Genomic DNA, 111,242 nt, shown 5'->3' on the forward strand with positions numbered 1-111,242 from the left:
GGGACGACTGTGGTTTTGGGTGTCAGGTAAGGATTACCCAAACACCACGGTCTTCTTGCCGTTCAGCATGACCCGGTTTTCCAGATGCAGTTTGACGGCGCGGGCGAGGACGCGGCTTTCGATGTCGCGGCCGGCGGCGACGAGATCGTCGGGGCTCATGGCGTGGGTGACGCGGGCGGTTTCCTGCTCGATGATCGGGCCTTCGTCGAGGTCGGGCGTCACGTAATGGGCGGTGGCGCCGATGATTTTGACGCCGCGCTCATGGGCCTGGTGATAGGGCTTGGCGCCCTTGAAGCTGGGCAGGAACGAATGATGGATATTGATCACCTGACCGAACAGGCGGGTGGATAGATTGTCCGACAGCACCTGCATATAGCGCGCGAGGACGACGAGATCGGCGCCCGATTGCTTGATCACGCCAAGCACTTGCTCTTCCTGGCTCGCCTTGGTGGCGGCGGTGACGGGCAGCAGGTGGAAGGGGATATTTTCCGCCTCGGCCAGCTTTTGGGTCGTGTCGTGATTGGAGACAATGGCGGCGACTTCGGCGTCGAGCCAGCCGACCTGAATCTGGTAGAGCAGGTGGCGCAGGGTGTGATCGAATTTGCTGACCATGATGACGATGCGCTTCTTGCGGGCTTCGTCGACCAGGGCGGTCTTCATCGAGAAGCGCTCGATGGGGGATTTGAGCGCGCGTTCGATGGTCTGGCTGGTGACGCCTTGGGGGGCGGTGAAAGCCAGGCGCATGAAGAAGCGGTCGGTTTCGCGATCCCAGAACTGATTGGATTCGGCGATATTGGCATTAAGCGCGGCCAGCTCGGTGGTGACGGCGGCGACGATGCCGGGGCGATCGGCGCAGGACAGGGTCAGGACGAAATTGGCCGTGGTCATGGAAGCCTCGAAATTATCTTGCCAGCGGTATCAATGGCTTGGGCCGCTCCGTCAAGTCGGCAATAAAAAGGGCCGCCCGAAACGGACGGCCCTTCCTGAGTATATAGGCCCCAAGTGCCTTGAAGGATTGTGCTAGCCGAGGCTTACCTCCGTAGCTTGCACCGAAAATCCAAGACCTGCTTCGAGAACCTTAATCTCAATCGACACTGGATCACCTCCTTCACGTTGGTTGAACATGATGCCAGCATGACAGATTTTTTCGATCTGTCCAGTCGATCACAATTTGTCGCAGCGAAGCGGTTTTGGCCGTTACGCCCGCGCCTTTTTGGGGCGGGCGCGCAATTGCAACAGGGTGGCGGCGAAGACGCCCAGGGCGACGATGCCAATGATGATGGTGGCCAAAGCATTCACGTCCGGCGAGACGCCCAGCTTCACCTTACTGAAGATCACCATGGGCAGGGTGGAGGAGCCGGGGCCGGAAACGAAGCTGGCAATGACCAGATCGTCGAGCGAGAGGGTGAAGGCCAGCAGCCAGCCCGAAACCAGAGCCGGGGCAATGATGGGCAGGGTAATGTCGAAGAACACCCGGAGCGGGGTGGCGCCCAGATCCATAGCGGCTTCTTCAAGGCTGAGATCGAAATCGGCCAGACGGGACTGCACCACGACGCAGACATAGGCCATGCAGAAGGTGGAATGGGCGATGATGATGGTGACGATGCCGCGTCCGGCGGGCCAGCCCAAAGTGCCTTCCATGGCCACAAAGAGCAGCAGGAGCGCGAGGCCCGTGATCACGTCGGGCATGACCAGGGGCGCCGAGACGGTGCCGGCCAGCACGGTGCGGCCACGGAATTTGCGGAAGCGCACGAGGGCGACGGCGGCCAGCGTGCCCAATACCAGGGCGATGGAGGCGCTGAAAAAGGCGATCTGCAGGCTCAGCCATGCGGCGCCGAGCATTTGCGGATCGGCAAACAGCTCGCCATACCATTTAGTGGAGAAGCCGCCCCAGACGGTGACGAGCTTGCTTTCGTTGAACGAGAAGACGACCAGCGACATGATGGGCGCATAGAGGAAGGCAAAGCCGAGCGTTGCCGTGATGGGCAGGAACCAGCCGCGACGCATTACTTGTTCCTCTCATTGTCTTGCACCGCATCCTGCGCCTTTTGCAGCAGCATGATGGGGATGACGACCACAACCAGCATGGCGATGGCGACGGCTGCCGCGCGGGGCCAATTGGTATTGGCAAAGAACTCGTCCCACAGCACCCGGCCGATCATCAACGTGCTGGGTCCGCCCAATAGCGAAGGGATGACGAATTCGCCGATGGCGGGGATGAAGACCAGCATGGAGCCGGCAATAATGCCGGGCATGGAGAGAGGCAGGGTGATGGACAAGAAGGTGCGGACGGGGCGCGCGCCCAGATCCGCCGAAGCCTCGAGCAGGGCGCCGTCGAGCTTCACCAAATTGGTATAGAGCGGCAGGATCATGAAGGGCAAATAGGTGTAGACGATGCCGACATAGACGGCGAAATCGGTCTGCATCATCACCACAGGCGGGATGCCGAACAGGCCGAGGAAATTGTTGATCACGCCATTGCCGCGCATGAAGCCGGTCAGCGCGTAGACGCGCAGCAGGAACGAGGTCCAGAACGGCAGGATGACCAGCATGAGCAGGATATTGCGCCAGCGATCGGGCGCGCGGGCAATGGCATAGGCCATGGGGTAGCCGATCAAGAGGGTAATGACCGTCGAGATGAAGGCGATCTTGATCGAGCTGAGATAGGCCGCGACATAGAGATTGTCGGTGAAGAGGCGCAGGTAATTGGAGAGGTGCAGCGTGAGTTGCACCGTGCCTTCGTCGGTGGTGAGCAGGGGCGTATAGGGCGGGCGGCCGAATTGCTTGACCGAGAGCGAAATACCGAACACGACCAGCAGCGGCACGAGGAAGAACACGGTGAGCCAGATGGCGGGCGCGGCAATGACCAGCGCGCGACCGGAGAGGCCAATGGCTTTGAGGCCGCGCTCGAACAGGGTCCAGGGCCGGCGGCGCGGTGGCGGCGGGGAATCGGTGTCGAAGCTAGACATGGGTGTGCTCCTCTTCACCTCTCCCCCAGGGGGAGAGGTCGACCGCCTTTGGTCGGGTGAGGGGGCCTTTTCCTGACCCGGCGCGAGGGGAAGGCCCCCTCACCCGGCGCTGCACGCCGACCTCTCCCCCGAAGGGAGAGGTGAAGGAAGCCGTCTTTGCTGCGCTGCTCATACCGTCAGCACCGAGCCGGAGCTGTCGCCCCAGGTGAGGTAGACAGTCTCGTCCCAGGTGATGGAATCGGGATTGCCGCGGACGGTGTTGGTCTGGGTGACACGCAGGCGTTTGCCGCTTTCAAGCAGGATCTGGTAGACGCTCATATCGCCTAGATAGCCGATTTCCTCGACCATGCCCTTGGTGACATTGGCATCGAAGGGCGCGTCGGGTTTTTCGCGACTGAGATGGACCTTTTCGGGGCGGATGGCCCACCATAGAATCTGGTCGGGGGCGCAATCGACGCCGTGGCCCACATAGATATCGCAGCCCAATTCGGCCGAGCGGATGCGCACATGGCCGGGTTCGTCTTCGGTGACGACGCCTTCCACCATATTGACCGAGCCGATGAAGCCGGCGACGAATTTGGAATTGGGGAATTCATAAATGTCGGTGGGCTCGCCGATCATGGCGATTTCGCCCTGGTTCATCACCCCGATGCGGGTGGCGAGGCTCATCGCCTCTTCCTGATCGTGAGTGACCACGATGAAGGTAACGCCGAGGGTTTCCTGGATCTTGACCAGCTCGAACTGGGTTTCCTCGCGCAGCTTCTTGTCGAGCGCGCCGAGCGGTTCGTCGAGCAGCAAAAGTTTTGGTCGCTTGGCAAGGGCGCGGGCGAGGGCGACGCGCTGGCGCTGGCCGCCCGAAAGCTGGTGCGGCTTGCGCTTGCCATAGTCCTGCAGCTTGACCAAGGTCAGCAGCTCGGCGACGCGGTCGGCGATTTCGGCAGGAGGCAGATGATCGCGCTTGAGGCCATAGGCGATGTTTTGCTCGACATTCATATGCGGGAACAGCGCATAGGACTGGAACATCATATTGATGGGGCGATTGTAGGGGGCGACCCCGGTCATATCCTGGCCGTCGATTTCGATGGTGCCCGAAGTGGGCTCCTCAAAGCCGGCCAGCATGCGCAGCAGAGTGGACTTGCCCGAGCCCGAACCGCCGAGCAGGCAGAAGAGTTCGGATTTGTAGATATCGAGCGAGACGTCGGAAACGGCGGCAACGTCGCCGAATTTCTTGGTGACGTTCTTGATGCGCACGAAGGGTTTTGCGCTGGGGTCGCGCCACGGACGCGTGTCGATAGCCAATTGGGGCTTTTTAGCCATGTCGGTCCCTAGCAATCCTATCAGTAGACCTCATCCTGAGCCCGTCGAAGGACGAGGTCGTGACTGGATGGTGCCACGCCCTCGTGGTTCGACAGGCTCACCATGAGGGCTATTGGTGGGTCAAAGTTGGAAGGGGCGGCTGGTGCCGCCCCTTGGTGTTACTGGCCGGTTTTGATGCGGGTCCAGGTGCGGGTCAAGGTTTCTTCGAATTCAGGCGTATGCGCCTTCATGACGAAGGCTTTGGCGATGGTTTCGGCCGGCGGGTAGATGCCGGGATTGTTCTTGACGTCGTCGTTGACGAACTCGGTCGCCTTGAGGTTCGGATTGGCATAGAAAACGTAATTGGTGATCGCTGCCACGACCTGGGGTTCAAGAATGTAATTGATGAACTTGTGGGCGTTATCCGGGTGCGGCGCGTCAGCCGGGATGGCGAGGAAGTCGAACAGGGTCGCGGCGCCTTCCTTGGGGATGACGTAGCGGACTTCGACGGGCGTTGCGGCATTGGCGCCGGCATCGATCGACTGGAAGATATCGCCCGAATAGCCCAGGGCCACGCAGGTTTCGCCATTGCCCAGATCGTCAATATACTGGGACGAGTGGAAGTAGCGGATATAGGGCTTGATGCTGGTCAGCAGCGCTTCGGCCTTGGCCAGGTCGTCTGCGCTTTCCGAATTGGGGTCGAGGCCCAGATAATTGAGCGCGATGCCGGTGACTTCGGACGGGCTATCGAGCAGGCTGATGCCACAGGCGGCCAGCTTTTCGGCATATTCGGGCTTGAAGATCAGGTCCCAGCTGTCGGTCGGGGCGTCGGCGCCCAGAATTTCGGTGACCTTGGCGACATTGTAGCCATAGCCGATCGTGTTGATCATATAGGGCACGGCATGGGCATTGTCGGGGTCCTGCTCGGCGGCAGTCGTCATCACCGCAGGATCGAGATTGCTGAGGTTAGGCAGCTTGGATTTGTCGAGCTCAAGGATCAGGCCGGCCTGGATCTGGCGCTCGAGGAAATTGCCCGAGGGCACCACGATGTCGTAGCCCGAATTGCCGGCCAGCAGCTTGGCGTCGACGATCTCGTTATTGTCGTAGACGTCGTAATTCACCTTGATGCCGGTTTCGGCCTCGAAATTGGCGATGGTGTCTTCGGCAATATAGTCGGACCAATTGTAGACGTTGAGAACGGCTTCTTCCTGGGCCAGGGCCGGGGAGGCCACCATGAGTGCCCCCAAGGCAAGTGCGAGCGTCTTGTTCATCTGCGGTGAGCTCCTGTATTTTTGGTTTTTGGTCTGTTCTGGTTTTGCCATGCCCAAGGCGCGGCAAGCTTTTTGTCACGCCTGGGGCGTGTGGCTGCGCGGGGTCATCTGGGAGACCCCGATGCGCAAGCGGAAAACGGAACGGCATATATGCGGAAAGAGCGCTGAAAAGCGCTGGCGGACTTGGCTGTGCTGGGCCCGGAGCGGGGCGCGTATCGATCGGCGCCAGAGGCGCAATCAACAATGATCGTCTGCAGCGAAGTGCCCTTTCCCGCTGGATTTATGAGGGCAACCTAGAGCCAAATTACAGGAGCGACAAGCGGTTTTGCCCCGTCTTTCCGCGTTGTTTTGCCGGGGGTTGACGCCCCGGCGTCTGGCGGCGCACAACCCCGGGCAACAGGCGCCCGCAGGCGGCGCAGATCGACGCAGTACGGAGGCCGCTCATGAGCGCCAAGGCTTATCTTTCCATCAGTGCAGACGTGAAGGCCGCGCTCAAGGCCGGCAAGGCCGTGGTGGCGCTGGAATCCACCATCATCACCCATGGCATGCCCTATCCGCAGAACCTGGAAATGGCCAAGAATGTGGAAGCGGTGGTGCGGGCGCATGGCGCGGTGCCGGCCACCATTGCCATCATGGACGGGCGGTTCTGCGTGGGTGTTTCGGGGGAAGACCTGGAGCGGCTGGCGCTGGAAGGCGGCAAGGCCGCCAAGGCGAGCCGGCGCGATGTATCTTCGCTCCTCGTCAAGGGCGCGATTGCCGGCACGACGGTGGCCACCACGATGCAGATTGCGGCGCTGGCGGGCATTCATGTGTTTGCCACCGGCGGCATTGGCGGGGTGCATCGCGGCGCCGAGGACACGTTCGATATTTCGGCTGATCTTGAGGAATTGAGCCGCACGCCGGTGGCGGTCATCTGCGCGGGGGCCAAGTCGATCCTCGATATCGCCAAGACGCTCGAAGTGCTCGAGACCAATGGCGTGCCGGTGATCGGCTATGGCACGGATGAATTCCCCGCCTTCTGGGCGCGCAAGAGCGGGCACAAGGTGGATCACCGTTTCGACAATGTCGGGGACATTGCCAAGGTGGTCGGCATGCAGACCGATCTGGGCATGGGCGGCGTGTTGATCGCCAATCCGATCCCCGAGGCCGATGAGCTCGATGCGGCCTCGATCGAGGCGCGGATTGCCGAGGCCATTCGCGGCGCCGAGGCCGAGGGCGTGAGCCGCAAGGAGCTGACGCCATTCCTGCTCAAGCGCATTTTCGAATTGACCGAGGGCAAGTCGCTGGTGGCCAATATTGCGCTGGTCGAGAACAATGCCAAGGTCGCGGCGCAGATCGCGGTGGCGCTGGCAGCGCGTGAAGTTCCCCAGCCGGGCCTGCGCCGCGCATGAGTGCAAAAGTCCTCGTCGTCGGGGATGTGATGACCGATATCATCGTGGTGCCCGAGGGGCCCCTTGTCAAAGGCAGCGACAGGCGCGCCACGGTGCGCCATCGCCCCGGCGGGTCGGGGGCCAATCAGGCGGTGTGGCTGGGCGCCATGGGCGCCGATGTGGTGTTTGCCGCGCGGGTGGGTGCCGATGATCTTGCCCGGCTTGAGGATTATTTCCGGGGACGGGGCGTTACGCCGGTGCTGGCGGGGGATGCCGATCTGCCCTCGGGCGTATTGGTGACCATGGTCGATCCGGATGGGGAGCGCAGTTTCCTCACCGACCGGGGGGCCAATCTCAATCTGTCCTCTGATGACCTGCCGGCCACGCTGCTGGACGGGATCGGCATGGTCATGGTGTCGGGCTACAGCTTTTTTGCCGAGCGGCCGCGGCTGGCGGTGCAGGGCCTGTTGGCAGAGGCCAAGGCGCGGGGGATTGCGGTGGCGATCGATCCGGCCTCGGAGGGGTTTCTGGCGGAGGTGGGCGTCGAGCGGTTTATCGAGTGGACCCGTGGCGCTGATTGGCTGTTTGCCAATGAGGATGAGGCCGCGGCGCTGTGCGGGGCGAGGGGGTTCGAAGCCTGCGTGGTGGCGCTGGGTGCGCATTACCAGCGGGTGGTGCTCAAACGCGGGCGGCATGGCGCGGCGCTGGGCGGGCGCAATGGGGTGGAACTGACGCTGCCGGCGCGGGTCGTGGAAATGGTGGATTCGACGGGGGCGGGGGACGCCTTTGCGGCCGGGTTCGTGGCGGCGCTGCTGGCGGGAGATGACACCGGGCGCGCGATGGGCAAGGCTATCGCGGCAGGGGCTAAAGCGGTGCAGTCCATCGGCGGTCAGCCCAGCTGAGAACCCGCCTTGTTTGGGTCGCAATCGGCATGGCAAAACTGTGCATGGGCGCGCCGGGAATTGGCGGCCTGAGGGATTTGAGGAGCTTGAGTTTGATGAAGCGGTTTCTGATCGGGGCGAGCCTTGCGGGGATGCTGGCGGCGACGCCGGCGCTGGCCGATGGCAAGATCTATGTGCAATTGCCCGATCTATCGGGCATTACCGGCACGGAGGCAGAGGAATTTCTGCATCAGGTCGTGCTGGCCAATATCGTCTCGTCCAATTGCGTGGGCTATGAGGTGAGCGAAGAGGATTGGTCGCTGCTGACCGATTCCGCCGACATTCTGAGCCATCAGATGGGGCTGACCACCGACGAATATGTCGAGACCTACGAGACCCCGGCCTTCAATGCGCTGGACGAAGCGGGCACTTGCGAAATCGAGGGCCCGAATGTGGAGCCGATCCTGCAGCGGCTGGTGGAACTGGGCGGCTCGCGCGATCCCCTGCCGGACCAGGAGGCTGCCTATATAGAGTGGCGTGCCTTGCAGGATTATTGGGATGCGGGCGGGACCGGCATGCCGCCTTCTGCCGGCTCGACGGGCAAAAGCAAAACCAAATGAGTTTTATCGCTCCCATACTCGTTGCGCTGGTGGCGCTGATCCATATCTACATTCTCGTGCTCGAAATGTTCTTGTGGACCAAGCCGCAGGGTCGCAAGGCCTTTGGCAGCACGGCGGAATTTGCGGAGCAGACCAAGGTGCTCGCGGCCAATCAGGGGCTGTATAACGGCTTCCTGGCCGCGGGACTGATCTGGGGGCTGTTGCAGCCCGAGCCGGGTTTCGGCTGGCAGATCCAGCTGTTCTTTTTGGCCTGCGTGGCGGTGGCCGGGCTTTATGGCGCGGTGAGCGTGGGGCCGAAAATTCTACTGGTGCAGACCGTGCCGGCGGTGCTGGCGATATTGGCTTTGATCTTTTTGTGAGGCCGGGGCTGGAATGCCCGACGTTGATTTAAACCATAGCTTAGACTGGATTTTTGATGGCTTCCGAATTGACTGACTTGCTGCTGGCTGCCCGCCGTTCTGGTGTGGCGGTCGATCCGCTGGACCCGGCCTTGGTGCCGGCCAGTGTCGAGGCGGCCTATGCGGTGCAGAATGAGATCGTTGCGGCGCTCGGCCCGGTCGGGGCCTGGAAGGTGACGCCCAAGCCGGCTGATGGGCCGTGCTTTGCCGCGCCGATCCTCAAGTCGGGGGTCTATCAATCGGGGGCGACGCTCAAGGCGGCCGATCTGCCGGGGATCGGCATCGAGGTCGAGGTGGCGGTGACCATCGGCCAGGACCTGCCGGGCAAGCCGGGCGGCTATGGGCCAGAGGATATCAAGGCGGCGCTGGGCAGCATTCACGTTGCCATCGAAGTGCTGGCGACCCGTTACAAGGATCGCAAGGCGGTGCCGCAATTGGCAGGCATTGCCGATCTGCAGAGCAGCGGCGCGGTGATCGTCGGCCCGCCGGTGCCGGCTTCGAGCCTGCCCGAATTCGGCCAGCAGGCCATGGCGCTGGCCTATGACGGGATCGAGACCAAGACCACGGCGGGCAATGCCGATACGGACAATGTGCTGGCGGCGCTCGCCTGGCTGGCCGATCACGCGGCAGCGCGCGGACTGCCGCTGACGGCGGGAACAGTGGTGATTACCGGCGCGCGGATCGGGCCAGCCGATGTGTCCGCCAAGCTGATCAGCGCCGAAGCGCCAGGGCTAGGCCGGGTGGCGTTCAACCTGGTCTAGGGCCAATCGACATTCAGCTGATGCTGGCCTGCAAATGGCGGTTTTCTGCGCTTCCGGTGCTCACGTACGCAAAGTACGCTGCGCTCCGGTTCTCAAAAACCGTCATTTTCGTCTCAGCCTGAGTGAATGTCGATTGGCCCTAGGTCCTAGCGCGTCTGCAGTCGCTCGGCGGCGCGGGTAAAGCCTTCGGTGATCACCGCCTTCATGGCGTCGCGAGCCTCTTGCGGCGCGCCGGCGGCGATGGCCTGGGCAATGCGGCGATGCGAGCGGACGGCGGCTTCGAGTGCGCCGGGCACCATGATAGGCGAGCTGATGGTGAAGGAGGCGGTCAGCGCCAGTTCCACCAAAGCCGAGATGGAGGCCATGAAGGGATTGGCCGAGACCAAGGCCACGGCGCGGTGGAATTGCAGATCGTAGCGGGCAAATTCCTCGGGCGTTTCGGCGGTGCCCATCTGGTCAGCCAGCTCGAGCAGGTCCTGTGCCTGTTCCGGGTTGCGCCGTTCGGCCGCCAGAGCCGCCGCCTCGATTTCGATGCCAATGCGCACTTCGGAGAGACTGCGCAGGAAGGTGACATCGGGGCCCAGTTCGAAATGCCAGGCCAGCACATCGCTATCGAACAGGTTCCAGCGGCCGCGCGGCAGCACGCGGGTGCCGATGCGGGCGCGGGCCTCGATCATGCCCTTGGCGGCAAGGCTCTTGAGCGCTTCGCGCAGCACAGTGCGGGAGACGCCAAATTCGGCGAGCAATTCGCTGTCGGCAGGCAGGATGGAGCCTTCGGCATAGCGGCCCGAGACGATGGCGAGGCCCAGCCGCCACATCACATCGGAATGCAGATTGCGCGAGGGCCGGCGGCCGGACAGGGCGGCGATCAATTCGCCCGAATGCCGCGCCACGCTCGCATTGCTGTCTTTCACCGCAAAGGTCTCCCAGACCCGTTCTGGGCCAGGAGGCCAAACTAGTCGGGGCGCATTAGTAGTACAATAGCAGCAGCGGCGATGAGGGTGGACAGAAGCGGGGCGGCTGCGCCATGGTCGCGCCCGAATCTTTTCGATCGGAATATTGCCATGACCAGCCAAGCCAGCCTCGACGCCGTTCTCGCCCAGGTGGATGCCGGGCTCGATGAGAGCCTGGAACGGCTCAAGGCGCTGCTGCGCATCAAGTCGATTTCCACCGATCCGGCCTTTGCGGCCGAGTGCCAGCGGGCGGCCGATTGGATCGTGGGGGAATTGAGCGGGCTGGGCTTTGACGCGGCCGCGCGGCCGACGCCGGGGCATCCCGTAGTGGTGGCACATGGGCCGGCGACCGAAGGCCCCCATGTGCTGTTTTACGCCCATTATGACGTGCAGCCGGTCGATCCGCTGAACCTCTGGCATACCGATCCGTTCGAGCCGGTGTTGAAAGACGACGGCCAGGGCCGCAAGATCATCGTGGCGCGCGGCGCTTCGGACGACAAGGGCCAGATGATGACCTTTATCGAAGCCTGCCGCGCCTGGAAGGCGGTGACCGGCAGCCTGCCGGTGCAGGTCTCGCTCATGCTCGAAGGCGAGGAAGAAAGCGGCGGCAAGAACCTGCCGCCCTTTATGGAGGCCAACAAGGCCGAGCTGGGCGCTGCCGACATCGCGCTGGTTTGCGACACCGATATGTGGGACCGCCAGACGCCCTCGATTACCACCATGCTGCGGGGGCTGGTGGCCGACGAGGTAGAAATCACCTGCGCCAACAAGGACCTGCATTCGGGCATGTTCGGCAATGCGGCGCGCAATCCCAATCAGGTACTGGCCGAAATTATCGCGAGCCTCCGCGCCCCCGACGGCAGCGTGACCCTGCCGGGCTTTTATGACGACGTAGCCGAGATTTCCCCGGAATTGCGGGCGCAGTGGGACGGGCTGGGTTTTGACGAAAAGGCGTTTCTGGGCGAGGCGGGCCTATCGCTCAAGGCAGGCGAACAGAACCGCAGCGTGCTCGAAATGCTGTGGTCGCGGCCGACCTGCGAAATCAACGGCATGATCGGGGGCTATACCGGGGACGGCTTCAAGACCGTGATCCCTGCCAAGGCCAGCGCCAAGATTTCGTTCCGCCTGGTTTCGAACATGGACCCGGCCAAAATCCGCGCCGCCTTCCGCAAGCATGTGGAGGAGCGTGTGCCCGCCGATTGCTCGGTCAAATTCACCCCGCATGGCGGCTCGCCGGCCATCACCGTGCCGGCCGACGGCAAATATCTGCAGCAGGCGCTGACGGCGCTCTCGGGCGAATGGGACAAGCCGGCGGTGATCACCGGCGCAGGCGGTTCAATTCCGGTAGCAGGCGATTTCAAGAAGATTCTCGGCCTCGATACCCTGCTGATCGGCTTCGCCCATGTGGACGACGCGATCCACTCGCCGAACGAGAAATATGATCTCGAAAGCTTCCACCGCGGCATTCGCGCCTGGGTGCGGGTGCTGGCGGGATTTGCGGCGGGGAAGTAGGGCTGCCCCGCCAAGGCTCCGGGTTTAAATCAGGTTGTGGCCGCCATCGACGCGCAGGGTTTCGCCCGTCGTGACGTTGCTTTGCATGAGGTAGATATAGGCGGCGGCGACGTCTGCGGCAGTGGGGATTTTTCGCGCCGGCAGGCGGGCGGCCATATCGGCGAAATATCCGGCTTTGGCGTCGCCCAGGATGTCCCACATCGGGGTATCGACCCAGCCGGGCGACACGACATTGACCCGGGTGGGCGCCAGCTCGAGCGCCAGGGCGCGGGCGAAATAGCTGAAGGAGCCGGCAATGGCGGAGACTACCGAGCCGCCGGGAACAGGTGGCTTATCCTTGTTGATCCCCGAGGTGAAGGTGATGGAGCCGCCGGGGCGCAGGCCCTGCACCGCGTATTTGGCAAGTATGATGGCGCCGATCAGCTTGTTGTCGACAAAGGCGCGCATGCCCGCCATGTCGGTTTGGCCGATGGGATCGCCGGGTGGCAAGGTTCCGGCGGTCGATACGAGGTGATCGAAAGCACCGACCTCCTCGAACAGACGGGCAATGTCGGCTTCCGCCGTCATGTCGGCGGCAATGGCCTTGACGCGGTCGCCGCCATTGAGGCTGCGTTGGGCGGCCTGCAGTTTGTCGGCCGAGCGGGCGGTGATCACGATATTGGCGCCGCTGTCGAGCGCGGCCCGGGCAATGCCCAGGCCAATGCCCGAGCTGCCGCCGACGATGATGATGGTCTGGTTCACGAGCGTTTCCATGGAAGGCTCCTTGTCAAAATTGGGGATTTCGGGGATCAGGCCTGACCGGCATAGGCGGCTTCGAGATCGGCGATGATGATCTTGTGCATGCCGTACATGGCCTGGCGAACCCGGTCGGCTTTAGCGCGATCGGGATCGGAACTGAGCCGCGGCAGAGCTTCGGGAATGACCTGCCAATAGACGCCGAACTTGTCGGTGAGCCAGCCGCAGGGTTGCTCGCGCCCACCGCCGGCGGTGAGTGCCTGGTAGTAATAGTCGGTCTCGGCCTGGTCCTGGGTCTCGATGTGAAGCGAGAGCCTGGTGTTGAAGGGCGGCTGCGGCCCGGCATTGAGCGCGGTCAGATGCAGGCCTTCCAGCTCGAAATCGAAAGTGGCGTGAGGCACCGTCTGGTTGGTTCCCGCTACCCAATCGGTGAGTTCGGTGGTGTGCAGCGCCTTGCTGTTCTTGAACACCGAAAGATAGAAATCACGCGCCTGCTGTGCGTCGGTGTTGAACCAGAGGAAGGGATGGATCGTCGCCATATTCGTTCTCCATTTGGTGTGTGGCACGGCCCTGCGGCGATCCGAGGGCGCCGTGGACTGGGGGCTCAGCGATAGTCGGAGGGGCGATAGGCCGAGCCGTCCCAATCGCGTTCGAAGCCCATGTCGGCGAGTTCGTGATTGGAAAAGCGGGCAAATACCCGCTCGGTCTGGCGCCGGCTGCGCGCAGCCCGGATACGGCCGCTCATGCCGGCCAGGACGTGGGTGACGGACGCAAATGCATGTTTGGTGCTCATGATCGTCTCTCCTTTGATCTCAAAAATGGCCTTGTGGCCGATGTAAGCAAGAGCAACAGTCACATCAGTTTGCTGGTGCAAGGTGGTGAATGACTGGCTACGACCCAGAGAATGGCGCTTTCTGGCCTGGACGACAAACGAGTTATCGGCGACAATCTGTGAGTAGAACTCACAGGTTGAGGAGATGTACATGGCGCGGAAATTGCCGCTGCTCACGGCCCTGCCGAGCTTTGAGGCGGCGGCGCGGCTGCTGAGTTTTTCCAAGGCCGCGGATGAGCTGCATGTCACCCATGGCGCGATCAGCCGGGCGATCAAGAATCTGGAGGACCAGCTGGGCGTGCAGCTTTTCGAGCGCGGGACGCGATCAGTGAGCCTGACGGCAGTGGGTGAGCCCTATGCGCGGGCCGTGCGCGAGACGCTGGAGCAATTGGCGGCCGCCACCGCTGCGGCGACGGCGCGCTATTCGAGCCCGACCTTGAATGTGAGCACCTCGGACGGCTTTGCCGGGCGGTGGCTGGTGCCGCGCCTCTACCGTTTTCACCGCGCGCATGGCGATATCGATGTGCGGGTTTCAACCAGCGGCAAGCTGACCAATTTTCTGGGAGACGGGATCGATGTGGCCATCCGTTATGGTGGCGGCAATTATCCGGGCCTGACGGCGGAATTTCTCACCGGCGAGGAGGTGTTCCCCGTATGCAGCCCAAAGCTGCTCGAGGGCCCGCACCCGCTCCGCACGCCGGATGATCTCAAGCACCACACGCTGATCCATGACAGCTTCCCGATCGATTGGGCGCGTTGGCTCAGCAGTGCAGGGGTAGAGGGCGTCGACCCGCATGGCGGGATCGCCTTTGACTCCGCCACCTTTGCCATGGAATCTGCCGCACAGGGGGAGGGGGTAGTGTTGGGGCGAACCATGCTGGTCGCCGCCGACCTCGCCGCCGGCCGGCTGGTACGCCCCTTCGCGCACGCCCTCAAGTCGCCCTCCAGCTTCTATCTGGTCCACCCACCCGCCGCGATCCGCCAGCCCAAAGTCCGCGCATTCCGCGACTGGCTGCTGGCAGAGGTCAAACAGGGATAAGGGGAGGGCTGGGCTGAGTGCGCACCAGTGGCGCTGCAAGGGCCGGAATGGTGGAGCTGAGCGGGATCGAACCGCTGACCTCGTCATTGCGAACGACGCGCTCTCCCAACTGAGCTACAGCCCCGTTCCGACCCCGTGTTGATAGGACAATATTCGGGGTTTGGGCAAGGGGTGGTTTGGCTAAACCAGCCCGTGCTCCACCAGGCTTTTGCCGGTGGCGATGGCGGCTTGCTGTACGCCGATCAGCGGGCGGCCGAGGCGGGTGGGGGCGCGGTGGGCGTTGAAGCGCTTGGGACTGCCCAGTTCGGAGACATTGTCGCCGATGTCGCGGTTGAAGAGGCCGACAATTCGCACCAGCCAATCGGGCAGGGTGCGGGTTGGAATGCGGCGGTTGGGGAAGGCGGGTTTGAGCAATTGGCCGAGTTGAGCCATGGAGACGGTTTCCACGGCTGCGACGCAGCGCTGGCCGCCGGCAGCCGGGTCGGTCATGGCGGCGACGTGGAGGGCGGCGACGTCGCGGACATCGACAATGGCGATGGAAATGGCCGGCACGGCGGGCAATTTACCGTCGAGCAGGAGCTGCACCATCACGGCGGAGGTGCCGGGATCTTCGTCGAGCAGGGGGCCAAGGATGGCGGCGGGATTGATGACGGCCAGGTCATCGTGCCGCCCGGTGGCGTCGACCAACGACCAGGCCTCGCGCTCGGCCAGGGTCTTGGAGCGCGGATAGGCGGGGGTTTGCGGGCTATCGAGATTGGTCCAATCGGCCTCGGTCAGCAGGCGATCGTAATTGGCGTGACCATATTGCATGGCGGCGATGGAGGAGGTGAGCACAATGCGCTCGACATTGGCAGCGAGCGCGGCGGTGATCGCGCGGCGCGTGCCTTCGACGGCGGGGCGGATCAGATCATCGGGGTCTTTGGGGGTGCGCAGCACGAAGGGGGAGGCGGTATGTTGCAGATAGCGGCAATCGGCCATGGCCGCGTCCCAGCCATCGTCCTTCAGCAGGTCGAGGGCGACGAATTCGAGCCTGGTGATATCAGCACCGGCCTTCAGCAGCGTCTGGCGCACCTTGTCGGCCTTGTCTAGACTGCGCACGCTGCCGCGCACCGTATAGCCGGCGGCGAGCAATTGCATGGCGATATGGCCGCCCAGAAATCCGGATATGCCAGTCAGAAGGACGCGGTCGGACATTGATTTTCTCCAATAGAATTGAACGAAAGATATGGTAATCGTTCAATTCGTTCAAGTGTGGACCGCAAAATGAATCTGCCCATGCCCGATCGCGTGGCCGAAAAGCGCCAGCGCATGCTGGTCGCGGCGCGGGATTTGTTTCTGCGCAATGGCTTGCGCGGCACGACAATGGAGGCCATTGCGCGGGCAGCGCATGTAGCCAAGCCGACGCTCTATGCCCAGTTTGCCGACAAGGACGCGGTGTTCAACGCTCTGGTCGAGACCATGGCGGGGGAAATCCATCAGGCGATCGATGGGGGATTGGCGAGCGAGGGCCCGGCAGCGGTGCGGATCGGGCGGGCGCTGGCGGATAAATATGGCTTGATGCTGCATTTGCTCGATGGCTCGCCCCATGCCGCGGAGATTTACACCGAACAGGCGCGCCAGCCGGCACAATACCAGGCGCTCGACCAGGCGGTGGAGGACAAGTTCACCGCCGTGCTGGACGAGGCGGGGATCGCGCAGCCGCGGGACCTGGCCCGGCTGGTGATCGCGGCGGCGTCGGGAATCGGGCGGAGTTATCGCGACGAGGCGAGCTTGCGGGCGGCGATCATGGTGCTGTGCGAGCGGGTGATCTTGGCGTAGCGGGTACCCGCTCAATGCGCCTCGTGGGCGTCGGCCACCCCGAGCAACCAATAGCCGGCGGCCTTGACCCATTCGGGATCGAAGCCGCGTTGCTCGGTGAGGTGGATGCGCACGGCTTTGCTCATCGAACTTTCGCCGGCGATATAGGCATAGGCATCGCCGGGCGGAAATTCGATCTCGCGGAGAGTGTCAAGGATGAGGCTCGTGGTGCCGGCGGGCCGGCCGTTGCGGTGCACGTAATGCAGGACGAGATCGGCCTCGGTTTCGAAATGCTGTTCTTCGGCGAGGCTATCGACCTCGATGACGGCGACGATCTTGGCGCCGGCGGGCAGTTCCTCGATGCGGCGGCCAAGGGCGGGAAGGGCGGTTTCGTCGCCGGCCAGCAGATACCAGTCGAAGGCGGCGGGAATGACGAGCGAGCCGCGTGGGCCGCCGATGACCAGCTTGTCGCCCAGCGCGACTTTAGCGGCCCAACTGGAGGCGGGGCCATCGCCATGCAGCACGAAATCGAGCACCAGCGTGCCGGCGGCCACGTCGAAATAGCGCGGGGTGTAGTCGCGCATTTCGGGCCGCATGCCCTCGGGGAATTCGGCACCGCGCGGGCCGATCGGGGCCAGCATGGGCGCCACGCCCTCGGGAAAGAAGAAAGCCTTGATGTGGTCGGCGTGCCCGGCTGAGGCAAAGCCTGCCATGTCGCCCTTAAGCGTGATGCGGCGCATCAGCGGGGTAATGTCGGTGACATCGATCACCTCGAGCAGGCGCATGCGGGTTTCGTGCCGGACGCGTTGCGGGGCGCGGGCATCGGTGAGGCTGGACATCGCGGTCTCGTATTCCTGAATAAACTAGTCAGGATTTATGCCAAGTGCGGGCGGCGATCAAGTCACGTGCTGGAGACCGCAATGGTGTGGCATGTTGGCCTGTGCCATTGTCGCGCCAGTTTGGCGGCCTAAATTGGCGGCTTTGATAAAGACAAGGTTGATCAGATGCGTAGCGTGGTGTTCGAGAAATATGGCGTGCCCGAGCAGGTGCTCAAGGTCGGGCAGCGGGACAGACCCGTGCCGGGCGCCGGACAGGCGCTGGTGCGGATGTCGCTGTCCCCGATCCATAACCACGATCTGATGACGGTGGCGGGGCTTTATGGCGTCAAGCCGCCGCTGCCTTGGGTGGGCGGCACGGAAGCTGTCGGCGTGGTCGAGGCGCTGGGCGAGGGTGTGAGCAACCTTGCGGTCGGGCAGCGCGTGGCCGGCGGGGCGAGTCAGACCTGGGCAGACTATTATCTGGTCGAAGCGGCGCGGGTCGTGCCGGTGCCCGATGGGGTGAGTGATGAGACGGCCTGCCAGCTGGTGTCGATGCCGCTCAGCGCCAAGATGATCATTGCCGATCTGGGCATCCAGCCCGGGCAATGGATGGTGCAGAATGCCGGCAATGGCGCGGTGGGGAAGCTGGTGGCGCGGTTTGCCGCCGAGCAGGGTATCCATGTGGTGAGCCTGGTGCGGCGCGACGAGACGGTGGCCGAGCTTGGCGCTTTGGGCATGAACACTGTGGTGTCCACCGCGAACGAAGATTGGCAGGAGCGGGTCAAGGCGGTTACCGGCGGCGCAGCTATTGTGCGCGGGCTGGATTCGCTGGGTGGCGACGGGCCCGAGCAGCTGTTTTCGGTGATGGCGGACGGCAGCGAATTGGTCAATTTTGGCGCCATGACGGGGCGACCGCTGCGGATTACGCCGGGCTCGCTGCTGTTCCGGCAGATGAAGGTGCGCGGCTTCTGGGGCATGAAGCCCAATCTGCCGGCGGCCGATATCGGGCGCATGCTGGGCGAATTGGTCACACTCGCGGCCAAGGGTGAATTGGACCTGCCGGTCGATGGCGTGTTCGACCTGGAGCAGATTGCCGAGGCGGTGAAGGCCAGCGACGAGCCGGGCCGCAAGGGCAAGGTGGTGTTGCGGGGGTAGGACAACCCACCGGGTCATACCCGCGAAAGCGGGATGACTCCGTGGGTGGGGCCTATTCAGCCGCCGCCGGCTGGTATTCGGCGCTGAGGTTGAATCTGGCGAGCAGTTCCAGCAGCCCTACCATGTCGTCATTGGGCGCGATCAAGCTTTCAAACGAGACCGGGGCGCCGATGGGGGTGATCTCGAACTGGTAGAAGCCATTGGGCTTGGGGAAATCATTGACGAAGCGGGTCAATGCGGCTTTGGAGCTGGCGTTGATCTGGCTCTCGGGCTGCGCCTCGATCAGCGCGACGATGGTTTTCTGCGTGGCGGCGATGGCGGGGCGCGGGTCCTCGTCATAGGGCAGGTTACCCACCAGGACCGGGACCGCGAAGGCGGTGAAGAGGCCCCGATTGTCGAGCGTCAGGCTGAGCTTTTCGACATTGCCGCGGAGGTAATCGGTGGGCTCGGCGGGCGCATCGGGGATGTCGCTCACGCCGGCGAGCCGGGCCTTGATCGTGAGGCTGCCCAGCGCGGGCATGGTCATGCTCAGATCGTCGAGGTTGAAAACCCCGCTCGCTTCGTCCCAGGAATAGGCCAGGTGCAGGTCGAACGGGGCCTGCTGGGTCTCCAGGATATAGGCGGTCAGGGGGCTATCGTCCATTTCGGGCGAGACGCGGATATTGGTGACGCTCAGCTCCAGCTTGGCCGGGCGGCTATGGCCGGCAATGGCGCCGAACAGGTCGTCAACTTCCAGCGTGATCTGGCCGATGGCCGTGCGGGAATAGGAGGCGCCGAAATAGGTATTGGTGACCACGCAGCCGGTCGCCGTGTCCTCGATGCGGCTGTCGGGGCCGCGCGTCAGCATGCCCAAAGTATCGAACAGGCTCGTGCAGTCGGTGGGCACGGGCTCCTCGACCTGCGCCCAGGCGGGAGCGGCCAGCAGGGCAAGCGCGAGCGGGGCGAGGGCAAGAGGGCGCATCGGAATACTCCAGTCGGGCGGGATCAGATCAGGCCCAACATCTTGTCCTGCAATTGGCGCAGGGCGAAGAGGCGGGTGGATGTGTCGGGCTGGCTGTTGGCGGCGGTGAGCAATTCGCCCTTCTTGACGGCTGCGGTGACCTTGCCGCCTTCGAGCAGGCCGACGGGGACGGCCTTTTTGGCGCGGGCATCGCCCACTGTCATGGTGAAGGAGCGGTAGCAGGTTTCCCCGATGGCATCATAGGTCTCGCCCACGGCCAGATCGCGCTTGGCAACGGCGCAAACTTCGGCGACGGGATTGGGCAGGGGCACCATGTCGGGCTTGCCCTGCAACATGATGCGCGCGGCGGTGAGCGGGACCTCAAGGCTGGTCAGGTGATAGGGGCGGAAGAAGGCGTAATAGGGCCCGTGCCCGATATGCAGGTCATCCATGCGCTCGATGATGCGGGGATGCTCGGGTTTGACGATGACGAATACGCCGGGGGCAACGCCCTTGCCGACGGTGAAATCCACCACGCCCATTTTGTTGAGAATGCCGCCATCGGATTTGGGGATCAGCACCTTGGCCATGTCGTCGCGGTCCGCGGCGGGGCCGTGCATGCCGGGCACGTCGGGGACCAGGCCCGTGGCATTGGCGATGGCGCACATCTCGACCATGGTCTTGGAGCCATCGACGAATTCGACCAGCATGCGCGGGTTCATATTGCGGCGCTCGGCTTCTTCCCGATAGTCGTCGGGCACGGCGTCGTGCTTGAGCGGATTGTTCTTGCCCTTGCCGGCGGCAACGATGGGCAGGCCGAGCGCGGAAACGAATTCGATCAGCTCCATGCAGGAGCTGGGTTCATCCCCCGCGCCGACGGAATAGACGACGCCGAGCCGGTCGGCCTGGGCTTTGAGATAGGGGCCGATGGTGACGTCGGCTTCCACATTCATCATCACCAGATGCTTGCCATGTTCCATGGCGAGCAGGTCGTAATCGGCGGCGACGCCCGGCTTGCCGGTGGCGTCGATGACCACATCGATATTGGGGGTGGTGACCAGAGTTTCGGCCGAGGTGATGGCGATCTTGCCCGCTTCGATGGCGGCGGTCGCCTGGGCGGGACTGTCGGCGACCTTGCCCTTGGAATCCTCGCCATAGGCAATGGTCATGGCGTGCAGCGCCGTATGGGGGCGGCGGGTGGCAATCGCTGCCATTTCGATGCCAGCCATCAGGCTCATCTGGGTGACGAGGTCGGTGCCCATTTCGCCCGAGCCGATGACGCCGACGCGGATCGGCTTGCCAGTTTCAGCGCGGGCGGCGAGGTCGCGGGCCAGCCCGGTGAGGGCGATATTGGTGGTCATGGCAGTTCCAGAACAGGTTTACCCGATGGGTTATCCCCCTCCCGACCCATCCGGCAAGGGCATCAATGCCGCATTACGCCAGAAACGCGCGGGAACCGTTGATCCGCTTAGCACTTCTTAAACCGTTCCAAGGGAGACTGCGCATCGGAGAAGTACTCCGGGGGCAGTCAATCATCATGGTCAGCAAGGCCAAGAAAACCGTCGCTTTGCCTGCGGTCGTGGACCTGGACTCGCTTGATGCGATCCGGGACGGGCTGCTCGATGCCGTGGAGGATGGCTCCGTTTCTGTCGCAGCCGACGGGGTGCAGCGGGTATCGACCAATGCCCTCTTCATGCTGATCAGCGCCGCCGGGACCGCCCAGCGCAACAATTTCGATTTTACCATTTTGCAGCCGAGCGCGGCCATGACCGCAGCGATCGAGCGCCTGGGCCTCGGGGCCCAGTTCAAGGGGATGATGAGATAATGACGGCTTTGCGGGTTCTGACGGTCGACGATTCGCGCACGATTTTGGCCATGCTGCACCACACCCTCAGCAATGCGGGCTTCGAGGTGCTGCAGGCCGAGGATGGCAAGCAGGGGCTCGACCTGCTCAAGACCCAGGATTTCGACGTCATCATCACCGATATCAACATGCCGGTGATGGATGGCATTGAATTCATCCGCCATGTGCGGGCCACCGGCCAGCACCAGAGCCTGCCCATCCTGATCCTGACCACCGAAACCAGCCAGGACAAGCGCGACCAGGGCAAGGCCGCCGGCGGCACGGGCTGGATCGTCAAGCCGTTCGACCCCGAAAAGCTGATCAGCGTCATCCATCGCGTCGTCCACTAGTTTTTATAAGCCGAGAACCCAGAAGGGTTGAATAAGCGCAGATGAGCGATCTCGACGACTTCAAGGCCACCTATTTTGACGAGTGTTCCGAGCTGCTGACCGAGCTCGAGGAACAATTCGCCGCCATCGAAGCAGGCGAGCGCGATGCCGACCGGCTCAATGCCGTGTTCCGCGCCATCCATTCGATCAAGGGCGGAGCCGGGGCCTTCGGCTTTTCGGCGCTGGTGGGCTTTGCCCATGCCTATGAAACGCTGCTCGACTATGTGCGCGACGGCCGCATCGAGATGAGCGACGACGTCGTCACGCTGTGTATCCGCGCCAATGATATCGTGGCCGATCACGTCAAGGCGGTGCAGACCGGGGACGTGCTGCCGGCCGACTACGGCATGGACGAAAAGGCGCGGTTCGATGCGCTGGCGCGGGGCGATGTGGCTTCCGAGGATGACGAGGGCGGCGAGCCGATCGACGATTTCGACATCGAATTTACCCCAGTCATGGTCAATTTCGACGCTGCTGACGAGGAGCTAGCGAGCGACGCGTTCGACGCGCCGCCAATGGCTCCCGAGCCCGGGCATTGGGAAATCAATTTCAGGCCGCATCAGGCGCTTTATGCGCGGGCCAATGATCCACTGCTGCTGTTCCGTGAATTGGCGGCTTTGGGCGAAATGAGCGTGCGCGCCATTGTCGGCGACATTCCGCCGCTGTCGGATTTTGAGCCGTTTGCCGTCTATTGCTCGTGGGAGATCACCCTGATCTCGCCAGCGCTCACCGAAGCGATGATCCGCGAAGTGTTCGAATTCGTCGAGGGCGACTGCGATATTTCAGTGGTGCAGCTGGGCGCCGATATTGCGTTCGATCTGGCCGACACGGCGCCGATAACGGCACCCGAGCCGGGTCTTTCCGATCTCCTGGCGCTGGCCGATGACGAGGTCGAAGCCTTGCTCGATTTCGCGCTGGAGAGCCCGGCCGCTGCCGAGCCGGTTGCGGCGCCGGAACTGGTAGAGGAGACGTCGACGCTCAGTTTTGCCGCGCTGGCTGAAACGATCAAGCCGAGTGCGCCGGTGGTGGCGCGGCGGGCGCCCGAAGCGCTCAAGCCAGCGGCGACCGTGGCTGCCGATCCCGACGATACTGGCGCGCGCAGCGTTGGCGTGCAGTCGATCCGCGTCGATCTCGATAAGGTCGATCGCGTGGTCAATATGGTGGGCGAATTGGTCATCACCCAATCCATGCTGACCCAGCAGATGGATGAGACGCTGCGTGCCCGCTATACCGAATTGGTGCGCGGGCTCGAGGTTCTGGCCCAGACCACGCGCGGTCTGCAGGATTCGGTGATGGCGATCCGCGCCCAGCCCGTCAAATCGGTATTTTCGCGCATGCCGCGCCTGGTGCGCGAGCTGGCGCAGAAGACGGGCAAGAAGATCAAGCTCGAGACCATTGGCGAGAACACCGAAATCGACAAGACGGTGATCGAGCAGCTCAGCGATCCGCTGACCCATATGGTGCGCAATTCGGCCGACCATGGCATCGAGACGCCGGACAAGCGCTCGGCGCGTGGCAAGGGCGAAATCGGCACAATCCGGCTGAGCGCCGAGCAGGCCGGCGGCAATATCCTGATCATCGTCGAGGACGATGGCGGCGGCATCAATCGCGAGCGCGTGCTGCAGGTGGCGCGCGACAAGGGCATCGTGGCGCCGGACGTCAATCCGAGCGACGAGCAGATCGACCAGCTGATCTTTGCGCCGGGCTTTTCGACGGCCAGCGAAGTCAGCGACATTTCCGGCCGCGGCGTCGGCATGGATGTGGTGCTGAGCAATATCAAAAAGATTGGCGGCTCGGTGCATGTCCGCTCCTGGACCGGCAAGGGCACGCGCATGACGCTGCGCCTGCCGCTGACCCTGGCGGTGCTCGATGTGATGCTGGTCAAGGTCGGCGACTCGCCATACGTGGTGCCGCTCTCCTCGATCGTAGAAACCATTCAGTGCTCGCGCGCCGCTTTCGAGCGGGTGCCGAGCGGTGGCAAGGTGCTGCAGGTGCGGGGCGAATATGTGCAGGTCATTGACCTGGCCGAACGCTTTGCCCTCAACACCCAGACCGAGGCGGATAACCGCTTCGTCGTGCTGTGCGAGGCCGAGGGCAGCCACAAGGTGGCCCTGATCGTCGATGACATTATCGGCCAGCAGCAAGTCGTGATCAAATCGCTGGAAGAGAATTTCGAACGGGTCGAAGGCATTGCCGGCGGCACGATCCTGGGCGACGGCAATGTCGCTCTCATCGTGGACGTGCAGGGGCTCAAGACCACGTTGATGCATAAAACCGCAGCCTAGGCTGCCCGGAAAACTGTCAGTACTGCGTAGCCATCCAGAAGGACGGCAGAAAGGCAAAAACCATGGAAGCGCTCGGGCTTCGAGACGATATCGGCGACAAGACCCTGGCCGCCCACAATAGCCTGCAATTGATCGCCTTTTCGATCGGCGAGCAGACCTATGGGGTTGAAATCACCACGGTACGGGAAATCCGCGCCTGGAACGGGGCGACGCCCCTGCCCAATACCCGCGAATTCGTGCGCGGCGTGATCAATCTGCGCGGCACGATCGTGCCGATCTTCGATCTGCGCGCCCGCTTCGGCGATGGCCAGACTTCGCCCACCAAGAACCATGTCGTGGTGGTGATGAGCGTGGGCGACAAATGGGTCGGCATCCTGGTCGATGCGGTGAGCGATATCCTGACCGTTTCGCGCGACGACATCCACAATGTGCCCGAAGGCAATTCCATCGACACCGAATTGCTCAACGGCATCGTGACCCATGACAGCCGCATGGTCGGGCTGATCGACCTGCACGCCGTGGTGTCGGGCGCCAAGATGGACGCCTAAGGCGTTCAGCAGAATTGGAATGCAAAAGGGCGCCCCGTGGCGCCCTTTGTTTTTGGGCATCAGGGCGCGCGGCTGGTCCAGAGTTTGTATTGGGTGGGTGTGCGGCCCAGGGCTTTTTTGAAATGGGTGTTGAAATGGGCCTGGCTGGCATAACCCAGATCATAGGCGATGGCGGTCCAGTCGGGCTTGGCGGTATCGCGGATCTGGGCGGCGGCGGCCAGGAGCCGATGGCGTTGCAACAGCCATTTGAGGCCGATGCCAAGATAGTCGCGGAATAATTGCTGCACCCAGCGTTCGCTGCGCTCGAATTCTGAGGCGAGGGCGGCGACGGTTTGCGGGCCGTCTGCGGTTTCGATGGCGGCGATGATCTGGTTGATCAACTCGACATTGGGATCGGGCTGCGGTTCACGGGTGCGGAGCAGGGCAGTGAGGGCCGCTACGGCCGTTTCATCGAGCGACGAGACGCGGGCCAGATAGGCGGCGTCCGCTTCGGGGAAGGCCTGTTGCAGGTCGGCGACTTGGTTTTGCAGTTCGGCGAGAGCGCCGGGCCAGAAGGCATGGAAGGCGCCGGGGCGGAAGCGGGCGCCGACGATCCGGCCGGTGCCGGCGGCCAGATAGGTGCGGCGGCCGCTAAAGGTGCCCTGGATGCCGGACTCCTGGGCCGAAATGAAAATATCGACATAGGGGCGGTGCATGACTTCTTCGGAGCCATAGCTATCGAGCGTTGCTTCCCAGCTGATGATCCAGAAATGCTCGACGAAAGGCGCCAGATCGGGCGGCGGTTGTTCGGTGCGGAAGTCGACATGGCGGCGAAAGCCGAGCGGATCGAGCCGGCCGCGCGCTTCGTATTGGTCTGCGGGTTTATGGAATACTTCGCGCATGCCCGGCCGCATTGTGAGGGGGTCAACAACACTTAGACGGGAACACGGAAATGACGAACACGAATTTTCTGCGCGGCATGGCGACGGTGAATTTCTGGGCCGATGATGTGGCGGCGGCACGCGACTGGTATGCCAAGCTCTTTGGCGTCGAAGCCTATTTCCAGATGCCCAATGCGCAGAACCCGGCCTATATCGAATTCCGCATTGGCGATTACGAGCACGAATTCGGCATTATCGACCGCAAATATGCGCCGGGCCAGATGCAGGCTGGCCCGGGCGGCGCCATCGTGTTGTGGCAGGTCGATGACATTGATGCGGCCTTCGAGCGGCTGATCGCGGCGGGTGCCGTGGAGTATGATCCGATCACCAAACGAGGCGAGACGGGCTTCGTCACGGCCTCCGTCATCGACCCGTTCGGCAATGTGCTGGGGATCATGACCAATCCGCATTACACTCAGATCCTGAGCAAGCTGACCGCCTAAATGGTCTTGACCTTGGCGAGCCAGGTGCCGGCAAGCGCGATTGCGGTGGCGGCGACTATGGGGGCGGCGAAGGGCATGGTGCCGATTGCCGTCGTCCAGGCGGTGCCGCCCATCAGCAGCACCAGCACGGCCACGCCCAGCGCGCCGCCCAATTGCAGCACGACGAAGAGGATGGTGCTGCCGGCATTGACCAGATTGGGCGGCAAGGCACGATACATGGACGAGACGCTGGGGCTGGCAATGGCGCCCAGGCCGATGCCGATGGCGAGCGACAGGGCGGCAAACAGCGCCAGAGGCGTGGTGGGGCCGGTGGTCAGCAGCACGCCGAAGGCAAGGAGGGTGAGGCTCGCCCCGGCCCAGACGATGCGGCGGGCGTCGAAGCGGTCGCTGAGCCAGCCGGCCAGTGGCATGACCACGAGATTGCCCATTCCATAGGGGATCATCAACAGGCCCGCGGTCAGCGCATTGAGGCCGGCGACGCCCTGATAGAATTGCGGCAGGCCGAAGAAGAGCGGGAACACGGCGGCGCCCATCATGGTCATGATGAAGACGGCTGGGGCAAAGCCTTTCGCCTTGAAGGCAGTGAGGTCGACAATGGCCTGCTCGCCGCGCTTGGTGCCCCAGAAGGCGAAAAGTCCGAACGCGATGGCGCTGATGACCAGCATGGTGATGGCGAGCATGTCAAAGCCGGCCGGGGACGCGGCATGAGTGAGCCCGAACAGGCCTAGCGCGGTGGCTGTGGTGACCAGGATCAGGCCGACCAGATCGAGTTGGGAGGCTTGCGGCTTGGAGCGTTCGAGCACGAACCAGCTGCGGGCGAAGATGAGGGCGCCGAAGGCGGCGGATAGAAAATAGATCCAGCGCCAGCCCAGCGTGTCGACGGCAATGCCGCCCAAAGCCGGGCCGGCCAGCGGGCCGATGGACATGACGGCAGAGGCGGCGCCCAGCACGCGGCCCATGCGTTGGGGGCCGGCGGCCTGCGCCAGGACGGTCAGCATAAGGGGTTCCAATGCACCGCCGCCGGCGCCTTGCAACACCCGGGCCAGCGAGAGGCTGATCACATCGGGAGCCATGGCGGAGGCGAGCGAGCCCAGGGTGAACAGCGTCATCGCCACCAGCCAGGTGTTGCGCATGCCGAAGCGGATGGCCGCCCAGCCACCCAGGGGAATGGCGATGCCGGCGGCCAGCATATAGGCGGTGGTGACCCATTGGGCGGTGGCGATATCGGTGCCGAAATCGGCCACCAGATCGGGGATGGCGACGCCGGTAACGGTGGTGTTGAGCAGGGCGAGCAGGCCCCCGGGGACGAGAACGGTGGCGAGACGGCTGACGGACTGAGTCATTTGAACTATCTCATCTGGTTTTTTGAACTCGTGAGTTTATTTAACGCTGGAGTATACATTTTGCAACCCCATGGTAAGATGCGACATGGCTTCACTACCCAATTCACATGAGAGCAAGCAGGCGGCGATCCTGGTGGCGGCGCTGGATATCTTCGGGCGCGATGGTTTTGCTGACGGCAATGTCGATGAGATTGCGCAGCGTGCCGGCGTGGCCAAGCCCACCATCTATAATCGGTTCGGGGACAAAAGAGCGCTGTTTGTCGCCGCGATGAAGCTGGGCATGGCGCAGGCCAATGAGCGCGTCATGGCAGCGGTTCAGGCGATGAATCCGCGCCCCGCCGATTTACGGACCGAGCTTGAGGCATTGGGCGCGGCGTTGGGAACGTGCATGACCTCAGCCGAAGGCGGGGCCATTGTGCGGGTGCAGGTGGCCGATGCGGCGCGCTTTCCCGAACTGGCTGGCGACAATCAACGCGAGCTGCATATCGACGCACTGGCGGGCAAGCTGGCGCAATTGATTGCTACCGGGCAGCTGCGCGCGGTCGATCCGCAACTGGCGGCGCGCCAATTCATGGTGCTGACAACCGCCGAAGCGCTCAACCGCAGTGGCTATGGACGCAAGCCGCTACCGCGCCCGGTGCTGGAGGAAATCGTGGCCGCCGGGGTGGATACGTTCCTCGCAGCGTTCGGCAAGGACCGGCCTTAGCTCACGCGATTTCGAGGGGCGCTGCGGCGCCCTTTTTGTTGGCCGCTGCGGCGTTCTGCCACCAATCGCCCAGCGCGTCGATCAGGGGAACCAGCTTGAGGCCGGTTTCGGTCAGGTCGTATTCAACGCGCAACGGATAACCCTCAAACACCGTGCGACTGATAATGCCGGCCTGTTCCAGCTTGCGCAGTTCCAGCGTCAGCATGCGGTGGGAAATGCTGGGATTATCGCGCTGCAGATCGCTGAACCGCTTGGTGCCGTCCTTGAGATAATAGAGCAGCAGCGTCGGCCAGCGGCCGCTCAGCACGCGCATCACATCCTCGATGGGGCAGGCGGAAACGAGGTCTTTCATCGGGGTGGGCTCGCTGGTGGTTACAAAAACATGCGTAATTTACTTAGGGTTGGGGATGCCTAAATTCCAGTTTCGCTGCGCAGCGTGACCACAATCACGGAGACTGAAATTGGAACCGATCCTTGTTTACGGCTTCCCGGCGGGAAGCTCGATGGGGCTTGTCGCGGCGCTGGAATGGCTGGGGCAACCCTATCGCCTCACTCGCGTCGACATGCTGGGCGAAATGCGCGAGCCATCCTATGCCCGCATCAATGCACGGCATGAAACGCCCGCTCTCATCACCGATGCCGGGCGGCCCCTGACCGAGACCATGGCGATTGCCGCCTGGCTCGAGGCCCGCGACAGCGCTCGACGCATCAGCTTTGAGCCGCGTTCGCCCGAGGCCGACCGCATGCACCAGCTGATGGCCTTCATCAATACCGGCTTTACCGGCGCCTTCACCCCGCTCTGGGCGGCGCTGGAAATGGAAAATCCCGATCCGGAGCTGCAGGAAACATTGCGCCGCTTTGGCCGGGAACTGGTGATCAACCGGCATGACAAGCTCGAGGCGATGATCGGAGATACCCCGTTCCTCGTCGGAGAGCGGCCGAGCCTGGCCGATGGCGTGCTGATCGGCGTCGCCCGCTGGTTGGATTTCCACGGCGTGGCCGAGCCGGAACGCTGGCCCAAGCTGGCCGCTCTGCGCCGGCGGATCGAAGCCGACCCCGCGGTGATCTATGCGACCGCCATCGAAAATGGCGAGCATCCCGCCGGCTCCGGCGCACATCTGGGGCAGGTGCCACTGGCCGAGGTGATTGAGCGCTTCGGCGTCTAGCAACAACAGGAGCGCCTACGGGCGCTCTTTCGCATTGCGCCAATGCGCCGTGCCGGCTTGCGCGCGCGCGCAGTCGGTGCTTAACGGTCGGCCTTGATTTCAGGTCGCGCGTTTGGGCGGGCCGCAGCGCGCAGGTTTTTTCTCCATGATCCGTCTCGACAGCATCGGTAAGCAGAATGGCAAGCAGATCGTCTTCATTGACGCTTCCGCCACGCTGCTGCGGGGCGAAAAAATTGGGCTGGTTGGGCCCAATGGCGCGGGCAAGACGACGTTGTTCCGCATGATCACCGGCGAGGAACAGCCCGATGAGGGGCAGGTCTCGGCCGATCGGGGCATTACGATCGGCTATTTCAGCCAGGATGTCGGCGAGATGAGTGGCCGCCCCGTCGTGGCTGAGGTGATGGATGGGGCGGGGCCCGTCAGCGCGCTGATATCAGAGATGCGGGCGCTCGAAGCCGATATGGGTGATCCGGACAAGGCCGACGAGATGGATGCCATTATCGAGCGCTATGGCGAGGTGCAGCACCAGTTCGAGGAGCTGGACGGCTATTCGCTCGACGGGCGGGCGCGCGAAGTGCTCGATGGTCTGGGCTTTAGCCAGGAGATGATGGATGGCGATGTGGGCGCGCTATCGGGCGGCTGGAAGATGCGCGTGGCGCTGGCCCGTATTCTGTTGCAGCGGCCCGACGCCTTGCTGCTCGACGAGCCGAGCAACCATCTGGATCTCGAAAGCCTGATCTGGCTCGAAAAATTCCTGCAGAATTATACCGGCGCCTTGTTCATGACCTCGCACGATCGCGAATTCATGAACCGCATCTGCACCAAGATCATCGAGATCGATGCGGGCGCACTGACCTCCTATTCGGGCAATTACGAATTCTACCAGCAGCAGCGGGCGATTGCCGAAAAGAACCAGCAGGCGCAGTTCGAGCGCCAGCAGGCCATGCTGGCCAAGGAACTCGATTTCATCGCCCGCTTCAAGGCGCGGGCCAGCCATGCCGCGCAGGTGCAGAGCCGGGTCAAGAAGCTCGACAAGATCGACCGCGTCGAGCCGCCCAAGCGCCGCCAGGTGGTGGATTTCGAATTCCGCCCGGCGCCGCGCTCGGGCGAGGATGTGGCCCTGCTCAAGGGCGTTTCCAAGAGTTACGGCAGCCGCACCATCTATGATGGGCTCGATTTCCATGTCCGCCGGCGCGAGCGCTGGTGCATTATGGGCGTCAACGGCGCCGGCAAGTCGACGCTGCTCAAGCTGGTGACCGGCACGGCCGAGCCCGACCAGGGCAGTGTGTCGCGCGGGCCATCGGTCAAGATGGCCTATTTCGCCCAGCATGCCATGGATGTGCTCGATGGCGATCTGACAGTGTTCCAGCAGCTGGAAAGCTCATTCCCGCAGGCGGGCCAGGCGCCGCTGCGGGCGCTGGCTGGCTGCTTTGGCTTTTCGGGCGACGAGATCGACAAGAAATGCCGGGTGCTCTCGGGCGGCGAGAAAGCGCGGCTGGTGATGGCAATGATGCTGTTCGATCCGCCCAATTTCCTGGTGCTGGACGAGCCGACCAACCATCTCGATATCGCCACCAAGGAAATGCTGATCACGGCGCTCAGCGCCTATGAAGGCACGATGCTGTTTGTCAGCCACGACCGGCATTTCCTCGCCGCCTTGTCCAACCGGGTGCTGGAGCTGACGCCGGAGGGCGTGCATGTCTACGGCGGCGGCTATACCGAATATGTGCAGAGCACCGGGCAGGAAGCGCCCGGCCTGCGCAGCTAAGAACCAATCGCCATTCAGCTGATGCAGACCTGAGCCGAATATCGATCGGTTCTGCTGCGACAGCCACAAACGAAAAAGGCGCCTTGCGGCGCCTGATTGTCAGTCGTGCTGATGGGTTCAGAACAGTTCGGCGTCGCCATGGCTCTGGTGGGCGGCGATGCCGGAGAGGGCCGGGACGCGCAGTTCGTCTAGGGTCAGGCTCTCCCAGATTTCGTCATAGACGCTATCGGGGGCGGTGGGCGGCAGCAGCGCGAATTGGCGCACGGCAAGTGCCATATTGTGGCAGCGCTGCTCGATGCGGTCCTGGCCCTGCAGGGCCGTCACGATCATCTGCACGGCCTCTTTGATCGAGGGATCGTTTTTGAGACCGTTGGCCGCCAACAGGTCGAGCGCTTCGGTAATGCCCTCCAGCATGGAGGCAGTTTGGCGCGCAGTTTCGTCCAACTCTCGCGCGAGTTTTTGAAGTGACATTGTCGAAGAACCCTAGCCCTGATGGCAGGCACCCTAGCCTAATCTTTCTAAAGCTCTTCTTGCTGAAATGGACAAGAACAAGGGCTCAGGGGCACGTGGTTAGCGATTGGCTAACGAGTTCTGCGCCAGTATGGCGGCAAGAGGCGCCTAGCGGATTTTGACCACCTATTATGTCCATGACCAGTTCACTGCCGCCTGAATTTGACCGCGGCGTGGTCACCACCGTACACCAGGGCGATTGCCACGTATCCGCCGCGGCGGACCTGACCTATTCCACCGTCCTGGGGTCCTGCATCTCGGCCTGCGTACGCGACCGGGTTGCCCTGGTGGGGGGTATGAACCATTTCCTGCTCGCCGAGCAATCGGGCGCGGCGCGCGATCGGTACGGCGCCTCGGCCCGCTATGGCGCCTTTGCCATGGAGCAATTGATCAACAAGGTCTTGAGCCTGGGCAGCGGCAAGAAGGCCAATCTCGAGATCAAGGTGTTTGGCGGCGGCAAGATCAATTCGGCGCTCGATGATGTGGGGGCCAAGAATATCGACTTTGTGCGTCAATTCCTGCATGACGAAGGTTATGTGCTGGCCGGCCAGGATGTGGGCGGCACCTATGCGCGGCGCGTGCTGTTTAAGCCGCATTCGGGGCGGGCCTTCGTCAAGCGGCTCGATAGCGATATGGGGGCCAATGTGGCGCGCGAAGAAATCGCCATTGCCAAGCGGCGCGTGGTGGCGCGACCGCCGGTGGACGATATCGAATTGTTCTAAGACTTTACCTGCGATCAACTTGGCTTAGCGAAGTGTTACACACGTAGGCTGCCATAGAGAGTTGATTAACCATTCGGCGCTAGGGTTTTTTCATGTTTAACCCTCGGCTGATTTGCGGATCAAGCGTGCCATGCACACACTGCGCCTGGCGCTGATCGCTGGCGGGCTGTGGCTCGTGGCCTTTGCCACAGCGCTCGGCCTGTTGCCGTTATTAGGATGGGGCGTTGGCTGGATCGGCGCCAGTGTGCTGGCGGCCGCATTGGCTTTTGGCGGCACCGTGCTGGCGGTGGCGCTGGCGGCGCAGCGCGAACAGGCCATGCTGGGCGCCATCGCACTGGCGGCGGGGCTCACCGAGCGCGCCGCGGGGCCGTTGGCCATTACTGATATCGTGGAAAAGATGAACCGGCGGCTCGAGGCGGCGCATCATTTCAAGAGCGGCATCGCGGCGCTGCATCAATGCGCGCTGGTGGCCGACGATGCCGGGGGCATTGTCGTGGCCAGTGCCGGGCTGCGGGCTTTGGCGCCGGCGGCGGCTGGCGGCGGCACGCTGGATGGGCTGTTCGGCAGCGGCTATCTCAAATCGGGCGGCGGGGCGCCCGAACAGGGCATGGTGGTGCTGGGCACCAAGCGGTTCGAAGTGATGCGCCGGCCGATCGCGGCGGGGCGCTTCCTGCTCGAGCTGATCCCGGCCGGTTGCTATATCGAAGATGACGATCTGGACGCCTATGCAACAGCCATGGCGGCCGGGCAGACCGGCTTCCGCTTCGAGGCCGATATGGCGGCCAGCAATCGCGCGCTGGCGAGCCTTAATCGGGGCATCGAGGCGTTGGATGAAGGCATCCAGCAGATCGATCGCGTGATGGCGGGCGATGCTGGCCCGATGGGCGTGGGCGCGCTGGGCCGGCAGGCGCGCGAACTGGCCGACTTCATCGCCGCCGTGGAGAGCCAATTGGCCGATGCGGTGGAAGCGCGCGAGGCGCTCGAGGGCAAGCTGGGCGCGGTGGCCCAGCTGATTGGCGCCTTTGAAAACCGCGCCGCCCAGTTTGCCGGCTTTGCCAGCGGCACGGCCGATGATCTGGAGACGGGCGGGCAGGCGCTGCAACGCGGGGGCGAGCTGGTGCGGCGGGCACGCGCCACCGAGCGCGATGCGCGGACCCTGGCCGGCGAGGCCGAACTGGCAGCGGCACGCACCCATGCGGCCGTCGGCGATATCGATCAGATGACCGCCGAAATCGACAGGATGATCGCGGCCATCGAAGACGTCTCGTTCCGCACCAATCTACTGGCGCTCAATGCGGCGGTGGAAGCGGCGCGGGCGGGGGAAAAGGGCGCGGGCTTTGCCGTGGTGGCCGACGAAGTGCGCATGCTGGCGCAATTGACCAACAAGTCGGCCAAGGAAATCCGCAGCGTGGTCAGCCGCGGCCGCGGTCAGGCCGAGACCGGTCTGGCCCATGCCCAATCGCTGCAAAAAATGATTGCGGCGCTGGGCGGGCATTTACGCAATCTAAGCAATGAAACCGATACGATCACCGCAACTCTGGATGACGGGGAGACCGCGATCAAGCGGCTCGCCGGACGGATGGAGGCGTTTGACGCGGTGCGGGAGCAGGATGCCATCCCCAAGCAGCGGCTGATCGCATAACAGGCAGGCCAGAATGGCTGGCTTATTGGGGGAACGTCTGCATGGATCACGGGGAAATATCCCTCAGCGAACGGGAGTTTTCGCGGATCAAAAGCCGCGTCTATGCGGTGGCCGGCATTTCCCTCAGCGATGCCAAGCGGACATTGGTCATCTCCCGCCTCTCCAAGATCGTGCGCGGCTTGGGGCTCACCAGTTTTGACGCCTATGTCGATCTGCTCGAGCGGGGCGGCACGGCGCAGGACAGCCAGAATTTCGTCAATGCGCTGACCACCAATCTCACTCGCTTCTATCGCGAGGACCATCATTTCGAGCATTTGCGCAGCCATGTCGGCGGGCTGATCGCCCACAAGCCGCGCGGCACCCGTCTGCGCATCTGGTCGGCGGGCTGCTCGACCGGGCAGGAGCCCTATACGATCGGCCTAGATCTTCTGGCGGCCTTTCCCGAGCTCAAGCGCTGGGATTTCAAGATCCTGGCCACCGATATTGATACGGCGGTGCTCGCCAAGGCGGCGCGCGGAATTTATCCCGATAGCGAATTGAGTGGGCTAACGCCAGAACGGCAGCGCCTGTTCGAACGCGCCGAGGATGGTGGCCTGCAGATTCCGGCGGCGGCGCGCGAACTGGTCTCGTTCAAGCCGCTGAACCTGATCGGTCCCTGGCCGATGAAGGGCCCGTTCGACGCGATCTTCTGCCGCAATGTGGCGATCTATTTCGACAAGCCGACCCAGGGCGAAATGTTCGGCCGGCTGGGCAAGATGCTGGCGCCCGAGGCATTCCTTTATATCGGGCATTCGGAAAATCTGGGCGCGGGCGGCGGCGATTTCCGGCTGGTCGGCAAGACGATTTATCAATCGCGGCTCGCATTGGGCAAAAGGGAGGCGGCATGAGCATCAAGGTTCTGGTCGTCGACGATTCCGCGCTGATCCGCGAAGTGTTGACGCGCATGCTGTCGCGCGATGGCGATATCGATGTGGTGGGCACCGCCACCGATCCGATCGACGCGCGCGAAAAGATCAAGGCGCTCAATCCCGATGTGGTGACGCTGGATATCGAAATGCCCAATATGAATGGGCTGGATTTTCTCGACCGGCTGATGCGGCTGCGGCCTACCCCGGTGGTGATGGTGTCGACGCTGACCAAGAAAGGCGCCAGCGAAACGCTGCTGGCACTCGAATTGGGCGCGGTGGATTTCGTCGCCAAGCCGAGCGCGGAATATGAGGGCGGTATCGAGGCCTTCGGCGCCGGGCTGCGCGACAAGATCCGCGCCGCAGCACGTTCGGATGTGCGCGGCCGGGCCAGCCGGATCGAAGCGCCCAAAGTGGCGATCAAGACGGCGGCAGCACCCGCGGGCGCGCTCATCGCCATTGGCGCCTCGACCGGCGGGGTCGAGGCAATCCGGGCCGTGCTGGTGGATATGCCGCTCGATTGTCCGCCCATCGTCATCGCCCAGCATATGCCGGCAGGGTTTACCGCCCGCTTTGCCGCGCGGCTCGACGAGCTTTGTGCCATCACGGTGGTGGAAGCGCAGGATCGTATGCCGCTATTGCCCGGCCATGCCTATGTGGCGCGGGGCGGGTTGCATTTGCGGGTCGAGCGCTCCTCGGGCCAGCTCAAATGCCGGCTCAGCGAGGATGGCCTGGAAAGCGGGCATCGGCCCAGCGTCGATGTGCTGTTCGAATCCGTGGCCAAGGTGGTCGGCCCGATGGCCGTCGGCGCGATCCTGACCGGGATGGGGCGCGACGGGGCGCGCGGGCTTAAGCTGATGCGCGATGCCGGCGCCTATACATTGGGGCAGAACCAGGCTTCGGCTTTGGTCTATGGCATGCCGCGGGTGGCGTTCGAGGAGGGTGCAGTAGTGGAACAGGCGCCGATCGAGGCCATAGCCGGGCGGCTGGCCCACGCCTTGGTTAAGCTCAAGACCGCCGCATAGGGACAAAGCGCAGGAAGCGATTGAGGGATTTGTAACGCTTCTTCTCTAAGTGTTTTCAGTCAGTTCGGGAGTGGCCCCGAAACCAGAAGGTGACCAAAACCATGCCGAAAGCCAGCGCTGTCAGCGTTCTCGTGGTCGATGACCAGCAGTCCATGCGCGGTATTGCCAAATATATTCTGACCCAATTGGGCTTCAAGGACATTATCGAGGCCAAGAGCGGCCGCGACGCCCTGGGTAAGCTCGAAAAAGGCAATGTCGATCTGATCATTTCGGATTGGAACATGGAAGATATTGACGGGCTGACCCTGCTCAAGGTGATCCGCAAGCATCCGCGCACCCAGGCCATGCCCTTCATCATGGCGACCGGCCGTTCCGACAAGGAACAGGTCAAGGAAGCCATTTCCTTTGGCGTCAACAATTACATCATCAAGCCGTTCGACGCGACGACGATGAAAAAGCGCATCGAGGCGGTTATCGGCGCGCTGAGCTGATACTTTTTGCAGCATTGTCAGGATGAATACCGGGCGCCCATTGGGCGCCCTTTGTTTTGGCCATCCGTAAACTACCATACCAGTGCAACCCAAATTTAAGGTCCCGGCCTTAGGATCGCGCCAACTTGGGAGGGGGGCGTCCAGAAGGGCGCTTTGGCGAGAAGTGAAATTTTTTGCGGGACTGAAGAATATTCGGCTGACGACGGCGATTGCCGCCCTGGCCCTGACCTCGATTGCGGTGACGGTGATTGCCTATACCGCCACGGTCTATGTCGACCTGCGCGGGCAGGCGACACGGGCCAGCATCGCCAAGCAGGCGTCCGACCTGCAGGTGGCGGCGACGGTCTATGAAAAGCGCCTGCCGGGCTCGGTGGTGACCTGGGCCGAGGCGGGCGGCATTGCTACCTTCCAGACCTATGCGATCCCGTTCTTTTACGACACCGCCGCCGTCGATGCGCTGACCCGGGTGACGGGCGACGCGTCGGCGATTTTCGGTTTCGATCCAGCCACCGGGATATTTACCGCCAAGACCACCAGCTTCGTGCTGCCCGATGGCACGCGGGCCAAGGATTTCTCGCTCGATGCGGCTTCGCCCGAAGCTGTGGCGCTGGCCGCCAACCAGCCCTATGCCGGCGAAGTCAGCATGCAGGATCAGCGCTTCAATGGCGCGTTCCAGCCCATCAGCAATCTGAGCGGGGAATTGCTTGGCGCCTTCTTTGTCGGCGGCGATGCCAATGCGGCCGAGGTGACGGCCCGCGCTTCGGCACTCAATATGGTGATTATCGGCGCGGTGCTGCTGGCGATGCTGGGCAGCGTGGCGCTGCTGGTGTCGCGTTGGCTCACCAGATCCATCCCGCGCCTCGCCGGGGCGATGGATGAGATTGCCGATGGCAAGTTCGATACCATCGTGCCGTTCACCGACCGGGGCAATGAAGTGGGTGCCATGGCGCGGGCCGTGGAAGTCTTCCGCGAGAGTGGCCTGCGGGTCAGCCAGATGACCGAGGCGGAAGCCGCTCGGATCATTGCCGATCAGGAAAACCGCCAGCAGATGATGGCGGAACTGCAATCGGCCTTTGGCGAAGTGGTCGATGCGGCCGTCGCCGGGGATTTCACTCGGCAGGTGACGACCGAATTCCCCGATCCCGAACTCAATAGCCTTGCCAGTGGAGTCAACAATCTGGTCTCCACCTTCAATCGCGGCGTGTCGGAATTGGGCGAAGTGCTCGGCGCCATGGCCGATACCGACCTGACCCAGCGGATGCAGGGCGATTACGAGGGCGCGTTCGCGACCATCAAGACCGACATCAATGCCGTAGCCGACAAGCTGACCGAAGTGGTCGGGCAATTGCGCCATACCTCGGGAGCGTTGAAGACCGCGACCGGGGAAATCCTCTCCGGCGCCAATGATCTCTCGGAACGCACCACCAAGCAGGCGGCGACCATCGAGGAAACCTCCGCTGCGATGGAGCAGCTAGCCTCCACCGTGCTGGCGAACGCGCAGCGCGCCAAGGATGCCAGCGCCAATGCGGCTGAAGTCACCCGTACTGCCGAAGAAGGCGGCAAGGTGATGGATGCGGCCAATGTGGCGATGGAGCGGATAACCGAATCCTCAGCCAAGATCTCCAACATTATCGGTCTGATCGACGATATCGCCTTCCAGACTAACCTTTTGGCGCTGAACGCCTCGGTGGAGGCAGCACGGGCCGGTGACGCCGGCAAGGGCTTTGCGGTGGTTGCAGTCGAAGTGCGGCGCTTGGCGCAGTCGGCCGCATCGGCCTCTTCGGATGTGAAAAAGCTGATCGAGCAGAGTGCCGGCGAAGTGCGCGGCGGCAGCAAGCTGGTGAGCGACGCCTCGAGCAAGCTCAAGGCCATGCTCGAAGGCGTGCGCGGCAACAACGTGCTGCTGGAATCCATCGCCCGGGACAGTCGCGAACAGGCGTCGGCGATCGAAGAGGTCAATACGGCCGTCCGCACCATGGACGAGATGACCCAGCACAATGCCGCCCTGGTGGAAGAGACCAATGCGGCGATTGAGCAGACCGAGGGGCAGGCGGTCGAGCTGGACCGCATCATCGATGTATTCCGCATCGGCGGCTCGGACGTGGCGGACTGGCAGCGGGACGAGGATGTGCGGGGGCTACAGCAGCGGGTCAAGACTGCCGCAAAGGGACTCGTCAGCCGCGGCAACACCGCCCTCGCTCGCGACTGGGAGGCGTTCTAGCCCCACCTTGCCCGAAGAGCCGACCTCTCCCCAAGGGAGAGGCGGCGCGGTAAGGGCTCGCTAATCGATCTCGCGTACATATACGCATCGGCGCGCCAGAAGACGCGTTGTTTGGGGGAGTTCGGTATGTTTCGTCGGGTTGGCCGGTTTTTCGGCAATGTGAAGATGACCACGGCCATTGCGGCATTGGTGCTGATTTCGATCATTGGTTCGGTTGGCGCGGTGACCGCTGCCATCTATTTCAACACCAATGCGTCCCTGGCGCGCCAGAGCGAAGAGAACCAGGCCACCCATATGGGGGCAGCGGCGACGATCCTTGAACGGCGGCTGGCCGGTTCGGTGCTGACCTGGGCCGAAGATGGCAGTATCGGCAATTTCCAGAGCTGGGCGGTGCCGCCCTTCTACGATACCGAAATCATCGATTCAGTGGTGCGCGTCATCAAGCAGGATGCCACCATCTATGTGCTCGACAGCGCCAGCCAGAATTTCCTCGGCAAGACGACCAGCCTGACCGCGCCCGATGGGACGCGCGCCGTTGATCTGGTGTTGGATCCCAATAGCCCAGCCTATGCCACGGTGATGGCCGGGGAGCGCTTCTTCGGCACGCTGCCGGTCAATGGCGTCGAGTATTACGCCACGATTTTGCCGATCAAGAAGATGAGCGCCGCCGACAAGCTCAACGGCCCGGTAATGGGCGCCATCTTCGTGGGGACGCCGCTGGCGCAGGTCGCGGCGCAGATGAATTCGGCGTTGCAGCTGATCGCCATGGTGGGTGGAGCCGCCATTGTCGGGTTTGGCCTCCTGGGCCTCTTGGCCTCGCGGCTGTTGACCAAGCCCCTGCCCATTCTGGTCGGCGCTGCCGCCCGGATCGCCGAGGGCGAATATGATACTGAAGTGCCCTTTACCGGGCGCGGCAACGAAATCGGCGCCATGGCCAAGGCGGTCGATGTGTTCCGTGAAAACGGCCTGCGCATCAGCCAGATGACCGAGGCGGAGGCCGCACGGATCATCGCCGATCAGGAAAACCGCCAGCAGATGATGGCGGAACTGCAATCGGCCTTCGGCGAAGTGGTCGATGCGGCCGTCGCCGGGGACTTCACGCGGCAGGTCACGACCGAATTCCCCGATCCCGAACTCAATAGCCTGGCCAGCGGGGTCAACAATCTGGTCTCGACCTTCAATCGCGGCGTGTCGGAATTGGGCGAGGTGCTTGGCGCCATGGCCGATACCGACCTGACCCAGCGCATGCAGGGCGACTATGAGGGCGCCTTCGCGACCATCAAGACCGACATCAATGCGGTGGCAGACAAGCTGACCGAAGTGGTCGGGCAATTGCGCCACACCTCCGGCGCGCTCAAGACCGCGACCGGCGAAATCCTCTCCGGCGCCAATGATCTCTCGGAACGCACCACCAAGCAGGCCGCGACGATCGAAGAGACGTCCGCTGCCATGGAGCAGCTGGCCTCGACCGTGCTGGCCAATGCGCAGCGGGCCAAGGATGCGAGCGCCAATGCGGCTGAAGTCACCCGTACTGCCGAAGAGGGCGGCAAGGTGATGGATGCGGCCAACGTGGCGATGGAGCGGATCACCGAATCCTCGGCCAAGATTTCCAACATTATCGGGCTGATCGACGACATCGCCTTCCAGACCAATCTTTTGGCCCTCAATGCTTCGGTGGAAGCGGCAAGGGCCGGCGACGCCGGCAAGGGCTTTGCGGTGGTGGCCGTCGAAGTGCGGCGCCTGGCGCAGTCGGCCGCATCGGCCTCTTCGGATGTGAAAAAGCTGATCGAGCAGAGTGCCGGCGAAGTGCGGGGCGGCAGCAAGCTCGTGAGCGACGCCTCGAGCAAGCTCAAAGCGATGCTCGAGGGCGTGCGCGGCAATAACGTGTTGCTCGAATCCATCGCCCGCGACAGTCGCGAACAGGCGTCGGCGATCGAGGAGGTCAATACGGCCGTGCGCACCATGGACGAGATGACCCAGCACAATGCCGCCCTGGTGGAAGAGACCAACGCGGCGATCGAGCAGACCGAGGGCCAGGCCATCGAGCTGGACCGGATCGTCGATGTGTTCCGCATCGAGGCCGCAGAACAGCAGCCGGTGCGGCGGGATGATGCCGGCGCGCGTGGCCTGCAGCAGCGGCTCAAAAGCGCCGCCAGCGGGCTGGTCCGCGGCAACACCGCCTTGGCGCGTGATTGGGAAGCCTTCTAGGGCGCTAATACGGCGCTAATCGATTTGCGATAAAACAGACTGGGTCTGGCTTGCGTCCGTGGGACGCGCCGCTTGGGGGAGTTCGGCATGTTCAAACGCTTGGGCCGGTTCTTCGGCAATATCAAGATGACCACGGCCATTGCGGCGCTGGTCATTTCGGCGGTGATTGTCTCGGTCGCGGCGGTGAGCCTGACCATGTTCATCTCGCTCAGCGCTTCGGTGCGGATGGAGGCGATGGAGGGCCAGGTCAAGGCGCTCAAGACCGCTGCGACCATCCTCAAGGGCGGCATGCCCGACACCAATGTGGCCTGGACCCCCGAAGGGGAACTCGAGGCGATCAGCACCTGGATGATGCCGGGTCAGTTCGGCAAGGACGAATTGGTCAATTCCATCGCTAGGGTCACCGACGAAGCCGCGACGATCTTCGTCTGGGACGAGGCGACCACCGATTTCGTGCGCAAATCGACCACCATTATGGGCGCCGATGGGGCGCCGATCGTGGGCACGCCGCTCGACAAGGCTGGCGCGGCCTATGCCGCCATGCTGGCGGGCACGCCCTATTTCGGCGAGGCCATTGTGGTCGACAAGCCCTATTACACCGCCTACCAGCCCATTCTCAACCGCGGCGGCAAGCCGATCGGCGTGCTGTTCGTGGGCACCGACAAGGCGCAGGTCGAGGCGGTCATCTATGACATGCTCAAGCTGCTGCTCGGGGTGGGCGCGGCGGTCCTGGTGGCTCTGGGGGCGCTGGGCTATTTGATGTCGCGGCTGATGATGGCGCCGGTACCCAAGCTGGCGCGCACCATGGAAGTCATCGCCTCCGGCGATTACGACGCCGCGGTGCCCTATACCGGGCGCGGCAATGAAATCGGCGCCATGGCCAAGGCCGTCGAAGTGTTCCGCGACAACGGGCTCAAGGTCAGCCAGATGAGCGAAGAAGAGCGCGCGGCTTCGGTGCGCCGCCGCGTCGAGCGCACGGATATGATGGTGGCGCTGCAGGCCGCGTTCGGGGAAGTGGTGGATGCCGCCATTGCCGGGGATTTCTCCAAGCGCGTGCACGCCCAATTCCCCGATGCCGAACTCAATGCCCTGGCCGGCAGCGTCAATGCCCTGGTCGAAACCGTCGATCGTGGCCTCAGCGAAACCGGCGAAGTGCTGGGCGCGCTGGCCGATACCGATCTGACCCGCCGCATGCATGGCGAATATCAGGGCGCCTTTGCCAAGCTCAAGGGCGATACCAATGCGGTGACCGACAAGCTCACCGAAATCGTTGGTGGCGCCAAGGCGATCTCGGGCGCGCTCAAGACGGCGACAGGGGAAATCCTTTCCGGCGCCAATGACCTGTCTGAACGCACTACCAAGCAGGCCGCGACCATTGAGGAAACCTCGGCCGCCATGGAGCAATTGGCGGCAACGGTGGCCGAGAATGCGCGGCTGGCCGAAGACGCCAATGGCAAGGCGCAATTGGTGTCCAAGAGCGCGGCCCAGAGCGGGGTCACCATGACCGAAGCCAATGCGGCTATGGAACGCATCACCACGTCCTCGGCCAAGATTTCCAATATTATCGGGCTGATCGACGACATCGCCTTCCAGACCAATCTTTTGGCCTTGAACGCCTCGGTGGAAGCGGCGCGGGCGGGCGACGCCGGCAAGGGTTTTGCCGTGGTAGCCGTCGAAGTGCGGCGGCTGGCGCAATCGGCCGCTTCGGCGTCCTCGGACGTCAAGGCACTGATCGAGCAATCGGCCACTGAAGTGCGCGGCGGCAGCAAGCTCGTCTCCAATGCGGCCGAGCAATTGGCCGGAATGTTGGCGGCGGTGGACCAGAACACGGCCATCATGCAGTCCATCGCCAAGGCCAGCCGCGAGCAGGCCATGGCCATTGGCGAAGTCAGCACGTCGGTACGGGTGCTGGATGAGATGACCCAGCACAATGCCGCTCTGGTGGAAGAAATGAACGCCGCTATCGAGCAGAGCGAAGCCCAGGCGGCCCAGCTCGACCAGGTGGTAGACGTGTTTACGCTCGAGCAAAGCCCGGTGCGCACCACGGCGCCGGCGCCCCGCGCTCCCGTGCCGGTGCGTGGTGGGGCACAGGCCGCGGCCCGCTCCTATCTCAGCCAGGGCAATGCCGCCATCGCGGCGGATTGGAACGAGTTCTAGGGCGGCCTGGCATTCGACTTTCCTCATCGGAGGAAAGGCCCGATCCAGTCCCCTCCCCCTTGAGGGGAGGGCTAGGGTGGGGGTGTCGGACCGTCAACGAACTCGGTGCCCGCTTGGGCTCCGACACCCCCACCCTCAATCCCTCCCCTCAAGGGGGAGGGAGGCGGATCGAGGCTTCCCCGATCCACTCAAAGCCCGAATGCTGCTTCGGCTTGGGCCCGCCAATATACGTTGCGCTGCCAAGCATTGCCGAAAGCGCCCGTTAACCTATTGGGCGCAACAATGACCAACCAAAGCTTTGGTTTTATTTAAGAAATTAGCCATTCTCAAGGGTGCGAGTGACGCAATGCGTCCTGCTGAGCCACGGCGAGATAGCCAGATCGGACAATTGCTGCCGGCCGCTGCCGTGGCGATGTTCACTATTGTTATGGCTGTTGCCGCGGTCCACGTGCCGCCCAAGCAGGGCGAGATGGGGGTGGTTTTTGCCCCCTGGACAAGCCAGGCCGAAATCTTGGGAGCGGTGATAGAGGCGGGCGGGCGCATCGTCGATACCAGCCGGCTGCCCAATGTCATCGTCGCCTATGGGCTGGATGAAGGTTTTGCCGCGCGGATACGTGACCGGGGCGCGTGGTTCACAATTGCAGCAATCGGTCTTTGCGCGGGCACGGGGAGCCTAAGCTGATGAATCACGGTATGAATCTGGAACAATTTCGCATGCAGGCGGCCATTGGGCTGTGCGCGATGAGCGCGGTGCTGGCGGCCGCCGCCTTGGGCATCGACATCGTGCGCTGGGGTGGGCCGGGCATGGCCAGCGTGCTGGCCTTTGCCACGCTGGGGGCGCTGGTCGCGGGGTTGGTATTGTTCCGCCACCAGCCGGCCTTCCGGTATCTGGCCGTTTCGGTGCTGATGGCGCAAGTGATGGCGACCTTGATCGCCATGCGTGGCCATCCCCAGCAGGTCGATATGCACATGGCCTTCTTTGCAGCTTTGGCCATGTGCGCGCTGCTCTATGACATCAAGGCCATCCTGGTCGGCGCGGCGCTGGTGGCGGTGCACCATCTGGGGCTGGGCCTGTTCTGGAGCGAGATGGTGTTTTATGGCGGCGCAGGGCTCGATCGGGTCGTGCTGCATGCCGTGATCCTGGTGGCCGAGGCGCTGGCGCTGGTCTGGATGACGCGCAATACGGAAGTGCTGCTGCAATTGGCGAACCTCAAATCCGACGAAGCCGAAAGCGAGGCGGCGACGGCGCGCCAGCATGCCCAGACGGTCAGGGAGAGCCTGGAAACCAGCCAAACCCGCGCCGCTTTGATGCAGACCTTGCAATCGGGTTTTGGCGACGTGGTCGATGCGGCCGTGGCCGGCGATTTCAGCCATCGGATCGTGGCCGATTTCCCCGACGAGGATCTCAACCGGCTGGCCAATGCGATCAATCTGCTGCTCGGCACGGTGGAGCGTGGCGTCGCCGAAACCGGCATGGTGCTGACGGCTTTGGCCGACACCGACCTGACGCGGCGCATGGATGGGGATTATCGCGGCGCCTTTGCCAAGCTCAAGACCGACACCAATAGCGTGGTCGATACGCTGTCCGAGCTGGTCAGCCGGCTCAAGGGCACATCGGGCTCGCTGCGCACCGCGACGGGGGAAATCCTGTCCGGGGCCAATGATCTGTCCGAACGCACCACCAAGCAGGCGGCGACTATCGAGGAAACCACCGCAGCGATCGAGCAATTGAGCAATGCGGTGCTCGAAAACGCCAAGCGAGCCGAAACCGCCAGCAGCAAGGCGCAGGCTGTGTCCCATACCGCCACCGAAGGCGGGCAGGTGATGGATAGGGCCAATGCGGCCATGGCCGGCATCGAAGCCAGTTCGGCCAAGATTTCCAACATTATCGGGCTGATCGACGACATCGCCTTCCAGACCAATCTTCTGGCGCTGAATGCTTCGGTGGAAGCGGCGCGAGCAGGCGATGCGGGCAAGGGCTTTGCCGTGGTCGCCATCGAAGTGCGGCGGCTGGCCCAGTCGGCGGCGGGAGCTTCGGCCGAGGTCAAGCAATTGATCGAAGCGAGTGCCGAGGAAGTGCGCGGCGGCAGCAAGCTTGTGGGGCAGGCGGCCGAAAAGCTGCTGGATATCCTGGCGGTGGCGCAGGAAAGCTCGAGCCTGATCGATTCCATCGCCCATGCCAATAAGCAGCAATCCTCAGCCCTGCAGGAGGTCACCGCCGCAGTGCGGCAGATGGACGAGATGACCCAGCACAATGCGGCTTTGGTGGAAGAGACCAATGCCGCCATCGAGCAGACCGAGGCGCAGGCGGCCGAACTCGATACCATTATCGAGGTGTTCCGCACCGAGGACAGGCCCCCGTTCGCTCCGGCAATCGGACGGGTGCGGCTGGCTTCCTGACACGGGCTGTCAGCAGCGGCACGCTAAGGCTTTGCGGCGCAGACCAGCGCCGGGAGCCCGATGATGAGTGCTGCACGCAAGTTTGAACAGGCCGAGCGCCTGCCGGCCGGTGCGCCATTGCAAAGCGAGCTGGATGCCTTGCTGGCGCCCTTGCCCGAGCCGGTGGCGGCTTTGGCGAGGCGGCTGGTCGCCCTGGTTGCGGCGCATCCGGGGCTATCGGGCGAGGTCAAGACGGGCTGGAAATCGATCAATTTCCGCCATGCCAGAGCCGGCCATGTCTGTGCAGTGTTTCCGCATCTCGATCGGGTATCGCTCTATTTCGAACAGGGGCGGCTGCTCGACAATGGCCATGGGCTGTTTCAGGGCGAAGGGCTCAAGAAAGGGCGCTTCATCCGCATGCTGCCGGGCGCGGAAATTCCCATCGACATAATCGGCATCCTGATTGCCGAGGCCATTGCCCTGCAGCAGTGAGCATGCTTGAAAGCTCCAATGCTTGTGGGAGTTTAGGCAATGGCGCGGATTGGGCTGGTGGCGCATGACGACAAGAAGGACGAATTGTGCGCCTGGGCCGTGCAGCATAAGCGCAAGCTGAGCGAGCATGATTTGTGGGCGACCGGCACCACCGGCGGGCGCGTCATGGCGGCCACCGGCTTGCCGGTGACCCTGCTCAAAAGCGGGCCATTGGGTGGCGACCAGCAGCTTGGCGCGATGATCTGCGAAGGCCGGCTGGATGTGCTGATCTTCTTCATCGATCCGCTCTCCGCCCAGCCCCATGATGTGGATGTCAAAGCGCTGACCCGGCTGGCGACGCTTTACGATGTCCTGCTCGCCAACAACAAACCCACAGCCGATGCGGTTCTGGCCGCGGTACAGTAAACCGGTTTCCACTTTAGGCGGGCTTGCTGCCGGTTGACCACCTGCCCCCGTTATGAACAGATGCCACAAAATAGCCCGGACAATGAACCGGGCATGGCAGTTCAGGAAAACGGAACGGGTTTGGGTGTCCTCTGATGTAGTTATTGACGTTCGCAACGTCAGCAAGCGCTTTGGCGGTTTGACCGCCGTCAACAATTGTTCGCTCTCGGTTCGGCGCGGCTCGGTCACAGGCTTGATCGGGCCCAATGGCGCGGGCAAATCGACGCTGTTCAATATCGTGGCCGGCAATATCGTGCCCGATAGCGGCCAGGTGATCTTTGACGGGCAAGATGTGACGGGCCTCAAGCCCCACCAATTGTTTCGTACCGGCATGTTGCGCACCTTCCAGATCGCGCATGAATTCTCCAATATGACGGCGCTGGAAAACCTGATGATGGTGCCGGGCGATCAGCCGGGCGAATATCTGGCCAATGCCTGGTTCCGGCCGGGCCTGGCCAAATCGCGCGAGACCGAAGTGCGCAAGAAGGCGCTCGATGTCATCGATTTCCTCAAGCTCGGCCATGTGCGCAACGAGCTGGCGGGCAATCTCTCGGGCGGGCAGAAAAAGCTGCTCGAGCTGGGCCGCACCATGATGGTGGATGCCAAGGTGGTGCTGCTCGACGAGGTGGCGGCCGGCGTCAACAAGACATTGCTCAATGACCTTGCCGCCAATATCGAGCGGATGAACAAGGAACTGGGCTACACCTTCTTTGTCATCGAGCACGATATGGACCTGATCGGGCGGCTCTGCGATCCGGTCATCGTGATGGCGGCCGGCGAAAAGATCGCCGAGGGCCCGATGGCCGAAATCCGCGCCAATCCGGCCATTGTCGAGGCCTATTTCGGCACCCCGGTGGAAGCAGCATAATGGCGTTGATCGAACTCAAACACGTCGTCGGCGGCTATGGCGGCGCGCCGATCCTCAATGGCGTCAATATCGCCATCGAGCCGCATGATATCGGGGTCATCGTCGGCCCCAATGGCGCGGGCAAATCCACCACGCTCAAGGCGATTTTCGGGCTGCTCAAGGTCACCGGCGGCACCATCGAATTCGGTGGCGAGAATGTCGCCAATTCGCTGCCCGACAAGCTGGTGCCCAAGGGGCTGAGCTTCGTGCCGCAGGAAAAGAACGTCTTCACCTCGATGAGCGTCGAGGAAAACCTCGAAATGGGTGCCTTCACCCGCAAGGACGATTTCCGCGCCACCATGCAATGGGTCTATGACATGTTCCCGGTGCTGGCGGAAAAGCGGCGGCAGCCGGCGGGCGAGCTATCGGGCGGGCAGCGCCAGATGGTGGCCATGGGCCGGGCGCTGATGAGCAAGCCCAAGCTGCTGATGCTGGACGAGCCCTCGGCGGGCCTCTCGCCGCGCTATGTCATCGAGATTTTCGAGACCATCGTGCGCGTGAATAAAGAAGGCGTGGGCATTTTGATGGTCGAGCAGAATGCCCGCCAGGCGCTGGCCTTCGCCTCCAAGGGCTTCGTGCTGGCCAGCGGGCAAAACCGCTTCACCGGCACTGGCCCCGAACTCATCGCCGACCCCGAAGTCGCCAAGAGCTTTTTGGGGGGCTAGGACTGACATGACCGAACTCATTTTCTTCATCAACCAGGTCGTCATTTCCGGCGCGGTGCTGGGTTGCATCTATGCGCTGGGCGCGGTCGGCATCACGCTGGTCTTCGGCATTCTGCGCTTTGCCCATTTTGCCCATTCCGAGCTGATGACCTCGGGCGCGTTCTTTGCCTTCCTGTTGGCCGGCGCCTTTGCTGCCTGGGGCATTACCGCCCCCATTCCCATGGGCTTCGTGGTTCTGCCCATCGCCATGGTGCTCTCGGCAATTTTCGCGCTGGGCATCGACAAGGGATTTTATGCGCCGCTGCGCAAGCGTGGGGCCAAGCCCGTGACGCTGCTGATTGCCTCGATCGGCGTAACGCTGATGGTGCAGGGCCTGATCCGCCTGTTTTTCGGCGCCGGTTCCTATTCCTTCTTCGAGCATGAAACCAAGGACGTGTTCCGCGTCGATCTGGCCTTTCTCGGCTCGACCCGGCCGTTGGTGATCACCGAGCCGCAATTGCTGATGATCGTGGTCACGGCATTGTCGGTGATTGCGCTACATCTCTTCCTCACCCGCTCGCGGCTGGGCAAGGCGATGCGGGCCATGGCTGATAATGCTGACCTGGCGCAAGTGTCGGGCATCAATACGGCGCTGGTGGTGCGGGTGACCTGGATCATTGCCGGGGCGCTGGGCTGCATGGCCGGCACCATGCTGGCGCTGGATGTGACGCTCAAGCCCGATCTGGCCTTCAACATCATCATCCCGATCTTTGCCGCCGCCATTGTAGGCGGGTTGGGCCAGGCCTATGGCGCCATTGCCGGGGGCCTGCTGATCGGCTTTGCCGAATCGCTGGCCGTGTTCAACTGGACCATGGTGCTGCGCCCGCTCAACGCGATCCTGCCCGAATGGCTGCAATTGCCGGCCACGCTGGCTTTGGTGCCCACCGAATACAAGCTCACCGTGGCCTTCGTCATCCTGGTGGTCACATTGTTGGTGCGGCCCACGGGTATCTTCAAGGGAGCCTCGTCATGATCCAGCGTTCCCTCACGCTCTTTGCTGGACTGTTCGGGCTGATCCTGGTGATCGGCTGGGTGATGGGTCTGCCCTTCACCTCCTCGCGCCTTGTGGAAGCTGCCGCCTACGCGCTGATCGCGCTGGGGCTCAACCTGCAATGGGGTTATGGCGGGCTGTTCAATTTCGGCATTATGGGTTTCCTGATGGTGGGCGGCTTTGCCGTCACCTTCATTTCCTATCCGGTCAATCCGCAATTCTGGGGCGCCGATGGCCCGTGGATGCTGGGCCGGGCATTGCTGGCCTTTTTCGCCGGGGCGCTGCTGGTGCTGGCGGCGCGGCAGAGCCATCGCGTGGGGATATCAGGCAAGTGGAAGACCGTGCTGACGGTCATCGCCTGGTTTGTGGCCTATTGCGTCTATCGCAGCCAGATTGATCCGGCCGCCGCCTATATCGAATCCGATGCCGGCGGCAAATGGGTCGGCGGGCTGGGCGGCCATCCCGTGCTGGGCTGGCTGTTCGGCGGCGTCTTGGCGGCGGCCATCGCCTATTTCGTCGGCAAGATCAGCCTGGGCCTGCGCACCGACTATCTGGCCATCGCCACGATCGGCATTTCCGAGATTATCCGGGCGCTGATCAAGAATATGGATTGGCTGACCCGCGGCACGCTGACCGTCTCGCCCATTCCCTGGCCGGTGCCATTGCCCGATGCTTATGCGGGCGGCGGGCAGCCGGCGCTGCTCCTGGCGCGCGGCGGTTTCCTGTTGCTGGCCATCGCCGTCTTGGCCATCGCGATCCTCTTGATCTCGCGCGCCTATGCCGGGCCCTGGGGCCGCATGATGCGGGCCATTCGCGACAATCACATCGCCTCGGCCTCGATGGGCAAGAATGTCACCGCGCGACAGCTGGAAATTTTCGTCTTCGGCTCGGTGCTGATGGGCATTGGCGGCGCCATGCTGGTCAGCTTCGTGCAGATTTTCGATCCCTCCAGCTATCAGCCGATCAACCACACCTTCCTGATCTGGGTCATGGTAATCGTGGGCGGCGCCGGCAATAATTGGGGCGCGGTGTTCGGGGCGGTATTGATCTGGCTGATCTGGGTCATCTCCGAGCCGCTGGCCAAGGCGGTGTTCGATTTCATCTCCTATTGGTCGAGCACGGCCGGCTGGGGCGCCATCCCCGATATCGAAGCCCGCTCCGCGCAGATGCGGGTCTTCGTGCTGGGCCTGGTGATCACCATTGCGCTACGGTTTGCGCCCAAGGGCCTGATCCCGGAAGTCGTGCGGCGGGAGGGCTGATTTCCCGCGCATTCCCAAGTTGTGTGATCCCCGCGAAAGCGGGGATTTCCGTTTTCGGGCGCAGCACGTCCACCTCCACAATGTCATCCCGGCGCAGGCCGGGATCCAGGCTGAAGGTCCTCCACACACGGCGATCTCACAGCATGGATTCCGGCCTGCGCCGGAATGACCCGGCAGGAGTACGTGGATTGCGCGCGTCCAATATTGCACTTTGTCTAAAACTGGACTATATCTTCCTCCAGCAGACTGGAGACGCACATGGCCCGCATCGCCCGTATCATATCGCAACAGCCGGTGGCGCCCGGCCCCGATCTGCTGGATGCAGCGCGCTTCCTGCCGCAAAATCGGCGTCGCCTGAGCGGGCCGGGACTGCGCAGTTTTCTCGCTATTGCCGATCTATGGCAGCTCAATGAAGAACAGCGCCGGCTGGTGCTCGGCTATCCGGCGCGCTCGACCTATTACCTCTGGATAAAGCAGGCGCGGGCGCAGGAAAGCCTGCTGCTCGATGCCGATGTGCTGACGCGGATTTCGGCTGTGCTGGGCATTCATCAGGCGCTGGGCGTGTTGTTTGCCAATCAGGCCGAGGCGCTGGCCTGGCTGCGCGGACCCCATGCCGCCCCGGTCTTTGGCGGCCAGCCGCCATTGGCGCTGATCACCAGCGGATCGCAGGATGGCCTGCTGCTGGTGCGGCGCTTTCTCGACGCAGCACGCGGCGGGCTCTATATGCCGCCCAACCGAGCCGATCAGGATTTTGCGCCGCTGGGCGACGAGGCCATTGTCTGGCAATGACCGAGCAGCGCATTGCGGCGCCGCGGCCGTGCTATCGCCTGATCCCCTCGCAATTTCCGCCTATCGGCCTGTTCGACACGGTGAGCACGCCGGCAGACCTCGAAGCGGTGATGGACCTCGCTGGCTGGACCAATGACCGGCTGGTGAGCGAACGGCTGCGTCGCCTGCCTGAGAGCGAATGGGCGTTCGGGCGAACCAATTCGAGCATCATCATGGCCGCGTTCCTGCACGCCCCGCCGGGCGGCACCCGCTTTGCCGGGCCTGACCTGGGCGCCTGGTACGCCGCCGCGGCCATCAACACTGCGGTGGCAGAAGTGGCCCATCATCTGCGCCGCGAATTGGTCGCCCGCGACGTCCCGGCGATGACGCGGACCTATCGGACCTATCATTGCCGGCTGCAAGGCGACTATCTCGACCTGCGCGGCCAACAGGCCGAACGGCCCGCGCTTTATGACGGCACGGATTATGCCGTGAGCCAAGCCTTCGGCGAGGCCGAGCGCGCCGGGGGCGGCGATGGCCTGGTCTATGACAGCCTGCGCCACAAGGACGGCGCCAATGTCGTGGCCTACCGCCCCTCCAAAGTGCTCGACGTGGTGCAGGGCGAGCATCTGGATGTCGGTGTTAGCGCGGAGGTTTCGACGGTTCAGGTGCGGCGGCTGAGCGAATAGCTCAGCGTCGCGCACTGACCCAGAGCCAGCGGGTGGGCAGGGCGTCGTAACCGGTGCCGTCTTCCTCGGTCAGCTCGAGCTCGGTCCATGCTGCGGCGGCGCGGTAATGGGCGAGCAGGGTTTCCGCGCTGGGATAATTGTAATAGCGGCCGAACTGGTCGCGGCCTTCGCCATGACCCGCCTTGAAGCTGGCCACGAAGAGCCCGCCCGGTTTCAGGGCGCGGTGGATTTGGGTGAGATTGCCAGTCAATTCGGTGGCCGGGGCATGCAGCAGTGAGGCGCTGGCCCACACGCCATCATAGAGCGCGGCCGCATCGAGTTCGTCAAACCGCATCACCTGTACCGGCCGGCCGATATGGCGGCTCGCCTCCGCCGCCAGTTCGCGCGAGGCATCGGTGGGGTGAATGTCGAAGCCATGCGCCAGCATATGGGCCGCGTCATCGCCGCCGCCGGCCCCCAATTCGAGAATTTTAGCACCCACTGGGAGCGCGGCGAGAAAGTCCGCTAGATGCCGGCCAATACGCCGCTGGTGCCGTACATAGGTCGCGGCGTTTTCAGCGTAGAACCGCAATGTGTTGTCATCGGCCATGATTGCCTCCGGCATAAAAAAGCCCGGGATCGCTCCCGGGCTTTCATTATTTCATTGCTGGCGAAATTACTGGATTTCGCCCTTTTCGACGAACTTGCCGCCTTCGACAGCCAGTTCGACGATAATGCCGTCAACGTCACCGGCTGCGTCGAAATCGAGCGGGCCGCCGGCGCCGTCATAGTCGATGTCAGTGCCGGCCTTGATCAATTCGACTGCCTTGGTCCATTCGCCGGGCAGGATCTTTTCGCCGGGAGCGGAAGCAACGTCACGCAGAGCGGCCGAGAGGCCTTCGCGGTCGGCCGAGCCATTCTTTTCGATGGCGAGAGCCAACAGGAATGCCGCGTCATAGGCCTGGGGGGCATAGGTCGCGTTGGCTTCGATGCCGGCAGCATTGGCCAGATCGACATAGGTGGTGGTGGCAGTGCCTGCCGGCGCGCCGGCGCGGGTGGCGATCAGGCCCTCGACGGCGGCAGCGTCGATACCGGTCAGCAGGTCATCGCCGACCATGCCGTCACCGCCGACATAGGTGGTGAAATTGCCGGACTCGACGGCCTGGCGCAGCACGGTGTTACCCGAAGCATTGGCATAGGCCAGGATGACCAGGTTCTGCGACGCGACCAGATTGCCCAGTTCGGCGCGGTAATCGGCCTTGCCTTCTTCATGGGCGAGATTGGCCGCCACGGTACCGCCGCCGGCGGTGTAGGCAGCCGAGAGCGCGTCGGCGAAGCCCTTGCCATAGTCATTGTTGACATAGGTAATGGCAATGTCCTTGACGCCCTTGGCGAGCAGCAGGTCAGCCAGCTTGACGCCCTGCAGCGCATCCGAGGGGGTGGTGCGATAGACGAGGTCATTGTCGTCCAGCGTGGTCAGGGCCGGGGCCGAAGAGGCCGGCGAGATGAAGACCACATTGCCCGACTTGCCCGAGCCATTGAAGGCGCCGATGGTTTCGCCGGTGCACAGTGCACCGACCACGGCCGTCACATTGTCGGAATTGATGACCTTGTCGGCAGCAGCGGCCGCAGCGGTCGCGTCGCAGGCGCCGTCGGCCGAGATCAGCTTGAGCTCGCCGCCCAGAATGCCGCCCTGCTCGTTGACCTGCTTCACCACCAGCTCGGCGCCGGCAAAGATCGGTGGGGTCAGCGATTCAATGGGGCCGGTAAAGCCGCCGATGAAGCCGATAGTGGCTCCGGTGTCCTGCGCGATGGCCGGTGCGGCGACCGCAAGGGTCGAGGCAGCAACTGCCAGGGTCAGGGTCTTGGTCAGAATGTTCATCTAGGTCCCTCTCAATGGTCGTCCCGCTGGTGCGGCCCTTGCACGGCGCCAGTCTTGCACGCGGAACGACACGTCTTCGGGGGCGCCACGTGCGCCCCGCCAAGCCAGGACTGTTGCATATTGGAAATTCGGAGTCACCTTGTATTGATTGGCAAAACCGGGCCTTGTGACTGTTGCTTAACGCGGATGGTTTTTGGATAGATTGAGGCCTTATGCGGTGAGGGCGGCATGATTTTTCGTCGGCTTGGAGGGGCGCTGCTGAGCCTGATGCTGCTTGCGGCGCCAGTCGCGGCACAGGTGAGCGTGCTCGATCAGGCGCAGGACAATGTCGGGGTCGCTCCCCCGCCACCGCCCCCGGTCTGTGGCACCCAGCCGTTGGCCATTGCGCGCATGAGCTGGCCCTCGGCGGCATTGCTGGCCGAAATTCATGCGCGGATCTTGGCCGCCCAGTTCGGCTGCGAGATCAAGGTCATCCCCGGCGATCTGGCGGCGACCGGCTCGTCCATGGGTTCGACCGGCCAGCCCGCCGTAGCGCCCGAAATGTGGATCAACCGGATCGCCGAATTGTGGAACCCGGCCATCGAGGCGCAGATGGTGCGGCCTGCCGCCCCCAGCTATGCCGAAGCCAATTTCGAGGGCTGGTTCATTCCCGATTATGTGGCGGGGGCGCACCCCGAATTGGCCAGTGCCGCCGCGCTGGCTGCGGCGCTACCCACGCTCAATGGCGGGACCAAAGTGCGCTTCGTCTCCTGCCCGCCCGATTGGGCCTGCGCATTGATCAATCGCAATCTGGTGCGGGCCTACGGGCTGGGCAATCTGGTCGAGATTGTCGAGCCGGCAAATCGGTTCGAAATGGACACGCTGATCGGGGAGGCCGTGAGCCGGCAGGAGGCTATCGTTTTCTACTACTGGCAGCCCAATGCGGTGCTGGCGCAATTTGGTTTCCGGCCGCTCGATATGGGTCCCTACAATGAGGCCAATGCCAAGTGCCTGGCGAGCCTGTCCTGCCCCAGTCCCGCGCCGTCGGCCTTTGCGCCGGAGACGGTGGTGACGGCGCTAGCCGAATGGGTGTTTACCGACATCCCCACCATTGCCGGCTATTTCCAGCGCAGTTCCCTGCCACTGGCTGAGATGAATGGCCTATTGGCCCAGCTCAACCTGCCGGGCGCGACCATCGAAGGGGTAGCCGATCGCTTCGTTTCCGAACGCGGCGATATCTGGCGTCAATGGGTGGGGAATGACGCGCCGTAACAGGGCATTTACCCTGCTCTGCAAAGGCCATGTCCGCGGCGGCGGTTCGTTGTCAGACTGTCACATCAGCTCGATAGTTTCCGCCATTTTGTTTCCGGTAAGTGGCTGGTAACAAACGAATTTTATCGAGTTCTTTAGAAGATATTCATGCCTTGTCGCCGATAAGATGGTGCAATGGGGCCGGCTGATGCGCCCATATCCCTCTGGTAGAGCATGCGCCGCGATCCCAATCTCAAAGCCATTATCGACAGCTATAGCAGCATGGCGCTGGGCGCGGCATTGGTGATTGCCGGGCTCGTGCTGGCAAGCCTGTGGGCCATGTGGGGCGGGCTGGGTTCGCTCACCCTGCCGCTGGCGGTGCTGGCGGGCGGCTCGGTGCTGATCGGACTGTTGTGGCTGGGCTATCGTCGCCTGCGCGGCGGGGTGGCGGCGGCGCTGCTGGCCAATCGCGAGGCGATGGATTCGGTGCAGCGCGATGCCCTGACCGGGGTGTTCACGCGCTCGCATTTCCTGCAGGTGCTGGGCGGCGAGGTCTATCACGGCTCCGAAAGCGCCGTGGGCTATATGCAGCTCGATATGGATAATCTCAAGCTGCTCAATGACAGCGCCGGGCATGGCGCCGGCGACGCGGCTTTGGTGCATCTGGCGCGTACGCTGGGCAAGCTGATGCCGGGCGCCATTATCGGGCGGCTGGGGGGCGATGAATTCGGCATTGCTATTATTGGCCATGACAATCGCGCCGCCTTGCGCCGGCTGGCCGAGGAATTGCTGCGCCAGCTCGACAAGCCCGTGACCATTGGCGGGCGCCCGGTGCGGCTATCGGCTTCGGTGGGCATCGCCCTGGCGCCGGCCGATGCGATTGACGTCGTCGATCTCATCTCCAAGGCCGATCTGGCGCTGTATAAGGGCAAGAAGGCGGGCCGCCGCACGGTGGTGGCCTTCGATGCCGACATGCTGGGCGACGAGCGGCATCGGCGCTTCATCGAGCGCGAATTGCGCGCGGCTTTGCTGATGGATGAGCTGGAGCTGCATTACCAGCCGGTGTTTTCGGCGGCGACGATGACCATCAAATCGCACGAAGCCCTGGTGCGCTGGCGGCACAAGGTGCGTGGCATGATCCCGCCCGGCCAGTTCGTGGGCATTGCCGAGGAGAGCGACCTGATCGACCGGCTGGGCGATTGGGTGCTGCGGCGCGCCTGTGCGGACCTGCCCGCCCTGGGCAGTGACTCGGTAGCGGTCAATGTGTCGCCGGCCCAATTGCGCCATGCCGATTATGCTGCCCGCTTTGCCGCCGTGCTGATGGAAACCGCAACCGATCCGCGGCGGATCATCGTCGAAATCACCGAGACCGTGCCGCTCAATGCCGGCGGGGTGGCCATGGCGAACCTCGAGGCCCTGCGCGCCATGGGCGTGCGCATCGCCATCGACGATTTCGGGGCCGGGCATGCAAGCCTGCAATATCTGCGCGGCTTTGCCTTCGACATCATCAAGATCGACCGCACCTATGTGGCCAATCTGGCCGATAGCCGGATCGATGCGATGATCGTCTCGGCGATCTGCGACATCGCCCGCTCGCTGCCGGTCGAAGTGATTGCCGAAGGCGTCGAGACCCAGGAGCAATTGGCCAAGCTCAAGCTGGCCGGCGTCACCGGCCTGCAAGGGTTCCTCTTGGGCCGACCCGCCGCCCTGGTGCGCGAACGGCGGGCCAGCGCGGCTTAATTGGCTGCTGGTTCAACACCATCGCGCGCCGCTTCGATCTTGCGGCGCTCTTCCTCGGTCAAATCCAGCCGCGTCAGTTCCGCATCGAGCAGGATCGGGTGCTTGCTGCCGGCGTGGAGCACCGCCAGGGCCTGGCCATCGCCGTTGAGCCAGAACAGGTCCTGCTTGCGCCCAATGCGCGAGGCGATATTGGGGCCGGGTTTCTTGCCGGGGCGGGGAATGATGTAGGCCACGGCCTTGGCGCCCACCACATTGGATATAGCCACCACATTGACCGGAATCGGGGTCAGCGGCAACGCCTTGCGGGCCATTGCCCGCACCCGGTCGGCCCGGGCGCCCTTGAAGAACAAAGCGGCGCCGAGCGCGCCCAGGCCCAGCACGAAGGCCGCGCCGACAATGATGCGGTTCCACAGCATGTCGAGCCCCAGGCTGAGGCCGACGATCTGCGGCTTGTCGGCGGAGCGGACGACTTCGACCTCATAATCCTTGGTGCCGAAATCGACGAACATCAATTCGATATCGCGCTCGAAGGTCTTGCCTTTGACACTATAGGTCACATGCGCCTCGCAATCGGTGAAGACGAAGCGGCGGGTGGTGCAATGGCCGTCCTCCACCGTGGAATCGTAGACCACCACCGGGTTCTGCGAGATGATGATGTCATTGTAGATGCCGGGCGCCTGCCAGACGGCGATGAAGCCGGCAATGCCCAGGAACATGAGCCCGCCTAGATAGGAGAAGATGCCGGGCACGATGCCGGTCTTGCGCAGCTTGAGCGGTCGGGTGGGGAAGGCGGAGGCGAGATCGGTCATGAGCGAAATCCGCTTTATCGGTTTGAACGCACCCGGCGCGTCAACTGCAAGGCAGCAGTGCGCATGACAGGCTGGCGACAGCTAGCCTTCTGTCGTAGTTGCGTCTAGTGGTGGCGAAGCGATATAACGGCGTACCAGCCAGTTCGGTGCAGCGGGGAGCAAGCAGTTGGATTTGAAGCGCATAAATGATCACATCAGTGTTTCCGGGCAAATCCAGCCTGAAGACATAGCAGCGCTCAAGGCCCAGGGCTTTACCACGATCATCAATAATCGCCCCGAAGGCGAATCGCCCGATCAGCCGGATGGCGCCGCAATCGAGGCGGCCGCCAAGGCGGCTGGGCTGGCCTATTATGCTATTCCACTGGGCCGTGAAGGGGTTTCCCCCGCCATGGTCGAGGCGACCAAGGCCGCGCTCGAGGGGAGCACAGGCCCGGTGTTTGCCTTCTGCCGTTCGGGAACGCGCTCGACCACTCTGTGGGCGCTGAGCCAGGCCGGCGAATTGGATGCGGGCGAGATCATCGCCCAGGCGGCCGAGGCCGGCTATGACATGAGCCATTTGGCCGGTCACCTCAGCCGCGACTAGACGGTATTTTTTCGGCGGCATGGCCGGGCGACCGGCCCGGCCCATTCCAGACTGAGCCGGATCGCTCCCAGCGATCCTACGCCCCCTCCTGCTCGGAATTTATATCGATGCCAATCAAGAAAATCCTCGTCGCCAACCGCAGCGAAATCGCCATTCGCGTGTTCCGCGCCGCCAATGAGCTGGGGATCAAGACGGTCGCCGCCTTTGCCGAAGAGGACAAGCTGGCGTTGCACCGTTTCAAGGCGGACGAGGCCTATCTGATCGGCAAGGGCAAGGGGCCGGTCGAGGCCTATCTGCAGATCGACGAATATATCCGCATTGCCCGCATCTCGGGTGCCGATGCGATCCATCCCGGCTATGGCCTATTGTCGGAAAGCCCGGAATTCGTCGATGCCTGCGAGGATGCCGGCATCATCTTTATCGGCCCGCGGGCGCAGACCATGCGCGATCTGGGCAACAAGGTCGCCGCGCGCAATATGGCGATCGCCTCCAAGGTGCCGGTGGTGCCGGCCACCGAGGCGCTGCCGGACGATCCCGCTGAGATCAAGAAACTGGCGGCCGAAATCGGCTATCCGCTGATGCTCAAGGCGAGCTGGGGCGGTGGCGGGCGCGGCATGCGCCGCATCATGGATGAAAAGAGCCTGCTCTCGGAAGTTTCCGAAGGCAAGCGCGAGGCCAAGGCGGCCTTCGGCAAGGACGAGATGTATCTCGAAAAGCTGGTCGAGCGGGCGCGCCATGTCGAAGTGCAGCTGATTGGCGATGATCACGGCAATCTGGTGCATCTGTTCGAGCGGGATTGCTCGGTGCAGCGGCGCAACCAGAAAGTGGTGGAGCGGGCGCCCGCGCCCTATCTCGACGACAAGGTGCGCAAGGAATTGACCGACGCCGCCGTACGGCTGGGCAACGCCGCCAATTATCGCGGCGCCGGCACCGTCGAATTCCTGATGGATGCCGATACCGACAAATTCTACTTCATCGAGGTCAATCCGCGCATCCAGGTCGAGCATACCGTCACCGAGGAAGTGACGGGCATCGATATCGTCAAGGCGCAGATCCACCTGCTCGATGGCGCGGTGATCGGCACACCCGAATCTGGCGTCCCGCTGCAAAAGGACATCCATCTCAACGGCAATGCCATTCAGTGCCGGGTGACCACGGAAGACCCCGAGCAGAATTTCATTCCCGATTATGGCCGCATCACTGCCTATCGCGGCGCCACCGGCTTTGGCGTGCGGCTCGATGGCGGCACCGCCTATGCCGGCGCGGTGATCACCCGGTTTTATGATCCGCTGCTGGAAAAGGTCACCTGCTGGGCCCCGACCGCCGAGGAAGCCATTGCCCGCATGCACCGCGCTCTGCGCGAGTTCCGCATTCGGGGTGTCTCGACCAATCTGGCGTTCCTTGAGAACATCATCACCCATCCCGACTTTGTCGAGAACCGCTATACGACGCGCTTCATCGATACGACGCCCGAACTGTTCAACTTCAAGCCGCGCAAGGATCGTGCGACCAAGCTGCTCAGCTACATTGCCGATGTCACGGTCAATGGGCACCCCGAAGTGCGCGACCGCCCGCGCCCGCCGGCCGAGGCTGCGGCGCCCGTATTGCCCGAATTCCCGCCGCTGGCGACCATTGACGGCAGCCGGCAGGTGCTGGACCGGAACGGTCCGGCGGCGCTGGCCAAGTGGATGAAAAAGCAGAAGCGGGTGTTGTTTACCGACACCACGATGCGCGACGCGCATCAAAGCCTGCTCGCCACCCGCATGCGCAGCTATGACATTACGCGCATTGCCCAGGCCTATTCGCGAGGTCTGCCGAACCTGTTCAGCCTTGAATGCTGGGGCGGGGCGACGTTCGACGTCTCCATGCGCTTCCTCAATGAGGACCCCTGGGAACGGCTGGCCAAGGTGCGCGAAGGTGCGCCCAATATCCTGACGCAGATGCTGCTGCGTGGCTCCAATGGCGTGGGCTACACCAATTATCCCGACAATGTGGTCAAGTTCTTCGTCGCCGAGGCGGCCAAGGGCGGGGTGGATATTTTCCGCGTCTTCGATTGCCTCAACTGGGTCGAGAACATGCGCGTCTCGCTCGACGCGGTGCTTGAGGCCAACAAGGTCGCCGAGGGCGTCATCTGCTATACCGGCGATCTCTTTGATCCCGACCGTTCCAAATACGATCTCAAATATTATGTCGGTCTGGCGCAGGAGCTGGAAAAAGCCGGCGTGCATGTGCTGGGGATCAAGGACATGGCGGGGCTGCTCAAGCCCGCTGCGGCCAAGAAGCTGATCTCGACGCTGCGCAACGAGACCGATCTGCCGATCCATCTGCACACCCACGACACGTCGGGTGCGGCGGCAGCGACGGTGCTGGCGGCGGTGGATGCGGGGGTCGACGCGATCGACGCGGCCATGGATGCGCTATCCGGCACGACCAGCCAGCCGACGCTGGGTTCGCTCGTGGCGGCCCTAGCCGGTGGCGAGCGCGATCCAGAGCTCGATTCCAAGGCGATTCGCCAGATTTCCTTCTATTGGGAAGCCGTGCGCACGCAATATCGCGCCTTTGAGAGCGATCTCAAGGGCGGGGCGTCCGAAGTCTATCTGCACGAAATGCCCGGTGGGCAGTTCACCAATCTCAAGGAACAGGCGCGCTCGCTGGGCCTTGAAACCCGCTGGCACGAGGTCGCCCAGACCTATGCCGACGTCAACCAGATGTTCGGCGATATCGTCAAGGTGACCCCCTCATCCAAGGTGGTTGGCGACATGGCCCTGGCCATGGTGTCGGCCGGGCTGACCCGCGCCGATGTGGAAGACCCCAAGCGCGATATCGCCTTCCCCGATTCCGTCGTCGGTTTCTTTGCCGGCGATCTGGGCCAGCCGCCGGGCGGCTTCCCCAAGGAATTGCAAAAGAAGGTGCTCAAGGGAAAGAAGCCGCTGACCGAGCGGCCTGGCTCCTATCTCAAGGATGTCGACCTCGAGGCCGAGCGCAAGAAGATTGCCGACGAAGTCGGGCATCCGATCGACGATTTCCGGCTCGCCTCATACCTCATGTATCCCAAGGTCTATGCCGATTTCGAAAAGACCCAGGAGCGCTACGGTCCCACCGAAGTGCTGCCCACCCCGGTCTATTTCTATGGCCTGCATGAAGGCGATGAATTGCTGGTCGATATCGAGAAGGGCAAGACGCTGGTCCTGCAATATCTCGGCCGCGCGCCCACCAATGAAAAGGGCGAAGTGCGGGTGTTCTTCGACCTCAACGGCCAGCCGCGTACGATCCTCGTGCCCGACCGGCTCAAGGTTGGCGAAGTCAAGCTGCGGGCCAAGGCCGAGTCGGGCGATGCCAAGCAAGTCGGCGCACCCATGCCGGGCGTGATCTCGACCCTCGCCGTCAAGGAAGGCCAGTCGGTCACTGCCGGCGACGTGCTGTGCTCGATCGAAGCCATGAAGATGGAAACCGCCATTCATGCCGAGATCGATGGCGTGATCGCCGAACTCCTGATCAAGCCGGGCGATCAGATCGACGCCAAGGACCTGTTGGTGCGGTTCGAATAGGCTAAATCCTGGCTCCCATGGCTTGGGCAATCCTGCCGAAGTCATGGGCACTGATCTCGAACAGGCCAAAGCGCATCTGGTAACCCCAGTTCGTCCGGCCGCGGGTGAATTCGAGCTGGTCCAGCAAGGGGGCGACTGGCGCGTCGGTCGCCTCGACATAGTCCACGTCGCGGCGATAGGCCGTCCCGCCGCCCATCTCGCCGGCATAGATGTCGCCCGGTCGCACCCGGCCGATCAGCGTGAAGGCCTGCAATTTATCCTTGCCGCGGAAAGTTTCGGTGGGAGAATAATAGATCACGCCATCGCCGGGCGAGAGCCGGCGCAGTGGCGCGGCCTTGCCGTGATTGACCTGCATGAAACCGGCTTTGCCCTTGCGGGCGTGCTCGGCCGAGGCCACAGCTATCCAGTATCGTTCCATACCAATTCTCCTGCCGATGACGCCATCTAGCAGGAGCGGGTGTCAGAAAATGGCAGTGGCCACTAAAGCCGCCGCGCCCGGCCATTGATGGTCTGGTCATTGCGCTCGCGCATATCGGCGCGGACCGGCACCGGCAGCCGCGAAACGATCCAGCTGACCATGAGCGGCACCAGGATCAGATCATCCATCCAGCCCGCCAGCGGGATGAAGTCGGGAATGATGTCGATCGGGTTGACCAGATAGAAGGCAACGAACAGCGTCGCCGCCTTGAGATGAAGCGGGGTTTCCGGCGCGAACAGCGCCTTCCACAGCAGTAGCGCTTCCTTGCGGAAGAGCATAATGCGCGGGATGAAGCGGGACGTCAGGAGCTTGAACATGCACCTTAAATGGTTGCCCTGGGGCCGGGTTCAAGATGGTGCGGCAATTGTGATCGCGACACGTCTTCGCCATCATCAATCAGAAACATTGCGCAGATAGGCTCGGAGGCTTATTTCTGCGGCCAACAGCTTTAGACAGGTGAATGATGGCGGGTCCGGCGGCACGCAGGCAATCGGTGGGTGTGGATGTCGGCGGGGTGCTTGTCGGCGGCGGCGCGCCCGTGGTCGTGCAGTCCATGACCAATACCGACACGGCCGATATCGACGCGACGGTCAAGCAGGTGATGCAGCTGGCGCGGGCGGGTTCCGAGATCGTGCGCATCACCGTCGATCGCGACGAGTCCGCGGCGGCCGTGCCGATCATCCGCGACCGGCTGGCCTTCATGGGCTATGACGTGCCGCTGGTAGGCGATTTCCACTATATCGGCCACAAGCTGCTGACCGATCACCCCGCTTGCGCCGAGGCGCTGGCAAAGTATCGCATCAATCCGGGCAATGTCGGCTTCAAGGCCAAGCGCGATACGCAGTTTTCGACGCTGATCGAGATTGCCAACCGCTACAACAAGCCCGTCCGTATCGGGGTGAACTGGGGTTCGCTCGATGAGGAACTTCTTACCAAGCTGATGGACGAGAACGCGGCTTCGGCGGCGCCGATTTCAGCCTCCGCCGTGCAGCGCGAGGCGATCATCCAGTCGGCCCTTCTGAGCGCGCAACGTGCCGAAGCGCTGGGCATGGGCCGCGACAAGATCATCCTTTCCACCAAGGTCAGTGACGTCCAGCACCTGATCGCGGTCTATCAGGACCTGGCGGCGCGCTGCGATTATGCCCTGCATCTGGGGCTGACCGAGGCCGGCATGGGCACCAAGGGCGTCGTGGCCTCCTCGGCCGCCCTGGGTATCCTGCTGCAGCAGGGCATTGGCGACACGATCCGCATTTCCCTCACGCCCGAGCCGGGCGGGGATCGCACCACCGAGGTCAAGGTGGCGCAGGAATTGCTGCAGACCATGGGCTTCCGCCAGTTCCTGCCGGTGGTCGCTGCCTGCCCCGGTTGCGGACGCACCACGTCCACCACCTTCCAGACGCTGGCCAAGGACATCCAGGACCACCTCTCCCATTCCATGCCCGAATGGAAGGAACGCTATCCCGGCGTCGAGGGCCTGTCGGTGGCCGTGATGGGCTGCATCGTCAATGGGCCGGGCGAGAGCAAGCACGCCAATATCGGCATTTCCCTGCCCGGCACGGGCGAAACCCCGGCCGCCCCCGTGTTTGTCGACGGCGAAAAAGTCGCCACCCTGCGCGGCGCCGATGTGGCCGACCAGTTCAAGGTCATGGTGGCCGATTATATCGAGCGTAAATTCGGGACGGGGCAGAAGACTGCGGCGGAATAGGCCGGGTCAGCCGGCTTCGGCAATTTCGACCGGCGGCTGGCACGCATCCACCCATTTGCCGCCGCACAGCTCCGCCAGTCGTTCCACACTCAGCCGCACCGAAGCGTGGGTGGAGCCGCCGGCGGGGATGACCAGATCATAGACCCTGAGCGAAGCATCCAGATAGATCGGCAAAGGCTGCGGCAGCCCGAAGGGGCAGACGCCGCCGACTTGGTGGCTGGTCAATTGCTCGACCTCCTCGGCGCCCAGCATGCGCGGGCGGCCGCCAAAGGCCGCCTTGGATTTCTGATTGTCGAGCCGCGCATCGCCACGGGTGACCAGCAGCAACACCTCGCCATTGACGCGGATGCACAGCGTCTTGGCGATCTGGCCGGGCTCGACGCCATGCACCTGGGCGGCCAATTGCACGGTAGCGGTGGAGTGCTCGGTGACTTCGACCATGAGGTCAGGCGCGCGGGCAGCAAGGTCGGCTTGGACGGAGGCAAGGCTCATGACAAAAGTTCTCAGAACAGGCTGGCGAGGCGGGTTTCAAACTTGAACCGCGTCTTTTCGCGGATCGGGGTGGCGAGTGCCCGGCGCATGAAGGCGGGGTCGATTTCCCTGACGCCATCAAGCGCCATCAACTCGCTGACGGTGACGCGCTCGCCGGCATAGGGCTGGTAGCCCACACCCATGCCCGCTTCGACCGCGCCCGGCGCCAGCACCCGGCAATAAGCGCCGGGGCGGTTGGCGCGGTGGAAGCGGCGGACCCAGCCCGGGCCGCCCATGCGCGCGGCAAAGGTCATGCAGGGCGTGCGGTGATAGGTGACTTCGAGCAGTGCCGGGCCGATGGCGAAGCGATCACCAATGGCAACTTCGCGACCCTCGATCCCCCCAATTGTCAGGTTCTCGCCAAAGGTGCCCGGCGCGATCGATTGGCCGAGTTCATCGGCCCACCACAGATAGTCATCGGCGAAGTAGACATAGATGGCCTGATCGCTGCCGCCGTGATGCTTGCGGTCGCAAATGGCGTCGCCCGCCAGGCCCAGCCGCTCGATATTGGCTGTGGCGACCGGCGTCTTGATGATGCCGGTCAGCGGGGCATAGCCCGGGATGTGCTGGGCTGTGCCCAGATTGATGCTGAGCAATTGGGCCATGGCTCAGTTTTCCCGGCTGGCGAAATAGCGGGCCGTGGCGCGCAGGCCATCGGCCTTGGGGCCGAAGGTGCGCAGGGCGGATTGGGCTGAGGTGACGGTGGCCTTGAGGTGCTCGCGGGCTTCCTCGATACCGACGCGGGCGACCAGGGTCTGCTTGCCTTTGGCCTCGTCCTTGCCGGTTGCCTTGCCCATGGCCTCGGGCGTGGCGGTGACGTCGAGGATATCGTCGGCCAGTTGGAAGGCGCGGCCGGCGGCCTCGGCATAGGCGGTGAGTGCGGAGAGCGCCCGCGGATCGGCTCCACCCAGAATAGCGCCCATGCGCACGCTGGCGCGGATCAGCGCACCGGTTTTCATCGCCTGCATGGTGGCGACGTCATCGCCGGAAAAGCCGCCCGCCTCGCCCTCGATATCGCGCATCTGCCCCCCGGCCATGCCCCCGGCGCCGCTGCCGGCCACCAGTTCAGTCACCAGCGCCACGCGGGTAATGGGATCGGGATGGCATTCGGGGGAAGCGAGCAGGCCAAAGGCGTGGGTGAGCAGCGCATCACCGGCCAGGATCGCCGTAGCCTCGTCAAAGGCCTTGTGCACGGTGGGGCGGCCGCGGCGCAGGTCGTCATCGTCCATGGCGGGCAGGTCGTCATGGATCAGCGAATAGCAATGGATCATTTCGACCGCGAGCCCGGCAATCAGCGCGGCATGCGGCGGCACGTTGAAGATATTGGCGGCCTGACGCACCAGCAGCGGCCGCAGCCTTTTGCCCCCGCCCAGGCTGCCATGCCGCATGGCGGCGATCAGCCGATCAGCCGCCGGGCCCGGGCCGCTCAGCCGGTCGGCCGTCAATTGCCGGTCAAGCGCGGTTTCCACGGCCAGGGCGCAATCGGCAATGTCGGCGGCAAAATCGTACATGGCTCGTTGCTAGCCGGTTTGGGGCGGCTGCGGCAAGGGGGGCGGTGCCCGAGAGCCACGATCCGCCTCCTCCCCCTTGAGGGGAGGAATTGCGCCGCAACATTCAAAAACGCGGTGTCATCCCGGCGCAGGCCGGGATCCATGCTGAAGGCCCTCCCCAAGCTGGATGGGTGCGGGGCACCACGGACCTGGATTCCGGCCTGCGCCGGAATGACATTGTGGGTGATACGAGTCCGAGCACTCCCGCTCAAGGGGGAGGGGATGAGATCGCGGCTCCCGGCCATCTTCACCAATATCGCCGCCACCTCTTTGCCCCGCCCGCTGCTGCCGCTATGGAATGGTCCATGGCACGAGCACGCAAACCCAAGGGCATCTGGCGCATTCTGCGTCCTCTTTGCATGCTGGTCGCTGCCCTTATTGCCATTCCGCTGGTCTTGACCCCCGCCTATCTCGTCATCGATCCGGTCTCGGTGCCCATGCTCGAGCGCTATGTCACAGGGCGCCCCGTGGTGCGGGAATGGCGGGATATCGGGGCGATTTCCGATCGCCTCAAGGCCGCGGTAGTGCTGTCCGAAGATGGCCAATTCTGCCGGCATTGGGGTGTCGACCTCGGCGCCCTGCGCGACGAGGTCGAGCGCTATATGGCGGGCGAGGATGCGCGCGGCGCCTCGACCATCACCATGCAGGTGGCGCGGAATCTGTTTCTCTGGAATGGGCAAAGCGTGGTGCGCAAGGCGCTCGAAGTGCCGCTGGCGCTCTATGTCGATCTGGTGCTGCCCAAACGCCGGATCATGGAAATCTATCTCAACATTGCCGAATGGGGCCCTGAAGGCCAATTCGGCGTGGCGGCGGGGGCGCAGCGGGCCTTCGGCATCGAGCCGCAGAACCTGGATTGGCGGACCGCCACGCTGTTGGTCACGGCCCTGCCCAATCCCATGCTGCGCCAGCCGGGCCGGCCCTCGGGCGGCATGCTGCGCATTGCCGGCATCGTGCAGAACCGGACCCAGCAATATGGCGACCGCGCCAGTTGCGTCGGGGAGGACGGGCGGCTGGCGTTGTGAGGGGCACAATGTCACTATCTCCAAATCCCACCACCCCCACCGGGTCATTCCGGCGCAGGCCGGAATCCATGCTGTGTTCTTCTGACGCATGCGATGGTAGAGGATGGCTTTCAGGATGGATTCCGGCCTGCGCCGGAATGACACCGCGCTGGTGGATGGCTTGGTGGTGAAACCACCACAAAACCCACTAGCCAAGCCCCCCGTCTTGCTCTATAGACCCGATCAATCCCAACAGAGATAAGTCTCTGGGCCGCTTTGGCGGCGCAACGATATTGAATTCGGAGTACCGACCATGGCAGTGCCAAAACGAAAGACCTCGCCGATGAAGCGCGGCTTCCGCCGCTCGGCCGACGCTCTTGCCAACCCTACCTATGTCGAAGACAAGGATTCGGGCGAGCTGCGTCGTCCGCATCACGTCGACCTCAAGACCGGCATGTATCGCGGCCGGCAGATTCTCGACGTCAAGAAATAAGCCGAAGACGAGCTGCAGCCATGCGCTCGGATTTGTAGATAATGCAACGGCCGGTCCCGATGGGGATCGGCCGTTTTGCTTTGACCATGCCGCCAAAAAGAAGCGGCCCACACTCGGAGATTTCCATGAGCATGCGCGTTGAATCGGACTCGATGGGCACCATCAATGTCCCGGATAACAAATATTACGGCGCGCAGACGGCACGAAGCCTGGCCAATTTCGATATTGGCGGGGAGAAAATGCCCAAGGAAATCGTGCATGCCTTCGGCATCCTGAAAAAGGCTGCGGCTCTGGCCAATAACAAGCTGGGCCTGCTCGACGACAAGACGCGCGACCTGATCGTTGCTGCGGCCGATGAGGTGATTGCCGGCAAGCTGGAAGATCATTTCCCGCTCGTCGTGTGGCAGACCGGCTCGGGCACCCAGTCCAATATGAATGTCAACGAGGTGATCTCCAACCGTGCCATCGAGCTGGCCGGCGGCACCATGGGCTCCAAAAAGCCCGTCCACCCCAATGACCATGTCAATATGAGCCAGTCCTCCAACGACACCTATCCGACCGCCATGCATATCGCGGCCGTCGAGGCGCTGGAGAATTACCTGTTTCCGCGCGTCGAAAAGCTGCGCGACACGCTGGCCTCCAAGTCGGAAGAATTCATGGATGTGGTCAAGATCGGCCGCACCCATTTGCAGGATGCGACGCCCCTGACCCTGGGCCAGGAAATGAGCGGCTGGGTCGCCCAGCTCGACCTGGCCGTGCAGGCCATCAAGGTGACTATTCCCCAGCTCAAGGAGCTGGCGCTGGGCGGCACCGCCGTCGGCACCGGGCTCAATGCCCATCCCGATTATGCCGTGGCCGTGGCCAAGGAGATCGCCGCGCTGTCCGGGCATGACTTCGTCACCGCCCCCAACAAATATGCCGTCATGGCCGGCCACGACGCCTTTGTCGGCACCTCGGGGGCGCTCAAGCAATTGGCTGCCGCCCTGATGAAGATTGCCAATGACGTGCGTTGGCTGGCCTCCGGCCCGCGCTCGGGCCTGGGCGAAATCACTATTCCGGAAAACGAGCCGGGGAGCTCGATCATGCCGGGCAAGGTCAATCCGACCCAGTCGGAAGCCATGACCATGGTGGCCGTGCAGGTCATGGGCAATGACGCTGCGATCGGTTTTGCCGCGAGCCAGGGCAATTTCGAGCTCAATGTGTTCAAGCCGGTCATTGCCTATAATTTCCTGCAATCTGTGCGGCTGCTGGCCGATGCGGCGCGGTCGTTCAACGACAATTGCGCCATCGGCATCGAGCCCGACCGGGCCCGCATCAAGGAATTGGTCGACAAGTCGCTGATGCTGGTCACCGCGCTCAACCGCAAGATCGGCTACGACAATGCCGCCAAGATCGCCAAGACCGCGCACAAGAACGGCACCACCCTGCGCGAAGAAGCCATCGCCTTGGGCCTGCTCACCGGCGAGGAATTCGACGCCGAAGTGAAGCCCGAACAGATGGTCGGACCGCTCAAGCTGAAGAAGTAAGGCACTCCTCGGGCTCGACCCGAGGGGCAGTAATCCCCGCTAGGCCAGAAGCGTCTTACGATAGCCCGGCGGCATGCGCCGCTGGGTGGACCGGGCGCGGCTGGCATAAAGGCCGATGGCGCCTTCGAGCGGTGGCCGCTGGCGGGGACGCTGCTGTCCCAGTTGCGCCCGGCCGGTCAGCAATTGGCTGACGAACGCCGCGCCGGTCTGGCTGTGCAGCAGCGAGGGTTTGGGGCCCGCCGGTTCGAGCGCAACCGGCAGTCCCGAGATAGGCCCGATTTCCGTCTCAAAATCAGCCATTTATGCCTCGCCTGTATCAAAGCGGGCCAGATTGTCCCGGAATGGGACGGGTGCTCTGGCGCGTTACCCTATACAGGGCAAACGTTATGCCAGATGCTAACAGTCTGTTAACCTATTGCAGCGCGAAAGCGGTGGATTGTCAGAAACTATCCTTGCCCTTGCGCAGGGCGGCGAACACTTCGGCGGGCGCCGCATTCTCCAATCCATAATAGGCGGCGATCACCTTGTCGTCCGCTCGCAGGAACGGATTGGTGGCTTTTTCGGTTCCCAGGCTCACCGGAATCGTAGCTTTTCCGGCCTGCCGCAGCGCCTTGACCTCCTCGGCCCGCGCCTGCAGCGCCTTGTTGTCGGGATCGACCGACAGCGCAAAGCGGGCATTACTCTCGGTATATTCATGGCCGCAATAGATCAGCGTGTCGTCGGGGAAGTCACGTAACGCCTTGATTCCATTCCACATTGGCTCGGGTGTGCCCTCGAACATCCGCCCGACGCCGAGCGAGAACAGCGCGTCAGCGGTGAACAGATGCTTGCCGATCTTGTCGTGAAAAACCACGTGACCCAGCGTATGGCCGGGCGTGGCATAGACATCGAACACCGTCTCGCCCAGCTGGATCTGGTCGCCGGCCTCTACCAGTTCATCCAACCCGGCAATCTTGTCGGCCTCGGCCTTGGGGCCAACCACCCGCACCCCATACTCCGCCTTGAGTTCGGGGATAGCCTCGACATGGTCGATATGGTGGTGAGTGATGAAAATATCGCTGAGCGTCCAACCCCGGTAGAGCAAGGCATTCTTGATGGCCGCGGCCTCGGGAGCATCGATGGCGGCGGTGCGGCCGGTGGCGGTGTCGTGCACCAGATAGCCGAAATTGTCGCTGCGCGCCGCAAAGACGTCGACGATCAAACCCATGAAACTGCTCCTTGAATAGATTATTGCCCGAAAGCTAGCTGCGCGCACCTGACATGGCAAAGGCCCATTAGACAAGTTCATCGCACTGCGGCAGAGTTAGCATATGACGAGCGATGTCACCCGCCTGATTGGCTATTACAAATCTCCCCTGGGCCGGATTTCCCGCACACTGGTGCGCGAACAGGTGCTGGGCCTGGCCGGCGATGTGGCGGGTCTGCGGGTGCTGGGGCTGGGCTTTGCCACGCCCTATATGCGCTTTGCGCTGGGCCAAGCGGAACGGGTGCTGGCCTTCATGCCGGCGCGGCAAGGCGCGTCGGCCTGGCCGCGGGAGGGCCCGTCCCACACCGTCTTGTGCGATCCGCTCGAAATGCCGCTGACTGATGCCTCGATCGATCTGACCATTGCCGTGCATATGCTCGAGCATGTGTCGGACGATGAAGAATTGATGCGCGAATTGTGGCGGGTCACTGCGCCCAATGGGCATCTGATTCTGGTCGTGCCGCGGCGGCGCGGCATCTGGGCGCAGCGCGACAATACCCCCTTCGGCTCGGGCAATCCCTATTCGGGCGGGCAGCTGGAAAAGCTGCTGCGCGACCATAGTTTCGTGCCCGTGGCCTGGCGGGACGGGCTGTTCCTGCCCCCGTTCCAGTCTTCGCTGGTGCTGAAATCAACGCGCTTTTTCGAAGGCGTGGGGCGCTTGTTCGGCCCGGCAATGAGTGGGGTGATCTGCGTGCGGGCGCGTAAGGAGGCCTTTCCGGCCGTCCCCCGGCGCAAGAAGGAAGAGCGCTTCGTGCGCGTACCGGGCTTGAGCGCTGCGACGGCGCGCCAAGGCTAGTGCTTTCCTTTGCCATAGCGCGTCAGGTTGACTATGGTCCGCGCGGTTTTGACCCCGATAAGCAGCACCATGTCCGACGATCTTCGCCCAACGCCGCAGCCCGGTATCCTCGACATTTCGCCCTATGTGCCCGGCAAGTCCGGCGCGCCAGGCAGCAAGGTCGTCAAGCTCTCGTCCAATGAATCCCCGCTGGGGGCCAGCCCCAAGGCGATCGAGGCATTCCGGTCGGTCGCGGATCATCTTGAAATCTATCCCGAGGGATCCTCGAAAATCCTGCGCACGGCGCTGGGCGAGGTGCATGGCATCGATCCCGAGCGCATCGTCTGCGGCAATGGCTCGGACGATCTGCTGCACCTGCTCGGGCAATGCTATCTGGGCGAGGGCGATGAGGCGCTGATGAACCAATATGGGTTTTCGGTCTACCCCATCATTACCAGGGCGACGGGCGCCAGTATCGTCAAGGTGGACGCCACCAATTACGCCGCCGATGTCGATGCGCTGCTGGCCGCAGTGACGCCGCGCACCAAGATCGTCTGGCTGGACAATCCGAACAATCCGACCGGCACCTATCTCAGCGACGCCGAAGTGCGGCGGCTGCATGCCGGGCTGCGGCACGATATCCTGCTCGTCATCGACAGCGCCTATGCCGAATATGTGACGGCGGCAGATTATTCGGTGGGGCTGGAGCTCGTGGGTGAGGCCGACAATGTCGTAATGGTTCGCACCTTCTCCAAAATGGGGCTGGCGGCGGCGCGTATTGGCTGGATGGTGGGACCGGCCCATGTCGTGGATGTCATCAACCGCATTCGCGGGCCGTTCAACGTCAATCTGCCGGCGCAGCTGGCGGGAGCGGCGGCGACGCGCGATGTGGAATTCACCGCGCGGCTCAATGCGCATAATGCCAAGTGGCGTGACTGGCTGGTGAGCGAGCTGGATGGCAATTACATGCATGTCGTGCCCAGCCAGGCCAATTTCGTCATGGTGCTGTTTCCCGATGCCGAGCATGCTGCGCTGGCCTTCGAGACGCTGATGCAGCGCGGGTTGATCGTGCGCGAAATCGGCACATCCTATGGCATTCCGCACGGCTTGCGCATTTCCATCGGCAGCGAACAGGCCATGATTGGCGTTGCCGGCATTCTCAAGGCATTGGTGAAAACCGCATCATGAGTGTCAAATTTCGCAAACTCGCGCTGATCGGCATTGGCCTGATCGGCTCCTCCATCGCGCTGGCTGCCCGCCGGCAGGGATTGGCCGAGATGATCGCCATCTCCACCCGCAAGAGCGAAACGCTGGAAGAGGCGCGGGCGCTCAATCTGGGCGATATCTATACGCTGGATGCCGCCGAAGCCGTGCGCGGCGCGGACCTGGTGATCCTCTGCGCGCCGGTGGGCGCCTATGAGGCGATCGCCAAGGCGATCGCGCCGGCGCTGGAGCCGGGGGCGATCCTTTCCGATGTCGGGTCGGTCAAGGCGCATGTGGTCAAGGTTGTGGGCCCGCATGTGCCCGCTGGGGTCAGCTTTATCCCCGGCCATCCCATTGCTGGCACCGAGCATTCGGGGCCCTCGGCGGGCTTTGCCGAATTGTTCGCCGGCCGCTGGTGCATTCTGACGCCGCAACCCGATGTGCCGCAGGCGCAGACTGAAAAGCTCGCGGCTTTCTGGGAAGGCATGGGCAGCGATGTCGAAATCATGGAAGCGGGGCACCACGATATGGTGCTGGCCATTACCAGCCATATTCCGCATCTGATCGCCTACAATATCGTCGGCACGGCGGATGACCTTGAAACCGTCACCAAGTCCGAAGTCATCAAGTTCTCGGCGGGCGGGTTCCGTGATTTTACCCGTATTGCCGCATCCGATCCGGTGATGTGGCGCGATGTGTTCCTGACCAATCGCGAAGCGGTGCTGGAAATGCTGGGGCGGTTTCTTGAGGACCTTTCCGTGCTGCAGCGGGCGGTCGATAGCGGGGATGGTCCGGCGCTGGAGTCGATCTTCACGCGCACACGCGCCATCCGCCGCTCGATCATTTCGGCGGGCCAGGAAACCGCCGCTCCCGATTTCGGCCGGCCGCATGAAGCGCCGCCCGCGCCCGCCGCGCCGTTGTTCGTGCGCGAGCATGGCGGGGGCGACGACGCTTAGTAGAGCGGCGGAATGGCGGCTATGGGGACCAGACCCGAATAGATGCCGCCGGCGCGGAAGTTGAGTTGGTTGGTATAGGTGCCATCGGCGCTTGGCGTGCCCAGCACCAGAGTGCGCCAGGGCTCGGCCAATAGGGGCCCGATGCGTTCGGCGACGCCGGTGGATTTGATATCGATCTGGCCCTCAACCTGGCCGGCATCGTCGAGCTTGAGGTCGCCGCTGGCATCGAGTGTGGATGCGGCATCGCTGCCGCGCACCGAGACCAGCTTGAGTTGACCACCCGCTTGCTGCCAGAGCGTGAGCAGCAGCGGATCGCCCCAATTGCGGATGTCGTCGGGCAGGCCGTTCAGTTCGAGCTCGATTTCGGCACTGGTGTCGGTCAGCGTCAGGCCGGGATAGGCCAGGTTCTGAGCATGGATATAGCCAGCGAGTGCGGACAGGTGGCGGTCACTATCGTGCTGCTCGGGAATGTCGAGCAGATGGGCTTCGATCAGCGGGCTTTGCGCCAGGACGTTATTGCCCATCAGCGTATCGGACCAGACCACATCCTTGCCGATGATGGAGAGGCGGGAGATGCGCCAGTCATCAATGCGGATGCTGGCTTCGAGACCTGACCAGGCCAGCGTGTTGCGCAGGCCGGTAAAGGCGTCGGTGATACTGGCGGGGCCCAGGGCGGAGGCCAGCAGATGGGTGGGGCGATAGACCATGATGCTGGCGCGAATGCCGGGGATTTCGGTCAGCAGGTCCCCGCTGGCGATTTTGGCGTCGGTGCAATCGACATCGAAGCGGAACGGGAAGCCGCCGACATTGAGCGTGCCGCAGGTGAGGCGCGGACTGGTGATGCCGTCGGCCTGGGCCTGAGCCTCGATATTTTGCCGGACGAGGCCGGCGATGACCAGCCAGGCCGCACTCCAGGCGAGGACGACAAACAGCATGACGCTGCCGAGAATGATGATTCGCTTCTTCATGGGGAGCACTCTTATCCTCGGCGGTGCTGCGGCTAAAGCCGTTCAGCGTGGGTAAATCCGGGTCGATCTATAATTGCATGGCAACTAGATGCAGAGGGCCGTTGCCGCAATCGCGCAGCTTTACTAGGATTCTGGTGTGGATATGACGCTGAACGCACAATCGAGCCTGCTGCCAACCCATTGGGTGTTCGGCTATGGCTCGCTGATCTGGAACCCCGGCTTTGCCCATATCAGCGCGCAGCAGGGCCTGTTGCGCGGCGCGCATCGCTCGCTGTCGATCATTTCAACCCATCATCGCGGTACGGCCGAACGGCCGGGACTGGTGTTCGGGCTGGCGCGGGGCGGGGCCTGCCGGGGTATGGTGTTTGAGGTGGCCGAGGCGGATTGGGCGGCGGTGCGGGAATATCTGGAAGAACGCGAGCAGGTGACCTCGGTCTATCGCGACGTGATGCGCCCGGTGCGGCTGGCCGACGGGCGGATGGTGAGCGCCCTGGCCTTTGTGGTCGACGAGGCCCATGAGCAATTTGCCGGGCGGCTGTCGCTGGAGCAGCAATTGGCCATGGTTCGGGCCGGGGTGGGGCTATCGGGCCGCAATGTGGATTATGTGATCAATACGGCGCGCCATCTGGCAACGCTGGGGATCCGGGACCGGCAGCTGATGGCGCTGGTGGATATGCTCGAAGAGGGTGCGGAAGCCGCCTAGGACCTCAGGCCGCCTGGGCGGCCATGGGTTCGGCGCCTTCGAGGTCCCAGATGGTACTGAGGCGTTCGGAATCGGCGGCGGGGGAGACGAGGCGGAAGACCCGGTCGGCGCAGTCCAGCGCGAGGCGGAAACGGCTCCGGCTCATCGGATCACTCACGAGATCGGCGGTCGAGCCGACCCAGAGTACGTGGCTACCCTTCGCGATAATGTAGAGCTCGGCTTCGCCCATGGCGAAATGTTCGAGATTTTCGCTGACCAGGTCATAGGAGCGGCCCGAACGGCCCTGCCAATTGGTCCCACGGCTAAAGCCGCGTGTCACAATCCTGCCCTCAACCATGCCAGCCATTGCCGTGTCCCCTGTTCAGTAGAACAAGAACAAAATTAGAACAAAATGCCGCAGCTGTCAAGCTGGCACCCATGTCGTTCCTACATCTATGTATGTGACAGCAGGTTCTGTCAATATATAGTGGTGTGGGGCCGTCAGGAGCGCGAAGCTTTGAGAGCGTCGATCCTGCTGCTGAGATCGGGGTCCAGGGGACGCGAAAGGCCCTTTTCCGCAGCAGCGAGAATCAGATCAGTCGATTCGGATTCGATGGCTTTTTTGAGTCGGGCGGAGAAAACATCAGGCGGCAGCCCGGGTTCGATGGCGGGCAAGAATTTGGCTTCGGCCTTGCCTGGCCAGATGACCAGGCTATTGCGACCCCAGAACAGGCCGGAATTCAGCGCCACCGGCACGACGGGCACGTTCAACTCGCCATACATGCGCACAATGCCCTGCCGGTAATCGGCGGGAGCAAGCGGAGCCTTGCGGGTGCCTTCGGGAAAAATCACGATGCGGCAGCCGCGATCGATGGCGGCATGGGCCTGGGTCATCAATTGAGGAATGGCATCGGCACCGCGGCGGCGATCGACAGCGATGCAATCGAGCGAGCGAGCGGCCCAGCCAAAGAATGGCAGGTCCATTAGCTCCTGCTTGATGATGTAGGCGGGGCGGCCAGTATAGGGAAAAACGGCGAAGACGTCCCAATCGGACTGGTGCTTGCTGGCAATGATGCAGCCGCCCTCCGGGATATTCTCTGCGCCAGTGACGATGGTGCGCACCCCCGTCAGCACGCGCAACAGCCACACATTGGAGCGGCACCAATATTTGGCCAGCGTCCAGGCGAGATTGGTGCGGCGGCGCGTGATCAGCCAGAGCAGGCCGATGATGATGGCGATGATGGCGGTCTGGCCAATGAAGACCACATAGAACAGCGCCGTGCGGATCGCCTGGATGAACTTCAAATCGGACCTCTCTGGCGCAACAGACGGCCAGCTTCTGCAGCGTTCTTAATGGGCAATGCCGCTGCTGGCGAGATATTCCCGCAATTGTGCAAGCTGATCGGCGCTCAGCAGCCGCTTGGGCAGCATGCGATAGATGCGGGGACCTTCAAAGAGCAGGATGATCTTGTCGTTTTCGAGCCAGGAATGCAGGTGCGCCCAGGGCACCAGGTTCTCTCCATATTCGGAGCTGAAGCTTAGCCCCTCGGGCGACCAGCTGTAGTCGACGGGCGCGCGCAGGATCTTTTGGGCGGCAAAGGCCTGGCGGGCGGCGCGTGGCCCCAGGATCAGCGTCATGCCCACGATTATGGCGATGGGCAACACGGCGATCAGAACGATGATGGCGACAAAGGGGATGGTCGCGGCCCCATCGGTCCCGACGGTGATGGCGATAAGGGCGATGATCAGAAACAGCCACATCGCACCAAAGCGCAGCAGAGTGGAGCGGCGCAGCAGGAAGGACAGGCCGTAGAGCCTTTGCGCTGCCACGGCGTCCGCTTCGGTGAGGGCGACTCTGACCGGCTGCATGGCTCTAGGAGGTCTCGCTGAGATAGCGGCGCACCGTCATGCGCGAAGTAATGGCAGTGAGCGCCGCGATGACGGGGATGACGGCGACAATGCCGATCAGCCCGTCTATGCCCAGGGCAAAGCGCCCGAACAATACGCCCATTTGCGCACCGGCTTCGCTGGACAGCACATTGCCCGCCGCCGTGCTGATGACGAAGAAGAAGAGCAGCGTGGCGGCCGCGCCCAATAGCCCGCCTTGCAGACCGATGGAGAGGAAACGGCCCTGGAATTCGCCGGCAATGAAGCGGTTGGAGGCGCCTATATAGTGCAGGACGTCGACAATCTCGCGATTGCTGGCCATGGCGCCACGGGTGGCGAAGATAATGGCGAGGACGGTGGCAACCCCGATCAGCGCCAGCACCATCAGGCCTGACAACACGATGGTGCCGGCCATAGTGTTGAGCTGCTGGCGCCAGGCGGCGTGGGTATCAAGGCTCGCGCCCTTGATCGCCTGAAGATTGCGGGTGAGCCCCTCAATGTCGGCATCGACCGGATCGGCCAATTGCACGACCACAAGGCGGGGAATTTCGATGGCGGTGAGATCGAGCCCGGCGCCCAGCCAGGGCTCGAGCAGCTTCTGGCTTTCCTCGATGGTCAGCGCGCGGGCCGAAGCGACGCCGGGCGTGGTCTGGGCCAGCGACACGGCGGTGCGCAGATTGGAGTCCATGACCTCGCCCTCGACGGGACGGATCTGGATAGTGAGTTCGCGCCCGACATCGGCGGACCAGGCAATGGCCGACTTTTGCACCAGCACTACCCCGCCCAGCGTGACGGCAGAGAGGAAGCTCATAATGGTGATCATGAGCAGCAGGGTGCGGCCGGCAACGCTTTTTTCCGGAACGATGGGCGCGGCGCCGCGGCGGCGGGGCAAGAGGGAGAAAAGGCGCTCAATCATGGATCACCAGCTCGCCCTTGGATAGCAACATGCGGGGATAGGAGAATTTGTCGAGCAGCGGCAATTCGTGGGTGGCCAGGATGATCGTGGTACCCAAGGTGCGGTTGAGCTCGGCAAAGAGGTGCACGAGCCGACTCGATAGCTCGGGATCAACATTGCCGGTGGGCTCGTCCGCCAGCAGCACTTTGGGCCGGGCGATGACGGCGCGGGCAATGGCCGCGCGCTGTTTTTCGCCACCCGAGAGCAAGGACGGCAGGGCGTTCATGCGCTCGCCCAGACCGACCCAGTCGAGCAGTTCGGTGACATTGGGGCGGTATTCGCTTTCGGCCTGGCCCAGCACGCGCAAAGGCAGGGCGACATTTTCAAAGGTCGTCAGGTGATCGAGCAGGCGGAATTCCTGGAACACGATGCCGATATGGCGGCGCATCTGCAGCAGGCGGTCCTGGCTCAGATCACTCACATCCTCGCCGAACATGGTGACCTTGCCACGCGAGGGTTTGAGCGAAAGCAGCAGCAGGCGCAACAGGCTGGTCTTGCCGGCGCCCGAGGGGCCAGTGAGGAAATGGAACGAGCCGGGCTCGATCGAAAAGGTCAGGTCCCGCAAGATTTCGGGACCGTTGCCATAGCGCAGTCCCACATCGGAAAACTCGATCAAAAAAGCAGGCTCCCCACTTGTCCGCCGGCCGGAGCGCCCAGGGGCGAATCAGCCATGGTGCGCATCATAACAAAGGCGGGCGCCCGATGCGGCTGGTGTGAGCCATTGCCCGCAGGAAACGGCACAATTGTGGTGTTTTGCCGGTTCGGCCGTGTGGTTTGAGGAGTTTTAACCCCATCGGCATAGGTTCGGCGGGGCGCATTTATGTTTTACCCTCATTGTCTGGCCCGATGATCATCACCTGTCCCCATTGCCAGACCAAGTATCAGGTGACCTACGAGGCCATTGGCTCGGTCGGTCGCAAGGTGCAATGCGCTTATTGCCAGCGCGCCTGGCAGCAGGAGCCGGTGCGGCCCGAGGCTCCGCCGGAACCGGCCGACCAATTGTTCGAAGCCATGGCCGAGGACGGATTGGATGAGGCGCTGGCGGCCGAGGAAAAGGCCGTGGCCGCCGAACTGGCACAGCGGCTCGCGGCCGAGCAGGAACGCGAGACAAAACCGGCCGGAGAGCTCGACCCGGCGGTCATTCGCAAGCGACAAAAAGCATTTTTGCGCCGGCAGAGCGCGCTGATCGCGCATTTGCCGCTGGCCCGGCTGCGGCGAGCGGCGCGGGTGGGCGGCGCGCTCGTCCTGTGCGGCTTGATTGGCCTGTTCTATTTCGGGCGCGTGCAATTGGTCGAGCGCATCCCCTCGCTGGCCGGCGTTTATGCGTCGCTGGGCATGGGCGTCAATGTCGTCGGCCTCGATTTTTCCAATATCACTGCGCAGCGGGCGCTGCGCGATGGCAAGGACGTGCTGATCGTTTCGGCCCAGCTGGTGGGGCTGCTACCTGACCCCGTGGCAGTGCCGCCCGTTGTGGTGACACTGCTCGATCCAGCTGGGGCGGCCATTTACGAGTGGAGCGTCACCCCGTCGGTGCGTGATCTGATGGCGGGCGAGCGTTCGAGCTTTGATACCCAGTTGGCCCTGCCGCCTGGTGAGGCCGCGCGCATGCGGCTGAGCTTTGGCGCGACGGCCGGCAATGTGGCGCCGCGCCAGACAACACCTATATCGGGCAATGCCGGGCCATCTGCGCCCCAGGCCCCCATTTCTCCGGAGCATCCCTGATGGCCCGCATTCTTGTTGCTGAAGATGATCCGTCCGTGCGCGCCTTCGTGGTCAGCGCATTGACCATGAAGGGCCACGAGGTGGTGGCCGAAGAAGATGGCGGCCTGGCCGCCGAAACGGCGGATGAAGAACAGGGGCGGTTCGACCTGCTGCTGAGTGACATCAAGATGCCGATCATGGATGGCATTGCGCTGGCGCTGCATGTGGCGGCGAAATACCCCCAGATGATCATCGTGCTGATGACCGGCTTTGCCGACCAGCGCGAGCGCGCCCATGGGCTGGATGCGTTGATTTATGACGTCATCGTCAAGCCGTTCACGCTGGCCGATCTATTGGCCAAGATCGATGATGCCCTGGTGGGCAAGCCAGTCGAAGTGGTGTCGCTGGGCCGGCGGGCACTGGAGCAGTAATCAGCCGACAAGCGGGCGCCATTCCACCGCGACTTTTGCCATGCCGTCAGCGAGGAAAGCGCCCATGGCGTGGGCTTCGGCCTCGATATCGGCCTGTTCGGCTTTGCTGAGCTTGCGGAAGGGGGCGAGGTCGATTGTGAGGCGGTCTTTGGTCCGGTTTACGGTCCAATTACCGGCGATGAAGCCGTCGATGGTGAAGATCGCGACATAGCCGTTGACCACCACCATGCGTTCCCTGGCATGTGGCGGTTGCAGGCGGGAGCGGTCGGCAAAGCCTAGGAAGACATTGTCATAGTCGGGTAGGAAGCGGACGGGCGCTGGTGTGTCCGGGTCTGGGCGCGGAGCGTTGGGTAGATCGTAGAGGACGCGACCGTCTTCGCCGCGGAATTCTACCAAGTGTTCGCGTACCGAGTCGAAAGCCGGAGCCAAGCGCGTGAGGCCGCACCAGGTCTGCATATCTTTGACGCTGGCGGGGCCATAGGCGGCGAGATAGCGCAGGACCAGTTGGGGCAGGGGGATGGGGGCGGACAGGCCCTGGCCGATCCATTTTTCGATGCGCATCAGCAGCGGCGCGCCGCCATGGCCCCAGATACGGGTGGGTGGAATCTGGATCAGCGTTTCGGCGCCCTGCACCACCTGCGCCAGAACCAGTGGGTCGCTAGCGGGGAAATGTTCGAGCAGGCGCCGGCCGAGTTCGCCCGCGGTCATGGGGGCTTCATCGATGATGGCGACGCCCTGGCGGTTGACGGCCAGGCGATCGGCATTGATGGCGCGCGATTTGGCGACCGAGCTGAAAGTGCGGTCCAGCACCGGCTGCATGAGCGGGCGAATGCTGCGCATATCCGGCACGGTATGCAGATGCAGCGTCGTGCGCATTGTGGTGGCGCGGAGCAGGGTTTTGTCGGTGATAACAGCGGTCAATGCGCCATGGGTGAAGCCGGCAATGCGGTTCCACAGCGCGATATAGGGCGTGTTGGTGGTTTGCGCCTGTAGGCCCAAAAGGAAGGTGAGGGCGTCGGGAATAGCGATATCGGCGCGGGCCAGCATCCATTGCCGGGCGAGCGTGGCGCGGTTGAGCTGGCGGTCAGAAAGGGTCTCGGGCATGGCCATCTCCTGAGGAGAGACGACTATGCCCGAGCCAATATGACAAGGGGTGTCAGCAGGCGCTCACAGCCAATCGGGGACGCTATCCAGGGCAATCAGCTCGTCGAGCGATTTGCGCGGGCGGATGACGTGGAATTTCTCGCCATCGACCAGCACTTCGGGGATCAGGGCGCGCGAATTATAGGTCGAAGCCATGACCGCGCCATAGGCGCCGGCGCTCATGACGGCGAGCAGATCGCCTTCCTTGACGCCGGGCATGGTGCGCGCCTTGGCGAGGTAATCGCCCGTCTCGCAGACCGGGCCGACAATATCGGCGGTGATGGGGGCGAGATTGGAGTGGTTGACGGGCTCGATATCGTGATGGGCTTCGTAGAGCGTGGGGCGGATCAGATCGTTCATTGCCGCGTCGACAATGACGAAATTGGTGCCGCCTTCCTTCACATATTCGACCTTGGTGACGAGAATGCCGGCATTGCCGACCAAGAGGCGTCCGGGCTCGATGACCAGGGTCACGCCCAATTGGCCGACCTTGTCACGCACCACGGCGGCATAGGCGGTGGGCAAAGGCGGGGCGGCCTCTTCGTGGCTATAGGGGATGCCGAGGCCGCCGCCGACATCAACATGCTTTATGTCATGGCCGTCGGCGCGCAGCGCCTTGACCAGCTCGGCCATCAGGCCAAAGGCATTGCCGAAGGGTTCAAGATCGGTGATCTGGCTGCCGATATGCATATCGACGCCAACCGCGACCACATTGGGCAGCTCGGCAATGCGGCGATAGACTTCGAGCGCGCGGGCATAGGGAATGCCGAACTTGTTCTCGGCCTTGCCGGTGGAAATCTTGGCATGGGTGCGCGCGTCCACATCGGGATTGATGCGGACGGAGACGCGAGCGGTCTTGCCCATGTCGCTGGCGACCATGGAGAGGCGCTCAAGCTCGGGCTCGCTTTCCACGTTGAAGCACTTGATGCCGGCCTCAAGGCCGCGACGCATTTCGGCGACGGTCTTGGCGACGCCGGAAAAGACGATCATGTCGGGCTTGATGCCAGCGGCCAGAGCGCGTTCGAGTTCGCCCAGCGAGACCACGTCGGCGCCGGCGCCTTCGGAGGCCATCAGCTTGAGCACGGCCTGATTGGAATTGGCCTTCATGGCATAGGCCAAAAGCGTCGGGATGCCCTCGAAGGCGGCTTTCACCACGCGCACATGGCGGCGCAGAGTGGCGGATGAATAGACGTAAAACGGCGTGCCGACCTTTTCAGCCAGCGCGTTGAGATTGACGTCCTCGGCAAAAAGGGTGCCGTCGCGGTGTTCGAAATGGTGGACCAAGGTCTTTTCCCGGTTTTGCTACACCCGCGATGTCACCCCGGCGTAGGCCGGGGTCCATGCTGAAGGCTATCCACACGTTCGAAGCGGGGAGAGCGCACAGCATGGATTCCGGCCTTCGCCGGAATGACGCCGTGGGTGGGAATGTTTCGCAGAAATCCCTATGCCAAGCCTACTCAAAACGAAAGCAAGACTTATCGATTCAACGCATAAGCGGCCTCGATCCGCTCGGCGACCAGGTTTTGCAACTGCCAGAGATGGGGGTCGTGAATGCCCATATCTTCCAGATGCCGTACCGTGGCGAAAAGATATTCGGCCATGGAGCCGCGATTGCCGACCGCCTTGGCCAGCACATCGGCAATGGCTTCGACGGTGAGGCCGGAAATATAGCGCCCCGAATGGCGGTCGATGCAGAAGGTGATGGCGCGGATACTGCGTTCGCCGCTTTGCACATTGACCCAGCGCGGGGGAAAGGCGGAGGGCAGCCAGCCCATTTCGCGTTCGAGCAGCTTGGTCAGGTTTTCGTCGATCCGGTCGGCGGGCAGGCGATAGAGCACGCCCTTGCAGGCGCCGCCGCGATCCAGCGCCAGCATGAGGCCGGGATTTTCATCGCTCCCGCGGAAGCGATTGTTCCAGCCCAGGCAAAAGGCGCGGTGCCAGCCGCGCACCACACCGGTGCGCATTTCGACAAAGTCGCAGGCTGGCTTCCAGATCAACGAGCCATAGGCGAAGAACCAGACTTCCCCGCTATGGGGCTGCGCGCCCAGCAGGTCGTGGATGGTGGAATTGTAATCGTCTGATGTTGCCGCCCGCATCCCTTCCGGGGGCGGGGGCATTTCGTCGGAAAGCGAAGCGTGCTGCACGAGGGCGACATGACGCTCGGAAAGGCGCATCTGTCGGATTTTGGCTCGCATACGCAAATCTCCACTTTCCCTCTCCCCTTGAGGGAGAGGGTGGATCGGCGCAGCCGAGACGGGTGAGGGGTTGTCTCAGTCAGCGTTGAAGGACCAGTCATCGCTGACCCCTCATCCGCCCCTACGGGGCACCTTCTCCCTCAAGGGGAGAAGGGAAGATCGCGGCTTATCGAGATTTATTCAACCCCGCCATCGCCATGACCGCCATGCTTTTTCTTTTGCAGGGGCTTGGGATCATGCGGCTCACCGGTGAGAATGGTCTTCCAGCGGGCAGCCTGGATCAGCACATTGGCGGGCGCGGTGCCGCCATAGGACTGGCGGGCGGCGACCGAGGCTTCGACGGTCAGCACCTTATGGATGCGGCTATCGATGCGCTGGTCGATGAATTTGAAGTCCTCGATGGTGAGGCCTTCCAGGCCGCAATTCTTCTGTTCGGCCAGGGCGACGATCTGCCCGGTGATGTGGTGGGCATCGCGGAAGGGGATATTGAGCTCGCGCACCAGCCAATCGGCAATGTCGGTGGCGGTGGAAAAGCCGGCGGCGGCCGAGACGCGCATGCGTTCGCGATTGGGCACCATGTCGCCCACCATGCCGGTCATGGCGGCCAGCGACAGGGAAAGAGCGTCGAGCGCGTCGAAGGCGACTTCCTTGTCCTCCTGCATATCCTTGGAATAGGCCAGCGGCAGGCCCTTCATCACCACGACCAGCGAGGTGAGCGCGCCCAGGATGCGGCCGATCTTGGCGCGGACCAGTTCGGCAGCATCCGGGTTGCGCTTTTGCGGCATGATCGAGCTGCCGGTGGTGAATTTATCGGAGAGGCGCACGAAGCCGAACTGGGCCGAACTCCAGATCACCATTTCCTCCGCAAAGCGGCTGAGATGCATGGCGCAGATCGAGGCGGCAGCCAGGGTTTCGAGGATGAAATCGCGGTCCGAAACGGCGTCGAGCGAATTGGCGGTGGGGCGGTCAAAGCCCAAAGCTTCGGCCGTGCGTTCGCGATCGATCGGATAGGGCGTGCCGGCCAGGGCGGCCGAGCCGAGCGGGCTTTCGTTCAAGCGCTTGCGCGCATCGAGCAGGCGGCCGGCGTCGCGGCCGAGCATTTCGACATAGGCGAGCAGGTGATGGCCAAAGGTTACCGGCTGGGCGCTTTGCAGATGGGTAAAGCCGGGCATGATGGTCTGGGCTTCGTCTTCGGCCTTGGTCACCAGCGCGAGCTGCAGGGTATGGACCTGCACCACCAGCGTATCGATGGTGTCGCGGACATAGAGCTTGAAATCGGTCGCCACCTGGTCGTTGCGCGAGCGGGCGGTGTGCAGACGTCCGGCGGCGTCGCCGATCTTTTCGCGTAGGCGGGATTCGACATTCATGTGAATGTCTTCAAGTGCACGCGAGAACGTGAAGCTGCCGCTCTCGATTTCCGCCAGCACCTCATTTAGACCGACCACGATGGCGTCGCGATCTTCCTGCGTCAGAATGCCCGTCTCGGCGAGCATTGTGGCATGGGCGATTGATCCGGCAATATCCTGGCGGAAGAGGCGCTGATCGAATCCGATCGAAGCGTTGATTTCTTCCATGATGGCGTCGGGGCCAGTGGCGAACCGGCCGCCCCACATCTTGTTGCTCATCGCTGGTTTCCTGGAGATTGCATGTCTGACAATAGCGCACCCCACCAACCAGCACCAAACCGCTCGCGGCTGTTCATCACGCTGGCTGTGGCGGGAGCGGCCGTAGCTATAGCGGCGTGGACCTATCTCGGCAATGCTGCCGGCGCCACGGAATGTCCGGTGCAGGCCGAGGCTGCCGCAACCATCGACAATGCCGCCAAGGGCGAGCTGGCAGCGCTGATGGGGACCGGGGAAGGACGCGGCTACAAGACCATGGCGTTCAAGGACGCTACGGGCAAGGACGTGAGCATTGCCGATTTTTCTGGCAAGGCGCTGCTGGTCAATTTCTGGGCCAGCTGGTGCGTGCCGTGCCGGGCGGAAATGCCGGCGCTTGATGCGATCGCCACCAAATACAATTCGGACGCCTTCATGGTGCTGCCGATCAATCTCGATATCGGGGAAGGTGGCCTCGAAAAGGCTAAGGGCTTCCTCGACGAAAACCAGTTCAAGAACCTGCCGCTCTATGCCGATAGCAGCTTTGCTGCCTTTGAGCGCTTGAAGCGCGAAGCGGTGGCGGTGGGCCTGCCGGTGACGCTGGTGCTGGATGAGAATGGCTGCGAGCTGGCGGTGCTGCAGGGGCCGGCAGAGTGGCACACCCCTGATGGCGAGGCTGTGGTCGAGGCGCTGGTGGGGTTGAAGAGCTAGATCAGCCGATCCACCACGGCGCCCGAATTGATCACGGGCGCCTTTGTGTCCGCTTGGGGATTGAGCAAGGCGGCCTTGGCCTGTTCTTCGGCGGCAGCGATGCGCAACCGCGCGGTGAGTTCGGCGACTTTGGCGAGCTGAGCCACCGCAGGCGTGCCGGCGCGATCAACGATGCGGTTGATCATGGCCGGTGGGCTAGTACCGATGGAATTGCTCATGGTCAGGCCTGCTTGTCTATCCTGAGTCCCTGACCCGGCGGCGGCGCGGCGGGGGCGGATTGCAGCAGGGTATTGAGCAGGGTCGCTTCCAGGTCGTGGGTCTTCTTGAGCACGGCCATCTGTACGGACCCGCGGGTTGCCGCAGTCTGCATAGTCACCATTTGCATGGCCAGATCGGTATCCATGGAGCGTCCCTTCTGGGTCAATGAAGGTGTAGAATAGCGGCTGGGCGGTAAACAAAAGCTTGGAATATTGCGGTGATTTGGTGAAATTGCCGCCGAGATCAGCGGCCGCCCCAGAACACGACTTCGCGTCGTTTGAGCCCGGCCGCCAGGATGATGCCAGTGACAAAGCCGCCCAGATGGGCCCACCAGGCGACCGATTCGGTCGAGCCGATCACCACATAGAAGAGCTGGGTGGCGACCCAGAAACCCAGCATCCAGAACGCCGGTACGGGCAGGGGAATGGGGATGATGATGCGGGCCAGGACGAAAACTCGGGCATGGGGGAAGAGCAGGATATAGGCGCCCATGACGCCAGCCACTGCGCCGGATGCGCCGATTAGCGGGCCATTGGCGTCGAGGTTGAACGCCATATGAGCCAAGGCAGCGCAGATGGCGCAGATCAGATAGAAGGCCAGGAACCGGACGTGGCCCATGGCGTCTTCGATATTGTCGCCGAAAATCCACAGGAACAGCATGTTGCTGAGCAGATGCAGCCAATCGGCATGCAGGAACGCATAGGTCACCAACGTCGCCCAATCGGGCAGCCAGGGCACAGGCTGGGGGTAAAGATTGCGCACGACGATGGGGATCATGCCGAAATCGATGGTCGCCTGATCGAAGGCCGCCGGCGGCAGCACGGACTGAAACAGGAAGCAGATGATCGTTACGGCCATCAGCCCATAGGTCACATAGGGAAACCGCACATGCCTTAGAGGATTGGTGTCATGCAGCGGCAGGAACATGGGTCAGTCGCCTTTCGCCACGTCGCCGTGATTGCCGGGCACCCATAGCACGTCCTTGGCCCCATTGGCATTGGCCACGCGCGCCAGCACGAAGAGCAGGTCGGAGAGGCGGTTGAGGTAGCGCACGGCTTCGGGATTGGTATCGGGTTCGGCCGCGGCCAACCGCACGGTCAGGCGCTCGGCACGGCGCGTAACGGTGCGCGCGATATGGAGCGCCGAAGCCAGTGGGGTGCCGCCGGGCAGCACAAAGCTTTTGAGCGGGCTGATATCGGCGTTGAAATGGTCGATCTGTTTTTCCAGCCATGCCGTCTGCACGGCGCGGACGCGCAGGGTCGGGTGTTCGGCGGCGGGGTCATCAGCGCCGGGCGTGGCGAGGTCCGAGCCGACATCGAAGAGATCGTTCTGCACACGGGAGAGCAGCATATCGATCTTGGGCATGGAATTGGTTTGCAGCCGCGCGTGACCGATAAAGGCGTTGGCCTCGTCCACCGTACCATAGGCCTCGACGCGCGGATCGAATTTGGGGCGGCGGGGGCCGCGCACGAGGCCCGTCGTGCCGTCATCGCCGGTCTTGGTATAGATGCGGTTGAGCTTGACCATAGCTAACCCCGGCCGCCGAAGAAGTAGAGCGCGCCGAGCAGCAGCACCAGCGCCACGGCCTGGCCGATGACGCGCAGGCGCATCAATTTCTGGCTGGTATTGCCCGGACCGCCCTTGAGCATATTCCACAGACCCATGCCCAGCACGATGACGACAAAGATCAAAGCGAGCGCGATGGCGATATTGAGAAGGGTTTCCATGAAGTCCTGCAAGCGTTCAGGGGCTGGCGCCCCTACGAATCCGTAATGCCGATATAGACCGAAAGCCCCTCGGCCAGCGCATCATAGATGGCACGAATCCGGTGGCTGGTGAACAATTCCCTGTGCGTGGTGAGCCAGACTTCGAGCGGGGGGATCGCAAGATCAATCGGCAGGGCCACCATGCCGAGCGTTTGAGCGACCAGCCCGGCCTGGGCAAAGCCCACGCCCAGACCCGCGCGCAGCAATTCCCAGAGCTGGGTTTGGCTATCCGAACGCAAGAGGAATTGCTCGCGCTTGAGTGGGAAGCCGACCTTCTGCGCGTGAGCGATGATGAGATCGGAGCGGTCCAGCCCGATGAGATCGTGGTAGTAGAGATCGGCCGGCGTTTTTGGCGTGCCGCGCCGATCCAGATAGTCCTGATGGGCGACCGGAACCATGGGAATTTCGCCGAGCTTTTTGGTGACCAGGTCGAGCTGGTTGGGCCGGAACATACGGATAGCGATATCGGCTTCGCGCAGCAGCAGGTTTTCCGCCGAATCGGTGGGGACGAGTTCGAGCGCGATTGCGGGGTAACGTTGGCGGATGGCGACCAGCAAATCGGGCAACACGTAATTGGACACCATCGTGCTGGCGGTGATGCGCACGGTGCCGCCGAATTCGGCCTGGGCGCCTTCGGCCAGGATCGCCGCCTGCGCCAGTGATGCCTGGGCGGCGGCAACGGGTTCGTAGATGCGCAGCGCCGCGACATTGGGCTTGAGCCCGCTCAGGGTGCGCTCGAACAGCGACAGGCCCAGATCATATTCGAGGGTTTCGATATGACGACCGACCGTGGGCTGGCTGATGCCCAGCTCGCGCGCCGCAGCCGAAAGCGAGCCATTGGCGACGACTGCGGAAAAGCTTCGCCATAAGGCCCAATCGGGTTCTCTATTCATTTTTGAATGGCGATTCGAAGACAATGGCAGATTTATCGACGATAGTGAATGGAGGATGCTGTGTCCATCAGCAAAGGAGATGCAGGATGAGCACGGCAAAGATCACAGTTTTGGGCATTAACGGCCATATCGGCCACCACGCGGCCAAGGCGTTTCGGGACGCGGGCTATGACGTCACCGGCCTTGGTCGCAGCAATCGGATGCCGATCGAGGGCGTCACCTTCGTCAAGGGCGATGCGGGCAATATTGCCGAGATCGCGGCGGCGATTGCCGATGCCGACATCGTGGTGAATGCGCTCAACCTGCCCTATGACAAATGGGACAAGGGCCGTGCCGAGGCGCAGCTCGCCACTGTGATCGCCGCCATGGGCGATAGCGGCAAGACCATGCTGTTTCCGGGCAATGTCTATAATTATGCAGCGACGGACCGGCACATGACCCCCGGCATGGCCCAGCATCCGCAGACGCCGCGCGGCGCGATCCGGGTGCGGCAGGAGGCGATACTGGCGGCGGCATCCAAGGCCGGCAAGTTCCAGACTATCATCATCCGGGCTGGGGATTTCTACGCGCCGGGCAATGTTGGCGACTGGTTCGATCAGGCCATGCTGATGGATGCCAAAAAGGGCAAGGTCTATCATATGGCCGATCTGGATGTGGGCCACGCCTGGGCCTATTTGCCCGACCTAGGCCGGGCATTCGTCAAGGTGGCCGAGCAGCGGCACGGCCTTGGTGCCTTCGAGACGTTCCACTTTGCCGGGCACTTTGAAACGCATGGCGCCATGCTGGCGGCGATTCAGGCGGCGGCGCCTGTCCCGCTCAGGGCCGGGCAATTGCCCTGGATCGTGCTGCAGGCCATGGGGCTGGCGATGCCAATGATGCGCGAGATCGTCAAGATGCGCTATCTCTGGAACAATCCGATGGAATTGGTCGATCCAAGGCTGGGTGCCATTCTGGGCAAGGATTTCGGCACGCCATTTGCCGAAGCCGTGGCGGCGTCAACCAAGCCGTTCTTCGCTGGCAAGGCTGCCTAAAAGCCCAACTCCCGGCGAACGTCTTGTTGTGTCCAGCCAGCGTCCCGCAGGCTCGCCAGATTGGGCGAACCTTTCGATTTGCTGAGTTTCTTGCCCTCGGCGTCGAGGATCAGCCGGTGGAAATTATAGATGGGCGAGGGCAAGCCGAGCAGGAATTGCAGCAGGACATGCAGGTCGGTTGCCGCTTCCATGTCGCGACCGCGGGTGACGTGGGTGATGGCCTGGGCGGCGTCGTCCACGACGACGCTGAGATGGTAGCTGGTGGGCGTGCCCTTGCGCTGCAGCACAACATCGCCCCAGCGTTCGGGGTGGGCGTAACGCACTTGCGGGCGGTCGGTGACCAGCGGGCCGACAATGGTAAAGGTCAGCATGCCGGTCCGGGCGATAGCCTTTTCGATATCGAGGCGGAATTGCACGGGATCGCCGCGTTGCAGGCGCTCGATCTGTTCGCCCCGGTGCAGATGCCGGCAGGTGCCGGGATAAAGCGGGGCGCCGTCAGGGTCGGTGCCGTCGGCTTTGGCGGCGATACCGCTGCGCGAGCAGAAGCAGGGATAGAGCAGATCAGCATCGCGCAGGCGATTGGCCGCCTCGGCATAGATGGGGAAGCGCTCGGACTGAACCATGACCGGCTCGGGCCAATCCAGACCCAGCCAATGCAGGTCATCAATAATGGCTTGGGCAAATTCGGGTTTACAGCGCTCGGGGTCAGTGTCCTCCATGCGCAACAGAGCCGTGCCGCCCAGTAGCGCTGCCGCCTGCCAGGTGTAGAGCGCCGAATAGGCATGGCCCAGATGCAGCCGGCCATTGGGGCTGGGGGCAAAACGCAGGATGGGTTTGGACGATGGCGAAGACATTGCAGCTTGTGTACAGCAGACAAATGTCTCCGTCACCGCGCATCGATAGTGTCGAAACCATTGCCGCCCATCTCGACGTGCTGGTCGGGATCGATCCGCGACTGGCCGCCATCAGGGCGGTGACCGGGGACGTTTACCCGCGCATCGACGCGGCCGGTTTTGTGGGGATTTCGCGCATTGTCTGCGGACAATTGCTGTCGGTGGCGAGTGCCGCTGCAATCTGGGCGCGCTACATAAAGGTCGAGGGGGCGCTCGATCCCATCGGCTTTCTGAACCTCGATGAGGCGGCGATCCGCGCCGTCGGCTTTTCAGGCGGCAAGTATCGAACGGTGCGGGCGATTGCCGAAGCCATGGCGTCCGGCACGCTGGATTTCGACCATCTCGAGACCCTGCCGGCGGATGCGGCAGTAGGCTACCTGACGGCCCATAAGGGGATCGGTCCCTGGACCGCGCAGGTCTATCTTATGTTCTGCGCCGGGCATCCTGATATCTTCCCAGCCGGGGACCTAGCGCTGCGCAAGGCGGTGCAGGATGGGCTTGGACTTGATCGGCTGCCCGAAATCAGCGAACTAGCCAATCTGGCACGAAACTGGGCCCCGCACCGTTCGGCAGCGGCACTGCTGTTCTGGCGCTATTATGCGGTTCGCCGTAACCGCGAAGGCGTGTTGAGCTGAGGGTTTGGCTTTGAGGCATGTGGCGGATGCGCCACAGAAATTTCCTTACTGGGAATGGACGCCAATAAATCATCCAAATGAATGATGTGGAGAAAGATCAGCTTTGCTCATCTTGCGCCGCGGTTGTTTCGGCGAGGATGAGGGAATTTTGATGCGGAGCGCAATTTTGCTGGTTGGGGCCAGCTTTTCACTATTGGCGAGCAGCGCACAGGCGCAGGACATTACCGATTGGAGCGGCTTTTACGCCGGGGTGCTGGTCGGCTATGGGATGGACCGGACCCAGACCGAGTCGAGCTCGTCAATCATACCGCCAGTCGAAGCTGGTGACGATGTATTCTACTCGGGCAGCAACCGGTTCTCGCAGGAGCGGATCGAGGGGCTGCTGGGCGGCGTCGGCGCGGGTTACAATTTCCAGCACAACCAGTTTGTGCTGGGCGTCGATGGCGATATCAATTTCGGCGACCTGGACAAGACCACCAGCGCATTTGGTTCCCTCACCATTGACGATCGGGAGGATGGCGAGGTCTTCGAGCTGGGTCAGGGCAGTGACACGACCTATGGCGTCGATTGGTACAGCACCTTTGCGCTGCGGGCCGGCGTCACCTTCGATGGCTGGCTGGTCTATGCCAAGATGGGCGCGGCGGTGGGCAATGTTTCGTCCAATTCGACATCAAATTTCACGGTTGCATCCAACCTTCCCCCCGAGGATATGCCGCTACCGGCGGGGTCGTATTCATCCTCGGCCAATACCAGCCAGCTTCTATTCGGGCCGACATTCGGCCTTGGCGTCGAAAAGATGCTGACATCGAACATTTCGCTGGGCGCTGAATATAGCTATGTCGGACTGCCCGACGTCACGATCCCGCAGGCGAGCGGCATTGGTGGGGACCTGCTAGGCATTGGCGGCGGTTCGGACCCGATCGAAGTCACCTCCAGCATCCATGTGCTCAAGGGCACGCTCAAATATCATTTCTAGCATCTTCCTGATGCAGCTGTGCCTCATCGCCAGCTGAACTTGACCCCGGCGACCCCGTAAAGCCGTCGTCGGGCTTTTTCCGTCTTGCCACAATGGCATCCGCATGGATGATATGGCCGTGCGGCAAACACAGCGTCGATGGACGCGGGTGGTTGCAAATGGCTGAGACTTCTCCGCAGGATCTGACGGATCTGTCGAACTACCTCTATGGCGCGGTGTTCGACGACGCGATGTGGGCCAAGGCGGCCGAGGTGGTGCGCCGCGCCACCAATAGCCAGCATGTCGCGCTGGGCTTCTTCGACTATCAAACGCGGCAGCAATCCATGCTGCATGGCGATTGCGAGCCCGAGTTTGAACGTAGCTATCGCGATCTGGTGGATATCAATCCCCTGGCTCGCCCGATGCAGGCAATGGCGCTGGGCACTGCGCTGGTTGACCAGCAGGTGGTGGCCCACGGTGATTTCGAGCGCTCCGCTTTCTTTGACCTGTGGATGCGGCCACAGCAGATGCATAGCGCCATGATGCACAAGATCAGCACGCGCGATCGCATCAATGGCTATCTGGCGCTCAATCGCGGCGGCAAGGGCGGCAAGTATGACCGGCGTGAGTTGCTGGTGATCGATGAAATCAGTTCGACGCTGGCGCATGCGGTCACCCTGCGCGTACGGTTCGGTGCCCGTACCATGGCGCAGACGGGGCAGGAACTGGGTGGGCGCGGCATCGGCTGGGTGGCCGTGTCCGGCACTGGCAAGCTGATTTGGGCCAATGACGCTGCCGAGGCTCTGCTGGCCGAGCCGGGTTCGGCCATCAGCGGGCGGTTGGGCGCTTTGCGCGTGGTTCATCCCCTGCAGATGCGAGAATTCATGGCGGCCTTGCAGCGCGCCAATGTGCCGGCGGGCAGCATTGGCACCGACATGATCGCCACGCATCCTGAAACCGGCAATGCCGTCGCATTGTCGATCATCCCGGCGCGCAATCTTTTCGTGCAGGGGCTCCCCGCGCTGCAGGGCGCCCATATCGCAATACGCGATCTCTCCGAGCGCCTGCCGCCGGGCTTTGAAGATCGGATCCGCGCCATGTTCGATTTGACGCCCAAGGAAGCGGCGCTGGCGGCGGCTTTGGCGAGTGGCCGGGCGCTGGGCGATGTCGCGCGCAGCAATGGCGTGTCGATCCTGACGGTGCGCACCCAATTGGGGCATCTGTTCCGCAAGACCGATACCAGGCAGCAGAGCCAGTTGGTGTCCCTGTTGCTGGCGGTGGAGCCATTGCCGCAGATGTAGGTTTCTGCGGCTGGATTTTTGCGCCCTGGCGGGGCAGGGTGCGCCGGTCATTTTTGGAAATCGCCATGTCCGCAAAACTCTCCGGTCCCATGCTTGCGCCTAAATCGGGCGGGCAGCCCAACCATGCCGTGGTGCTGCTGCATGGCTATGGCAGCGATGGTGCCGACCTGATCGGGCTGGCGCCGCATTGGCAGGATATTTTGTCCGATGCGCTGTTCGTTTCGCCCAATGCGCCCGAAGCGTGCCGGGTCAATGCGGCGGGCTACCAGTGGTTCGACATCGACTATGAAGGCGATCGACTGGCCAGCCGGCAAATGGGTGTGGTGCAGGCGCGGCCGGTGCTGGTCGAGTTTCTTAACGATCTATGGCGCCAGACCGGGGTAACGCCGCAGCACACCATTCTCGCCGGGTTCAGCCAGGGCGCGATGATGGCGCTGCATGTGGGCCTGTCGCTGCCCGAGCCGCTGATGGGGATCATTGCGTTTTCAGGCGCCTTCCTGCCCGCAGAAGGTTTTGCCGAGGGGACGTTCGCCAGGCAGCCGGTGTGTCTCGTGCATGGGGACATGGACCCGGTGGTCGATCCTGAACTGAGCGCCGATGCCGATGTGGCCTTGCGACTGGCCGGCTATGATGTGGCCTATCATGTCAGCCCCGGCGTTGGGCATGGCATTGCGCCGGACGGTCTGGCTTTTGCCAGCGCATTCATCGCCCGCCAGCTCGAAAAATAATCACGCGTGCCTCTGCACATGCCCGCTTCACAGCCCTGACACAAAGGGCCTAGTATAAGGGGGCTATGGACTTACTCGATTCCCGATCCGGGAGACTCAAGTGACGATCCACGTGTCGCCTGAGGCCTGTCCCGCACTCGTTCTGAACGCCGACTTCCGGCCGCTCAGTTACTATCCCTTGTCATTGTGGTCTTGGCAGGATGCGATCAAGGCTGTGTGCCTGGATCGGGTCAATATTGTCAGCCATTACGATACGGTCATCCACTCGCCCAGCTTCGAAATGCAGCTGCCTAGCGTGGTGTCGCTCAAGGATTATGTGAAGCCGGCGCGGCATCCCGCCTTTACCCGCTTCAACGTGTTCCTGCGCGATCGCTTCCAGTGCCAATATTGCGGTTCCAAGGATGACCTGACCTTCGACCACGTGATTCCGCGCTCCAAGGGCGGGCTGACCACCTGGGACAATGTCGTGGCCGCCTGCGCGCCGTGCAATCTGCGCAAGGCCAATCGGCTGCCCAGCGAAATCAAGATGTATCCTCATCAGGCGCCCTATCACCCCACGGTGCATGATCTGCACAATAATGGCCGGGCCTTCCCGCCCAACCATTTGCACCAGAGCTGGCTCGACTATCTCTACTGGGACATCGAACTCGAGCCGTAATAACGAAAATCCCGCCTGGCTTTCACCGGCGGGATTTTTCATTGCTCACGCGATTTATTGAGGTCTCACGCCGCCTGAGCGGCTGCGGGTTTGCGGCCGGCGATAAAAGCGCCGAAATAGCGGGTAATCAGCGGCACGATCAGCAGGACGATGGTGGTTGCCATGAAGGGCACCAGCACGAGGCTTCGCTGCCAGATTTCCCATCCGGTGGTGAGCGGCATCAGGATGTAGAGATAAAGGGTCACGACCGGATAGACGGCCAGGGTCATGACTGCGGCCATGCGCAGACGTGCAGCGAGAGAGGGCTTCATTTCCAAGCTCCATTGAAACGGTACGTTTCGTTATATATGAGAACGACACGTTTCGTTCAAGTCTTTTCTTTCGACGCGTTCTGTCCGATATTGCTGACATGACAGAGCCGAGCGCAGACGATAGCGAGGAGCGCCGCCGATCCATTGGGGCGCGGCGCAATCCCGATACCCAGGAAGCCATTCTCGACGCGGCTCAGGCCATCGTGGAAGAGGAAGGCATTGCCGGGTTTTCCATCGAGGCGGTGGCCAAGCGGGCCCGGGCCGGCAAGCCGACCATCTATAAATGGTGGCCGGGCCGAACGGCTTTGCTGCTCGAGGTCTATCACCGGCACAAGCCGGCAAATGTGCATATGGATACCGGCAGCGTGGAGGGCGACGTGGTCGCCTTCTTCACCGGCGTCTTTGCCCATTGGGGCAATACCGGTGCCGGGCAGGTGTTCCGCTTCATTGTCGCCGAAGCCCAACGCGACGAGGCGGCCGCCGCTTCGCTGCGGGCCTATGCGCTTGAGCGACGCCAGCAATCCGGGCAGATTTTCGAGCGGGGCGTGGCGCGGGGCGAATTGGCCGCCGATATCGATACGGGGCTGGCTGCCGACATGCTGGCGGGGTTTGCCTGGCATCGGCTGCTGACCGGGCGGCTGATCGCGGATCCGGAGGAGATGCGGCAGGCGGCTCGGCAATTGGTCCGGGGGCTGTTAACCCCCGGACCATAGGACGCTTACTGCGCGGCGGGAGCGGCTTCGCCTTCACCCGCGGCGGCGGCCGGCTCGGACTGTGCCTTGACAGCGGCGTCGAGGGCCGCGTCGGGAATGTCGATGGTGACGCCTTCCATCAGCTTGGCAACGGTGCCGTCAAAAGTGGTCATCAGCAATTGCTGCTGCAACTGGCTGGCGACCTGCTCGAAGGTGGGCGGAGCGGATTCGCGCTTTTCCTCGAGCTTGATGATGTGCCAGCCGAACTGGGACTGCACCGGCTCGGAGACCTGGCCGATTTCGGTCAGGGCGTAGGCAGCTTCCTCGAAGGGAGCGACCATCATGCCCTTGCCGAAAAAGCCGAGATCGCCGCCATTGGCTGCGCCCGGATCGATCGACTTTTCCTTGGCGATGGTGGCGAAATCGGCGCCGCCATCGAGCTCGGCCTTGATCGCCTTGGCTTCTTCTTCGGTGGCGACCAGGATGTGGCTGGCGCGGATTTCCTCGGCCGGCTTGAAGTCGGCGACGAGCTTGTCATATTCGGCGCGCACGGCTTCTTCCGTCACCGAATTGGCGATGGCATCGGCGAAATAGGCGCGGCGCAGGGCGCGTTCTTCAAGATAGGCCAGGCGCTGCTTGAACAGGGGCGTGTCGCCCATGCCGGCATCGCGGCCGGCCTTGGCCATGACCTTCATGTCGATCAGCACTCGCAGCAGGAATGGCCGGCGCTGGTCGGCCGGCATCTGGCTGAGTTCCTGGGTCAGGTCTTCGGCCGCAAAGCTCAGATCGGCTTCGGTGATGGTTTCCCCACCAACCGTTGCGACCACAGCGTCGGGAGATACAGGCGCAGGTGCTTCGGCAGCAGGGGCCTCAGCGGCGGGAGCGGGAGCTGCGTCCTGCGCGAAAGCGGGGGCGACAGCATTGGCCGCCATGAGCAGCGCCAGCACGCTGGCAGTCGTGGCAAGGCGCAGGGTCGAAAAGGACATCAGGACATTCTCCTTGGCCGGCGCATCCGGTGGCGCCTGGGCTCGTTACTGGTCGGCCTGCCCTCACACGGCATCGGGGCCAAAATGTGCCGCGCCGCTACTTGTGAGGAGACGGCGGCAGTAGAGAGGCCTAATTGCCGGTTTGGGCCGGGTTTCCGGCGGGCGCAGGAGGTGTCGCCCATTTCGGCGGCGTTGACAAGACAATGGCTCGCTCTTACATCTCACGCGCTTTTCAAGGCCCCTGGCAAGGCAATGGACAATGACGTCCTGACTTGCCGCGGGAACAAACGAGATCGTGAAGCCGCAACGGCTTTGTCATCGCGCCGACGAGGCCAGCCGGGTAAGGTACCCGACCGAGACCGCCTAGGCCCTGCGCGCCCGCGCCGATGATCAAAAAAAGGACCTGACATATGGCACTTGCTGCGCTCGCCCGGCGGATATTCGGTTCTCCGTCCGATCGGCACGTCAAGCGGTTCCAGGGCAAGGTGGATGCGATCAACGCACTCGAGCCCGAATTCGCCAAAATGACCGACGATGCCCTGCGCGGCATGACGGCCGAATTCAAGTCGCGGTTGGAAAAGGGCGCCAAGCTGGACGAGCTGATCGTGCCGGCTTTCGCGGCGGTACGTGAAGCCTCCAAGCGCGTGCTGGGTATGCGGCATTTCGATGTGCAGCTGATCGGCGGCATGGTGCTGAACGATCGTTCCATCGCCGAGATGCGGACCGGTGAAGGCAAGACGCTGGTGGCAACGCTGGCCGTCTATCTCAATGCGCTGACGGGTGAAGGCGTCCACGTGGTTACGGTCAACGATTACCTGGCCCGCCGCGACGCTGCCTGGATGGGGCAGATCTACAATTTCCTGGGGATGAGCTACGGCATTATCGTGCACGGGCTGACCGACCCGGAGCGCAAGGCCGCCTACGCCGCCGACATTACCTATGGCACCAATAACGAATTCGGCTTCGACTATCTGCGCGACAACATGAAATATACGCGCGCCCAGATGGTGCAGCGCGGCCATGCCTATGCGATCGTCGACGAAGTGGACTCCATCCTGATCGATGAGGCGCGCACGCCGCTGATCATTTCGGGTCCGTCCGAAGACCGCTCCGATCTTTACGTCAAGATCGACGAGCTGATGGCTATTCTCGACGAAGGCGATTTCGAGATCGACGAGAAGCAGCGTTCGGCGACCTTTACCGATGCGGGCATCGAAAAGCTCGAAGAGCGCCTGGCGGCTGATGGCCTGCTCAAATCGGCCTCGATGTATGACGTGGAAAACGTCGCCCTGGTGCACCACGCCAATTCGGCACTCCGCGCTCACAAGATGTTCCGCAAGGACAAGGACTATATCGTCCGCGACGACGAAGTGGTGATCATCGACGAATTCTCCGGTCGCATGATGCCGGGTCGCCGCTATTCGGAAGGTCTGCACCAGGCGCTTGAAGCCAAGGAACACGTCAAGATCCAGCCGGAAAACCAGACGCTGGCCTCGATTACCTTCCAGAATTATTTCCGCCTTTACAAGAAGCTGGCCGGCATGACCGGTACGGCCTCGACGGAAGCCGAAGAATTCGCCGATATCTATAAGCTCGACGTGGTCACCATCCCCACCAACGTGCCGGTGGCGCGTAAGGATGACGAGGACGCAATCTACCGCACGGCTGCGGAAAAATTCGACGCCATCGCCGATCTGATCAAGCAATGCCAGGAGCGCGGCCAGCCGGTGCTGGTGGGCACGACCTCGATCGAGAAGTCGGAAATGCTGGCCGAACTGCTGCGCAAGAAGAATGTCGGCTCCATGAACGTGCTGAATGCGCGCCACCACGAGCAGGAAGCCTTCATCGTTGCCGATGCCGGCCTGCCGGGCGCCATCACCATTGCCACCAATATGGCTGGCCGCGGTACCGACATTCAGCTGGGCGGCAATCTCGAAATGCGTATCGAGAAAGAGGCCGCCGGGCTGGAGGGCGAGGCGCGCGAGGCCAAGATCGCCGACATCAAGAGGACAATTGCCGAGGACAAGGCCAAGGCTTTGGCCGCGGGCGGGCTGATGGTGATCGGTACCGAACGGCATGAAAGCCGCCGCATCGACAACCAGCTGCGCGGTCGGTCGGGCCGTCAGGGCGATCCGGGCCATTCGGCCTTCTTCCTGAGCTTGCAGGACGACCTGATGCGCATCTTCCCGGTGGAATCGATGGATTCCATGCTGGGCAAGCTGGGCCTGGAACAGGGCGAATCGATCACCCATCCCTGGGTGACCAAGGCCATCGAGCGGGCGCAGGGCAAGGTCGAAGCGCGCAACTTCGATATCCGCAAGAACATCCTCAAATACGACGACGTGATGAATGATCAGCGCAAGGTGATCTTCGAGCAGCGTCTGGAAATGATGGATGCCGAGGATGTCAGCGAGACGGTCGTGGAAATGCGCCACGATCTGATCGAAACGCTCGTTGCCAAGGCGATCCCGGCGCGGTCCTATCCCGAGCAGTGGAATACCGAGCAGCTGGAAGCGGCTGCCAAGACCTATCTCAACCTCGACGTGCCGGTGAAGGCATGGGCCGAGGAAGAGGGGATCGATGCGGAAATCGTGACGGAGCGACTGATCGAGGCGGCCGATGCCGCTGCTGCGGCCAAGGAAGCTCAGACGCTGCAGGCGTTTGAAGCAGCCGGCACGCCCAACCCAACCGTGATGCGGCAGGTGGAAAAAACCATCCTGCTGCAGTCGATCGACGGGCTGTGGCGCGAGCATCTGGTGACGCTGGATCACCTCTCCAAGGTCGTGGGCTGGCGCGGCATCGCCCAGCGCGATCCACTCAACGAATACAAGCAGGAAGCCTATGAGCTATTCCAGGCGCTGCTGACCAATATGCGCGAACTGGTGACCACCCAGCTCAGCCATGTCGTGCTGCAGCCGCGCCCGGTAGCGCCGCCGGCGCCCGATTTCTCCCGCATTCGCGAAACCCATATCGATCCGCTGACCGGCGAGAACGATGCCGATGGTGGTGACACGATCGCGGATTCGCTGGGTGCGGTGGGCAGCGATCCATCGCTGCGGCCGGTCGATCCCAAGCTGCTGGTTGGCGTATCGCGCAATGCACCTTGCCCCTGTGGCTCGGGCAAGAAATTCAAGCATTGCCACGGCGCGTTCTAGGCGCCGGTTTGGCCGGATAGATAAAAGCCCGGGCAGTGATGCCCGGGCTTTTTTGTTTGTGCGGAATGGGATGGCGCTACCCGCTCAGCACTTCACGCGGATTTCGGCGAAGCCGGTGGTGCCGCCATCGCCAGAGGACATGACGCTGATATTGCAGGTGCTGTCGGGCAGGGGAATGGTGGCGCCGGAGGCGATGGTGGTGCCGCCAGCCAAGGTGATGAAGCCATTGTCCACTACGGCGATATCCACCTTGGCCGTGTTGTTGCAGATCGGGTAGCTGTCGCCCGCCGAAACCAGGATGCGCATGCCATCGGGCAGGCAATCGGCATTGGCGGCGCTAGCTGCCGGGCCCGTGGGCGCTGCATCGGGGGCCGCAGGAACGGCCGGCAGGGCGGCCGGCGCCGTGCCGCTGCGCCAGTTCTGTTCGAGGATGGCCAGGCGATTGGCCAGGTCCCGCAGGGCCCCGTCATTGCTGGCCGGCGCTGCTGCGGGTGCCGTTGTGCCTTGCTGGCCATAGAGCGCCAGGCTCAGGCGGATTTGCGCAATGTCGGTGGAGATACGGGCGATATCGCGCTGGGTCTCGGTATAGACCCAGCCGGCGGCCGCAATGGCAGCCACGCCGACCAGGCCCACGACGAAGCTCAGCACCCGGCCCGTGACCGGCTGGCGGGGCGGTTTCTGGGTCCCGGGAGAAGAAGCCGTGGCCGGCTCCTCCTTGGAAACGCCGCCCAGTGTCCAGGTGTCTTGCACTGCCAGGTCTCCATCATGCGCCAGCGCGTTGTCATTGCGCCGGAATACGGCCCAAGCATGATGCTCAGCCAAATTGCTCGCGCTGATGTCGGCGCGCGTTAGCCGCGCTTCAAGGGCGAATAGCGGGGATCGGGGCGATTTTTCCGCTCATCACCGGCACGACATCGGCATCCCTAGCGCCGCCAAAGACATTGCCCAAGCCGCCAAACAGTCCGGTGACAGCGCCGTTAATGGCCTCGCCGCGGGCCTTGATGGCAGCCTGCTCGCTGGCCTTGCGCTGGGCACTGGTCTGATGGCTTTCAATCGCTGTGGTATCAGCGGCCTGTAGCGCCAGCAATTGCGGGCTGCGGCTCACCGGCGGGCAGGGGCCCAGCGCATCGAGCGGAGTGCGATTGTTGGCGTTGAAAATATAGCGCCCTTCGCAGACATCCCAGACGGGCGGAGTCTTGGTCAGCTCGAAAATGTCGGAGCCTTCCTTGATATTGCGCCAGAAATCGAGATGCGGGCTGGCCACGTTCTGGGCCAGCTTGGCGCTGCTCATGCGATAGGGCAGGATCTGAATCTGGAAGCTCGGGTTGCCGCCCTTGAAGGTTTCGCGTGCCAGCGCATAAATTTCGGCAATGCCCGCATCGGTCATGGCGAAACAGCCTACCGATTTGCAATCGCCATGCACCATCAGATTGGAGCCGGTACGGCCAAGAGCACGGTCGAACTTATTGGGAAAGCCGACATTGAAGGCCAGGTAATAGGACGAGTTCGGGTTCATCAGGCCGGGGGTGATGGTGTAAAAACCCTCGGGGCTCTGATAGTCGCCTTCCTTGACCTTCGGCCCCAGTCCGCCCGAATAGGCGCAGATGGCGTATTGCTTGAACAGCGCATACTGGCCCGATTTGGTGCGTTTCCACACTTCGAGCACTTCTTCCTGCTTGAAGACGCGGATGACCATGGGCTCGGATGGCGAGGAGCCGATACGGGCTAGCCCCGCCAGCGTTTCGCTCGAGAGCGGCCGATTGGCCTTTTCATTGCCGCCCTTGACGAAGGTCGTGCAGGCGGCAAGGCCGAAAGCCAGCCACAGCAGGATGATCAGCGAGCAGATATTGCGCAGAAGCGTGGACACCGGGAGCCGCCAGATGATGCGATAATTGGAGTGACCCTTAGCGGGCCATAGTTACCGCAGCATGAGTATTCGCGGTGAACGATTCCTTACCATGCCGAAAAATTGGCTGGAAGCGGGCCGTTCACGCGAAGATGTGATGGCTTCCTAGAGCGTCGTGCCGATGGCGAGGAACTTTTCGCGGCGATGTTCGCGAGTTTCCAGCCGCCCCTTGCCGGCAAAGTCCGCCAGGAACTTGTCGATGGCCGCGCTGGTCGAGGCCATGATCTGCTCGGGATGGCGATGAGCGCCGCCGGTGGGCTCGGGAATGATGCCATCGACCACGCCGAAGGCCAGAAGATCGGCCGAGGTGATCTTCATGGTGGTGGCGGCGTCCTGGGCCTTGGCCGCGTCTTTCCACAGGATGGAGGCGCCGCCTTCGGGGGATATCACCGAGTAGATGGCGTGTTCGAGCATGAGCACGCGATTGGTGGTGGCAATGGCGATGGCGCCGCCCGAGCCGCCTTCGCCGATGATGATGGCCAAGTTGGGTACGCCCAGTTCGAGCGATTTTTCGGTGGAGCGGGCAATGGCCTCGGCCTGGCCGCGCTCTTCGGCGCCGATGCCGGGATAGGCGCCGGCGGTATCAACGAAGGAGATGACCGGGATATTGAAACGGTCGGCCATGTCCATGATGCGGACGGCCTTGCGATAGCCTTCGGGGCGGGCCATGCCGAAATTGTGCTTGAGGCGGCTTTCGGTGGAATTGCCCTTTTCCTGGCCGAGAATGGCGACGGGCTGGCCGTTGAAGCGCCCGAAACCGGCCTGCACAGCGGCGTCTTCGCCGAATTTGCGGTCACCCGAAAGCGGGCTCCACTCGGTGATCAGGCCGGTGATGTAGTCGGAAAAGTGTGGGCGCTGAGGGTGGCGGGCAACCTGGGTTTTCTGCCAGGGCGTCAGCTTTTTATAGATCTCGACCAGCGCCTCGTCGGCGCGGCTCGACAGGCGGTTGACTTCCTCATCGATGGACACAGCCTGGTCGGTCGCCGCGAGCGACTTGAGTTCGGCGATCTTGCCTTCAAGATCGGCTACCGGCTTTTCGAAATCGAGATAAGACTGCATCCCACCGCCCGTTTGGGGTCGTTTTGCTGCGACCATAGAAGTAGGGGGCTGCTCTTGCGCCCCAAAGTGGCCGGAAAGTGGCGACCGATCACCTCCGAGTCAAGACCACAACGCTAATGCGCTTAATCGGTGCACATCTGGCTAACATTTCGAGCAACGCACAGCCACCTATTTCGCGGAATCGCTCAGGGGATGGTGCTGCTCCACAAGGCTGCGCAGCTTTTCGTCGAGCACATGGGTGTAAATCTGGGTGGTCGAGATATCGGCATGGCCGAGCAGCATCTGCACCACCCTTAGGTCGGCGCCACCACCCAGCAGGTGACTGGCAAAGGCGTGGCGCAGCACGTGGGGCGCGACGCGAGCCGAACTGATACCGGCGCGGCCGGCGAGCAGCTTGAGATCGCGAGCAAAGACCTGGCGGGAAAGATAACCCTCGGCGCCGGTGGCGGGGAAAAGATAGGCACCGGGTTCCAGCGTTTTGAGATAGACGCGGATGGCGTCGCGGGCGCGGTCATTGACCGGCACGACGCGCTCCTTGTTGCCCTTGCCGATAATGGTGATGAAACTGGCGTCGCGCATCACGGCGGAGCGCTTGAGGCTGACCAGTTCGGACACGCGCATGCCGGTAGCGTAGAGCAGTTCGAGCAGCAGATAGAGCCGCAGGGCGGCGGCCTGCTTTGGCGGAGTGGCGGGGGTATTGGCTTCGGCTTCGGCGGTGGTCAGGAGCTTATCCACCTCAGCGATGGACAGCACTTTGGGCAAGGCGCGGCGGCTTTTGGGGCTCGAAACAATGCGCGTTGGATCGTCGCCACGCAGATTGTCGGCGCACAGAAAGCGATGGAACTGGCGGATGGCCGAGAGGCGGCGAGCGCTGGACGAGGCCGATAGGCCTTGGCTGCGTAGGTCATCGAGATAGGCGGTGACGGTTTCGCGGGGCGCGGTGAGCAGGGTCTGCTTTTGGGCTTTGACGAAGCCGGCATAGTCAGTGAGGTCGCGGCCATAGGCTTCGATGGTGTTTTTGGCGGCGCCGCGTTCGGCCGACATCATCTCAAGAAATGAGCCGATGAGATGGTCTCCGCTCACGGCGTGGGCGCCGGATCGGTGGGCGTTGGTGCCTGGCCGGGCAGGGTGGGCTCGCCGCCGCCAAGCAGGTCGCGCTGGGGAATGCGGATCGTGGTTTCCTTGGGCGTTGGCTGCACATAGGTCACCAGCGCAATCATGCCGCCATAGACCAGGCCGGCGAGAAACAGCAGAATGATGATCAGGCGGATGAGCGTGGGCATGGCGATCCGGCGGTTGAACTCTTTGCGTAAAATTGACCGCAAATGGTTTCCATCTGGTAGGCATAGTCCAGTTTGCCCATTTTGCCTCCTCGAAATGCGGGAAGCGCCTGCATGTTCTTGACAGGCAGGACCGGGACGGCTTGATAGCGCGCAAACAAGACTTGGAGCCCCAATTGAGCCGATCCGATCCGGCAAAGCGGCAGGCCCGCGCCGAGGAACTTGCTGCCCTGTTGGGCGGCAGGCCGATCGTGCTTGTCGGCATGATGGGGGCGGGCAAGACGACGGTAGGGCGGCGGCTGGCGGCCAAGCTCAATCGGCTGTTTCTTGATAGCGACGAAGAGATCGAAAAAGCCGCGCAAATGAGCATTCCCGAGATCTTCGAGCAGCGTGGCGAGGCCGAATTCCGGGCCGGGGAGGCCCGGGTGATTGCCCGGGTGCTCAAGGATCCCGATATCATTCTGGCAACGGGCGGCGGCGCTTTTGTCAGCGAGGAAACGCGGGCGCTGGTCAATGCCGAGGCTATCTCGATCTGGCTCAAGGCCGAGGCTGATATTCTGTTCGAGCGGGTATCGCGGCGCTCCAATCGGCCCCTGCTCAAGACGGCCAATCCGCGCCAGACGCTCGAAAAATTGATTGCCGAACGCTATCCCATCTATGCCGATGCCCATGTGACCGTGCTGTCGCGCGATGTGCCGCAGGATGTGGTGGCCGCCGATGTGATCGAGGCCGTGCTGGCCCATCTCAAGAATTAGGACTGTTTCGCTCATGGCCGATATCGCCCACAAGGTTCACGTTGCACTGGGCGAGCGCGCCTATGACATTCTGATCGGCGACCGGCTGATCGATGAGGCCGGGGCGATCCTGGCCGAGCGCTTTCCCGGCAGGCGTTTTGGCATCATCACCGATGAAAACGTGGCCAAGGCGCAATTGCCACGGCTGATCGCGTCGATGGATGCAGCGGGGCTGGGGCATAGCGAGATCGTGCTGCCGCCGGGGGAAAGCACCAAGGGCTGGCCCGGGCTGCAGGCGGCAGTCGAGGGCATATTGGCGGCGCGGCTGGAGCGGGGCGATCTGGTGATCGCGCTGGGCGGCGGGGTGATTGGGGATCTGGCCGGATTTGCCGCCGCGATCGCGCGGCGCGGCATGGATTTCGTGCAGATGCCGACCTCGCTATTGGCGCAGGTCGATAGCTCGGTGGGCGGCAAGACCGGGATCAATTCGCCGCATGGCAAGAATTTGATCGGGGCGTTTCACCAGCCCCGGCTGGTGCTGGCGGATTTGTCGACGCTGGACACGCTGGCGCCCCGCCAATTTGCCTCCGGCTATGCCGAAGTGGTCAAATATGGGCTGATCGACGACGAGGATTTCTTCTTCTGGCTCGAGGAAAAGCGCGAAGAGATTTTTGCTGGCGGGCCGGCCCGGGGCGAGGCCATTGCCCGCTGCTGTGCGCATAAGGCGCGGGTGGTGATCGAGGACGAAAAGGAATTGGGCGTCCGGGCGCTGCTCAATCTGGGGCATACTTTCGGGCATGCGCTGGAAAAGGATACCGGCTATTCCGACCGCCTGCTGCATGGCGAGGGGGTCAGTATCGGCATGGTGCTGGCGCATGGCTTTTCCGCCAGACTGGGCCTCGCGCCAAGCCAGGACGCCGGGCGGATTGCCGCGCATTTGAAAAATGCGGGCCTGCCAACCATATTGGGTGATATCGAAGGCGGGCTTGGCTCCACCGAGACTTTGATGGCAGCCATTGCGCAGGACAAGAAGGTCTCGCGTGGGGCGCTGACCTTCATTCTGACGCGCGGTATCGGCAAGGCCTTCATCGAAAAAGGCGTGGCGCCGGAGGCGGTATCAGCATTTTTGGATGAGATGCGCAGATAGACGCCCATCCCGACAGATAATGCTGTATCTTGCGGCCCCGACCTTGTGGCTAGAACGGCCCTTCGGCAGGCAGAACATCGATGGCCAGGGCGTGTACGGGGCCTTTGAGTTCGGTTTCGAGCGCGTCCATGACCGCGCGGTGTTGCGCGACGCGGCTTAGACCGTCAAAATGACGGGTCGCGATTCTGACACGAAAATGGGTTTCACCACCCTCGCGCCACCCGGCGTGACCATGATGCTGGCTCGACTCGTCGATCACATCGAGGAAAGCGGGGGCAAATTTAGCGGTGAGCTTGGCTATGATGGTCTGTCTGGCGGACATCGTGGCAGGTTCCTTTGGTCTATTGGCAAGTAACTAGGCGAGAATGAAACTGCAATCCAAGCTGTTCGATAACATTCGCATCAGGCCGCGCCGGGAAGAGAAGCCTGCGCCGGTGGAGCAGATCTGCGACTGGGAAGGCTGTGACCGGCCCGGTACGCACAAGGCACCCAAGGGGCATCGCAGCGAGGGGCAGTATCATCATTTCTGCCTCGAGCATGTGCGCCACTACAATACCGCCTTCAATTTCTTCGCCGGCATGGAGAAGGACGAGCTGGAAGAGGCGCTGCATGCGCCACCCAAGGCCGATACCCGCAAGAGTTTTGCCACGGGTCAGGCGGGCGCACGGCCGGCCAGCACGGCGGGCCTGCGGCCCGGCGACAAATATGGCGATCCGTTCGGCGTGTTTGCGCGCTACCGGCACCGGCAGGCGCAGACGCCGGCCTCCGAACGCGTCAAGCCGCTGCATGAGCCGGACCGGCGGGCGCTCGAAACGCTGGGCATTATGGGTCATGCCAAATCGGACGAGATCAAGCGGGCCTACAAGACCCTGGTCAAGATCCACCATCCCGATGCCAATGGCGGCGACAAATCATCCGAGGACCGGCTGCGCACCATCATCGCGGCCTATTCGCATCTCAAGAAGGCGGGGTTCGTTGCCAAATAGTTGAGTTCGGTGATGGAGGCCTGCAAATGGCAGTTTTCTGCGCTTCCGGTGCTCACGTACTCATGTACGCTCCGCTCCGGCTTCTCGAAAACCACCATTTTCGACTCTCCCTGACCGAACTCGTCACGAGAGGCAGGGGTGAGCAATCCACGGCTACCCCCCTTGTCACATTGCTGCTATAGAGCGCCCGTCTTTTCGTTCTCCCGCCTCGATTTTCTCTCCTTCCTGCAAGAGCCCTCCAATGAGTGAATTCAGCAATCTGCCCGACACCGACTACAAGGCCCGGGACCTGTTCGGGATCGACACCGACATGGTGGTCAAGGGCTATGCCGAACGCACCAGCCATGTGCCCCCGATCGATCCGGATTATCTGTTCGACCGCAACACCACTTTGGCGATCCTGGCCGGCTTTGCGTTCAACCGCCGCGTCATGGTGCAGGGCTATCACGGCACGGGTAAATCGACCCATATCGAGCAGGTCGCGGCGCGGCTGAACTGGCCGCTGGTGCGCGTCAATCTCGATAGCCACGTGTCGCGTATCGATCTCGTCGGCAAGGACGCGATCGTGCTCAAGGATGGCAAGCAGATCACCGAATTCCGCGATGGCATTCTGCCATGGGCGGTGCAGAACAATGTCGCTCTGGTGTTCGACGAATATGATGCGGGCCGGCCCGACGTGATGTTCGTTATTCAGCGCGTGCTGGAAGTGGCAGGTCGGCTGACCCTGCTCGACCAGAACCGCGTCATCGTGCCCCATCCGGCGTTCCGCCTGTTCTCGACCACCAATACGATTGGTCTGGGCGATACGTCGGGCCTCTATCACGGCACCCAGCAGATCAACCAGGGTCAGATGGACCGCTGGAGCCTGGTGACGACGCTGAATTACCTGCCGCATGACAAGGAAGTCGGCATCGTCCTGGCCAAGAACAAGGCCTATGGCGAGACCGAAAAGGGCAAGAAGCTCATTTCCAACATGGTGCGACTGGCCGATTTGACGCGCCAGGCGTTCATCAATGGGGACCTGTCCACCGTGATGAGCCCGCGTACGGTGATCACCTGGGCCGAGAACACGCAGATTTTCGGCGGCGACACCGGTTTTGCGTTCCGGCTGACCTTCCTCAACAAATGCGACGAGCTCGAGCGCCCGGTGGTGGCCGAGTTCTATCAGCGCGTGTTCGGGGAAGACCTGCCCGAGTCGTCCGCCAATCTGGCGGTGACGGCTTAATCCACGCCCCAGAGGTCGTGGCAGACTGGATCGGCTCATGGCCCAGAATATCTATGACGACGCCAAATTCTTTGAGGGTTACAGCCAGTTCCCGCGTTCGCGCCAGGGACTGGCTGGGGCTCCCGAATGGGCGTCGCTTAAAGCTATGTTGCCGGATCTGACGGGCAAGCGCGTCCTTGATCTGGGGTCGGGCTTCGGCGCCTTTTGCCGCTTTGCGGTGGAGGCGGGTGCGGCCGAGGTGGTGGGTGTCGATCTCTCCGAAAAGATGATCGCCAGCGCCAAAGAGCGGGGGGCGGGCCTGCCGATCCGCTATGAGCAGGCTGACCTTGAGACCTATGTGCCCCAGACCGGCGCCTATGATCTCGTGTTCTCCTCGCTGGCCGTGCATTACCTCGGCGACTTCGATGCCTTTGTTCGCAAGGTGCGTGATGCATTGGTGCCGGGCGGTGCTTTCGTCTTTTCGATGGAGCATCCGATTTTTGCGGCGCGGGGCGAGCCGGAATGGCTCGAGTCTGATGGCAAGCGGGTGTTTGCGCTGAGCGATTATGCGCGCGAAGGCGAGCGGGTGACCAATTGGGTGGTCGAGGGCATCGTCAAATACCACCGCAAGATGTCGACCATGGTCACCGCATTGCTGGTGGCCGGCTTTGTTATCGATGCCATGGATGAATGGTCGCCCAGCGCGGATGATCTCAAGGCCATACCCGGCCTTGCCGACGAAATAATACGGCCCATGCTGCTGCTGATGGCAGCACACAAGCCAGACCAAGAACACTAAGCCGGACCGAACCTCATGGCACAGCCTCCTCGCAGCAAAGCCAATAGACCCGACCAGACCCAGGTCTTCAAATCGGCCATGGGTGCGACCGTGCGAGCCATTGGCGGCAAGGCGGATCTGGAGGTGACCTTCACCTCCGACCGGCCGCTGCTGACCTCGGACAAGGCGCGTCTCGCCAATCTGCCGCGCCTGCCGACCCGGCGCGACGTGGCCATTGCCCGCGGGCAGGGCGATGCCATGGCGATGCGGCTGGCCAGCCATGATCCCGAAACCCACCGTAAGCGTAGCCCCGTGGACCCCATGGCGCGGGCGGCATTCGATGCGCTGGAACAGGCGCGCGTCGAGGCGCTTGGCTGCGTGCGCATGCCGGGCATGGTCGGCAATATCGGGGAAATGCTGGAAGACCGGTTGTTCCGCGCCAATTTTGCCGAGGTCGATGACAAGGGCGACGCGCCCATCGCGGAGGCGCTTGGCCTGTTGCTGCGCGAGAAGCTGGCAGGGGTGCCGGTGCCGCCTTCGGGGCATGCGCTGGTCGATCTGTGGCGCAAGGAGATCGAGGACAAGGGCGGCAAGTCGCTCGAGGATCTGTTGACGCGCTATGAGAACCAGGACGAGTTCTCCAAGGCCGCCAAGGCGCTGCTGCGTGACCTCAACCTGGTGCCCGAAAGCGAGCTGGATGATCCGGACGCTTCCGACGAGGAGAGCGACGACAATCAGGAGCCCGATGCCGGGGACAGCTCGGACAAGGCGCCGGAGCAGGGCGAGGGCGAGAACGAAAGCTCGGATGCCGATCAGGACCAGCAGGCCGGCGAGTCGGAAGAAACCGGCGACGTCGAAGGCATGGAATCGGACATGGCCGATACCGATGAGGACGCGGCCGCCGAAGCGGGCGAAGACGCGCCCATGCCCCCGCCTGCCAAGGATGGCGGGGAGCGCCTCTCCAACCAATTCCAGTACAAGGTGTTCACCACCAAATTCGACGAAATCGTCAAGGCGGCCGAACTGTGCCCGCCGGACGAGCTGGATCAATTGCGGGCGCTGCTCGACAAGCAATTGGAAAACCTGGCGGGTGCGGTGGCGCGCCTGGCCAATAAGCTGCAGCGGCGGTTGATGGCCAAGCAAAACCGTAGCTGGCAGTTTGATCTCGAAGAAGGTCTGCTGGACACGGCGCGATTGACCCGCGTGGTGACCGATCCGATGCAGGCGCTCAGCTTCAAGGTCGAGAAGGACACCGATTTCCGCGACACGATCGTCACGCTCCTGATCGACAATTCGGGCTCGATGCGCGGGCGGCCGATCACCATTGCGGCGATCTGCGGCGATATTCTTGCCCGCACCTTGGAGCGCTGCGGCGTCAAGGTCGAGATCCTGGGCTTTACCACCCGCGCCTGGAAGGGCGGCAAGAGCCGCGAGGCGTGGCTCGAAGCTAATCGCCCGGCCAATCCGGGGCGCGTCAACGACGTGCGTCACATCATCTACAAGGCAGCGGATGAGCCCTGGCGGCATGCGCGGCGCAATCTCGGCCTGATGATGCGCGAGGGACTGCTCAAGGAAAACATCGATGGCGAGGCGCTCGAATGGGCGCGCAAGCGGCTGATGGCGCGGCCGGAAGCCCGCCGCATCCTGATGGTGATTTCCGACGGCGCGCCGGTCGATGACTCAACCCAGAGCGTCAATGCCGGCAATTATCTGGAAGCCCATTTGCGCCAGGTGATCGAGGATATCGAAACGCGCTCGCCCATCCAATTGGTGGCCGTGGGTATCGGGCATGACGTGACGCGCTATTACCGCCGGGCGGTGACGCTGCTCGACGCCGAGGAACTGGCCGGGGCGCTGACGGATGAATTGGCTGCCCTGTTCGATGAAGAACCTCCGGCCCAATCGCGCCGGCGCGGCCGCGGATGAGACTGATTGCTGCTGCCGGGATCATGGCGCTGCTGGCGGGCGTACAGCCCGCCGCAGCCGCCGAGGTAACCGTCAGCGCCGTCCAGATCACCCGCTTCAAGGATAGCGCGCTCGACCAGCCCGTGGACAAGCTGATCTGGCGGGGCGGTATCGCCATGGTCAGCCAGGAGGACACGTTTGGGGGGCTGTCGGGGCTGACCTTTACCGGGGCGGATCACCGCGCGGTGTTTGTCAGCGATCGCGGCAATTTCGTCGCCGGGCAATTGGCCTATGATGACGCGAACCGGCTGTTCGGCTTTATCGGCGTCACCATCGAGCCCATGCGCAATTCCAAGGGTGATTTGCTGCCCCGGCAATATGCACGGGATGCCGAGTCAGTGGATACCGTTTATCGCGACGGGCTACCGTTGGCGGTGCGGGTGGGGTTCGAGAATTTGACGCGGGTGGCCGATTTTGCGCTGAGCAATGGCGTGCCCGGCGGCGCCGCGCGCGAGGTGCCAATTCCCGATTGGCTCAGCCAATTGCGCACCAATAGAACAGTGGAATCGGTGTGCGTGGCGCCGGCCGGCTCTCCGATTGCCGGTTCGACGCTGTTGCTTGCCGAGGGGGCCTTCGATGCGGACGGCAATCATCGCGGGTGGCTGTTGGGGCAAAGTGACAAGGGGCCGGTGAGCTATCGTTCGAGCGCGGCGACTGACCCTACCGAATGCGCTTTCCTGCCCAATGGGGACCTGCTGGTACTCGAACGCGGCGTGTCGTTCCTGAGCTTTTCCATGGCCCTGCGCCGCGTCCCGGCCGCCGAGGTGCGGGCCGGCAATGTGATGGCGGGCGAAGTGCTGCTGTCGGCCGGCGGCGGGGAGGTCGACAATATGGAGTCGATGGCGGTTTATACGGCCAAAGATGGGGAAACGCGGGTTGTTATTGGATCCGACAATAACTTCAACGATTGGCAGCGGAGCCTGCTGTTGGAATTTGGGTTACCGCAATAGACCAATCCCCTGAAGCGGCCACACCCACGATGTCACCCCGGCGCAGGCGGGGGTCCATCCTGGGATCTTTTCCGTACCGCCAGGTAGGTGTTCTGATCCGCGACCTTGCGGCGTGTTGCATCATCTCGAGATGGGCCCCGGCCTGCGCCGGGGTGACACCGCATTTTTGACGGGCGCGGTGTCCCCATCGAGA

At 62.9% G+C, this 111,242-nt stretch carries 117 protein-coding genes and 1 tRNA gene; 65 read left to right on the forward strand and 53 right to left on the reverse strand.

Annotated features, from left to right (window positions below; genetic code table 11):
* Positions 1-33: 33 nt before the first annotated feature.
* The 5 genes from purU to N8A98_RS10525 form a co-directional block, all read right to left on the reverse strand.
* Positions 34-888 (reverse strand): formyltetrahydrofolate deformylase, encoded by an 855-nt coding sequence (purU, locus tag N8A98_RS10505; protein WP_262171198.1) that lies wholly within the window; start codon positions 886-888, stop codon positions 34-36.
* A 309-nt stretch (positions 889-1,197) separates the two neighbouring features.
* On the reverse strand, positions 1,198-2,007 hold the full coding sequence (locus N8A98_RS10510) for an ABC transporter permease subunit (protein ID WP_262171199.1): 810 nt from the start codon (positions 2,005-2,007) through the stop codon (positions 1,198-1,200).
* Positions 2,007-2,969: an ABC transporter permease subunit gene (locus tag N8A98_RS10515; protein ID WP_262171201.1), complete on the reverse strand. Its 963-nt coding sequence runs from the start codon at positions 2,967-2,969 to the stop codon at positions 2,007-2,009. Before N8A98_RS10515 ends, N8A98_RS10510 begins: the two co-directional genes overlap by 1 nt.
* A 168-nt stretch (positions 2,970-3,137) precedes the next feature.
* Positions 3,138-4,286, reverse strand: a complete 1,149-nt coding sequence (locus tag N8A98_RS10520; protein WP_262171203.1) for an ABC transporter ATP-binding protein — start codon at positions 4,284-4,286, stop codon at positions 3,138-3,140.
* A 158-nt stretch (positions 4,287-4,444) separates the two neighbouring features.
* Positions 4,445-5,536: a polyamine ABC transporter substrate-binding protein gene (locus N8A98_RS10525; protein ID WP_262171205.1), complete on the reverse strand. Its 1,092-nt coding sequence runs from the start codon at positions 5,534-5,536 to the stop codon at positions 4,445-4,447.
* A gap of 443 nt (positions 5,537-5,979) precedes the next feature.
* Here N8A98_RS10525 and N8A98_RS10530 point away from each other — a divergent pair, with 443 nt between their 5' ends.
* The 5 genes from N8A98_RS10530 to N8A98_RS10550 all read left to right on the forward strand — a co-directional run bounded on the left by N8A98_RS10530 (position 5,980) and on the right by N8A98_RS10550 (position 9,566).
* Positions 5,980-6,927, forward strand: coding sequence for a pseudouridine-5'-phosphate glycosidase (locus N8A98_RS10530; protein WP_113119939.1), 948 nt, complete (start codon positions 5,980-5,982; stop codon positions 6,925-6,927).
* A complete protein-coding gene (locus N8A98_RS10535) occupies positions 6,924-7,808 on the forward strand; it encodes a carbohydrate kinase family protein (protein ID WP_262171206.1) in 885 nt (294 codons plus the stop codon). Before N8A98_RS10530 ends, N8A98_RS10535 begins: the two co-directional genes overlap by 4 nt.
* Before the next feature lie 95 nt (positions 7,809-7,903).
* A complete protein-coding gene (locus tag N8A98_RS10540; protein WP_262171208.1) occupies positions 7,904-8,407 on the forward strand; it encodes a hypothetical protein in 504 nt (167 codons plus the stop codon).
* Entirely contained in the window at positions 8,404-8,766 is a 363-nt protein-coding gene (locus N8A98_RS10545) for a DUF1304 domain-containing protein (RefSeq protein ID WP_262171209.1), read from the forward strand. The genes N8A98_RS10540 and N8A98_RS10545 overlap by 4 nt, the downstream gene beginning before the upstream one ends.
* 56 nt (positions 8,767-8,822) lie before the next feature.
* A complete protein-coding gene (locus N8A98_RS10550) occupies positions 8,823-9,566 on the forward strand; it encodes a 2-keto-4-pentenoate hydratase (RefSeq protein WP_262171211.1) in 744 nt (247 codons plus the stop codon).
* Between the two features lie 146 nt (positions 9,567-9,712).
* Here the strand turns inward: N8A98_RS10550 and N8A98_RS10555 are convergent, their stop codons facing one another.
* Positions 9,713-10,480 carry a FadR/GntR family transcriptional regulator gene (locus tag N8A98_RS10555; RefSeq protein WP_262171212.1) on the reverse strand — a complete coding sequence of 256 codons (768 nt, stop codon included), beginning with the start codon at positions 10,478-10,480 and terminating at the stop codon, positions 9,713-9,715.
* Positions 10,481-10,630: 150 nt separating this feature from the next.
* Here N8A98_RS10555 and N8A98_RS10560 point away from each other — a divergent pair, with 150 nt between their 5' ends.
* Positions 10,631-12,031, forward strand: a complete 1,401-nt coding sequence (locus N8A98_RS10560) for a M20/M25/M40 family metallo-hydrolase (protein ID WP_262171214.1) — start codon at positions 10,631-10,633, stop codon at positions 12,029-12,031.
* 24 nt (positions 12,032-12,055) lie between these two features.
* Here the strand turns inward: N8A98_RS10560 and N8A98_RS10565 are convergent, their stop codons facing one another.
* The 3 genes from N8A98_RS10565 to N8A98_RS10575 all read right to left on the reverse strand — a co-directional run bounded on the left by N8A98_RS10565 (position 12,056) and on the right by N8A98_RS10575 (position 13,559).
* Positions 12,056-12,784, reverse strand: coding sequence for an SDR family oxidoreductase (locus tag N8A98_RS10565; RefSeq protein ID WP_262171216.1), 729 nt, complete (start codon positions 12,782-12,784; stop codon positions 12,056-12,058).
* A gap of 35 nt (positions 12,785-12,819) precedes the next feature.
* Entirely contained in the window at positions 12,820-13,305 is a 486-nt protein-coding gene (locus N8A98_RS10570; RefSeq protein WP_262171217.1) for a VOC family protein, read from the reverse strand.
* 65 nt (positions 13,306-13,370) lie between these two features.
* Positions 13,371-13,559: a YjiS-like domain-containing protein gene (locus tag N8A98_RS10575; protein WP_113120035.1), complete on the reverse strand. Its 189-nt coding sequence runs from the start codon at positions 13,557-13,559 to the stop codon at positions 13,371-13,373.
* A gap of 190 nt (positions 13,560-13,749) precedes the next feature.
* Here N8A98_RS10575 and N8A98_RS10580 point away from each other — a divergent pair, with 190 nt between their 5' ends.
* Positions 13,750-14,637 (forward strand): transcriptional regulator GcvA, encoded by an 888-nt coding sequence (locus tag N8A98_RS10580; protein WP_113120034.1) that lies wholly within the window; start codon positions 13,750-13,752, stop codon positions 14,635-14,637.
* 48 nt (positions 14,638-14,685) lie between these two features.
* Here N8A98_RS10580 and N8A98_RS10585 read toward each other — a convergent pair.
* Together N8A98_RS10585 and N8A98_RS10590 are read right to left on the reverse strand one after the other, a co-directional pair.
* Positions 14,686-14,761 (reverse strand) — tRNA-Ala (locus tag N8A98_RS10585).
* Positions 14,762-14,817: 56 nt separating this feature from the next.
* Positions 14,818-15,831: an SDR family oxidoreductase gene (locus N8A98_RS10590; RefSeq protein WP_262171219.1), complete on the reverse strand. Its 1,014-nt coding sequence runs from the start codon at positions 15,829-15,831 to the stop codon at positions 14,818-14,820.
* A gap of 69 nt (positions 15,832-15,900) precedes the next feature.
* On the opposite strand from N8A98_RS10590, the gene N8A98_RS10595 reads away from it, so the two are divergent.
* On the forward strand, positions 15,901-16,455 hold the full coding sequence (locus N8A98_RS10595) for a TetR/AcrR family transcriptional regulator (protein ID WP_262171221.1): 555 nt from the start codon (positions 15,901-15,903) through the stop codon (positions 16,453-16,455).
* 11 nt (positions 16,456-16,466) lie between these two features.
* Here the strand turns inward: N8A98_RS10595 and N8A98_RS10600 are convergent, their stop codons facing one another.
* A complete protein-coding gene (locus tag N8A98_RS10600) occupies positions 16,467-17,273 on the reverse strand; it encodes a siderophore-interacting protein (protein WP_262171223.1) in 807 nt (268 codons plus the stop codon).
* A gap of 165 nt (positions 17,274-17,438) precedes the next feature.
* On the opposite strand from N8A98_RS10600, the gene N8A98_RS10605 reads away from it, so the two are divergent.
* The gene (locus N8A98_RS10605) at positions 17,439-18,407 is read left to right on the forward strand and encodes a zinc-binding dehydrogenase (RefSeq protein ID WP_262171224.1); all 969 of its coding nucleotides are present in this window, start codon (positions 17,439-17,441) and stop codon (positions 18,405-18,407) included.
* A 52-nt stretch (positions 18,408-18,459) separates the two neighbouring features.
* On the opposite strand, the gene N8A98_RS10610 is transcribed toward N8A98_RS10605, so the two are convergent.
* Together N8A98_RS10610 and N8A98_RS10615 are read right to left on the reverse strand one after the other, a co-directional pair.
* Complete coding sequence (locus N8A98_RS10610; RefSeq protein ID WP_262171226.1) at positions 18,460-19,368, reverse strand: hypothetical protein; 909 nt, start codon at positions 19,366-19,368, stop codon at positions 18,460-18,462.
* 23 nt (positions 19,369-19,391) lie between these two features.
* Positions 19,392-20,708 carry an NAD(P)H-dependent oxidoreductase gene (locus N8A98_RS10615; RefSeq protein WP_262171227.1) on the reverse strand — a complete coding sequence of 439 codons (1,317 nt, stop codon included), beginning with the start codon at positions 20,706-20,708 and terminating at the stop codon, positions 19,392-19,394.
* Positions 20,709-20,884: 176 nt separating this feature from the next.
* Between N8A98_RS10615 and N8A98_RS10620 the strand changes: the two genes are divergently transcribed.
* The 4 genes from N8A98_RS10620 to N8A98_RS10635 all read left to right on the forward strand — a co-directional run bounded on the left by N8A98_RS10620 (position 20,885) and on the right by N8A98_RS10635 (position 24,412).
* Positions 20,885-21,172, forward strand: coding sequence for an STAS domain-containing protein (locus N8A98_RS10620; RefSeq protein ID WP_162740039.1), 288 nt, complete (start codon positions 20,885-20,887; stop codon positions 21,170-21,172).
* Positions 21,172-21,540 (forward strand): response regulator, encoded by a 369-nt coding sequence (locus tag N8A98_RS10625; RefSeq protein WP_035097191.1) that lies wholly within the window; start codon positions 21,172-21,174, stop codon positions 21,538-21,540. The genes N8A98_RS10620 and N8A98_RS10625 overlap by 1 nt, the downstream gene beginning before the upstream one ends.
* Positions 21,541-21,581: 41 nt before the next feature.
* The gene (locus N8A98_RS10630; protein WP_262171231.1) at positions 21,582-23,864 is read left to right on the forward strand and encodes a chemotaxis protein CheA; all 2,283 of its coding nucleotides are present in this window, start codon (positions 21,582-21,584) and stop codon (positions 23,862-23,864) included.
* 62 nt (positions 23,865-23,926) lie between these two features.
* Positions 23,927-24,412 carry a chemotaxis protein CheW gene (locus tag N8A98_RS10635; RefSeq protein WP_052153076.1) on the forward strand — a complete coding sequence of 162 codons (486 nt, stop codon included), beginning with the start codon at positions 23,927-23,929 and terminating at the stop codon, positions 24,410-24,412.
* Positions 24,413-24,471: 59 nt separating this feature from the next.
* On the opposite strand, the gene N8A98_RS10640 is transcribed toward N8A98_RS10635, so the two are convergent.
* Positions 24,472-25,293: a helix-turn-helix domain-containing protein gene (locus tag N8A98_RS10640; protein WP_262171233.1), complete on the reverse strand. Its 822-nt coding sequence runs from the start codon at positions 25,291-25,293 to the stop codon at positions 24,472-24,474.
* Positions 25,294-25,343: 50 nt separating this feature from the next.
* On the opposite strand from N8A98_RS10640, the gene N8A98_RS10645 reads away from it, so the two are divergent.
* Positions 25,344-25,775: a VOC family protein gene (locus N8A98_RS10645; RefSeq protein ID WP_262171234.1), complete on the forward strand. Its 432-nt coding sequence runs from the start codon at positions 25,344-25,346 to the stop codon at positions 25,773-25,775.
* Here the strand turns inward: N8A98_RS10645 and N8A98_RS10650 are convergent.
* Positions 25,772-27,118, reverse strand: coding sequence for a DHA2 family efflux MFS transporter permease subunit (locus N8A98_RS10650; protein WP_262171236.1), 1,347 nt, complete (start codon positions 27,116-27,118; stop codon positions 25,772-25,774). The two genes, N8A98_RS10645 and N8A98_RS10650, sit on opposite strands and share 4 nt — an antisense overlap.
* Positions 27,119-27,203: 85 nt before the next feature.
* Between N8A98_RS10650 and N8A98_RS10655 the strand changes: the two genes are divergently transcribed.
* Positions 27,204-27,824 carry a TetR/AcrR family transcriptional regulator gene (locus tag N8A98_RS10655; protein ID WP_262171237.1) on the forward strand — a complete coding sequence of 207 codons (621 nt, stop codon included), beginning with the start codon at positions 27,204-27,206 and terminating at the stop codon, positions 27,822-27,824.
* 1 nt (position 27,825) lies between these two features.
* Here N8A98_RS10655 and N8A98_RS10660 read toward each other — a convergent pair whose 3' ends face one another.
* A complete protein-coding gene (locus N8A98_RS10660; RefSeq protein WP_262171239.1) occupies positions 27,826-28,176 on the reverse strand; it encodes a winged helix-turn-helix transcriptional regulator in 351 nt (116 codons plus the stop codon).
* A gap of 109 nt (positions 28,177-28,285) precedes the next feature.
* Here N8A98_RS10660 and N8A98_RS10665 point away from each other — a divergent pair, with 109 nt between their 5' ends.
* Together N8A98_RS10665 and N8A98_RS10670 are read left to right on the forward strand one after the other, a co-directional pair.
* Entirely contained in the window at positions 28,286-28,990 is a 705-nt protein-coding gene (locus N8A98_RS10665; RefSeq protein ID WP_262171240.1) for a glutathione S-transferase family protein, read from the forward strand.
* 145 nt (positions 28,991-29,135) lie between these two features.
* Positions 29,136-30,758, forward strand: coding sequence for an ABC-F family ATP-binding cassette domain-containing protein (locus tag N8A98_RS10670; RefSeq protein WP_262171242.1), 1,623 nt, complete (start codon positions 29,136-29,138; stop codon positions 30,756-30,758).
* Between the two features lie 117 nt (positions 30,759-30,875).
* On the opposite strand, the gene N8A98_RS10675 is transcribed toward N8A98_RS10670, so the two are convergent.
* Positions 30,876-31,229 (reverse strand): hypothetical protein, encoded by a 354-nt coding sequence (locus tag N8A98_RS10675; RefSeq protein ID WP_162740037.1) that lies wholly within the window; start codon positions 31,227-31,229, stop codon positions 30,876-30,878.
* Positions 31,230-31,405: 176 nt separating this feature from the next.
* On the opposite strand from N8A98_RS10675, the gene N8A98_RS10680 reads away from it, so the two are divergent.
* The 18 genes from N8A98_RS10680 to N8A98_RS10765 all read left to right on the forward strand — a co-directional run bounded on the left by N8A98_RS10680 (position 31,406) and on the right by N8A98_RS10765 (position 51,272).
* Positions 31,406-31,990: a chemotaxis protein CheD gene (locus N8A98_RS10680; RefSeq protein ID WP_262171244.1), complete on the forward strand. Its 585-nt coding sequence runs from the start codon at positions 31,406-31,408 to the stop codon at positions 31,988-31,990.
* A gap of 130 nt (positions 31,991-32,120) precedes the next feature.
* On the forward strand, positions 32,121-33,632 hold the full coding sequence (locus N8A98_RS10685) for a methyl-accepting chemotaxis protein (RefSeq protein ID WP_262171245.1): 1,512 nt from the start codon (positions 32,121-32,123) through the stop codon (positions 33,630-33,632).
* 41 nt (positions 33,633-33,673) lie between these two features.
* The gene (locus tag N8A98_RS10690; RefSeq protein WP_262171246.1) at positions 33,674-34,519 is read left to right on the forward strand and encodes a CheR family methyltransferase; all 846 of its coding nucleotides are present in this window, start codon (positions 33,674-33,676) and stop codon (positions 34,517-34,519) included.
* Positions 34,516-35,562, forward strand: coding sequence for a protein-glutamate methylesterase/protein-glutamine glutaminase (locus N8A98_RS10695; protein WP_113119912.1), 1,047 nt, complete (start codon positions 34,516-34,518; stop codon positions 35,560-35,562). Before N8A98_RS10690 ends, N8A98_RS10695 begins: the two co-directional genes overlap by 4 nt.
* Before the next feature lie 101 nt (positions 35,563-35,663).
* A complete protein-coding gene (locus N8A98_RS10700) occupies positions 35,664-36,053 on the forward strand; it encodes a response regulator (protein WP_035097253.1) in 390 nt (129 codons plus the stop codon).
* A gap of 163 nt (positions 36,054-36,216) precedes the next feature.
* Positions 36,217-38,274, forward strand: a complete 2,058-nt coding sequence (locus N8A98_RS10705) for a methyl-accepting chemotaxis protein (protein ID WP_262171250.1) — start codon at positions 36,217-36,219, stop codon at positions 38,272-38,274.
* A gap of 126 nt (positions 38,275-38,400) precedes the next feature.
* The gene (locus tag N8A98_RS10710; protein ID WP_262171251.1) at positions 38,401-40,482 is read left to right on the forward strand and encodes a methyl-accepting chemotaxis protein; all 2,082 of its coding nucleotides are present in this window, start codon (positions 38,401-38,403) and stop codon (positions 40,480-40,482) included.
* 87 nt (positions 40,483-40,569) lie between these two features.
* Positions 40,570-42,639, forward strand: coding sequence for a methyl-accepting chemotaxis protein (locus N8A98_RS10715; RefSeq protein WP_262171253.1), 2,070 nt, complete (start codon positions 40,570-40,572; stop codon positions 42,637-42,639).
* Positions 42,640-42,985: 346 nt separating this feature from the next.
* On the forward strand, positions 42,986-43,321 hold the full coding sequence (locus N8A98_RS10720) for a hypothetical protein (protein ID WP_262171255.1): 336 nt from the start codon (positions 42,986-42,988) through the stop codon (positions 43,319-43,321).
* The gene (locus N8A98_RS10725; RefSeq protein ID WP_262171256.1) at positions 43,321-45,039 is read left to right on the forward strand and encodes a methyl-accepting chemotaxis protein; all 1,719 of its coding nucleotides are present in this window, start codon (positions 43,321-43,323) and stop codon (positions 45,037-45,039) included. The genes N8A98_RS10720 and N8A98_RS10725 overlap by 1 nt, the downstream gene beginning before the upstream one ends.
* A gap of 63 nt (positions 45,040-45,102) precedes the next feature.
* The gene (locus tag N8A98_RS10730; protein WP_262171258.1) at positions 45,103-45,510 is read left to right on the forward strand and encodes a hypothetical protein; all 408 of its coding nucleotides are present in this window, start codon (positions 45,103-45,105) and stop codon (positions 45,508-45,510) included.
* Between the two features lie 39 nt (positions 45,511-45,549).
* Positions 45,550-45,915, forward strand: coding sequence for a methylglyoxal synthase (locus N8A98_RS10735; protein ID WP_113119908.1), 366 nt, complete (start codon positions 45,550-45,552; stop codon positions 45,913-45,915).
* Between the two features lie 124 nt (positions 45,916-46,039).
* Positions 46,040-46,822 carry an ABC transporter ATP-binding protein gene (locus N8A98_RS10740; RefSeq protein WP_262171260.1) on the forward strand — a complete coding sequence of 261 codons (783 nt, stop codon included), beginning with the start codon at positions 46,040-46,042 and terminating at the stop codon, positions 46,820-46,822.
* Positions 46,822-47,526: an ABC transporter ATP-binding protein gene (locus N8A98_RS10745; RefSeq protein ID WP_113119906.1), complete on the forward strand. Its 705-nt coding sequence runs from the start codon at positions 46,822-46,824 to the stop codon at positions 47,524-47,526. The genes N8A98_RS10740 and N8A98_RS10745 overlap by 1 nt, the downstream gene beginning before the upstream one ends.
* Positions 47,527-47,533: 7 nt before the next feature.
* Positions 47,534-48,538, forward strand: a complete 1,005-nt coding sequence (locus N8A98_RS10750) for a branched-chain amino acid ABC transporter permease (RefSeq protein WP_113119905.1) — start codon at positions 47,534-47,536, stop codon at positions 48,536-48,538.
* Complete coding sequence (locus N8A98_RS10755) at positions 48,535-49,815, forward strand: branched-chain amino acid ABC transporter permease (protein ID WP_262171263.1); 1,281 nt, start codon at positions 48,535-48,537, stop codon at positions 49,813-49,815. Before N8A98_RS10750 ends, N8A98_RS10755 begins: the two co-directional genes overlap by 4 nt.
* 246 nt (positions 49,816-50,061) lie before the next feature.
* Complete coding sequence (locus tag N8A98_RS10760; protein ID WP_390888834.1) at positions 50,062-50,604, forward strand: MbcA/ParS/Xre antitoxin family protein; 543 nt, start codon at positions 50,062-50,064, stop codon at positions 50,602-50,604.
* Positions 50,601-51,272, forward strand: a complete 672-nt coding sequence (locus N8A98_RS10765; RefSeq protein WP_262171266.1) for an RES family NAD+ phosphorylase — start codon at positions 50,601-50,603, stop codon at positions 51,270-51,272. Before N8A98_RS10760 ends, N8A98_RS10765 begins: the two co-directional genes overlap by 4 nt.
* A 1-nt stretch (position 51,273) precedes the next feature.
* On the opposite strand, the gene N8A98_RS10770 is transcribed toward N8A98_RS10765, so the two are convergent.
* A complete protein-coding gene (locus tag N8A98_RS10770) occupies positions 51,274-51,861 on the reverse strand; it encodes a class I SAM-dependent methyltransferase (protein ID WP_262171268.1) in 588 nt (195 codons plus the stop codon).
* A 66-nt stretch (positions 51,862-51,927) separates the two neighbouring features.
* A complete protein-coding gene (locus N8A98_RS10775; protein ID WP_262171269.1) occupies positions 51,928-53,133 on the reverse strand; it encodes an ABC transporter substrate-binding protein in 1,206 nt (401 codons plus the stop codon).
* 228 nt (positions 53,134-53,361) lie between these two features.
* Here N8A98_RS10775 and N8A98_RS10780 point away from each other — a divergent pair, with 228 nt between their 5' ends.
* Together N8A98_RS10780 and N8A98_RS10785 are read left to right on the forward strand one after the other, a co-directional pair.
* On the forward strand, positions 53,362-54,384 hold the full coding sequence (locus N8A98_RS10780) for a glycine betaine ABC transporter substrate-binding protein (RefSeq protein WP_262171271.1): 1,023 nt from the start codon (positions 53,362-53,364) through the stop codon (positions 54,382-54,384).
* Positions 54,385-54,597: 213 nt separating this feature from the next.
* Positions 54,598-56,103 (forward strand): putative bifunctional diguanylate cyclase/phosphodiesterase, encoded by a 1,506-nt coding sequence (locus N8A98_RS10785; protein WP_262171272.1) that lies wholly within the window; start codon positions 54,598-54,600, stop codon positions 56,101-56,103.
* Here the strand turns inward: N8A98_RS10785 and N8A98_RS10790 are convergent.
* Positions 56,100-56,912, reverse strand: a complete 813-nt coding sequence (locus tag N8A98_RS10790; protein ID WP_262171274.1) for a hypothetical protein — start codon at positions 56,910-56,912, stop codon at positions 56,100-56,102. The genes N8A98_RS10785 and N8A98_RS10790 overlap by 4 nt on opposite strands.
* A 172-nt stretch (positions 56,913-57,084) precedes the next feature.
* Here N8A98_RS10790 and N8A98_RS10795 point away from each other — a divergent pair, with 172 nt between their 5' ends.
* Together N8A98_RS10795 and pyc are read left to right on the forward strand one after the other, a co-directional pair.
* Positions 57,085-57,495 carry a protein tyrosine phosphatase family protein gene (locus N8A98_RS10795; protein ID WP_262171276.1) on the forward strand — a complete coding sequence of 137 codons (411 nt, stop codon included), beginning with the start codon at positions 57,085-57,087 and terminating at the stop codon, positions 57,493-57,495.
* A gap of 107 nt (positions 57,496-57,602) precedes the next feature.
* Positions 57,603-61,043, forward strand: a complete 3,441-nt coding sequence (gene pyc / locus N8A98_RS10800; RefSeq protein WP_262171277.1) for a pyruvate carboxylase — start codon at positions 57,603-57,605, stop codon at positions 61,041-61,043.
* A gap of 1 nt (position 61,044) precedes the next feature.
* Here pyc and N8A98_RS10805 read toward each other — a convergent pair whose 3' ends face one another.
* Together N8A98_RS10805 and N8A98_RS10810 are read right to left on the reverse strand one after the other, a co-directional pair.
* Positions 61,045-61,461 (reverse strand): EVE domain-containing protein, encoded by a 417-nt coding sequence (locus N8A98_RS10805; protein WP_262171279.1) that lies wholly within the window; start codon positions 61,459-61,461, stop codon positions 61,045-61,047.
* Between the two features lie 62 nt (positions 61,462-61,523).
* Positions 61,524-61,838: a YkvA family protein gene (locus N8A98_RS10810; protein ID WP_113119895.1), complete on the reverse strand. Its 315-nt coding sequence runs from the start codon at positions 61,836-61,838 to the stop codon at positions 61,524-61,526.
* Positions 61,839-61,984: 146 nt separating this feature from the next.
* On the opposite strand from N8A98_RS10810, the gene ispG reads away from it, so the two are divergent.
* Entirely contained in the window at positions 61,985-63,226 is a 1,242-nt protein-coding gene (gene ispG / locus N8A98_RS10815; protein WP_262171950.1) for a flavodoxin-dependent (E)-4-hydroxy-3-methylbut-2-enyl-diphosphate synthase, read from the forward strand.
* A 6-nt stretch (positions 63,227-63,232) separates the two neighbouring features.
* Here the strand turns inward: ispG and N8A98_RS10820 are convergent, their stop codons facing one another.
* The 3 genes from N8A98_RS10820 to N8A98_RS10830 are packed head-to-tail and all read right to left on the reverse strand — an operon-like array spanning position 63,233 to position 65,268.
* Positions 63,233-63,718 carry a YbaK/EbsC family protein gene (locus N8A98_RS10820; RefSeq protein ID WP_262171281.1) on the reverse strand — a complete coding sequence of 162 codons (486 nt, stop codon included), beginning with the start codon at positions 63,716-63,718 and terminating at the stop codon, positions 63,233-63,235.
* 11 nt (positions 63,719-63,729) lie between these two features.
* Positions 63,730-64,362: an MOSC domain-containing protein gene (locus tag N8A98_RS10825; protein WP_262171283.1), complete on the reverse strand. Its 633-nt coding sequence runs from the start codon at positions 64,360-64,362 to the stop codon at positions 63,730-63,732.
* Positions 64,363-64,365: 3 nt separating this feature from the next.
* Complete coding sequence (locus N8A98_RS10830; protein WP_262171284.1) at positions 64,366-65,268, reverse strand: polyprenyl synthetase family protein; 903 nt, start codon at positions 65,266-65,268, stop codon at positions 64,366-64,368.
* A gap of 344 nt (positions 65,269-65,612) precedes the next feature.
* Here N8A98_RS10830 and N8A98_RS10835 point away from each other — a divergent pair, with 344 nt between their 5' ends.
* The 3 genes from N8A98_RS10835 to fumC all read left to right on the forward strand — a co-directional run bounded on the left by N8A98_RS10835 (position 65,613) and on the right by fumC (position 68,327).
* A complete protein-coding gene (locus tag N8A98_RS10835) occupies positions 65,613-66,329 on the forward strand; it encodes a transglycosylase domain-containing protein (RefSeq protein ID WP_262171286.1) in 717 nt (238 codons plus the stop codon).
* A gap of 292 nt (positions 66,330-66,621) precedes the next feature.
* A complete protein-coding gene (gene rpmF, locus N8A98_RS10840) occupies positions 66,622-66,801 on the forward strand; it encodes a 50S ribosomal protein L32 (RefSeq protein WP_035097219.1) in 180 nt (59 codons plus the stop codon).
* A 125-nt stretch (positions 66,802-66,926) separates the two neighbouring features.
* A complete protein-coding gene (gene fumC / locus N8A98_RS10845) occupies positions 66,927-68,327 on the forward strand; it encodes a class II fumarate hydratase (protein ID WP_113119891.1) in 1,401 nt (466 codons plus the stop codon).
* Positions 68,328-68,366: 39 nt separating this feature from the next.
* Here fumC and N8A98_RS10850 read toward each other — a convergent pair whose 3' ends face one another.
* Both N8A98_RS10850 and gloB read right to left on the reverse strand, forming a co-directional pair.
* A complete protein-coding gene (locus N8A98_RS10850; protein ID WP_262171289.1) occupies positions 68,367-68,627 on the reverse strand; it encodes a hypothetical protein in 261 nt (86 codons plus the stop codon).
* 139 nt (positions 68,628-68,766) lie between these two features.
* On the reverse strand, positions 68,767-69,534 hold the full coding sequence (gene gloB, locus N8A98_RS10855; RefSeq protein ID WP_262171290.1) for a hydroxyacylglutathione hydrolase: 768 nt from the start codon (positions 69,532-69,534) through the stop codon (positions 68,767-68,769).
* Between the two features lie 103 nt (positions 69,535-69,637).
* On the opposite strand from gloB, the gene N8A98_RS10860 reads away from it, so the two are divergent.
* The 3 genes from N8A98_RS10860 to N8A98_RS10870 all read left to right on the forward strand — a co-directional run bounded on the left by N8A98_RS10860 (position 69,638) and on the right by N8A98_RS10870 (position 72,507).
* Positions 69,638-70,369 carry a class I SAM-dependent methyltransferase gene (locus N8A98_RS10860; RefSeq protein ID WP_262171292.1) on the forward strand — a complete coding sequence of 244 codons (732 nt, stop codon included), beginning with the start codon at positions 69,638-69,640 and terminating at the stop codon, positions 70,367-70,369.
* Positions 70,370-70,438: 69 nt separating this feature from the next.
* On the forward strand, positions 70,439-71,536 hold the full coding sequence (gene hisC / locus N8A98_RS10865) for a histidinol-phosphate transaminase (RefSeq protein WP_262171293.1): 1,098 nt from the start codon (positions 70,439-70,441) through the stop codon (positions 71,534-71,536).
* Positions 71,530-72,507, forward strand: a complete 978-nt coding sequence (locus N8A98_RS10870; protein WP_262171952.1) for a prephenate/arogenate dehydrogenase family protein — start codon at positions 71,530-71,532, stop codon at positions 72,505-72,507. Before hisC ends, N8A98_RS10870 begins: the two co-directional genes overlap by 7 nt.
* On the opposite strand, the gene N8A98_RS10875 is transcribed toward N8A98_RS10870, so the two are convergent.
* The gene (locus N8A98_RS10875; RefSeq protein ID WP_262171294.1) at positions 72,504-73,475 is read right to left on the reverse strand and encodes a DUF2125 domain-containing protein; all 972 of its coding nucleotides are present in this window, start codon (positions 73,473-73,475) and stop codon (positions 72,504-72,506) included. The two genes, N8A98_RS10870 and N8A98_RS10875, sit on opposite strands and share 4 nt — an antisense overlap.
* Positions 73,476-73,617: 142 nt before the next feature.
* Between N8A98_RS10875 and N8A98_RS10880 the strand changes: the two genes are divergently transcribed.
* Complete coding sequence (locus N8A98_RS10880; protein ID WP_262171295.1) at positions 73,618-74,178, forward strand: gamma-glutamylcyclotransferase; 561 nt, start codon at positions 73,618-73,620, stop codon at positions 74,176-74,178.
* 4 nt (positions 74,179-74,182) lie between these two features.
* Here N8A98_RS10880 and N8A98_RS10885 read toward each other — a convergent pair whose 3' ends face one another.
* The 5 genes from N8A98_RS10885 to ftsE form a co-directional block, all read right to left on the reverse strand.
* Entirely contained in the window at positions 74,183-74,524 is a 342-nt protein-coding gene (locus tag N8A98_RS10885) for a hypothetical protein (RefSeq protein WP_262171296.1), read from the reverse strand.
* A gap of 134 nt (positions 74,525-74,658) precedes the next feature.
* Positions 74,659-75,462, reverse strand: coding sequence for a lysophospholipid acyltransferase family protein (locus tag N8A98_RS10890; RefSeq protein WP_113119883.1), 804 nt, complete (start codon positions 75,460-75,462; stop codon positions 74,659-74,661).
* 45 nt (positions 75,463-75,507) lie between these two features.
* Positions 75,508-76,026, reverse strand: a complete 519-nt coding sequence (locus tag N8A98_RS10895; RefSeq protein WP_262171298.1) for a YcxB family protein — start codon at positions 76,024-76,026, stop codon at positions 75,508-75,510.
* A 4-nt stretch (positions 76,027-76,030) separates the two neighbouring features.
* Entirely contained in the window at positions 76,031-76,960 is a 930-nt protein-coding gene (locus N8A98_RS10900) for a cell division protein FtsX (RefSeq protein WP_262171299.1), read from the reverse strand.
* Entirely contained in the window at positions 76,953-77,615 is a 663-nt protein-coding gene (gene ftsE, locus N8A98_RS10905; RefSeq protein ID WP_113119880.1) for a cell division ATP-binding protein FtsE, read from the reverse strand. Before ftsE ends, N8A98_RS10900 begins: the two co-directional genes overlap by 8 nt.
* Positions 77,616-77,845: 230 nt before the next feature.
* Here ftsE and N8A98_RS10910 point away from each other — a divergent pair, with 230 nt between their 5' ends.
* Positions 77,846-78,721 (forward strand): zinc-ribbon domain-containing protein, encoded by an 876-nt coding sequence (locus N8A98_RS10910; protein WP_262171301.1) that lies wholly within the window; start codon positions 77,846-77,848, stop codon positions 78,719-78,721.
* Entirely contained in the window at positions 78,721-79,131 is a 411-nt protein-coding gene (locus N8A98_RS10915; RefSeq protein ID WP_035101613.1) for a response regulator, read from the forward strand. The genes N8A98_RS10910 and N8A98_RS10915 overlap by 1 nt, the downstream gene beginning before the upstream one ends.
* Here the strand turns inward: N8A98_RS10915 and N8A98_RS10920 are convergent, their stop codons facing one another.
* The 4 genes from N8A98_RS10920 to argH form a co-directional block, all read right to left on the reverse strand.
* The gene (locus N8A98_RS10920) at positions 79,132-80,235 is read right to left on the reverse strand and encodes a winged helix DNA-binding domain-containing protein (protein WP_262171303.1); all 1,104 of its coding nucleotides are present in this window, start codon (positions 80,233-80,235) and stop codon (positions 79,132-79,134) included. It lies immediately after the preceding gene.
* 63 nt (positions 80,236-80,298) lie between these two features.
* Complete coding sequence (gene lysA / locus N8A98_RS10925) at positions 80,299-81,558, reverse strand: diaminopimelate decarboxylase (RefSeq protein ID WP_262171305.1); 1,260 nt, start codon at positions 81,556-81,558, stop codon at positions 80,299-80,301.
* Between the two features lie 191 nt (positions 81,559-81,749).
* Positions 81,750-82,469, reverse strand: coding sequence for a gamma-glutamylcyclotransferase (locus tag N8A98_RS10930; RefSeq protein ID WP_262171307.1), 720 nt, complete (start codon positions 82,467-82,469; stop codon positions 81,750-81,752).
* Positions 82,470-82,645: 176 nt separating this feature from the next.
* Positions 82,646-84,094, reverse strand: a complete 1,449-nt coding sequence (argH, locus tag N8A98_RS10935) for an argininosuccinate lyase (protein ID WP_262171308.1) — start codon at positions 84,092-84,094, stop codon at positions 82,646-82,648.
* Positions 84,095-84,115: 21 nt separating this feature from the next.
* On the opposite strand from argH, the gene N8A98_RS10940 reads away from it, so the two are divergent.
* Positions 84,116-84,778 (forward strand): TlpA disulfide reductase family protein, encoded by a 663-nt coding sequence (locus N8A98_RS10940; RefSeq protein WP_262171310.1) that lies wholly within the window; start codon positions 84,116-84,118, stop codon positions 84,776-84,778.
* Here N8A98_RS10940 and N8A98_RS10945 read toward each other — a convergent pair.
* From N8A98_RS10945 to N8A98_RS10970, 6 genes are all read right to left on the reverse strand, one after another.
* Complete coding sequence (locus tag N8A98_RS10945; RefSeq protein ID WP_262171312.1) at positions 84,775-84,996, reverse strand: hypothetical protein; 222 nt, start codon at positions 84,994-84,996, stop codon at positions 84,775-84,777. The two genes, N8A98_RS10940 and N8A98_RS10945, sit on opposite strands and share 4 nt — an antisense overlap.
* 2 nt (positions 84,997-84,998) lie before the next feature.
* On the reverse strand, positions 84,999-85,181 hold the full coding sequence (locus N8A98_RS10950) for a putative motility protein (protein ID WP_262171313.1): 183 nt from the start codon (positions 85,179-85,181) through the stop codon (positions 84,999-85,001).
* Between the two features lie 98 nt (positions 85,182-85,279).
* Complete coding sequence (locus N8A98_RS10955; protein ID WP_262171315.1) at positions 85,280-85,963, reverse strand: rhomboid family intramembrane serine protease; 684 nt, start codon at positions 85,961-85,963, stop codon at positions 85,280-85,282.
* A gap of 3 nt (positions 85,964-85,966) precedes the next feature.
* Positions 85,967-86,563, reverse strand: a complete 597-nt coding sequence (locus N8A98_RS10960; RefSeq protein WP_262171316.1) for a cob(I)yrinic acid a,c-diamide adenosyltransferase — start codon at positions 86,561-86,563, stop codon at positions 85,967-85,969.
* 2 nt (positions 86,564-86,565) lie between these two features.
* A complete protein-coding gene (locus tag N8A98_RS10965) occupies positions 86,566-86,763 on the reverse strand; it encodes a twin transmembrane helix small protein (protein WP_113119869.1) in 198 nt (65 codons plus the stop codon).
* Between the two features lie 32 nt (positions 86,764-86,795).
* A complete protein-coding gene (locus N8A98_RS10970) occupies positions 86,796-87,695 on the reverse strand; it encodes a LysR family transcriptional regulator (RefSeq protein ID WP_262171318.1) in 900 nt (299 codons plus the stop codon).
* Positions 87,696-87,781: 86 nt separating this feature from the next.
* Between N8A98_RS10970 and N8A98_RS10975 the strand changes: the two genes are divergently transcribed.
* The gene (locus tag N8A98_RS10975; RefSeq protein WP_262171320.1) at positions 87,782-88,726 is read left to right on the forward strand and encodes an NAD-dependent epimerase/dehydratase family protein; all 945 of its coding nucleotides are present in this window, start codon (positions 87,782-87,784) and stop codon (positions 88,724-88,726) included.
* Here N8A98_RS10975 and gluQRS read toward each other — a convergent pair.
* Positions 88,723-89,580, reverse strand: a complete 858-nt coding sequence (gene gluQRS / locus N8A98_RS10980; RefSeq protein WP_262171322.1) for a tRNA glutamyl-Q(34) synthetase GluQRS — start codon at positions 89,578-89,580, stop codon at positions 88,723-88,725. The genes N8A98_RS10975 and gluQRS overlap by 4 nt on opposite strands.
* Before the next feature lie 23 nt (positions 89,581-89,603).
* Between gluQRS and N8A98_RS10985 the strand changes: the two genes are divergently transcribed.
* From N8A98_RS10985 to N8A98_RS11005, 5 genes are all read left to right on the forward strand, one after another.
* Entirely contained in the window at positions 89,604-90,254 is a 651-nt protein-coding gene (locus N8A98_RS10985) for a DNA-3-methyladenine glycosylase family protein (RefSeq protein WP_113119865.1), read from the forward strand.
* A gap of 151 nt (positions 90,255-90,405) precedes the next feature.
* Entirely contained in the window at positions 90,406-91,230 is an 825-nt protein-coding gene (locus N8A98_RS10990; RefSeq protein WP_262171324.1) for an outer membrane protein, read from the forward strand.
* 158 nt (positions 91,231-91,388) lie between these two features.
* Positions 91,389-92,510 (forward strand): helix-turn-helix transcriptional regulator, encoded by a 1,122-nt coding sequence (locus N8A98_RS10995; protein ID WP_262171325.1) that lies wholly within the window; start codon positions 91,389-91,391, stop codon positions 92,508-92,510.
* Between the two features lie 65 nt (positions 92,511-92,575).
* Positions 92,576-93,238, forward strand: coding sequence for an alpha/beta hydrolase (locus N8A98_RS11000; protein WP_262171327.1), 663 nt, complete (start codon positions 92,576-92,578; stop codon positions 93,236-93,238).
* Between the two features lie 100 nt (positions 93,239-93,338).
* Positions 93,339-93,896: an HNH endonuclease gene (locus N8A98_RS11005; RefSeq protein ID WP_035101511.1), complete on the forward strand. Its 558-nt coding sequence runs from the start codon at positions 93,339-93,341 to the stop codon at positions 93,894-93,896.
* 65 nt (positions 93,897-93,961) lie between these two features.
* Here N8A98_RS11005 and N8A98_RS11010 read toward each other — a convergent pair whose 3' ends face one another.
* A complete protein-coding gene (locus N8A98_RS11010) occupies positions 93,962-94,207 on the reverse strand; it encodes a hypothetical protein (protein ID WP_262171330.1) in 246 nt (81 codons plus the stop codon).
* 98 nt (positions 94,208-94,305) lie between these two features.
* Here N8A98_RS11010 and N8A98_RS11015 point away from each other — a divergent pair, with 98 nt between their 5' ends.
* Complete coding sequence (locus N8A98_RS11015) at positions 94,306-94,920, forward strand: TetR/AcrR family transcriptional regulator (protein WP_262171332.1); 615 nt, start codon at positions 94,306-94,308, stop codon at positions 94,918-94,920.
* Between the two features lie 5 nt (positions 94,921-94,925).
* Here N8A98_RS11015 and N8A98_RS11020 read toward each other — a convergent pair whose 3' ends face one another.
* The gene (locus N8A98_RS11020; protein ID WP_262171333.1) at positions 94,926-95,885 is read right to left on the reverse strand and encodes a peptidylprolyl isomerase; all 960 of its coding nucleotides are present in this window, start codon (positions 95,883-95,885) and stop codon (positions 94,926-94,928) included.
* Between the two features lie 410 nt (positions 95,886-96,295).
* Between N8A98_RS11020 and secA the strand changes: the two genes are divergently transcribed.
* Positions 96,296-99,040 (forward strand): preprotein translocase subunit SecA, encoded by a 2,745-nt coding sequence (gene secA / locus N8A98_RS11025; protein WP_113119858.1) that lies wholly within the window; start codon positions 96,296-96,298, stop codon positions 99,038-99,040.
* A gap of 84 nt (positions 99,041-99,124) precedes the next feature.
* On the opposite strand, the gene N8A98_RS11030 is transcribed toward secA, so the two are convergent.
* From N8A98_RS11030 to N8A98_RS11050, 5 genes are all read right to left on the reverse strand, one after another.
* Positions 99,125-99,790: a hypothetical protein gene (locus N8A98_RS11030; protein ID WP_262171335.1), complete on the reverse strand. Its 666-nt coding sequence runs from the start codon at positions 99,788-99,790 to the stop codon at positions 99,125-99,127.
* Between the two features lie 109 nt (positions 99,791-99,899).
* Entirely contained in the window at positions 99,900-100,907 is a 1,008-nt protein-coding gene (locus N8A98_RS11035; protein ID WP_262171337.1) for a L,D-transpeptidase family protein, read from the reverse strand.
* A 144-nt stretch (positions 100,908-101,051) separates the two neighbouring features.
* Positions 101,052-102,005, reverse strand: coding sequence for an acetyl-CoA carboxylase carboxyltransferase subunit alpha (locus N8A98_RS11040; RefSeq protein WP_113119856.1), 954 nt, complete (start codon positions 102,003-102,005; stop codon positions 101,052-101,054).
* A gap of 168 nt (positions 102,006-102,173) precedes the next feature.
* Positions 102,174-103,052 carry a tyrosine recombinase gene (locus tag N8A98_RS11045; RefSeq protein ID WP_262171953.1) on the reverse strand — a complete coding sequence of 293 codons (879 nt, stop codon included), beginning with the start codon at positions 103,050-103,052 and terminating at the stop codon, positions 102,174-102,176.
* A 32-nt stretch (positions 103,053-103,084) separates the two neighbouring features.
* A complete protein-coding gene (locus N8A98_RS11050) occupies positions 103,085-103,288 on the reverse strand; it encodes a histidine kinase (RefSeq protein WP_262171339.1) in 204 nt (67 codons plus the stop codon).
* Between the two features lie 173 nt (positions 103,289-103,461).
* Here N8A98_RS11050 and N8A98_RS11055 point away from each other — a divergent pair, with 173 nt between their 5' ends.
* Both N8A98_RS11055 and aroB read left to right on the forward strand, forming a co-directional pair.
* Complete coding sequence (locus tag N8A98_RS11055) at positions 103,462-104,040, forward strand: shikimate kinase (RefSeq protein WP_262171341.1); 579 nt, start codon at positions 103,462-103,464, stop codon at positions 104,038-104,040.
* Between the two features lie 13 nt (positions 104,041-104,053).
* Positions 104,054-105,166: a 3-dehydroquinate synthase gene (gene aroB / locus N8A98_RS11060; RefSeq protein ID WP_262171342.1), complete on the forward strand. Its 1,113-nt coding sequence runs from the start codon at positions 104,054-104,056 to the stop codon at positions 105,164-105,166.
* 49 nt (positions 105,167-105,215) lie between these two features.
* Here aroB and N8A98_RS11065 read toward each other — a convergent pair whose 3' ends face one another.
* Positions 105,216-105,488: a BolA family protein gene (locus tag N8A98_RS11065; RefSeq protein WP_113119851.1), complete on the reverse strand. Its 273-nt coding sequence runs from the start codon at positions 105,486-105,488 to the stop codon at positions 105,216-105,218.
* 43 nt (positions 105,489-105,531) lie between these two features.
* On the opposite strand from N8A98_RS11065, the gene N8A98_RS11070 reads away from it, so the two are divergent.
* The 5 genes from N8A98_RS11070 to N8A98_RS11090 all read left to right on the forward strand — a co-directional run bounded on the left by N8A98_RS11070 (position 105,532) and on the right by N8A98_RS11090 (position 111,049).
* Positions 105,532-106,152: a J domain-containing protein gene (locus tag N8A98_RS11070; protein ID WP_113119850.1), complete on the forward strand. Its 621-nt coding sequence runs from the start codon at positions 105,532-105,534 to the stop codon at positions 106,150-106,152.
* Positions 106,153-106,393: 241 nt separating this feature from the next.
* Positions 106,394-107,377, forward strand: a complete 984-nt coding sequence (gene cobS, locus N8A98_RS11075) for a cobaltochelatase subunit CobS (protein WP_113119849.1) — start codon at positions 106,394-106,396, stop codon at positions 107,375-107,377.
* A 37-nt stretch (positions 107,378-107,414) separates the two neighbouring features.
* Positions 107,415-108,155, forward strand: coding sequence for a class I SAM-dependent methyltransferase (locus N8A98_RS11080; protein WP_262171346.1), 741 nt, complete (start codon positions 107,415-107,417; stop codon positions 108,153-108,155).
* A 15-nt stretch (positions 108,156-108,170) separates the two neighbouring features.
* Positions 108,171-110,060 (forward strand): cobaltochelatase subunit CobT, encoded by a 1,890-nt coding sequence (gene cobT, locus N8A98_RS11085; RefSeq protein WP_262171348.1) that lies wholly within the window; start codon positions 108,171-108,173, stop codon positions 110,058-110,060.
* Complete coding sequence (locus N8A98_RS11090) at positions 110,057-111,049, forward strand: esterase-like activity of phytase family protein (protein WP_262171350.1); 993 nt, start codon at positions 110,057-110,059, stop codon at positions 111,047-111,049. The genes cobT and N8A98_RS11090 overlap by 4 nt, the downstream gene beginning before the upstream one ends.
* The last annotated feature ends 193 nt before the right edge of the window (positions 111,050-111,242 follow it).

It is taken from the genome of Devosia neptuniae (genome assembly GCF_025452235.1).
Taxonomy (GTDB): Bacteria; Pseudomonadota; Alphaproteobacteria; order Rhizobiales; family Devosiaceae; genus Devosia.

Coding starts and splice junctions, on each gene's coding strand:
- purU (WP_262171198.1), bottom strand. CDS start 888: ATGACCACGGCCAATTTCGTCCTGACCCTGTCCTGCGCCGATCGCCCC.
- N8A98_RS10510 (WP_262171199.1), bottom strand. CDS start 2,007: ATGCGTCGCGGCTGGTTCCTGCCCATCACGGCAACGCTCGGCTTTGCC.
- N8A98_RS10515 (WP_262171201.1), bottom strand. CDS start 2,969: ATGTCTAGCTTCGACACCGATTCCCCGCCGCCACCGCGCCGCCGGCCC.
- N8A98_RS10520 (WP_262171203.1), bottom strand. CDS start 4,286: ATGGCTAAAAAGCCCCAATTGGCTATCGACACGCGTCCGTGGCGCGAC.
- N8A98_RS10525 (WP_262171205.1), bottom strand. CDS start 5,536: ATGAACAAGACGCTCGCACTTGCCTTGGGGGCACTCATGGTGGCCTCC.
- N8A98_RS10530 (WP_113119939.1), top strand. CDS start 5,980: ATGAGCGCCAAGGCTTATCTTTCCATCAGTGCAGACGTGAAGGCCGCG.
- N8A98_RS10535 (WP_262171206.1), top strand. CDS start 6,924: ATGAGTGCAAAAGTCCTCGTCGTCGGGGATGTGATGACCGATATCATC.
- N8A98_RS10540 (WP_262171208.1), top strand. CDS start 7,904: ATGAAGCGGTTTCTGATCGGGGCGAGCCTTGCGGGGATGCTGGCGGCG.
- N8A98_RS10545 (WP_262171209.1), top strand. CDS start 8,404: ATGAGTTTTATCGCTCCCATACTCGTTGCGCTGGTGGCGCTGATCCAT.
- N8A98_RS10550 (WP_262171211.1), top strand. CDS start 8,823: ATGGCTTCCGAATTGACTGACTTGCTGCTGGCTGCCCGCCGTTCTGGT.
- N8A98_RS10560 (WP_262171214.1), top strand. CDS start 10,631: ATGACCAGCCAAGCCAGCCTCGACGCCGTTCTCGCCCAGGTGGATGCC.
- N8A98_RS10565 (WP_262171216.1), bottom strand. CDS start 12,784: ATGGAAACGCTCGTGAACCAGACCATCATCATCGTCGGCGGCAGCTCG.
- N8A98_RS10570 (WP_262171217.1), bottom strand. CDS start 13,305: ATGGCGACGATCCATCCCTTCCTCTGGTTCAACACCGACGCACAGCAG.
- N8A98_RS10575 (WP_113120035.1), bottom strand. CDS start 13,559: ATGAGCACCAAACATGCATTTGCGTCCGTCACCCACGTCCTGGCCGGC.
- N8A98_RS10580 (WP_113120034.1), top strand. CDS start 13,750: ATGGCGCGGAAATTGCCGCTGCTCACGGCCCTGCCGAGCTTTGAGGCG.
- N8A98_RS10590 (WP_262171219.1), bottom strand. CDS start 15,831: ATGTCCGACCGCGTCCTTCTGACTGGCATATCCGGATTTCTGGGCGGC.
- N8A98_RS10595 (WP_262171221.1), top strand. CDS start 15,901: ATGAATCTGCCCATGCCCGATCGCGTGGCCGAAAAGCGCCAGCGCATG.
- N8A98_RS10600 (WP_262171223.1), bottom strand. CDS start 17,273: ATGTCCAGCCTCACCGATGCCCGCGCCCCGCAACGCGTCCGGCACGAA.
- N8A98_RS10605 (WP_262171224.1), top strand. CDS start 17,439: ATGCGTAGCGTGGTGTTCGAGAAATATGGCGTGCCCGAGCAGGTGCTC.
- N8A98_RS10610 (WP_262171226.1), bottom strand. CDS start 19,368: ATGCGCCCTCTTGCCCTCGCCCCGCTCGCGCTTGCCCTGCTGGCCGCT.
- N8A98_RS10615 (WP_262171227.1), bottom strand. CDS start 20,708: ATGACCACCAATATCGCCCTCACCGGGCTGGCCCGCGACCTCGCCGCC.
- N8A98_RS10620 (WP_162740039.1), top strand. CDS start 20,885: ATGGTCAGCAAGGCCAAGAAAACCGTCGCTTTGCCTGCGGTCGTGGAC.
- N8A98_RS10625 (WP_035097191.1), top strand. CDS start 21,172: ATGACGGCTTTGCGGGTTCTGACGGTCGACGATTCGCGCACGATTTTG.
- N8A98_RS10630 (WP_262171231.1), top strand. CDS start 21,582: ATGAGCGATCTCGACGACTTCAAGGCCACCTATTTTGACGAGTGTTCC.
- N8A98_RS10635 (WP_052153076.1), top strand. CDS start 23,927: ATGGAAGCGCTCGGGCTTCGAGACGATATCGGCGACAAGACCCTGGCC.
- N8A98_RS10640 (WP_262171233.1), bottom strand. CDS start 25,293: ATGCGCGAAGTATTCCATAAACCCGCAGACCAATACGAAGCGCGCGGC.
- N8A98_RS10645 (WP_262171234.1), top strand. CDS start 25,344: ATGACGAACACGAATTTTCTGCGCGGCATGGCGACGGTGAATTTCTGG.
- N8A98_RS10650 (WP_262171236.1), bottom strand. CDS start 27,118: ATGACTCAGTCCGTCAGCCGTCTCGCCACCGTTCTCGTCCCCGGGGGC.
- N8A98_RS10655 (WP_262171237.1), top strand. CDS start 27,204: ATGGCTTCACTACCCAATTCACATGAGAGCAAGCAGGCGGCGATCCTG.
- N8A98_RS10660 (WP_262171239.1), bottom strand. CDS start 28,176: ATGAAAGACCTCGTTTCCGCCTGCCCCATCGAGGATGTGATGCGCGTG.
- N8A98_RS10670 (WP_262171242.1), top strand. CDS start 29,136: ATGATCCGTCTCGACAGCATCGGTAAGCAGAATGGCAAGCAGATCGTC.
- N8A98_RS10675 (WP_162740037.1), bottom strand. CDS start 31,229: ATGTCACTTCAAAAACTCGCGCGAGAGTTGGACGAAACTGCGCGCCAA.
- N8A98_RS10680 (WP_262171244.1), top strand. CDS start 31,406: ATGACCAGTTCACTGCCGCCTGAATTTGACCGCGGCGTGGTCACCACC.
- N8A98_RS10685 (WP_262171245.1), top strand. CDS start 32,121: ATGCACACACTGCGCCTGGCGCTGATCGCTGGCGGGCTGTGGCTCGTG.
- N8A98_RS10690 (WP_262171246.1), top strand. CDS start 33,674: ATGGATCACGGGGAAATATCCCTCAGCGAACGGGAGTTTTCGCGGATC.
- N8A98_RS10695 (WP_113119912.1), top strand. CDS start 34,516: ATGAGCATCAAGGTTCTGGTCGTCGACGATTCCGCGCTGATCCGCGAA.
- N8A98_RS10700 (WP_035097253.1), top strand. CDS start 35,664: ATGCCGAAAGCCAGCGCTGTCAGCGTTCTCGTGGTCGATGACCAGCAG.
- N8A98_RS10710 (WP_262171251.1), top strand. CDS start 38,401: ATGTTTCGTCGGGTTGGCCGGTTTTTCGGCAATGTGAAGATGACCACG.
- N8A98_RS10715 (WP_262171253.1), top strand. CDS start 40,570: ATGTTCAAACGCTTGGGCCGGTTCTTCGGCAATATCAAGATGACCACG.
- N8A98_RS10720 (WP_262171255.1), top strand. CDS start 42,986: ATGCGTCCTGCTGAGCCACGGCGAGATAGCCAGATCGGACAATTGCTG.
- N8A98_RS10725 (WP_262171256.1), top strand. CDS start 43,321: ATGAATCACGGTATGAATCTGGAACAATTTCGCATGCAGGCGGCCATT.
- N8A98_RS10730 (WP_262171258.1), top strand. CDS start 45,103: ATGAGTGCTGCACGCAAGTTTGAACAGGCCGAGCGCCTGCCGGCCGGT.
- N8A98_RS10735 (WP_113119908.1), top strand. CDS start 45,550: ATGGCGCGGATTGGGCTGGTGGCGCATGACGACAAGAAGGACGAATTG.
- N8A98_RS10745 (WP_113119906.1), top strand. CDS start 46,822: ATGGCGTTGATCGAACTCAAACACGTCGTCGGCGGCTATGGCGGCGCG.
- N8A98_RS10750 (WP_113119905.1), top strand. CDS start 47,534: ATGACCGAACTCATTTTCTTCATCAACCAGGTCGTCATTTCCGGCGCG.
- N8A98_RS10755 (WP_262171263.1), top strand. CDS start 48,535: ATGATCCAGCGTTCCCTCACGCTCTTTGCTGGACTGTTCGGGCTGATC.
- N8A98_RS10765 (WP_262171266.1), top strand. CDS start 50,601: ATGACCGAGCAGCGCATTGCGGCGCCGCGGCCGTGCTATCGCCTGATC.
- N8A98_RS10770 (WP_262171268.1), bottom strand. CDS start 51,861: ATGGCCGATGACAACACATTGCGGTTCTACGCTGAAAACGCCGCGACC.
- N8A98_RS10775 (WP_262171269.1), bottom strand. CDS start 53,133: ATGAACATTCTGACCAAGACCCTGACCCTGGCAGTTGCTGCCTCGACC.
- N8A98_RS10780 (WP_262171271.1), top strand. CDS start 53,362: ATGATTTTTCGTCGGCTTGGAGGGGCGCTGCTGAGCCTGATGCTGCTT.
- N8A98_RS10785 (WP_262171272.1), top strand. CDS start 54,598: ATGCGCCGCGATCCCAATCTCAAAGCCATTATCGACAGCTATAGCAGC.
- N8A98_RS10790 (WP_262171274.1), bottom strand. CDS start 56,912: ATGACCGATCTCGCCTCCGCCTTCCCCACCCGACCGCTCAAGCTGCGC.
- pyc (WP_262171277.1), top strand. CDS start 57,603: ATGCCAATCAAGAAAATCCTCGTCGCCAACCGCAGCGAAATCGCCATT.
- N8A98_RS10805 (WP_262171279.1), bottom strand. CDS start 61,461: ATGGAACGATACTGGATAGCTGTGGCCTCGGCCGAGCACGCCCGCAAG.
- N8A98_RS10810 (WP_113119895.1), bottom strand. CDS start 61,838: ATGTTCAAGCTCCTGACGTCCCGCTTCATCCCGCGCATTATGCTCTTC.
- ispG (WP_262171950.1), top strand. CDS start 61,985: ATGGCGGGTCCGGCGGCACGCAGGCAATCGGTGGGTGTGGATGTCGGC.
- N8A98_RS10820 (WP_262171281.1), bottom strand. CDS start 63,718: ATGAGCCTTGCCTCCGTCCAAGCCGACCTTGCTGCCCGCGCGCCTGAC.
- N8A98_RS10825 (WP_262171283.1), bottom strand. CDS start 64,362: ATGGCCCAATTGCTCAGCATCAATCTGGGCACAGCCCAGCACATCCCG.
- N8A98_RS10830 (WP_262171284.1), bottom strand. CDS start 65,268: ATGTACGATTTTGCCGCCGACATTGCCGATTGCGCCCTGGCCGTGGAA.
- N8A98_RS10835 (WP_262171286.1), top strand. CDS start 65,613: ATGGCACGAGCACGCAAACCCAAGGGCATCTGGCGCATTCTGCGTCCT.
- rpmF (WP_035097219.1), top strand. CDS start 66,622: ATGGCAGTGCCAAAACGAAAGACCTCGCCGATGAAGCGCGGCTTCCGC.
- fumC (WP_113119891.1), top strand. CDS start 66,927: ATGAGCATGCGCGTTGAATCGGACTCGATGGGCACCATCAATGTCCCG.
- N8A98_RS10850 (WP_262171289.1), bottom strand. CDS start 68,627: ATGGCTGATTTTGAGACGGAAATCGGGCCTATCTCGGGACTGCCGGTT.
- gloB (WP_262171290.1), bottom strand. CDS start 69,534: ATGGGTTTGATCGTCGACGTCTTTGCGGCGCGCAGCGACAATTTCGGC.
- N8A98_RS10860 (WP_262171292.1), top strand. CDS start 69,638: ATGACGAGCGATGTCACCCGCCTGATTGGCTATTACAAATCTCCCCTG.
- hisC (WP_262171293.1), top strand. CDS start 70,439: ATGTCCGACGATCTTCGCCCAACGCCGCAGCCCGGTATCCTCGACATT.
- N8A98_RS10875 (WP_262171294.1), bottom strand. CDS start 73,475: ATGAAGAAGCGAATCATCATTCTCGGCAGCGTCATGCTGTTTGTCGTC.
- N8A98_RS10880 (WP_262171295.1), top strand. CDS start 73,618: ATGACGCTGAACGCACAATCGAGCCTGCTGCCAACCCATTGGGTGTTC.
- N8A98_RS10885 (WP_262171296.1), bottom strand. CDS start 74,524: ATGGCTGGCATGGTTGAGGGCAGGATTGTGACACGCGGCTTTAGCCGT.
- N8A98_RS10895 (WP_262171298.1), bottom strand. CDS start 76,026: ATGCAGCCGGTCAGAGTCGCCCTCACCGAAGCGGACGCCGTGGCAGCG.
- N8A98_RS10900 (WP_262171299.1), bottom strand. CDS start 76,960: ATGATTGAGCGCCTTTTCTCCCTCTTGCCCCGCCGCCGCGGCGCCGCG.
- N8A98_RS10910 (WP_262171301.1), top strand. CDS start 77,846: ATGATCATCACCTGTCCCCATTGCCAGACCAAGTATCAGGTGACCTAC.
- N8A98_RS10915 (WP_035101613.1), top strand. CDS start 78,721: ATGGCCCGCATTCTTGTTGCTGAAGATGATCCGTCCGTGCGCGCCTTC.
- N8A98_RS10920 (WP_262171303.1), bottom strand. CDS start 80,235: ATGCCCGAGACCCTTTCTGACCGCCAGCTCAACCGCGCCACGCTCGCC.
- N8A98_RS10930 (WP_262171307.1), bottom strand. CDS start 82,469: ATGCGAGCCAAAATCCGACAGATGCGCCTTTCCGAGCGTCATGTCGCC.
- argH (WP_262171308.1), bottom strand. CDS start 84,094: ATGAGCAACAAGATGTGGGGCGGCCGGTTCGCCACTGGCCCCGACGCC.
- N8A98_RS10940 (WP_262171310.1), top strand. CDS start 84,116: ATGTCTGACAATAGCGCACCCCACCAACCAGCACCAAACCGCTCGCGG.
- N8A98_RS10945 (WP_262171312.1), bottom strand. CDS start 84,996: ATGAGCAATTCCATCGGTACTAGCCCACCGGCCATGATCAACCGCATC.
- N8A98_RS10950 (WP_262171313.1), bottom strand. CDS start 85,181: ATGGATACCGATCTGGCCATGCAAATGGTGACTATGCAGACTGCGGCA.
- N8A98_RS10955 (WP_262171315.1), bottom strand. CDS start 85,963: ATGTTCCTGCCGCTGCATGACACCAATCCTCTAAGGCATGTGCGGTTT.
- N8A98_RS10960 (WP_262171316.1), bottom strand. CDS start 86,563: ATGGTCAAGCTCAACCGCATCTATACCAAGACCGGCGATGACGGCACG.
- N8A98_RS10965 (WP_113119869.1), bottom strand. CDS start 86,763: ATGGAAACCCTTCTCAATATCGCCATCGCGCTCGCTTTGATCTTTGTC.
- N8A98_RS10970 (WP_262171318.1), bottom strand. CDS start 87,695: ATGAATAGAGAACCCGATTGGGCCTTATGGCGAAGCTTTTCCGCAGTC.
- N8A98_RS10975 (WP_262171320.1), top strand. CDS start 87,782: ATGAGCACGGCAAAGATCACAGTTTTGGGCATTAACGGCCATATCGGC.
- gluQRS (WP_262171322.1), bottom strand. CDS start 89,580: ATGTCTTCGCCATCGTCCAAACCCATCCTGCGTTTTGCCCCCAGCCCC.
- N8A98_RS10985 (WP_113119865.1), top strand. CDS start 89,604: ATGTCTCCGTCACCGCGCATCGATAGTGTCGAAACCATTGCCGCCCAT.
- N8A98_RS10990 (WP_262171324.1), top strand. CDS start 90,406: ATGCGGAGCGCAATTTTGCTGGTTGGGGCCAGCTTTTCACTATTGGCG.
- N8A98_RS10995 (WP_262171325.1), top strand. CDS start 91,389: ATGGCTGAGACTTCTCCGCAGGATCTGACGGATCTGTCGAACTACCTC.
- N8A98_RS11000 (WP_262171327.1), top strand. CDS start 92,576: ATGTCCGCAAAACTCTCCGGTCCCATGCTTGCGCCTAAATCGGGCGGG.
- N8A98_RS11010 (WP_262171330.1), bottom strand. CDS start 94,207: ATGAAGCCCTCTCTCGCTGCACGTCTGCGCATGGCCGCAGTCATGACC.
- N8A98_RS11015 (WP_262171332.1), top strand. CDS start 94,306: ATGACAGAGCCGAGCGCAGACGATAGCGAGGAGCGCCGCCGATCCATT.
- N8A98_RS11020 (WP_262171333.1), bottom strand. CDS start 95,885: ATGTCCTTTTCGACCCTGCGCCTTGCCACGACTGCCAGCGTGCTGGCG.
- secA (WP_113119858.1), top strand. CDS start 96,296: ATGGCACTTGCTGCGCTCGCCCGGCGGATATTCGGTTCTCCGTCCGAT.
- N8A98_RS11040 (WP_113119856.1), bottom strand. CDS start 102,005: ATGCAGTCTTATCTCGATTTCGAAAAGCCGGTAGCCGATCTTGAAGGC.
- N8A98_RS11045 (WP_262171953.1), bottom strand. CDS start 103,052: ATGATGTCGGCCGAACGCGGCGCCGCCAAAAACACCATCGAAGCCTAT.
- N8A98_RS11050 (WP_262171339.1), bottom strand. CDS start 103,288: ATGCCCACGCTCATCCGCCTGATCATCATTCTGCTGTTTCTCGCCGGC.
- aroB (WP_262171342.1), top strand. CDS start 104,054: ATGGCCGATATCGCCCACAAGGTTCACGTTGCACTGGGCGAGCGCGCC.
- N8A98_RS11065 (WP_113119851.1), bottom strand. CDS start 105,488: ATGTCCGCCAGACAGACCATCATAGCCAAGCTCACCGCTAAATTTGCC.
- N8A98_RS11070 (WP_113119850.1), top strand. CDS start 105,532: ATGAAACTGCAATCCAAGCTGTTCGATAACATTCGCATCAGGCCGCGC.
- cobS (WP_113119849.1), top strand. CDS start 106,394: ATGAGTGAATTCAGCAATCTGCCCGACACCGACTACAAGGCCCGGGAC.
- N8A98_RS11080 (WP_262171346.1), top strand. CDS start 107,415: ATGGCCCAGAATATCTATGACGACGCCAAATTCTTTGAGGGTTACAGC.
- cobT (WP_262171348.1), top strand. CDS start 108,171: ATGGCACAGCCTCCTCGCAGCAAAGCCAATAGACCCGACCAGACCCAG.
- N8A98_RS11090 (WP_262171350.1), top strand. CDS start 110,057: ATGAGACTGATTGCTGCTGCCGGGATCATGGCGCTGCTGGCGGGCGTA.